This window comes from Klebsiella sp. 10 (assembly GCF_018223925.1).
Taxonomy (GTDB): domain Bacteria; phylum Pseudomonadota; class Gammaproteobacteria; order Enterobacterales; family Enterobacteriaceae; genus Klebsiella; species Klebsiella pneumoniae.
Genome location: NZ_JAGRRB010000018.1, coordinates 228,071 through 310,944 on the forward strand (window position 1 = coordinate 228,071; position 82,874 = coordinate 310,944).

An 82,874-nucleotide genomic window follows, 5' to 3' on the forward strand; every position below is an offset into this window, starting at 1 on the left:
CGCGTAGGCCGGCACCAGATAAGAGAGCGGGGAGAGGAACAGGATCAGCAGGAACAGGACACCGACCGTCACCGCGGTCAGACCGGTTTTACCACCGGCCGCGGTACCCGCCGCCGATTCGATATAAACCGCCGCCGGCGCCGCCCCGACTAAACCGGAGAAGACGCTGCTCAGGGAGTCGGTGGTCAGCGCTTTACCGCCGTTGATGATCTGTCCGTCCTTATCCAGCAGGTTCGCCTGGCCAGCCACTGCGCGGATGGTACCGGTGGCGTCAAAGACCGCCGTCATCACCAGCGCCAGCACGCTTGGCAGCACGACCGGGTTGAGCGCGCCGACGATATCCAGGCTGCCGATCAGGGAATTACCCTGGCCATCGCTCAGGGATGGCATAGCGAAAATGCCGGAGAAATGGACGTTGGGATCGAAAATCAGGCCGACAATCGACACGCCGATAATGGTCAGCAGAATGCCGCCCGGCACCTTCATTTTTTCCAGACCAATGATCACCGCGAGGCCAATCAGCGACATCACCACCGGGAAACTGTCAAAGTTGCCCAACGCCACCGGCAAACCGTCCAGCGGGTTTTTGATCACCAGACCAACGCCGTTGGCGGCGATCAGCAGCAGGAACAGGCCAATGCCGATCCCGGTACCGTGCGCCACGCCCTGCGGCAGGTTACGCAAGATCCAGCTGCGGATGCCGGTTGCCGAGATCACCGTAAACAGGACCCCCATCAGGAATACTGCGCCGAGGGCTACCGGAATACTGATCTGCTGCCCCAGCACCAGGCTGAAGGCGGTGAACGCGGTCAACGAGATAGCGCAACCGATCGCCATCGGCAGATTCGCCCATAATCCCATCGCCAGCGAGCCAACGCCCGCTACCAGACAGGTCGAGACAAACACCGCGGCCGGCGGGAAGCCCGCTTTACCGAGCATGCCCGGCACCACGATGACGGAGTACACCATCGCCAGAAAGGTAGTAAGACCTGCAACAATCTCCTGACGCACGGTGCTGCCGCGCGCCGAAATTTTAAACCAGGCGTCCAATGAACCGCCGGTACGCGCTGAAGGCGTAGACATAGAAAACTTCCCCTGAAAATTTTTATCGTTCGTTGATATGCGTGGTGGACCGTCCACTGCCAGTTAAACGCGATCTCCATGTACCGAATCGCAGCGCCAGGGGGGCCGCAAAAAAGCAAACGTTTAACTCCGCGCATACACTACGGTGGTCAACCTTATCGCCTCCCCCGGACAGCAGAAAAAAGGGGGAGCGAAACAGAAAGGCAAACGATTATCCGGCCTTTAGATAACCCTTTTCAACCGATGTTTATCATATTTCGCTAAATTTCGCTTATGACGAACAGAAAATGACCAGCCGATGCGCAAACGTTATCGTCCATGCGCAATCCGCTAACAATTTTTTAGTGAGTTGCTTTCATTTATCGACGTCATCGGATCCGCTGATATCTCAGGCGCCGGGTAAGGTGAAGGGGCCGCCGCGCTCGATGGCGCGTTGCCAGGCCGGTCGCTGTTCCACTCGCTGACGCCAGGCCTCGATATGGACGAGGTCATGCATGCCGCCGCGCGCCAACAATGCCATCACCGGGAAGCTCATCTGGATATCGGCCATGCTCAGCCGCTCGCCAGCGAACCATGGCCGTGCGGCAAGATGGTCGTCAATGAACCGCGCATGGGTGGCCAGCTGCGGATCGAGCCACGTTTTCTGTATCCCCTTGCCCAGCAGCGAACCCAGCGAGCGAACGCCAAAGGGCACAGGGGGTTTGCCAAGGCTGGCGAACACCAGCTTCATTAACAGCAGCGGCATCAGCGAGCCTTCGGCATAGTGCAGCCAGAAGCGGTACTGCAGTTTGTCGTCAATTCCCTGCGGCTTCAACAACCCGCCGCTGTCCCAGGTTTCCTGCAAATACTCGAGGATCGCCCCGGACTCCGCCAGCACATAGCCGTTGTCTTCCAGTACCGGTGATTTGCCCAACGGATGGATTTTTTTCAGCGCCGCCGGCGCCAGCATCGTTTTCTCCCGCTGATAGCGGACTATCTGATAAGGCAGCTGCAGCTCTTCCAGTGCCCACAGTACGCGTTGCGATCGTGATTGATTAAGATGATGTACCGTCAGCATGAGCCTCTCCCGTAGTTTGTTCAAATTAACTATAGGAACAGGCGCTCATTGCCGGGAAAATTTCAGCAAAATAGTGAGGAAAAAGCGACGGCAGATGCCATAGTTAAAGTGTCGACGCAAACCGGAACCTCCATCAACAGATTGCGCAATACTGAGGGACGTCGACGTCGGGGGAAACCCTCTCGCGAACCAGCGAGATAATGCGAAAGACCAAGACCGGAAAACAACTAAAGCGCCCAGTTGTGGCGCTTTAGTTTTATCACTCGTCTTCCAGCAGCCGGGCGCCGGTTCCCTCTTCCCCCAGTTTATCGCCAGGGTTGCGCAGCGGGCAGTCGCGTCGCGATAAACAGCCGCAGCCGATACAGCCGTCGAGCTGGTCGCGTAGCGCCGTCAGGGTATGAATGCGCCGATCCAGCTCCTCACGCCACTGCGATGACAGCATCTTCCACTCTTTTGCGCTGAGATTGTGCCCTTCCGGCAGCACGCCAAACGCGTCGCCGATAGTGGCCAGCGGGATGCCAATACGTTGCGCAATTTTGATAATCGCCACCGCGCGCAGAACGTCACGCCGGTAGCGCCGCTGATTGCCGGCATTCCGCTGACTGTGGATCAATCCTTTACTCTCATAAAAATGGAGGGCCGAGACCGCCACGCCGGTTCGTTTTGCCACTTCTCCAGGCGTCAACAGCATTTTGATGCGGGGTGATTTCTTTTCCATAAAGCGCTTTACCTCAAGTTAACTTGAGGAATTATACTCGCCTGCAGACAAAACGACGAATCGAGAATTGAGAGAGGCCGCTTTATGTCCCATCAGGATATTATTCAAACTTTGATTGAATGGATTGATGAACATATCGATCAACCACTTAACATTGATATAGTCGCCAGAAAGTCAGGATACTCGAAGTGGTACCTGCAGCGGATGTTCCGTACCGTGATGCATCAGACGCTGGGGGACTATATTCGCCAGCGCCGCCTGCTGCTGGCGGCGGAAGCGTTGCGAACCACCCAGCGGCCGATCTTTGATATCGCCATGGATCTGGGCTACGTCTCGCAGCAAACCTTCTCCCGGGTGTTCCGCCGCGAGTTTGACCGCACTCCCAGCGACTATCGCCATCAGATCTCCGCGTGACGCGGCGGCTGAGGCACGTTCGCGGGCGCGGGAGCATTGGCTAACCACTGCATAAACTCCCGCGCCGGCATCGCTTTCGCAAACAGCCAGCCCTGGCAATACTGTACGCCGCGCTTGTAGAGCCAGCTTACCTGCTCCGGCGTCTCCACGCCTTCTGCAATCGTCTTTAACCGCAACCCGCGCGCCATCTCGATGATATGCTCAGCAATCAGGTGGCTGGTGTTGTTGGTGGTGAGCGTATCGACGAAGGTTTTATCGATTTTGAGGATATCGACGTTCAGCGCGTGCAGATTATGCAGATTCGAGTAGCCGGTGCCGAAATCGTCGATGGCAATTTCATAGCCTGCTTCGCGGAACGCCTGGATCACCGGCGTGGTCTTCGGTACGTCGATAAACCCGCGCTCGGTCACTTCGATTTTGATTTGTCCGATACAGACCGCGTAGCTGTGCGCTTTCTCACTGATCTGTGAAATCAGCCGCGCCGAATGGAAATCCGACGCAGAGAGATTGATGGCTATATACAACTGTGGATGGCTGGCCAGAAACTCACCCATTTCATAAAACAGTTCATCCACCACGTAGTCCGTGACCTGGGCAATCATGCCTTCATTTTCCGCCAGCGGAATAAACTCCGCCGGGTTCATCACCGGACCGTCAAACCCAGGCCAGCGCAGCAGCGCTTCCGCCCCAACGCAGCGGTTATTTTTAATATCGATAATCGGCTGGTAGTGCAGGCGCAGCTGGCGGCAGCTCAGAGCCCGCTGCAGCATATTGCGCGGCGAGTGATACTGTCGGCGGGTGCGCGACCACACCAGCACCAGTAAAATACTGCAAATTATCCCCAGCGGCAGCGTCAGACTGGCCTGGTCACAAAAGTTGTGATAGTAGCTGGCCCGCGAGGTGGACATAATGACGGCGATGGGGCGAATAGCGGAGCGGGCGATCGTATACACCCGGCCATTCTGATTAAAAAAGGTATCGCCTTCGCGAATTAACGCATGGAGTTCCGCGGGCTCGACATTGTTACTTACCGAGAAAAAGAGGTTGGTTTTGGTATCGAAAACGCCATAGGCTAAATCGCGGTCGCTGGCGATCACCGAGCTGTACGAGAAGGGATTAACCACCACAACATAGGGCCCCTTCTGCATATAATTCATGGCAAAGCCCGGATAAAACGGCGTGTCCCGGTAATAGTAAATCGCGACATCCGGCTTTTTGGTGTAATTAGCCGCCTGCATCCGCCAGCCGGTTTGCTGATGAACGGACGTTGAACAGATAAAGCGCTGGCCGTTAGCGTAGATCAGATCTTCCACATACAGCAGGCCGCGCACAATATGCAGTAAATAACGCTGGTGCTCCGCTGAACACAACTCACCGCGATACTGGCTGGCTTTAGCCCGAGCCTGATCCGCTTCCCGGATGACCATTTCCGTTTTTTGCAGCGCCAACTGCGAAAATGAGTGTAATTGATCAATGGTTTCGGCTTTAGCCCGCAGCTGGGCAAACCACAATGCCAGCACCACTGGCAATAAAATAACCAAACCTGTTCCGATGAGTCTTAGCGCCTTATGCGGCGCACTGTCACCCATTTACGCTTACATCCATGCGATATGCCTTAATTAAGGTAGCCCGAACACGTTAGCAATCGCGATTGCGATAGACATCAGCTGACATCCGACAGCCCTCACGAGCGTCAGTTTTACCTCTGATGGTGATGAATAATACTTATTTATCAGGTATTCGGAAGATATTCCGGCAAGATTAAGAATAGACGCGCATCTGACTCGGTTTCTCCGTGTAATAAACAAGAACAGGTAATAAAACCCGCAGAATAATAATCATTAGGCAGTGAATGAAAATATGCTTCCCGGGGTTGCCCACCAATATCCACACAAACTTCATAGTTATTAAACGCAGCAAAAGCTCATTTTTTGACTGGTGAATAAAGCGCCAAGTGTGATATAGTTCACACAAGTTGATGAAACAGAAATGGCGTTTCATCACTCTCTAGTACGCCAGTTGAGACCAGAGCGCTATGCCATCGTCAGTCGCGCCAGGTCGTCCATGGCTCCCGACTTTCTTTGAGGATAGGTTAATGGCTTCCATTACTACCAGTGTCGTATTATTGCGCTGGCCCCTGGTGAGCGCGGTGCTGATGTTTCTCGCCAGCTCACTGAATATTCAGCTTCGCAAAAGCGATTACGCCGGTCTGGCGGTGATCTGCAGCTGCCTCGGCCTGGCCGCCGCCTGCTGGTTCGCCACCGGTTTGCTCGGTATCACCCTGCTCGATATTGCCAAAATCTGGGGCAATATCAAAGATGTGATGATTGAAGTCATGAGTCAGACACCGCCAGAATGGCCGATGATGATGACCTGAGGTTAAAAAGCTTCCCGACGGGAAGCTTTTTCGTTTTCTGCAGCCCTTATTTCCCTAATTTGGCCATCATCTCCGGACGCATAAATTTATGGATCACCACCATAAAGAGCAGCGATGGGGCCAGCAAAATCAGCGCGGTAATCGACGAGACCTGATAGTTACCCGACATGCTGGCGTTATAGAGCAGCAGCGGCAGCGTGGTGATATCCGGCGCCCCGACGAAGAAAGTGCCGGTAAACTCATCCAGCGACTCCAGAAAAACAAAGATGCTGGCGGCGACGATCCCCGGCGCCGCCTGCGGCAGCACAATGTGCCAGAAGGTATACACCGGCCCGGCGCCCAGGTTACGCGATGCCCGCGCCAGCAGCGGGTCGATGGCTGAAAACGCGGCTACACAGATCCACACCGAATACATCAGGCCGTGAACGCTATGCACCAGCACCACCCCTGCGATACTGCCGTTCAATCCCCACTGATAAAACAATCGGGCAACATTCATGTATACCGTCAGGTTAGGAAAGGCCTGCGGGATAAGAAATAGCAGCATGAACAGCATCCGTAATGGCATTTTCCGCCGGGAAAGCGCATAGCCGGCGGGTACGGAAATCAGCAAACAGACCCCCACCGATAACAGAGCGATCAGCACGCTGGTTAACAGCGAGCTGGAGACATCGCTGTATGGATTGAAAACCTGATACCAGTACTTCAGCCCCCACCGACTGGGCAGCGAATGGGGAAAATACCAGCTTTCCGCTACGGTCCAGATCAACAGGTTCAGCAGCGGACCAAACATCGCCAGCAGCATAAACAGCAGCAGCAGGGTCTGCAGCACCGGACTGGCGCGCACTTTACGGCGCCCTTTCACCCACCATGCCGGGGTTGATACGAGGGCCAGCGCTTTCATGATTCACCGCCTTTTTGCTGCAGGCTGTGGCGCAGGTAAAACCACGACAGCGCGCCGCAGATCGCCAGCGACACCACGCCAAGCGCATTCGCCACCGCGTAATCACCATAGGAATTGACGCGAAATGCCATATCCACGGTTAGCATCGTCGGGGTCCCCACGCCGATCATCAACGGTACCGACAGCACCGACATCATGGTCACCGTCGACAGCACCAGCGCCACGCCGATAGTCGGCAGGACCTGCGGCAGCATGATATCGAACAGGATCCGCGGCCGGGAGGCGCCAAGATTACGTGCAGCAAGGATCTGCGACGACTCCAGCGCCGCCATCGCCCCGCAGATCAGCAGCGTGGCAAAGGCCAGTTGCTTCCAGACAAAGGTGATCACTATCCCTTTCCATCCCAGCCAGGAGAGCGTCTCCAGCGGCGTGACCAGGTCGGCCGCCACCAGCGCATTGTTCATCAGGCCATTTTTGGCGAGAAAAGTGCGCATCATCTGGGCAACAACGATAAAAGGAATAAACAGCGGCAGGCGATACAAAAAACCCAGCAAACGCACAACGGGTCGGCAGGGTGACAGCGCAATCACTGCCGACAGGGTAATGGCGAGCAGCGCTAACAGCGCCACTGAGATCAGCACGATAAGCAGCGAAAAGAGCACATCGCTGGCGTAGAGCGCATAGACCTTGCGGAAGTGATCGAGGGTGAACGGCTGTCCCGGCGCGGTAAACGCCGAGACCAGCGAAAACCCCAGCGGATACAAAAACAGGATCGCGATCATCAGCGCCGCCGGGGCAACCAGCAGCAGATATTTTAATGAACTGGACATAATAAACCTGGCGTCAGCACAAGCAAGCGCCCGGGACGGCGGCCCGGGCTGGAAAAAGGTTTAATTAGCCACCTGGCTTTCGTAACCCTCTTTGATATCGTCAAAGTAGGGGGCGATCGGGAAGCTTTTGCCATACTTCGCCAGCGCTTCCGGCGAGATTTCGGCAAACAGCTTTTGCCAGGTCGCCGCATCCAGCTTCGGCTTCACCTGCCCGGCGTCGATGCCCGGATACCAGTTGAACTGCTTGACGATCCCCTGCGCCTGCACTTCCGGGCTGGTGGCCAGCGCGATAAAGTCGCGCGCCAGCTGCGGATTCGCCGCCTTCGCCGGGATGACGTAATACATCGGCTGGCCCGGCATGCCCGGCGCCAGTAAAGCAAGCTTGATCGACGGCGGCAGCTTGCCCTGATCTTTCCAGCTATAGAACATATCGACCCACACCGGGCCCATGGCGATTTCCCCCCGGCTCAGCATATCGAGCGTCCCGGCGTTGCCCGGGGTGAAAGTTACGTTTTTATTGAACGCCTTTAGCTTCTCATAGGCCTGCTGCCAGCCTTTTTCGACGCTTTTATCATAGGGCCCGGCGGAGAGACGCTGGGCGTCGGTCCCGTAGGCGTAGATCCAGCCCACCACAAAGCTGACGCCGGACATGCCATTCTTGATGCCGTTATAGCCAAAAGCCTGCGGGTGTTTCTGCGTCCAGGCCACCAGCTCGTCATACGACGCCGGCGGGGTAGTGACCAGATCGCTGTTCCAGGCGATAGCGGTCTGGCTTAAGAACATCGGCATCACGTATCCGTCAACGTTAACGCCCAGCGCCTGGGTGGCGCTCGGCGAACTCACCATGCCGCCGGTCTGAATATCCTGACGGTATTTTTGCAGCAATCCCTTTGCCACCTGCTCACCGCCCGCCTTCTGGTGCACTACCGCGACGTCGATATCCCACTGCTGCGCGCCGCTCTCCTGCTGGGCCGTTAGCTTCTCGCTAATTTTATTCGACCCGGCGTCGCCGGGGCCGGTACCGATCACCCGCACCTTGACGCCGGGATGAGCGGCTTCAAATTTTGGCCCCAGCCAGGTTTTTACATAATCCACCATATTCTGATCGCCCGCGGTGGCGACGTTGAGAATGGTGTCGGCCTGTGCGCCAAGGCTCAGGAAGAGGGTCGTTACGATCGCTGCTTTCGTCTTAGTCAACATGGATTGTCCCCAGAATGAACACGCTGATATCACTGTGATAGTGGTAAAGGAAAAATATGCAGGGCCGGCGTTGGCACATGGAGCCGAACGCGGCTTTTTGTCGGCCAGCACTGCGCGGCATCCGCCAGCAGCAGGCGGTCATGGCAGCGCACGCTGTGACGATACAGATTGCCCAGAAACGCGCTTTGCTCCACCACGCCTTCCAGAGCCAGCCCCTCCTGCGGCGCAGGCTGCGTTAATTCAGCGAGCGCGGCATCGGCGCTGCGAAAATAAATAACGTTGTCACCCTGCTGAGCGGCAGATAAACCGGATATTGCGGCAGCGGATAATTCACCGGAAATTATTTTATTATCGGCCCCCATAAAATCAGCGACGAAGGGCGTCGCGGGGCGTTGATATATTTCTTCCGGCGTGCCGGTTTGTTCAATACGCCCCTGATTTAATACCGCAATGCGGTCCGCCATCACTAAGGCTTCCTGCTGATCGTGGGTGACAATTAATGACGTGAACCCCAGTCTCTTTTGCAGAGATTTAATTTCATGGCGCACATTCAGGCGCACTTTGGCATCCAGATTAGATAACGGCTCATCCAACACCAGCACCTGGGGCTCTATGGCCAGGGCTCTCGCCAGCGCCACCCGCTGCCGCTGGCCGCCCGACAGTTCGGTCACTTTCACCTCGCCAAGCCCTTCGAGATTGACTATTCGCAGCAGCTCCGCCACCCGCCGCGCGATATCCGCCCCGCGCCATTTGCGCAGCTTCAGGCCATAGCCGATATTGCGCGCTACCGTCAGGTGCGGCCACAGGGCGTAGCTTTGAAATACCATGGTGATATTGCGCTGCTCCGGCGCAAGATGAGTGATCGTTCGGCTGGCAATAGCCACCTCGCCGCTTTGCACCGGAATAAAGCCGCAGAGGGCGTTCAGCAGCGTGGTTTTTCCGCATCCCGACGGGCCCAGTAGAGCAATCATCTCTCCCTGCTCTACCGCCAGATCGATATTATGTAAAACCACCTTATCGCCATAACTAATTTTAAGGCCGGAGATCTGTAAATAACTCATATTCGCTACCTGAAAGCGCTGCTGCGGCATTTTTTTTAGCAAGGTGAACACGTGTTCATTTGGCTGTAAAAAAAATGCAACGTTGACTCGACATGATATGAGCCTACTTTGTCGGGTATTTATGACAATTTAATTAAGCGGCAAAAAATTTTGGCGAGGGTAAATGAAAATAGATGTGCTTGGCTGCGGGAGCGCCTTTTCCTGCACGCAAAATACCTCCGCGCTGCGGGTGATCGATGCGGACAACAAACAGTGGTTAATCGACTGCGGCCCCACCGTTCCCCGCGCGCTCTGGCAGCGCGGCGGCGAGGTCAACGATATCGACGCGATCTACTTCACCCACGTTCACCCGGACCACTGCACCGGCCTGACGGCGCTACTGAACCACTGGAAAAGTTATTCCCGTCAGAAGCCAGTCATTATCTACTGCCAGCCGGCGCAGCAGCCGGTGCTCATGCAGCTGGCCGCGCTGGCGAACTGGCCGCAGGCGGACCTTGGTTTCACCATCGACTGGCAGGAATGCCGCGAAGCCTGGACGTGGCAGGACTGGCAGATCCGCACTGCCCCCACCCAGCATGAGCTGAGTAATCGCGCCATCCGCATCACCATTGCCGGGCAGACGCTGTTTTACAGCGGCGATGGCCGACCGACCGCCGACTCGATAGCCCTGATGGCCGGCGCCGGGCTGGCGTTTCAGGAGTGCGCCTCGGTAGCAGCCCTGGACGATGACGCCTCGCATGGCGATTTCCCCTCCTGCCTGATGCTGTTCAGAACGCTGCAGCTCCCGGCGATGGGGCTCTATCACTGCGAGGATGCTTCTCTGTCGGCGCTAAAGCAGGCCTGTCAGCCGTGGCCGGGCTTATTCGTTTCCCGGGATGGACTCACCTTAACGCTGCCGCGTCCCACGCCCACTGACGAGACGTACCTCCTATGAACCCACGCAAACCCAGCGTCACCGCCCAGGATGTTGCCCGGAGAGCGGGCGTCTCCCGGGCAGTGGTGTCCCGGGCGTTGAGCAACAACGGCAGCATCTCTCCCGACGCCCGGGCGCGGGTACTGCGCGCCGCCGAAGAGCTGGGGTATCAGGTTAACTTCCTCGCCCAGGGGCTGAACCGCCAGCGCAGCCACTTAATCGGCGTGATCGTCTCGCGCATCAGCGATCCTTTTCGCAGTACCCTGCTTGATGCGCTGCTTAACGAGATCCAGCGCCAAGGCTTTCAGGCGCTGGTGAGCGAGATCCACAGCGAGCAGGATCTGGCGCAGACCTTGCGCCGTTTCGCTCAGTTTCGCGTCTCCGGCGTTATCGTCACCTCCGGCCAGCCGCCGGAGGCGCTGGTGAACGAGTGCGTCCAGCAGCATATTCCGGTCGTGGGCATTAATCGCCAGCCGACAATCCCCGGCGTGGATTACGTTTGTTCTGACAACGCCGCCGGCGCCGAACTGGCCGCCGACCAGCTGCTGCGCAGCGGCTGTCAGCGCTTTGGCTGGCTCAACCACCATCCTTCCACCTGGGCCGGCCGCATGCGCGGGGAAGCGTTCGGCCGGGCGCTGCAAACGCGCGGAGTGGACGTCGAACGCCACCTGGCGATCCTCGCCTGTCAGCAAGAAGGTTACGCGGGCGGGTTACAGGCTGCAGCGCTCGCCGACGAGGCGCTGGAGGGGATCTTCTGCGCCAACGCCCAGCTTGCCTGTGGCTTTCTCGATGGAATGCGCCAGCGCGGCAGAGAGGCTCCGGCGGATTTTCAGCTGATTGGTTTTGATAACACGCCGACGACCGCGCAATATAGCTATCAGCTCACCACGCTACATCAGGATGTGGCGGCGATCGCCCGCCAGGCGCTCGCCCGGCTTCTGGAGCGCGCCGCCGACCCTTCGCAACCTTCACGCACCACCTGGGTGGAGGTAACCTTAATTCACCGGCGCACGTCGCCCTTTGTTATCTGAGAGCAGGACTATGACGGAAGCACAACGAGAGTCATTATGCGCCTTGATTCGCCAGGCAGGCGCCCACGCCCAGGCGCTGCGCGATGCGGGATTACAGGTCGATAAAAAAGCGCGCCAGGACTTTGTGTCGCAGGCGGATCTCGCGGTAGAACAAGAGATTAAAGGCTGGCTGCAGGCCCACTTTCCCGAGGAGGGTTTCCTCGGCGAGGAGAGCGGTTTTGAAGGCGACGACCAGACCGTCTGGGTGCTGGATCCTGTCGATGGCACCACCAACTTTATCCTCGGCATGGATTACTGGTGCATCTCACTGGCGCGAGTGTGCCAGGGCGAGCTGTCGCTCGGCATCATTTACGCCCCCGATCGCGATGAATTTTTCTTCGCCGCCCGCGGCGAAGGCGCGTATCTCAACGGTCGGCGCCTGACGCTACGCGAGCCGGAGCCCGATGCGGTGGTGATCGGCATGGGGCGCTCCAGCCGGGCCCCGGCCAGCGACTACGCCCGGGCCATCGACACGCTGCTCGACGCCGGTCTGGAGTATCGCCGTTTTGGCGCGGGCGCCCTGATGCTGGCGCATGTCGCCGCCGGTCAGCTCCACGCCTATTATGAAGTGCATATGAACAGCTGGGATGCGCTGGCAGGCATGCTATTGATTGAGGAGGCGGGCGGAACGTGCAATGCGTTTCTCGCCAATGCGGGCCTGCGGCGAGGCAACCTCGTGCTGGCCGGCTGCGCAAGCGTCCAGCCTCGACTGGCCGCCCTGCTGGCGAAATGACGCCACGCCGCCGGTGTCTGACCGGCGGCGTGGACTGGCTAACGCCAGGGTTCACTGCGGGGAATATTATTCGGGCAACGCTTAATCGTGCAAAAGGACTGGTAAAAACAGGAGTCAGACCGCTCGCCACCGGCATGGTAAGGGCACGATGGTCGCTCACGTAATTTTTCCCACTGCGCCTCGTCGTACACCGTAATATTATAGATTTTTAATGAATGATACTGGTCATTAATTAAAACTCTCGAGGAATAGAGTCTTATCGACTCACCGGGCAACAGGATTACATCAGCCTCGTACCACATGATAAATTTCAAGAAACGCAGACTGGATATAGCCGAGAAGGCGATACCAGATTGCGGGCAGATCAGGGTATTAAGAATAGTCCATTTCATATTCCTTCCTTATAAAGATGCTACAAATTATTACAATATATAGTGATAGCATTCATTGTTATAAATCGCAAGCGCCCCTGGCAATTATGTGATTTAAGACAATTCCTAACAACATACTCCATTATTAGTAACGTTTCATTTCCCTCTCTAAATTTATGGTTAGGCCTGATGAAAAACAGCCAAATTACCCTTAAAAAAGAAAATACAATAAAAAATAAGATAATATAAACTTAATTTACAATACGTCTTAGTCCCTCTGGATGAGGCCTCAGTCATTGGTATTAGATGATGCAGCACTGAGTATTACCCGCGGTTTGGCAAGAAGAGAGGATAGTAGCAGGCAGCTATTTATTGCGCGGTTACCTCGTCGTACGCCACCAGGTCCGCGAGGCCCTCAGACCGCGCTCGGGTAAATGTCGCGGGTGTCCCGCCAGATCGTATTCCTTAGCGATAATATCGACATAGCGGTTGAGTATATTCTGCTCAATCGCTATGTCGGAGGACAGTCCACAGAATATAGCCACGCCGGTCTATCAGGCCCCGTTGGAGCCCTACCAGGTTTTGCCGATATTAAACTGAAACTGTTCTGCTTTATCACCATCGTACTTTTTAAACGGCTCTGCCCAGGAGAAGACCAGTGGACCGAGGGGAGACATCCACTGCACGGCAATCCCCGCGGAGAGACGAATATGACTCGGATCGCCGTAGTCAGGGATCCCTGCCGCCAGCGTCTGCGCGGTGTTGTGCCAGGATGTACTCCAGACCGTCCCCGCGTCAACAAACAGCGAGGTTCGCAGACTATCGGCGTACTTATCATTCACAAAGGGGGTTGGAATGATAAATTCGCTGTTCAGCACCGCCATGGCATTCCCGCCGACCGCATCAGACGAGGCATCCAGCGGGCAGGCGCTATAGCTGCTTTCGCTACCGTTACAGCGGTAATAGGCCGCTTTAGGCCCAATGGTGTTAGAAGAAAATCCGCGCACTGACGACGAACCGCCAGCGTAAAAGTTATCGTAGAACGGCACACTTTTGCCGTCTAACCCGCCGGCATAGCCTGCGCGCAGGCGTTCCATCCAGACCCAGCGCTTGTTCTCGCTCAGCGGCAGATACTGGGCGGTGTCAAAAGAGAGTTTGTAGTAGCTATTATCCGAACCGGGGAGCGTCACTTTACCGCTCAGGCTGCTCTTGTTTCCCGCACGCGGGAAGAAGCCGCGATCGAGATCGTTGTAGCCCCATCCAAGACTCACAAAATAATCGTTGGCGCTATATTTTGCGCCGCTGTCGCCATCTTTCGTCACCACGCTGGGCTCGATTCCCCGAGAGCTGAGGTAGCGCCAGGTCGTCAGCTCCGGATCCATATTGGTCAGGCGATTATGGACATAATCCAGTCCCAGGTTCAGGGAGTTATTTTCGCTAATGGGAAACCCTAGCGTACTACCTAAACCATAGCTCTGCTGGTTATAGCTCCCGGCATCCGCATCAGAAGCATCATAGCTGTTATAAAAAATCTTTCCGCCCAGGCTGATGCCATCTACGGTAAACCACGGGTTCGTCGCCCCCAGTTCAAGATAAGACTGGTAGCTGTTGCGCGTCCCGTTGAAGCTAACGCTATTACCCGTTCCCAGCCAGTTATCCTGCGTCACGCCAAGCTGATAGCTCACGCCGCTGTCCGTACCAAATCCCAGGCCCACATTGAATGAGCCGGTGTTGCGCTCCTTCACCTTGTAGACCACATCGACCTGATCCGCCGTTCCATTGACCGGAACGATCTGCTGTTCAACGTTCTCAAAAAAACCCGTTCGATCAAGACGTACCTTCCCTTGATCGACTTTTTCGTTGTTGAGCCACGCCCCTTCCATTTGGCGCATTTCACGACGCAGCACCGCGTCCCGGGAGGTGTCGTTACCGGAAAAGCGGATCTGGCGTACCGAGTAGCGGCGGCCCGCGTTGACCTGAATATGCAGCACCACGCGGTGATGCGCATCATCGATTTCCGGCGTGGACGTCACCTGCGGCCAGGCATAACCATACTTACCAAAATGCTTTTTGATCTCATTTTCAACCGTGGTGACTTGCGCCCCGCTATACCATGCCCCCGCCAGCGGCTGGGCAAGCGCCTCGATCTCCGGCCCATGCTGAGCCAGATCGCCTGTCACCTGAGTTCGGTCGACCCGATAACGTTCGCCTTCATTGAGGGCGATAGTGATATACAGGGATTTTTTATCTGGGGTCATACTGACCTGCGTGGACTCGATAGCAAAGCGCGCATAGCCGCGATCGAGATAAAAACTGCGCAGCGTTTCCAGATCGGCTTCCAGCTTCTGCTTCTGGTATTTTTTATCGGCTACCACGTTCCACCACGGCACATTATCACGTAGCTGAAGCTGGTCCAGGAGCGTCTCTTCCCGAAACGCCTGATTACCGATAATGTTTATTTGTGCGATTTTCGCCGAGATGCCTTCCTGAAAGACGAACGTTAAGTCAACGCGATTACGCGGTAACGGGGTCACCACCGCGTGAACCTGCGCACTGTATTTTCCCGCGCTGTAATAGAAATCCTGCAACCCCTTTTCTATTTCGCTAAGCGAATTTCTGTCCAGTGCGCTACCTGCAGAAATACCGGATGCGGTGAGATTTTCCTTTAGCGCATCATCCTTCACTGCCTTATTCCCGGAAAAACTGACGCTGGCAATAGTGGGCCGTTCCTTAACCTGCACCACCAGCGTTTTCCCATCGCGCAGGATCTGCACATTTTCGAAATTGCCGCTCGCATACAGCGCGCGCACTGCCTCGCTGACATCTTCTGGCGTTACCGCATCTCCCGCGTGCAATGGCATACTTAATAGCGCCGCCCCGACGGTCACGCGCTGTAGCCCTTCAAAACGGATATCATCAACTTGATATGATGTTGCGGCATATAACGTTAAAGGGGTGATCAATAATCCGCTGATGATATGAGTCTTTTTTAACATGAATGTGTCGTCTACGAGATAATGAGCAATAGCAGTGTTCTGCTGGCGTTGAGCTTATTTGTTCAGGATGCATCTCTAAAATATGCGACAGAAAATAACCTGAGCGAGGCGCAGAATTACATGCAATTATGGCGACAAAATGGAGAAAAAATGGATATTAAAGCATCTTTAAAAATATATTTAATGATGGAACTTTTTCTCAGGCGCATGGTTCTAATGGCCAACACCAGTACTATATTTAGATTTACCTGAACGTTTTATTAATAAAAAGCCCCCTTTCTTATTAATGGAAAGGGGGAAGGATCTCGTTAGGAATGATGCTCTCTGGGATCACCAGGAACAGGGAGAAAAATAACCTGCAACCCAGCAGATTTAATGAAGAGAAATTGAATAAATTATGCAACTGATATCACAACATTCTACCCCGAATTCACCGCCAGACGCCGTTGGCAAACATCTCCATATTTTCCTCAAAATAGCAGAATACAGTAGGGTCGCCTTATCAAGGCATCAAGGAAAGTCTATCGTTATCTACAATAGCCAAGCAGTGGCGCCTCGCCAGGGAAGGTGAGGCATAGGTTTCGCCATCCTGCCGCCTCCCATCATCAGCCACAGGGAACTGCGTATGACACGCTTACTTAAGACAATCTTGCCCATCATCCTCTGCGCCCTCTTCGGGTTATCGTTCGCTTCACCCACGCAGGCTGTCGCCAGTCTGCCGATTGTTCTTCCCGCGCTGACATGCGATGCGCTAAGCACTACCGACTTCAGCGCAGCCGTTGGCGCAAAAGTCACTATCAATCACACTGAAATGCAGACCTCCGCGCAGGGAAGCTGGTGCAAGGTGAGCGCCACTATCGCCCCTGAGATTGGCGTGCAGATTGCCCTGCCGACTCAACGCTGGAGTCAACGTTTTTTGCAGGTCGGCTGTGGCGGACTGTGCGGGAGTATTAACCTGAGTCTGTCGAATGCCAGCGGCTGCCTGCCGGCAATGAACGGCGAGTTTGTGGTGGCAGCAACCGATATGGGGCACCATGGCAGTATGATGGATGCGTCATGGGCCGAAGATCCGCAAAAGCGCATCGATTTTGCCTGGCGCGCCAACCACCTGACCGCCGTGCTGGCCAAAGCGGTGATGCAGACGCTTTACCGCCAGCCGCCAAAGTATGCCTACTTTATGGGCTGCTCAGACGGCGGTCGCGAAGCATTGATGGAAGCGCAGCGCTTTCCGCAGGATTTTGACGGTATCAGCGCTGGCGCGCCAGCGGCCTTTTTCCAGTTTCAGAACTCCTTCTTCCACGGCTGGAATGTGGCCGCCAATCAGCGCCCGGACGGTACCGCTATCCTGCTGAAAAATCGCCTTCCTCTGATTCACCAGGCCGTGCTGGCTCACTGCCCGACGCTTTCCGGCGTGCAGGATGCTATCCTGCAAAATCCGTATGCCTGTCAGTTCTCTGAGTCATGGCTCCCCCGCTGTCCTGCCGATGCTCGGGATCGTTCTACCTGCCTGACGCAGGAAGAGATCGAGGTGGTGAAAAAGCTCTACCGCGGCGCTTACGACAGCCACGGCGCCCAGTTCGTCGCGGGCGGTCTGCCGCTGGGTTCCGAGCTACGCTGGCCGGTGCCCGAGACGCCGACCGGCCACTCAATGTCGGAAATGATGGTACTACCGGCTCTGCAATCCGTGCTCCTGCCAGGAGAAAAACAGAAGATCCAATCGATGCGGGATTTCCCGCTTAACCAGCAGAATTTTGACGCCGTCGCCCAACTGGCGCCGCTCTATAACGCGGCAAATACCAATCTTCATGCCTATCAACAGCGCGGCGGCAAGCTTATCCTCTGGCACGGTCTGGCCGATGACTCCGTCAGTCCGGCCTTTTCTATCGCCTATTATCGCGGCGTAGAAGCAGAGATGGGCCATGCCGCAACGGATACCTTCCTGCGGTTATTCCTGCTGCCTGGGGTAGCCCATTGCGGTAATGGCGAAGGTTACGATCAAATTGATCTCCTTACCCCGCTGATGCGCTGGACCGAGGAAGGCATAGCGCCGCAGGAGATCATGGCCGGCAAACGGGCAACAGCCGCTGCCGACCTGCCGCCGATGACAGAAAAACCAGATGCGCAAACGCAGTTTCACGGCGTGCAGAAAGTCAGTCAGCCTTACGCTGACGCTGCTCCAGCTGTTATCGCGACTCGTCCGGTGTATCCCTTCCCGGCTATTGCCCGTTATAACGGGCGCGGCGACGTGAATGACGGCGAAAATTATCATGCAGAGCAAACTACCGCCTTTGGTCATCTGCAGCTGGCAAAACCCGCCAGCGACTATATTGGCCCTGATAATCAAAAAAATTATCAGGTTCGCCACGGCACACTCACTGTTCAATAAACCCCAGGGCTCCTCACTGAGGAGCCCTGCGTTATGGGATTGGCCGCAATTATGCGTAGCAAAACGCTCCAGCAATCGGTCTTAAGCGACCTGCTCTTGTGGATCGATAATAATCTGGATAAGAAACTGACCGTCGACGATCTGAGCGATATCTCTGGTTATTCCCCCTGGCATTTGTTTCGGCTCTTTCGTCATTATTTTGATCGTTCGCCAATGGAATATATCCGCCAGCAGCGCATGTCGCTGTGTTGCCGTTTATTACTGACAACGCCTGGTTACCGAATCGTCGATATTTGTATGATGGTCGGTTATGACGATCTCAGTGCGTTTAATCGTACCTTCAAAAAATATCATGCGCTCACGCCCACTCAGTATCGCTATCAGATCACGCGGCAAAAATAAGGAGGTCCCCCTCCTCCGCATCGCTGCGGTTGGGAATGGAAGGGGGACAGGGGATATTACAGAAGGGAAATAGCAGGATGCTATTATCGAACCCGGTCGGGATCAACGACCTTGCGCGACGGAAATCAGTATAAAAGGATATGTTGAGCTAATAATGTAGAGGGCGTGAAGATTTTGTCACGATTTATAACCGCCTCCTCCGCTCTCATCTGAAATAAAAAAACCGGGTCGCGCTGCACCCGGTTTACTCCTCATCAGGATCATCAGAAATGAGTATTAACGCTCATAAAGAAGGTCCGCCCCGACTCGTTATAGGTCTCGGCACCCGCGCCATACAGATAAGCTCCCGTCGTCGCGTTGCCGGTCGTTTGCGCATTCCCTGCCCGGTAGTGGCGAATATCAAACAGGTTATCTATCCCGCTGGTGAAGCTCAGATTTTTGTTCACTTCCCAGGTCGCACTGAGGCCGACAATGCTGTATGGGCTGACTTCGTTTAGTTCGCTGCCGCTGACCGCCTCGCCCTTATAATTAAAGCGTTTTGGTTTCTGTCGACCATACCAGGTAAAGGTGCTCTGCAGGGAGAGATCTTCACGAACCTGCCAGCTCAAAGTCGAGTTCAGGGTAAACTGCGGGATCACTGACAGCCGGTCGCCGGTCGTCTTATTCTTGCTCTGCAGCATCCAGGTCAGGTTATTGCTCCAGTTAACCGCCTCCCCCACCGGCAGATTCAGCGTTCCTTCCAGGCCTTCCACTAACGCCTTTGGTACGTTTTCCCACTGATAGATATTGGTGGTGCCGTTGCTGGCGGTACCCACCGCCGCATACCCTGACTCAATCTTATTGTGATAGTCGTTACGGAACCAGGTGATCCCCGCCTGATAGCCATCATGCTTGTACTCAAGACCAATCTCTTTATTAACGCTGGTCTCCGCTTTCAGATCGCTATTCCCCATCAGATAGCAGGCGGAACTACTGGCGTAACAGCCTTGACCGTTGCTGTAGAGAATATAGTTCGGGTTCAACTGGTAGAGGTTAGGCGCCTTGTAAGCACGGGCAATGCCCAGCTTCAGCGTCCAGTCGTCCGTCAGCTCCTGAGACAGGTTCAGTGAGGGGCTCCAGTTATTGCCGACGATGCTGTGATGATCGAAGCGCAGAGCGGGTGTCAGCATGGTGCTGTCCGTTAGCGCCATATTATCTTCGGTAAACAGCGAGAAGATCTCGGCGCTGGAGTACGGGCTACGACCGGTAGCCGATACGCCATCGATAGTGCCGTAAGAGAGCGCCTGGGTTGTCGATACGCCATCTTTCATCCGCTGCTGATTCCATTCTGTCCCCAGCGTCAGATTCTGATCGACCCCCAGCGTAAACGGAATATTCACTTCACTATGTAGCAGGACATCGGCCAGATCGATATCTGAAAACTCGCTACTGGAGAAGATCCCTTCCGTACCGCCCGCCAGCCCTTCATCCATTCGCGAGTTACGGGTGTGTTCGTACTGGGCATAGCTGTTGCTGGTCACGCCATTATCCCAGCCGCCGGTCCATGTTACGCCGTAAGTTTGCCGGTAGAGACGGTTGGTCTCTTTCCCGTACATACTCTTCACCAGCGTACTGGTATTGGTGTTTTGTGTGTCGCCAGCATAGAGATTACCCTGGCGGCTGTAACCGGCCTCAAACTCCAGGGCCTGCATCGGGGCAAACTCCCAGCGCAGCTTACTGTGAATATCTTTGTTCACCACCCCTTCACGTCCGGCGGGATAAGAACCGGCGTAGGAACCGGTACGTTCCGCTTCATGCCCGGCGTTAATATCCTGTGCATCGGCCTGGGTTTTACTCAGATTACCCCAGAGATTGAAGCTGACACTGTCCGACAGCGGACCATTGAGGCTAAAGTTAGTACGTTTCGTCGCCCCTTCTTTACGGTGCTGCGGAGCATTCATATAGGTATTCCACGACCCGTGCCATTCTCGCGTGGTCGGTTTGGTCACGATGTTGACGACCCCGCCCATCGCGCCATTACCATAGCGCGCCGCCGCCGGGCCGCGGATCACATCGATATGATCGATCATCTCCGCTGGCACCCAACTGGTATCGCCGCGGGAGTCACGATCGCCGCGCCAGCCATACCGCACCGAGTTACGGCTGGTCACCGGTTTACCATCGACCAGCACCAGCGTATTCTCGGGCCCCATGCCACGGATATCAATTTGCCGGTTGTTGCCGCGCTGCCCGCTGGTGGAGTTGCCGGTCAGGTTTACCCCGGGCTGCGTACGAATTAACTCCGACACATCGCGGGCGGGGGGATGTTTGCGGATCTCTTCTGCGGTGATGGTCGACACGCCCGGCGCCTGCAGGTTCTGCCTGGCGGCGGTTATGACCATCGTCTCCTCGTGATTTTCGGCAGTGGCGGCGCTCTCGTCAGGCGTCGATTGTTCGGTCATGTTCTCTGCCGCCTGCAGCGGCACGCTACAGGCGAGCAGAGGAATGACGATCCCCAGCGGGAAGTGAGACGTGTATTTCATAGAATATGCCCTGTTTTCTGTTGCTGTCGGGCATAACGCCTTCCCCAATTGAAAAAACAATGGGATAAAATACTTGCCTCAGCGCGTCGCCAGATTTTGGCGCAGGTCAGCGCCTTCCCGGCATTAATGGGAATAAAAAAAGCATGAGGCATAATAAAATTAAGTGCCCTGTTTCATCATTAGAGAAAAAGCGCTGCGCGCTATTCTTTGATAGCGTAATCCAGACAGCGTGTCATTAGAGTAATGTGCCGTGTTACGGTAATAAAAATGAGATTCATTATCAAGATGATAATAATCAATATCGGAGAAAAATAAAATAAACACCAACAATCAAAAGGTTACAACAAAACAGATGGGGAGAAATAAAATAAAAACATCATCATTATTTTCTATTTATCATTAAAAACACACATTTTCGCCATATTATCTCCATAGTTAAATTAAAGATAAAAACACATTAATAGTAAGCGATAAAATGGGAGAAAACTATTTGTCGGCATTGTTATGTTTTTACGCCCTTGTCGTGCCCGGCTAACGGCGGCCGTTCTGCTAAAATAATCACATCCCCTGCGGAGTATTCCTCCATGAACGCCTACTCGCTATCACGTCTGTTTATCGCCTGGCTCACCTGCCTCGCGACACTGTTATTCGCTCCTCTGCTGCCGGCAGTAGAGGCGGAAAAAGCGCCGCCGGCAGCAGCCGAAGACAACACGCTATCGATTCATATCGACGATATGCTACGGCCATGGAGAGGCGATTTGCCTGGCATGATCGACCGTCGTACCATTCGGGTATTAACCACCTACAGCAAGACCTTCTTTTTTATTGATAAAGGCACCCAGCGCGGGGCGACGCACGACATTTTTATCGCGCTGGAAAACGAGCTGAATAAACAGCTAGCGAAGGATAAAAAGCTCAAACAGCGCCACCTGAAGCTGCATATCGTTTTTGTGCCGGTCAGTCGGGACAATCTCTTTATCGCGCTTAATGAAGGTAAAGGCGATATTGCGGCTGCCAATCTGACTATCACGCCCTCGCGGGAAGCACAGGTCGATTTCGCCCAGCCGCTCTACAGCAACGTGAAAGAATTACTGATCTCCGGCCCGGCTTCACCGAAGGTCGACAGCCTGGAGCAACTCTCTGGTCAAACCGTCTTTGTTCGCCGCTCCTCCAGCTATTACGACAGCCTGCAAGCGCTGAACGCCCGATTTGCCGGTGAGTCGCGCCCACCGGTGATACTGGAGGCGGCGCCGGAAGCGCTGGAGGATGAAGATCTGCTGGAAATGCTCAACGCCGGGCTGATTCCGCTGATCGTCGTCGATCAGCATAAAGCGTTGTTCTGGAAACAGGTGTTTCCAAAAATTCAGGTCCATGACAATGTGGTGCTGCGCGACGGCGGCGACATTGCCTGGGCGGTACGCAAAGACAGCCCGCAGCTGCTGACGGTACTGAACAACTTCGTCAAAAAGAATCGTCAGGGCACCACGCTGGGCAATACTCTCCTGCTGCGTTACCTGAAAAATGCTAAATATGTCAAAAATGCCGCGGCGAGTAAGGAACGACGCAAATTCCTCGCGATGGTAGATGTCTTCCGCAAGTACGGCGATCGTTACGACGTCGACTGGCTGCTGATGGCGGCCCAGGGATACCAGGAGTCGCGGCTGAATCAGTCGGTACGGAGCCACGTCGGCGCCATCGGCGTTATGCAGGTGATGCCCAGCACTGGAAAAGAGCTGAAGGTGGGCGATATTAAACAGCTGGATCCCAATATCCATGCCGGCGTGAAATACATGCGCTGGATGATGGATCGGTACTATGCCGATGAGCCCATGACCCGGCTCGATAAAGCGCTGTTTACCTTTGCCTCCTATAACGCGGGTCCGGCGCGTATCGCCCGCCTGCGCACCATGACTAAACAGCGAGGATTTGACCCGAACGTCTGGTTCGGTAACGTCGAAAATATGGCGGCAGAAAAAATTGGCGCCGAGACGGTAACCTACGTCAGCAATATCTATAAGTATTACATCGCCTATCGGCTGATCGTCGATGACATGGCCCGCAAACAGAAAGCGACGGCCGTACCGCGGCAGGAGCCGGTGGCGCAGCCAGCCAAACCGCAGCCCAGCGTGGCGACAGCCGCCACCGCTCAGGTGCCCGTCATCTGAATCGCTCGTTACCGTAGGTCAAATTCCATCCTGAAATGACGGTGCAGGAATAACAAAGAAAAAGCCCCGGCGAAACCGGGGCTTTCTGTTTTCGACTGCGCAGACAGTGCGCCTAAGGCAAGCCTTAGAACGGGATGTCGTCGTCGAAGTCCATCGGCGGTTCGTTGGAAGGCGCTGCCGGGGCCTGCTGCTGCGGACGGGACTGCGCGCCGCCGCTGAACTGGTTGCCGCCCTGCGGCTGCTGCGGCTGACCCCAACCGCCCTGCTGCTGGCCGCCGCCTGCCGGTGCGCCGCCGCCCTGACGGCCGCCCAGCATCTGCATGGTGCCGCCCACGTTCACCACCACTTCGGTGGTGTATTTGTCCTGACCGGATTGATCGGTCCACTTGCGGGTACGCAGCTGGCCTTCAATGTACACCTGAGAGCCTTTACGCAGATACTCACCAGCGACTTCCGCCAGTTTGCCGAACAGCACAACGCGGTGCCACTCGGTCTGCTCTTTCATTTCGCCGGTCTGCTTGTCACGCCAGGATTCGGAAGTTGCCAGCGTGAAGTTGGCGACAGCGCCGCCACTTGGCATGTAGCGTACTTCCGGGTCCTGCCCCAGATTACCGACGAGAATCACCTTGTTTACGCCTCTGCTGGCCATGTTCGTGTCTCCTGAATACGTTTCTTAATAGTGTAAACGCGCGAGTGTACCATTTCCACGTAGCATTTTAATAGCTGCGAGGCTGATTCCAGAGATAGTACCCGGCTACGGCATTGTTGCACACTCGACCCGAATTTGCATTCCGATACTGTATATTCATTCAGGTTAAATTGTGTCATAATTAGCCGTTTCTGCCGTTTGTCCTTCAAGCAAACCAGGCAATCCGTGTATCTACCTACCGGGAAAGGTGAATGGATAAGATCGAAGTTCGGGGCGCCCGCACCCATAATCTCAAAAACATCAACCTCGTTATCCCGCGCGACAAACTCATTGTCGTCACCGGGCTTTCCGGGTCTGGCAAATCTTCACTCGCTTTCGACACCCTGTATGCCGAAGGCCAGCGTCGCTACGTCGAATCGCTCTCCGCCTATGCGCGACAGTTCCTGTCGCTGATGGAGAAGCCGGACGTCGACCATATCGAAGGGCTGTCGCCGGCGATTTCCATCGAACAGAAATCAACCTCTCACAACCCCCGCTCGACGGTGGGTACTATTACCGAAATTCACGACTATCTGCGTCTGCTGTACGCCCGCGTCGGCGAACCGCGCTGTCCGGATCACGACGTGCCGCTGGCGGCGCAAACCGTCAGTCAGATGGTCGATAATGTCCTCGCCCAGCCGGAAGGCCTGCGCCTGATGCTGCTGGCGCCCATTATTAAAGAGCGCAAAGGCGAGCACACTAAAACCCTGGAAAACCTCGCCAGTCAGGGCTACATCCGCGCGCGGATCGACGGCGAGGTCTGCGATCTGTCGGATCCGCCGAAGCTGGAGCTGCAGAAGAAGCACACCATTGAGGTAGTCATCGACCGCTTCAAGGTGCGCGACGATCTGGCGCAGCGCCTGGCCGAGTCGTTCGAAACCGCGCTGGAGCTCTCCGGCGGGACCGCCATTGTGGCTAATATGGATGATGAGAAAGCGGAAGAACTGCTGTTTTCCGCCAACTTCGCCTGCCCGATCTGCGGCTACAGCATGCGCGAGCTGGAGCCGCGTCTGTTCTCCTTTAACAACCCGGCGGGCGCCTGCCCGACCTGCGACGGCCTCGGCGTGCAGCAATATTTCGATCCCGATCGCGTGGTGCAAAATCCCGAGCTGTCGCTGGCGGGCGGCGCCATCCGCGGCTGGGATCGGCGTAACTTCTACTACTTCCAGATGCTGAAGTCGCTGGCGGAGCACTATAAATTCGACGTCGAAGCGCCATGGGGCACCCTCAGCGCCAACGTGCAGAAAGTGGTGCTGTACGGTTCAGGTAAAGAAAGTATTGAATTCAAATACATGAATGACCGCGGGGATACCTCGGTGCGCCGCCATCCGTTCGAAGGCGTGCTGCATAACATGGAGCGCCGTTACAAAGAGACGGAATCCAGCGCGGTGCGCGAAGAGCTGGCGAAGTTCATCAGCAACCGTCCGTGCGCCAGCTGCGACGGCACGCGTCTGCGTCGCGAGGCGCGCCACGTGTTTGTGGAAAACACCCCGCTGCCGACCATCTCCGATATGAGCATCGGCCATGCGATGGATTTCTTCAACAATCTGAAGCTCTCCGGCCAGCGGGCGAAAATCGCCGAAAAAGTGCTGAAAGAGATTGGCGATCGTCTGAAATTCCTCGTCAACGTCGGCCTCAACTACCTGACGCTCTCCCGCTCGGCGGAAACGCTCTCCGGCGGCGAAGCCCAGCGTATCCGTCTGGCAAGCCAGATTGGCGCCGGGCTGGTTGGCGTGATGTACGTGCTGGATGAACCCTCTATCGGCCTGCACCAGCGCGATAACGAACGCCTGCTCGGCACCCTGATCCACCTGCGTAATTTAGGCAACACGGTGATCGTCGTTGAGCACGACGAAGACGCCATTCGCGCCGCCGACCATGTGATCGATATCGGTCCCGGCGCTGGCGTTCACGGCGGCCAGGTAGTAGCGGAAGGGCCGCTGGAGGCCATTATGGCGGTCCCGGAATCCCTGACCGGCCAGTTCATGAGCGGTAAACGCAAAATTGAAGTGCCGAAGCAGCGCGTGCCCGCCAACCCGGAGAAAGTCCTCAAACTGACCGGCGCGCGCGGCAACAACCTGAAGGATGTAACGCTCACCCTGCCAGTGGGCCTGTTTACCTGCATCACCGGCGTCTCCGGCTCGGGTAAATCCACGCTGATCAACGATACCCTGTTCCCGATTGCCCAGCGCCAGCTCAACGGCGCGACCATCGCTGAACCAGCGCCGTATCGCGATATCCAGGGGCTGGAACATTTCGATAAAGTGATCGATATCGACCAGAGCCCGATCGGCCGGACGCCGCGCTCCAACCCGGCAACCTATACCGGGGTGTTTACCCCGGTGCGCGAGCTGTTCGCCGGCGTACCGGAGTCTCGCTCACGCGGCTATACGCCGGGGCGCTTTAGCTTTAACGTTCGCGGTGGGCGCTGCGAAGCCTGCCAGGGTGACGGCGTCATTAAGGTTGAGATGCACTTCCTGCCGGATATCTACGTGCCGTGCGACCAGTGCAAAGGCAAACGCTATAACCGCGAAACGCTGGAGATTAAGTACAAGGGTAAGACCATCCACGAAGTGCTGGATATGACCATTGAAGAGGCGCGTGAATTCTTTGATGCCGTACCGGCGCTGGCGCGTAAGCTGCAAACCCTGATGGACGTCGGCCTGACCTATATCCGCCTTGGCCAGTCGGCGACGACCCTGTCCGGCGGCGAGGCGCAGCGCGTGAAGCTGGCGCGCGAGTTGTCCAAGCGCGGTACCGGCCAGACGCTGTATATCCTCGATGAGCCGACCACCGGTCTGCACTTCGCCGATATCCAGCAGTTGCTGGAAGTGCTGCACCAGCTGCGCGATCAGGGCAATACCATCGTGGTGATTGAGCACAACCTCGATGTGATTAAAACTGCCGACTGGATTGTCGATCTCGGCCCGGAAGGCGGCAGCGGCGGCGGCGAAATCCTGGTCTCCGGTACGCCGGAAACCGTCGCCGAGTGCGAAGCCTCGCACACCGCGCGCTTCCTCAAGCCCATGCTGAAATAATTAGCGGGTAAGCTGCTGCCGGACCGGCTCCGGCAGCATTTTCACCGCCTGCTGATAAGACGCATCGACCAGATAGTAGATTTGCGAATCCGGCAGCGAGCCATCCAGATAGACGGTGCTCCAGTGCGCTTTATTGAGATGCTGGCTGGGCCGGACATCGCGATGCTGCTGACGCAGCAGCTCAGCCAGCTCCGGACTCGCCTTCAGCGCGACCGCCGGCCGCTGGTCCTCAACCTCCTTCACCATGGCAAACAGCACGTCTGAGACCTTAATCTGCGTGGCTTTCCAGTCGCTGTGGACGCTCTGCTCTGCTCCCGGTTTCGCCATGCAGTACTGTAATAACTCCGAAATTGTCATCTTTTATTCCCCCATGAGCGTCGCAACGATGCGCCGCGAACCGCCGTGTATCCGATGCTCCCCCAGCCAGATGCCCTGCCAGGTTCCCAACCTGACGCGCCCGTCCTCGACCGGCAGCATTAGCGACACGCCAAGCATCGATGATTTGATGTGCGACGGCATATCGTCAGGGCCTTCATAGTCATGTTCATACGGCGCATTGTCCGGTACGGCGTTGAGAAAATACTGCTCCATGTCATAGCGGACGGTGGGATCGCAGTTTTCGTTGAGCGTCAGGGAAGCGGAAGTATGCTGGAGCAGGAGGTGCAGCAGGCCAACCTTCACCCCGGACAGCCCGCGGATCTGGCCAAGGATTTCGTCGGTGACCAGATGAAAACCGCGGGATTTTGGCCCAAGCGTCAGGGTTTGCTGATACCACATCATTGACTCCTTTTGCGAATGAATCCTTCTAAGTGTGCAGCAATACGTGAAAAGGTAAAACCTTCCACCCCTGATTTTGCATAAAAAAACGGCAGCGCCGTCGCTGCCGTTTATCGCGTTCAGGCGGTCATCAGTATTCGGAATTGACGATTACTTCCTCGCCCAGCGCGCCAGCCATCGGCAACGGCTTATAGGAGGAGTTGGCGGCCCGCAGCACGCGGATGCCACGGGCGCCCGCTTCGCGGGCGGCGGTGATATCATTATCCGAATCGCCGTAGAAAACCTTTATCTGCTTCGCCTGCAGCCACTGGGTCTTGGTGTTTTGGCCAGGCTTATCGCCAGCGAAAATCACCGGATTCATATTGGCGGCCGGGATGAGAAAATCATCCTGCAGGGTTTTAGAAACGGTTTCGGTTTTGGTCTGGCTGCGGCCGGTGACGAACCAGATGCTGTCCCCGCGCTTCACATGCATCGCAATCAGCTGGCGCGCCACCTCTTTCGGCATGCTGAATTCATCCCAGCCATTGTTCATTTTTTCCCAGAACTGTGGGTTTTTCAGGTAATCCTCGCTGCCGGGAGAGAAGGTTTTTTGCCCGCGCCAGAAACCCGGACTGGAGAAGAGGACGGTGTCATCGATATCAAAGCCGACGGCCATCGGCGGCCGCCCCAGCAGGCTGTTCTCAATTTGCGCCACCGAAACCCAGTGGATCGGCGCCTGCTCGGCCAGCTGGGCCACGTTGGTGCCGACCCACAGCGGCTGCGGCGTGGAGGCGCGCGCCACAACGGCGCTGTTCAGCGTGAACAGGAGAGAAGTCGCCGCAAGGGCGAGAGTAAGTTTGCGCATATTTATCCCTAAATCTATCAATCATTATTGTTTTCAATAATGTGCATGCTTATCAACGTCCCGACCTTACCCGCCGGCGGCATGGATGAAAAGCCTTTTTCGCGCAGATGTCATAGAAAAAGAGGATGATCACATCCGAGGGGGTTGCCCCTGCCCGTTGACCGGCAGAGACAACCTGCTGGAGAGCGGCTTACATTACCGCGGCAAAAGCTTTCGCTACCTGCTGAACATTACGTGAGTTTAACCCCGCCACGCACATGCGTCCGCTGGCAATCAGGTAGACGCCAAACTCATCGCGCAGACGATCCACCTGCGCCGCGCTGAATCCGGTATAGCTGAACATCCCGCGCTGCTTGAGCAGGTAATCCACTTTGCTGCCCGGGGCAACCTGCTGCAGCGCGTCGACCAGCGCCTGGCGCATGGTCAGGATGTGCGCGCGCATGGCGTCCACTTCCGCCTGCCAGGTGGCTTTCAGAGCTGCATCGTTCAGCACCGTCGCCACCACCTGCGCGCCAAAGCTCGGCGGGCTGGAGTAGTTGCGGCGCACGGTGGCCTTCAGCTGCCCCAGCACGCGGCCCGCGGTTTCGCTGTCTTCACAGACCACGGACAGACCGCCGACGCGCTCCCCGTACAGCGAGAAAATTTTGGAGAACGAGTTGCTGACCAGCATCGGCATCCCGGCGCTGGCGATGGCGCGAATAGCGTAGGCATCCTCTTCCAGCCCCCCGCCAAAGCCCTGGTAGGCGATGTCGAGGAAGGGGATCAGCTGACGCGCTTTTAATACCTCAACCACGCGGTCCCACTGGGCTGGCGTAAGGTCGGCGCCGGTCGGGTTGTGGCAGCAAGGGTGCAGCAGCACAATATCGCGCGCCGGCAGCGTTTGCAGCGTCGCCAGCAGGTCCTCAAAGCGCACGCCGTTGGTGGCTTTATCAAACCAGGTGTAAGTACTTACTTCGAAGCCAGCCCCTTCAAAAATGGCGATGTGGTTTTCCCAGGTCGGATCGCTGACCCAGACATGAGACTCAGGAAAGTAACGTTTGAGGAAGTCGGCCCCGACCTTCAGTGCGCCCGAACCGCCGACCGTCTGAATAGAGGCAATGCGATTTTGCTTAAGCGCGGTATGCTCTGCGCCAAACAGCAGCGGCGCAATCGCCTGACGGTAGCCGCTCAACCCTTCCATTGGCAGATACAGCGAGGCGCCATGTGGCTCGGCGTTCAGGCGTGCTTCCGCTTCCGCCACCGCCTGCAGCTGCGGGATAATGCCGTCATCGTTGTAGTACAGCCCGATACTCAGGTTGACTTTGTCGCTTCGCGGGTCTTCTTTGAAGCGTTCCATCAGAGAAAGAATAGGGTCGCCGGCGTAGGCGTCAACTTTTTGAAACACGCGATGTATCTCCAGGTTTACATGGGGCAGGTTCTTACACAATAAACCGGATATGACGGCAGGTCGAGAGGATGTTGAGGGGAAAGTGACCGCGCAGCGGTATAAACCGCTTTTTTGAGCGCCGCAGGCCTGGTGCGTACCGGATCAGCCTCTGTGCTATCCGGTACGCCAGAGGCTTAGTCGAGGTATTTCATGGCGACGCGGGAGGTCAGTCGCGTAATAAGTTCGTAAGCACTCACTTTCGTTATCTCGGCGATGCGCTCTACCGGGAGCCCCTCTCCCCACAGCACTACCGCGTCGCCGGCTTTATCCTGGGCCTGCGGTCCGAGGTCAACGCAGATCATATCCATCGCCACCCGGCCGACAATCGGCACTTCCCGGCCATTGACCAGCACCGGCGTGCCCGACGGTGCCGCGCGCGGATAACCGTCGCCATAGCCCATTGCCACCACGCCGAGACGGGTATCGCGTTCGCTGATCCAGGTGCCGCCGTAGCCGACGGGCTCCCCTGCTTTATGCTCGCGCACCGCAATCAGGCTGGACGTCAGGGTCATCACCGGCTGGCAGCCGAAATCTTTCCCGGTGGAGCGATCGTCCAGCGGCGACACGCCATACAGGATAATTCCGGGGCGCACCCAGTCGTAATGCGATTGCGGCCACAGCAGAATGCCGCCCGAGGCGGCGATAGAGCGCAAGCCCGGCTTGCCTTCGGTAAAGGTGGTGAAGATGTCCAGCTGGCGTTCGGTGGCGCCGCAGGTCGGCTCATCGGCGCGCGCGAAGTGGCTCACCACGTTCACCGGCTGGCGGACGTTTTTACACTGGCTCAGACGCTGATAAAACGCCTCGGCTTCCTCCGGGCGCACCCCTAAGCGATGCATGCCGGTATCCAGCTTCATCCACACGGTCACCGGCTCGGGGAGATCGGCTTGCTCCAGCGCCGCCAGCTGTTCGGGGCTATGCACCGCCGTATGCAGGCGCTGGGCGGCGATCACCGCCAGGTCTTCCGCAGCAAAAAAGCCTTCCAGCAGGAGGATCGGCTGGGCGATGCCCCCCGCTCGCAGGCGCAGCGCCTCTTCCAGGCGGGCGACGCCAAAGGCGTCGGCGTCGGTCAGCGTTCGCGCGGTCTCGAGAAGACCGTGTCCGTAGGCGTTCGCTTTCACTACCGCAACCAGTTTGCTGGCGGGCGCCAGTTCACGCAGACGTTGCAGGTTGTGTCGCAGAGCGCGGCGGTTGATAACTACAGTTGCCGCTTGCATTTGAATTCCTTAATAAAAGAAGGCGGAAGGATTACTCATCATCATACTGAGGACCGGCATAATTATCGAAACGCGACCACTGGCCGTTAAAGGTCAGTCGCACGGTGCCGATCGGGCCGTTACGTTGTTTACCAATGATAATTTCCGCGATGCCTTTAAGATCGCTGTTCTCGTGATAGACCTCATCACGGTAAATGAACATGATTAAGTCGGCATCCTGTTCGATAGAGCCGGACTCACGCAGGTCGGAGTTGACCGGACGCTTATCGGCGCGCTGCTCCAGCGAGCGGTTAAGCTGCGACAGCGCCACCACCGGCACCTGCAGCTCTTTCGCCAGCGCCTTCAGCGAGCGGGAGATTTCGGCAATCTCAAGGGTACGGTTGTCGGAGAGCGACGGCACGCGCATCAGCTGCAGGTAGTCGATCATAATCAGTCCGATGCCGCCGTGCTCGCGGGCGATACGCCGCGCGCGGGAGCGCACCTCCGTCGGCGTCAGGCCGGAGGAGTCATCGATATAGATATTGCGCTTTTCCAGCAGGATGCCCATGGTGCCGGAGATCCGCGCCCAGTCTTCGTCGTCCAGTTGACCGGTACGAATGCGGGTCTGATCGACGCGCGACAGCGAGGCCAGAGAACGCATCATGATCTGTTCCGAGGGCATCTCGAGACTGAAGATTAATACCGGTTTGTCCTGCAGCATCGCCGCGTTTTCCACGAGGTTCATCGCGAAGGTCGTTTTACCCATCGATGGACGGGCGGCGACGATAATCAGATCCGACGGCTGCAGGCCGGCGGTCTTTTTGTTGAGGTCGTCGTAGCCGGTATTGACCCCGGTGACGCCGTCATGGGGCTGCTGGAACAGCTGTTCGATACGGGCGACAGTGGCATCGAGGACATCGGCGATGTTCTTCGGCCCTTCGTCTTTGTTGGCCCGGCTTTCGGCGATTTTGAAAACCCGGGATTCGGCGAGGTCGAGCAGATCTTCGCTGGTTCGCCCCTGTGGGTCGAAGCCGGCTTCGGCGATCTCGTTGGCCACCGAAATCATTTCGCGCACCACCGCGCGTTCGCGCACGATGTCGGCATAGGCGCTGATGTTAGCCGCGCTGGGCGTGTTTTTGGACAGTTCGGCCAGATAGGCGAAGCCGCCCACGCTGTCCAGCTGCCCCTGACGCTCCAGCGACTCGGCGAGCGTAATCAGGTCAATCGGGCTGCCGGACTCCTGCAGGCGCGCCATCTCGGTAAAAATATGACGGTGCGGACGGGTATAAAAGTCGTCGGCAACGACGCGTTCGGCGACGTCGTCCCAGCGCTCGTTATCCAGCATTAAACCGCCCAACACCGACTGCTCCGCTTCAATCGAGTGCGGCGGGACTTTCAGCCCGGCGAGCTGCGGATCGCGTTCGCGGGTTTCTGTCTGTGGTTTGTTGAAGGGTTTATTTCCTGCCATAGCCTAACATTTCACCGATCCGGAAAAGAGCGTGACAGTATAGCGAGAAAGCCATTGCCGCTAAAGAACCCATTAAGCGTGGCAGGCCTGAGGCGGGTAAGAAAATCCGTCGCCGCCGGCGCAGGCTGTTAAGCTTACTGAATAATCTCGGAACAACACAGGAGCGAACATGGCAACACGCATCGAATTTTCGAAACACGGGGGACCGGAGGTGCTTCAGGCGGTTGAGTTCACGCCACGCGATCCCGCAGAACATGAGATTCAGGTCGAAAACAAAGCCATCGGCATCAACTATATCGACACCTATGTTCGCAGCGGCCTCTATCCGCCGCCGTCGCTGCCGAGCGGCCTGGGCACCGAGGCGGCCGGCATCGTCAGTAAAGTTGGCCATGGGGTCACGCATATTAAGGTAGGCGATCGGGTGGTGTACGCCCAGTCGGCGCTCGGCGCCTACAGCACGGTACACAATGTGCTGGCCGACAAAGCGGCGGTCCTGCCGGACGCTATCTCTTTCGAACAGGCCGCCGCGTCGTTCCTCAAAGGATTAACGGTCTGGTATCTACTGCGCAAAACCTATGAAATTAAGCCTGATGAGATGTTCCTGTTTCACGCGGCCGCTGGCGGCGTGGGGCTGATAGCCTGTCAGTGGGCGAAAGCGCTGGGGGCGAAACTTATCGGTACCGTCGGCAGCTCGCAGAAAGCGCAGCGCGCCAAAGAGGCGGGCGCCTGGCAGGTGATTAACTATCGCGAGGAGTCTATCGTGGAGCGGCTCAAGGCGCTCACCGACGGTAAGAAAGTGGCCGTCGTCTACGACTCGGTGGGGAAAGATACCTGGGAGGCCTCTCTGGACTGCCTGCAGCGCCGCGGCCTGATGGTCAGCTTTGGTAACTCCTCCGGTCCGGTGACCGGCGTTAATCTGGGGATCCTGAATCAAAAAGGCTCCCTGTACGTCACTCGCCCATCGCTGCAGGGCTATATCACCAACCGGGAAGAACTGGAGGAAGCCTGCAGTGAATTGTTTTCGCTGATCGCCAGCGGGGTGATTAAAGTGGACGTGGCTGAAAGTCAGATCTATCCGCTGAGCGAAGCGCGGCGGGCGCATGAAGTTCTGGAGAGCCGGGTGACGCAGGGTTCGAGTTTGCTGCTGCCATAAGTTGGCAGAAGGGGCAAAAGTTTAGGGCTTCCACCTGGGAAGCCCTTACTTTTTTTTAGTTCGGCTGTATGTAGGGTACAGCGCGATGAATTCGTTAACGCGCTAATAGTGACAGATTTGCGCAGCAATGCCTACGCGGTTGTCTGCAAAATTGTTCAGGTTGTGACGCACCCCTCAATACCTTAGTAACGCCAACGGTTATTGTCGCGAAAAGCATTTCCGTTCGGGGATTTCAGCGCCCGAATAACCCACACCACCGCCACCGCCAGCAGCAGCCACGGCAGTAATTTGATCATCAAGGCGAACAACCCGCCGACGAACATCAGCGCCGTCGCCACCACGATTGCCGCGATAATCCCCAGCAGCGATACGCCGGTGACCAGCAGCATGACAAAAAATCCAATGACAAATAGCAGTTCCAGCATGGTTCTCTCCCCAAAAAATGAATACTTCACTCTGCAGGTATTACAAAAAGCATGCCAAACATAAGCACTTGACTTTAAAACAAAACGCCCCGCGTCAGTGCGCGAGGCGTGGTCAATTTCACCAGGTTTTGGTCAGAAATTAACGTTTATCGGCCACCAGCTTCAGCGCATGCTCCAGCACCGCAATATCGGCGCCGGCTTTATGCGCATTTTCGCTCAGGTAGCGACGCCACTGGCGAGCGCCAGGGATCCCCTGAAACAGCCCCAGCATATGGCGGGTAATATGGCCCAGATAGGTGCCCTTGCTGAGCTCGCGCTCAATATAGGGGTACATGGCTCGCACCACCGCTACCGGATCGGCATCCGCGCCGGCGACGCCGAAAATTTCGCGGTCGACCGAGGCCAGAATGCCCGGGTTCTGATAGGCCTCACGCCCGACCATCACCCCATCCATATGCTCAAGCTGTACTCTGGCTTCGTCCAGCGATTTGATGCCGCCGTTGATCGCCATCGTAAGGTGGGGGAAATCGCGCTTCAGCTGCCAGACGCGGGGGTAATCCAGCGGCGGGATCTCGCGGTTCTCTTTCGGGCTCAGCCCGGAGAGCCAGGCTTTGCGGGCGTGAATAATAAACATCTCACACTCGCCCTTGCCGGAGACCGTCTCAATGAAATCGCACAGAAACTCATAGCTATCCTGGTCGTCGATACCGATACGGGTTTTTACCGTGACCGGAATCGACACCACATCGCGCATCGCCTTGATACAGTCGGCCACCAGCTGCGCATTGCCCATCAGGCAAGCGCCAAACATCCCGTTCTGCACGCGGTCGGAGGGGCAGCCGACGTTGAGGTTGATCTCATCATAGCCGCGCGCCTCGGCCAGCTTTGCGCACTGCGCCAGGGCCTGGGGATCGCTGCCGCCGAGCTGCAGAGCAACCGGGTGCTCTTCTTCGCTATAGGCCAGATAGTCCCCTTTGCCGTGAATAATCGCCCCGGTGGTCACCATTTCGGTATACAGCAGCGTATGCCGCGACAGCAGCCGCAGGAAGTAGCGGCAGTGTCGGTCGGTCCAGTCGAGCATCGGCGCGATGGAGAAGCGGTGAGCAGGGAAAACAGGTGACGTTGATTCAGGCATCATGGCGAATAAATAAGCATCCGGGTAAAAAGGGGCGCTACTATAGCATAAAGATACACCACAGGCGCATAGTGCGCCGCGCTTCGCCCCTCACCTGAAATGATTACTTTTTCCGCGGCTTGCCGTCGTGTGGACCGAAGAACTGCGGCGGATGGTCAACCCAACGATCCTGGCGCGTCGCGGCATAGCCGGGATTGAGCGGGTAATAAATGCGGTTGTACTTCTTGTTGGCCTCGCCCACCACCAGCAGACGAACTTCCTGCTCGGTGTTATTGAGAAAGGTGTGGCAGATGCCGGTACCAGCGGGAAAACCCACGCTGTCGCCGGGCTCCAGCTTCCAGAGATAGCCGTTTATCCACACTTCCGGATAGCCCTCCAGCACGTAGATGAACTCTTCCTCATCGCTCTCCGCGTGTGGATAAGAGGTGCGCCGCCCGGGCGGCAGCCGCTCGTGGTGGATCCCCAGCCGGTTGAGACGTAAACCTCGCCCCAGCGGCGCGCCGATTGAAAAACGCTCCGGGCTGTCGGGATAAGTAGCATCGTCGGGCCCTTCCAGTTCGCGCCAGTGGCGAATGCAATCAGGTCGTTTCATCGTTTTCTCCCGAAAATGAGACACTTCAGATATAGCATACCCAGGGTCGGGCGTGTTGTGATTAAATCGGACATGGTGGTTTTAGCGAGCGGCTAAGGCGTAGTCTGCTCGAGAATAAGCGGCCAGCGCTCGGGACGGGCGCCGGTGCCGACAACCTGAAGTATGACCCGTATCACCTGCCGGCTCTCGGTGTTTTCTGAGGAACGTGATAAAGTAACAGATTCAAATTCACGCAACCCGAGGATGCTCATGGATAAGACCCCTTCGCAAGAGATGTTAGCGCATGCTGAAAAGCTTTGCGCACAGCGCGGCGTACGCCTGACTCCACAGCGTCTGGAAGTGTTGCGCCTGATGAGCCTGCAGCAAGGGGCAATCAGCGCCTACGATCTGCTGGACTTGCTACGTGAGAAAGAGCCGCAGGCGAAGCCGCCGACGGTTTACCGTGCGCTGGAGTTTTTACTCGAGCAGGGTTTTGTCCATAAGGTAGAGTCAACCAATAGCTATGTGCTGTGCCATCTGTTCGACCAGCCGACCCATAGCTCGGCCATGTTTATCTGCGACCGCTGCGGCGTGGTAAAAGAAGAAGCGGCGGAAGGGGTCGAAGATATCATGCATACGCTGGCGGCCCGCATGGGGTTTGCCCTGCGCCACAATGTGATAGAAGCTCACGGGCTTTGCGCGGGCTGCGTGGAAGTCGAAGCCTGCAGCACCCCGGGACACTGCCAGCACGATCATACTATTCAGCTCAAAAAGAAAGCCCGCTGAGCGGCTGCCGCAGCGGGAAAAAGGGTTAACGGCGCGTCCGTGCGCCATTCAGACAGGCACTAACACAAATGCTTCATTCTTCGGATCAAGGAACGCTACCAGCGATAGTCGTTCTTATGCTCCCAGTCTGAGACTTCTTTCTCAGCCTGATCTTTCTCATAGCCGTAACGCTCCTGAATTTTGCCGACCAGCTGGTCGCGCTTCCCTTCGATTACGGTCATATCATCATCGGTAAGTTTGCCCCACTGTTCCTTGGCTTTACCTTTAAACTGTTTCCAGTTACCGCCGATTTCGTCTTTATTCATAATAACGTCCTCATCATTCGGTGGGTTTACAGCCCGTTTTGTGCCGGACATGGTATTAACTATAGATGAGAATGCTGGCGTCGATTCGTTATTCGGAATTTTTAACCATCGCACCGCGGGATAACGCGAAGAGGATGTTCCCGGCTTGCGCCACGCTGAGCCGGGCTATTGAATCGCCCTGTAAGCGTAGCGCGACCGGGGAAGGTCACGGCTAGCGGCAATGACGGGAGATGACTAACTAAACCATGTGCCGCGTCGCCAGTGACGACGCCAGATCAGCGCCAGCGACAGGCCGCGCAGGGCGAGGAACACCGCCAGCGCCAGCCACAGACCATGGTTGCCAAGCACCGGTAGCGTAAGCAGCGTCACGGCAAACCCCGCCGCGGCGACCGCCATACTGTTCCTCATCTCAGCGCCGCGCGTCGCGCCGATAAACATGCCGTCCAGCAGATAGCACCAGACGCCGACCACCGGCAGGATCGTCTGCCAGATCAGATAGCGATCGGCCAGCTGCTGCAGGGAAGGCAGTGAGGTTAACAACGCGATAATGTACTGCCCCGCCAGGCTGTAAATCAGGGCAAACGCCAGCGCCACCATGCCGGACTGCCGGCAGGCCGCCCGCCACACCTCCAGCAACTGGCTACCGTCGCGCGCGCCGTAAGCCTGGCCGGAGTGAGCCTCCACGGCATAGGCAAAGCCATCCAGCGCGTAGGCGGTAAAGGTCAGCATGGTCATCAGTACGGCGTTAACCGCCACGATGTCGCTGCCCAGACGGGCGCCGAATACGGTCAGCGCGCCAAAGCACAGCTGCAGCAGCAGAGAGCGCAGCATGATGTCCCGATTCAACGCCAATAAACGGCGCAGATCCCCGCGCCAGGCGTTTTTCAGCATCGCCAGCGACACGCCGCGCAGCGTCAGCACCCGCTTCGCCATCAGCAGGCCAATAATGAGGGTGGCGTACTCCGCGGTGACCGTGGCCAGCGCCGCTCCCTGGACGTTCATCCGCAGGCCCATCACCAGCCACAGATCGAGCACAATATTCAACAGATTACCCACCACCAGCAGAATAACCGGCGCCCGGGCGTACTGGACGCCCAGCAGCCAGCCGAGCAGCACCAGGTTGGCCAGCGAGGCGGGGGCGCTGAGCCAGCGAATTTCGAGAAACCGTCTCGCCTGCTCAAGCACCGCCTCGCTGCCGCCGACAATATGCAGAGCGAGGTCAATTAGCGGCAGGCGAAGCAGGATAATCAGCACCCCGGCGCCCAGCGCCAGGGCCAGCGGCTGCACCAGCGCCCGCGCCAGGCGCTGCGGATCTTTGGCGCCCCAGGCCTGAGCGGTGAGCCCGGTGGTGCTCATGCGCAGGAACAACAGCAGCATGAAGAGGAAACTGGTGGCCGTCGCCCCGACCGCTACGCCGCCGAGGTATACCGGGCTGTCCAGGTGGCCGATCACCGCCGTATCCACCAGCCCCAGCAGCGGGACGGTGATGTTGGAGAAAATCATAGGGAGGGCAAGACGCCACAGCGCTTTATCGGCAGCGTTGAGCAGCATGTTTGAGGACCTGATTGAGGAAAAACGTCGCAGCGTCACGCAACAGATGACGCTGCGCAGAGGCAGGCGCTACAGCCATTCTCCATTACGGATCACGCCAACGGCCAGACCCTCAATGGTAAAACTCTGCTGGCGCAGATCGACGACGATCGGGGAAAACTCGCTGTTTTCCGGCAACAGTTCAACGACATTGCCCTGCTTTTTCAGGCGCTTCACCGTCACTTCTTCATCGATACGCGCGACAACCACCTGGCCGTTACGCACATCCTGGGTTTTGTGGACCGCCAGCAAATCGCCATCCAGAATACCGATGTCTTTCATCGACATCCCACTGACGCGCAGCAGGAAATCGGCGTTGGGCTTAAACATCGACGGGTCGACCTGATAGTGGCCTTCAATATGCTGCTGCGCCAGCAGCGGCTCACCGGCGGCGACGCGGCCGATCAGCGGCAGGCCTTGCTCTTCTTCCGTCAGCAGGCGAATACCGCGAGAAGCGCCGGAGACGATCTCGATCGCGCCTTTACGCGCCAGCGCTTTCAGGTGTTCTTCCGCCGCGTTTGGGGAACGGAACCCCAAGCGCTGAGCAATTTCCGCACGCGTCGGCGGCATGCCCGTCTGGCTGATATGATCCCTAATGAGATCAAACACCTCTTGCTGCCTGGTCGTTAACGCTTTCATTCCGCCCCCTGGGTGTATATACAGTTATGCTGTGAGTATATACAGCTAACGGTGATTTTGGAACCACATGGCACACAAAAATCGGCGGATTGTTCATATTTTGCGAGGGTTAGCGAAGAACGTTAGTGATAATGGCTCCACAGCAGCGTTCCCCAGGTGATCAGCGCGATGATAATCGCCAGCAGAACCGCCGCCGACCCCATATCTTTGGCGCGCCCTGAAAGCTCGTGAAAATCCGAGCCGATACGGTCCACAACCGCTTCAATCGCGCTGTTGAGAATTTCGACTATCATCACTAGCAGGACCGAGCCAATCAGCAATACGCGGGTGATGGCGTCGACGTCCAGCCAGCAGGCTACCGCGACGGCCACGATAGCGGCGACGCCTTCCTGACGAAACGCAGCCTCGTTGATCCACGCCGCGCGAAATCCTTTCCAGGAGTAACCTGCCGCCTTAATGATCCGGGTTAACCCGGTGGTATTATTGGCCATCACAAAACCTTTTTACGTAAATGACGTCGATGAGTGTGCGCGTTTGCCGCGTGGTAACGGAAATTTTGCCCACTTTCTGTTATTCTTGCCGCGCATTTGCATGATTAACCAGAGGCTTCACATCGTTTATGTCCGGCTGGCAACGAATTTACTATAAATTACTGAATTTACCATTACAGGTGCTGGTAAAAAGCAAGTCTATTCCGGCAGAGCCTGCCCAGGAATTAGGACTCGATACCTCGCGTCCGGTCATGTACGTCCTGCCCTATAATTCGAAGGCAGACCTGCTGACGCTGCGCGCCCAATGCCTGGCGCATGATTTACCTGACCCGCTTGAACCGCTGGAAATCGACGGCGCCCTGCTGCCGCGTTACGTATTCATCCACGGTGGGCCGCGCGTATTTACTTATTACACGCCAAAAGAAGAGTCCATCAAGCTGTTCCACGATTACCTCGATCTGCACCGCAACCATCCGGACCTCGATGTGCAAATGGTGCCGGTTTCGGTCATGTTCGGCCGTTCGCCGGGTCGCGAGAAAGGAGAAGTCAATCCGCCGCTGCGGATGCTGAACGGCATTCAGAAATTTTTCGCCGTCTCCTGGCTCGGCCGCGACAGTTTCGTGCGCTTCTCGCCGTCCGTTTCGCTGCGCCGCATGGCGGATGAGCACGGTACCGATAAGATCATCGCCCAGAAGCTGGCTCGCGTCGCTCGCATGCATTTTGCCCGCCAGCGGCTGGCCGCCGTCGGCCCGCGTCTGCCGGCCCGCCAGGATCTGTTTAATAAACTGCTGGCCTCGAAAGCGATTGCCCGCGCGGTGGAAGACGAAGCGCGCAGCAAGAAAATTTCGCACGAGAAGGCACAGCAGAACGCTATCGCGCTGATGGAAGAGATTGCGGCGAACTTCTCATACGAGATGATCCGCCTGACCGACCGCATTCTCGGCTTCACCTGGAACCGCCTGTACCAGGGCATCAACGTGCATAACGCCGAGCGCGTACGCCAGTTGGCGCACGACGGCCATGAAATTGTCTATGTCCCCTGCCACCGCAGCCACATGGACTATCTGCTGCTCTCCTACGTCCTGTACCATCAGGGGCTGGTCCCTCCGCATATCGCGGCGGGCATCAACCTAAACTTCTGGCCGGCCGGGCCGATCTTCCGCCGCCTCGGCGCCTTCTTTATTCGCCGCACCTTTAAGGGCAACAAACTCTATTCCACCGTGTTCCGCGAATACCTTGGCGAACTGTTCAGCCGCGGCTATTCCGTGGAGTATTTCGTCGAAGGCGGCCGCTCCCGTACCGGCCGCCTGCTCGATCCGAAGACCGGTACGCTGTCGATGACCATCCAGGCGATGCTGCGCGGCGGAACCCGACCGATCACCCTGGTGCCGATTTACATCGGCTATGAGCACGTGATGGAGGTAGGAACCTACGCCAAAGAGCTGCGCGGCGCCACTAAAGAGAAAGAGAGTCTGCCGCAGATGGTGCGCGGTTTAAGCAAGCTGCGCAACCTGGGCCAGGGTTACGTTAACTTCGGCGAACCGCTGCCGCTGATGACCTATCTTAACCAGCATGTGCCGGATTGGCGGGAAGCGATCGACCCGATCGAAGCGGTTCGCCCCTCCTGGCTGACGCCGACGGTGAATAGCATCGCCGCTGACCTGATGGTGCGCATCAATAACGCCGGCGCGGCCAACGCCATGAACCTGTGCTGTACGGCGCTACTGGCCTCCCGCCAGCGTTCGCTGACCCGTGAGCAGCTCACCCAGCAGTTAGAGTGCTACCTCGCGCTGCTGCGCAATGTGCCCTATTCTCCGGATGCGACCGCCCCATCCGCTTCGGCCAACGAGCTCATCGATCATGCGCTGCAGATGAACAAGTTCGAAGTGGAGAAGGACACCATTGGCGACATCATCATCCTGCCGCGCGAGCAGGCGGTGCTGATGACCTACTATCGCAACAATATCGCCCATATGCTGGTGATGCCGTCGCTGTTAGCCGCTCTGGTGACTCAGCATCGTCATCTCAACCGCGCCGAAGTGCTGCGTCATGTGGAAACACTCTATCCGTTCCTCAAGGCCGAGCTGTTCCTGCGCTGGGAAAAAGCGGAGCTGGCCGGAGTGGTGGATGCGCTGATTGCCGAGATGCTGCGTCAGGAGCTGATCGTCGTCGATGGCGATGTCATGAGCCTCAACCCGTCGCACTCTCGCTCCCTGCAGCTGCTGGCCGCTGGCGCCCGCGAGACGCTGCAGCGCTATGCCATCACCTTCTGGCTGCTGAGCGCTAACCCGGCCATCAACCGCAGCTCGCTGGAAAAAGAGAGTCGCACCGTGGCCCAGCGTCTGTCGGTGCTACACGGCATCAATGCGCCGGAGTTCTTCGACAAAGCGGTGTTCAGCACCCTGGTGTTGACCCTGCGCGATGAAGGCTATATCAGCGACACCGGCGACGCCGAGCCGGAAGAGACCCTGAAGGTTTATCGGATGCTGGCGGATTTGATTACGTCGGATGTCCGACTGACCATTGAGAGCGTCACGCAGGACGACGCGTAACGCGGCGTTTGCTGCCCCCCGGAATGCCGGGGGGCAGCGGACAGGAGGTTACAGATAGCTCATCGCCAGGCCGAGGAACAGCACCAGCCCGACGTAGTTATTGTTCATAAACGCTTTGAAGCAGTTATCGCGGTCGCGATTGAAGATAAGCTTCTGCTGCCAGCCAAACAGACCCGCCGCCACGAACAGCGACCAGTAATATTCCCAGCCCAGCCCATTCAGCCAACCCACCGCGCCCATCAGCGCCAGTACGGCCACCTGCAGGATACCGATAATCAGACGATCGTTTTCGCCAAACAGGATCGCCGTCGACTTGATGCCGATCTTAACGTCGTCATCGCGATCCACCATCGCATACTGGGTATCGTAGGCCACCGCCCACAGAATATTGGCGAGGAACATCAGCCAGCAGCTCAGCGGCAGCGATTCGCTGACGGCCGAGAAGGCCATCGGGATCGACCAGCCAAAGGCCGCGCCCAGCACCACCTGCGGCAGATGAGTGTAGCGCTTCATAAACGGATAGACCCACGCCAGCGCCAGCGCCGCCACCGACAGCAGAATGGTCATGGTGTTAAGGGTGAGCACCAACAGGAAAGAGAGCAGCACCAGCACGATAAACAGCGTTCGCGCCTCTTTCTCGGTAACATCGCCGCTCGGCAGCGGACGGCGGGCGGTACGCTTTACGTGACCATCAAATTTTCGGTCGGCATAGTCATTCACCACGCAGCCGGCGGCGCGCATCAGCCAGACGCCGGCGACGAATACCGCCAGGATCCACAGCGGCGGGACGCCCGGCGAGGCCACCCATAGCGCCCACAGCGTCGGCCACAGCAGCAGCAAAGCGCCGATCGGTTTGTCAGTGCGCATCAGGCGATGAAACGCCAACAGCTTATTCTGCGACAGACTCCACTCCATTTTTTCTTCCTCTTAGTACAACGGCGACGCAGGCAAAAAAAGCTCGGTCAGCAGCAGGGGTTTGCCGCTCAGCCGCAGGCGGGAACGACGCCCCCACAGCGCTGCATCGCGACCAATTTCAATAAAATCGCGGGTTAATGTCGACGACGTAAACAGGTATCGGCCCAGCGGAGTTTGCCCGAGCTGCTGTAGCGCCAGCTCCGGACCACACAGCGTCGACTCCGGCGCCACCGTGCGCCCGGCCAGCCAGGGCTCGCCATCGGCATTGAGTATAATCTCCCGCAGCCAGTAGCGCGGCTCGTCGGGCAGCAGCGCCGCTTCGTCAGTCAGCGCGTCACGGCCGATATACCCTTCGTTAACCAGGGTCACGGTGACCTGCTTTCCTTGTTGTTCAAAGCGCTGGGTCATTGAGTCCTCCAGCAGCAGCCAGTCACTTAGCGGCGGCGGCAGGGATGGCATAACGGCAAAATAGCGCAGCGCACGCAGTCGCGTAAGCGCAGGATGGGACATGCCTGATTCTCCGGTACATAACGTGAAAGCATTGTATCGCAGAATAGGCGGTTGGTGGCGGGCAAACGTCAATATACGATCATTCACGCAACAGCCATGCAACAGGCTGCCGCGCGTGCAAAAAAAGGTGCATCCCGGAGGATGCACCTAAAGGCTGTGCCTAAACATCAGCATTGTGGGGAGACGATTACCCCTTGCCTTTTACACTGCTGATAAAGGTGGAACGAGCGGATTTCGAGCCGAGGCGCTCAGCTTCGTTCATCAATTTCAGGGCTTTGTCGATGTCACCTTGTTTCACCGCCTGCTTAATACCATTGTTGAAGTAGGTTTCGGTATCGCTGAGCATCGGTTCGCTTTTGGCGGCCGGCGCCGCGGCGGCGGCTGGCGCGGCTACCGGCGCCGCGGTGTTGCCGACGGTTACCGGACCCGGGCCGGAGGAGCCGAACAGCGGCCCCACCAGCACGCTGGAAGTGCTATTAGTTTTCACTTTCAGCTTCAGCACGCCATCGGTGGTATGTTTAGCGATCGGATCCGGGATATCCGGGGCCGCATTGCCGGCGCCTTTGGCATAGGCTTTCGCCGGATCCAGCAGGGTCGTGGTCTGCTGGAGATCTTTTTCAGTGGTAAACACCAGCACATAGAGCTTTTGCTGGCCCAGCGCCGGGGTCAGGCGCATCACGCCGCCCAGGCGGTCAGCGGTCATCACGCCCGGCTGCTGATAGGTAAAGTAATTGCTGGGGAAGAACGCCGCGGGCGTCATGTTCTGGTCGAGAATCAGCACGTTCGGCGCAAAAATCTGCTTATGTTTGTTCAGTTCGCTGTCGAGCGTCAGGGTCAGCTCACCGATATTGGCCGGCACGCTCCAGGCGGCGACCGGTCCGACGATCCCCGGGACATCCAGGCGTTGACCGCCGGTAGTTAAATCAACGCTCTGCGTCTTTGATTGATCGGCAGGCGTCCAGATCAGCTGCTGCAGCGCGCTGGCTGGAATAGCCGGCGCGGCGCTGGTGTTCTGCGGTACAAAGTTAACATCGGCAAGGCTCATCCCCGGCACGCATGCCAACATCCCTGCGGATAAACACAGAGCGACGAGAGTTTTCTTCATTTTCATTCTTCTCACCTTGGATAGCATCGGTTTAGCGGTAGCCAGGCAATAGCGCGCTAACCCTGAATAATCAGGAGGGGCTGACGCCCCTCCCAGGTTACACCCGTCCTGCGGACGGTATTACCACCACACTTCCATCTGGGCACCGAAGGTAACTTCGCTGTCGTCACCGCGGCTGGAGGTGAAAGCGCCGCTTCCGCTGCTGTCTTTCGTCTGCAGACCGGAGGTGTTGCTGTAGCCCCAGTTTTCATCCCACTTCGCGTAGGTTGCGAAGATACGGATAGCCGGACGAGACCAGACGCTGTTGCCTGCCTGCCACTGTTGAGCCAGAGTAATTTTGTACTGGTTGTTGTTTTCGCTGGTACGCTGGGATTTCACGTTGTCGTAACCGATTTCCAGCTGGGTGCTCATGATCGGCGTCCATTTGTACATCGGACGGACACCCACGGTGTACCAGGTAGAACCGTTCTTGCTGTCCAGATCCACGTCCTGGTACATTGCCACGTACATCAGGCCCCAGTCATCGTTGAAGTCCATCGCGCCGTGATCCAGAACGCGGATCATGCTGCCGTTGTTATCGATGCTGGTCCCCTGAGAGTGGCCGCTGTTCCAGGAGGTCATTGCGTCAGTGGCGTACTGAACCACAAACTTGTTGAAGCCGCCCCAGATAGACTGAGTATGTTCACCGGTCCACATCCAGCCGTCTTTCGACGCGCCGTCTTCCAGGCGATAGTCATCCTGCGGGTTAGCACGGCCGTAATCGACCCCTAACTCCAGCACGCCGCCCGGGTTGGTTTCCAGACCCGCCAGACGGATATCAAAGACGTCGTTGGCAGTTTTCGCAGCATATTTTTTGGTGTCATCGCTGGAGAAAGTATAAGAGCCGCCGCTTTCTGAGTTACGGGTAGCGGCCAGAGAGAGCTTACCGAAGCCAAGGTCAACGTTTTCCAGACCTGCACCCGGGCCGGAGATATCCCAGTAGTAGAAGTCGATCATGTGAACGTCATGACGCTGATAGAAGCGTTTACCCGCCCACAGCGTGGAGCCCGGCAGCCAGTCGATCAGGTTTTTACCCTGGATGTTGGCTTCACGGAACGCCGGAGAGGTGCTTTCCCAGTCATCTTCCTGATTCACGGAATAGGCAACGTTAGTATCGAAATAAAAACTCTTATCCCCTTCCTTCCACAGCTCCTGGCCCAGCTTCAGTTCCGCATAGGTTTCACATTCGTTACCAAGACGGTATTTACTTTGAGCGCCGGTCGCTTTGAAGCACTGTTGCTCGCCGCCGCTGCCGGTCCAGCCAATGCCGGAACGCGCGTAGCCATGGAAATCGACAGCCAGCGCCTGAGCAGACATCACGCCTGCTGCGACGGCGACCGCCAGAGGAAGTTTGCGCAGAGTAATCATCATTCTATCTCCTGAGATCATTGCTTTTCTTTGCACGCTTCGCCGGTATATCGCCAGCCGGGTTCGCGCTTTTTTAATGGGAAGCCTTACACGCCCGGCTCTTTATGCAGCCGACGACAAGCGGTGCCATCCTCACGGAATAAATGGCAACGTTCTGGCGGCAAACCGATAGCGAATGTGGCTCCCTCTTCTACCAACACCACGTCGTTCTGGCGGTAAACCAGGTTCTGACGGATGGCGGGGATCTGGATATGAATTTGCGTTTCGTGACCGAGCTGTTCGACGACCTGGACCTCGCCTTCAAGGGTTACATCGGCGATATCGCTGGGCAGTAAATGCTCCGGTCGAATACCTAAGGACATATTGGCGCCCGCCTGCACGTTGGCGCTGTCCACCGGTAGCCAGATTTGCTGACGGTTCGGCAGTTCAACCTGCACCTGATCGATAGCCGTCGCGGTGACTTTGACCGGCAGGAAGTTCATCTTCGGTGAACCAATGAAGCCGGCAACGAAGCGGTCAGCCGGATAGTGATAGAGCTCCAGCGGTTTCCCAACCTGCGCCACACGGCCGGCGTCGAGGACCACGATCTTGTCGGCGAGGGTCATCGCTTCCACCTGATCGTGGGTGACATAGATCATGGTGCGGCCCAGTCGCTTATGCAGACGGGAGATTTCGATACGCATCTGGACGCGCAGGGCGGCATCGAGGTTGGAAAGCGGCTCATCCAGCAGGAAAACGCTTGGCTCTGCCACCAGCGTACGACCAATCGCCACGCGCTGGCGCTGACCGCCGGAGAGGGCTTTCGGTTTACGCTCCAGCAGATGGGCCAGCTGCAGCACTTCCGCAACCTGAGTCACCCGCTGGTTAATCAGATCTTTTTTCGCGCCGGCCAGCTTCAGGCCAAACGACATATTTTCCGCAACGGAAAGGTGGGGATAGAGTGCATAAGACTGGAATACCATCCCAACGCCGCGTTCTGCCGGTGGGATCTCGTTCATGCGGGTGTCACCGATAAACAGGTCCCCGCTGGTAATAGTTTCTAACCCGGCAATCATACGCAGCAGGGTAGATTTGCCGCAGCCCGATGGCCCGACAAACACGACGAATTCCCCTTCGTGGATATCGAGATTGATATCTTTCGATACCACCACGTCACCCCAGGCTTTCGTTACATTTCGCAGCTGTACGCTCGCCATGCCCTTCTCCCTTCATTACAACCTGTCACTAACAGTCACATTCAAGATGGGTCGACTATGCGGCATTCATTACGCAGGCAAATCCTCCACCCCCCGGCTTTTTTATGGGGGAGGAGATGGGAGGATGAGAGATTGGCTCTCGCCGCGGGGGATGGCGGCCGGAGCGTGATTTCGTGATGGAGGCGACAAAATTGGGCGCTTTTTTCTGTGCTCCAGGACGCAATACGGCCGTTTTTGCAATGGAGATCACACAACCAGCGGGTGGGGCGTAGACCTGGGGAGGATGGAAAGGGGTTGTTAAAAAAGGAAACTCATCATCGTTAAGCCACCGAAGTGTATCCACGAGTACAACACCAAAAAGGACGGGTATATGAAAATCAAAACTGGCGCTCGCATCCTCGCGCTGTCGGCACTGACCACGATGATGTTTTCCGCCTCTGCCCTCGCAAAAATTGAAGAAGGTAAGCTGGTTATCTGGATTAACGGCGACAAAGGCTACAACGGCCTCGCTGAAGTGGGTAAAAAGTTTGAAAAAGACACCGGCATTAAAGTTTCCGTAGAACACCCGGACAAGCTGGAAGAGAAATTCCCGCAGGTTGCGGCGACCGGCGACGGCCCGGACATCATCTTCTGGGCGCATGACCGTTTCGGCGGCTACGCGCAGTCGGGCCTGCTGGCGGAAATCACCCCGGACAAAGCGTTCCAGGACAAACTCTATCCGTTCACCTGGGATGCGGTTCGCTATAACGGCAAACTGATCGCCTACCCGATCGCAGTCGAAGCCCTGTCCCTGATTTACAACAAAGACCTGGTGCCGAACCCGCCGAAGACCTGGGAAGAGATCCCGGCGCTGGATAAAGAACTGAAAGCGAAAGGTAAGAGCGCGCTGATGTTCAACCTGCAGGAACCGTACTTCACCTGGCCGCTGATCGCTGCCGACGGCGGATACGCGTTCAAGTTTGAAAACGGCAAGTACGATGTGAAAGACGTCGGCGTGGACAGCGCAGGCGCGAAAGCGGGCCTGACCTTCCTGGTTGACCTGATCAAGAACAAGCACATGAATGCCGACACCGACTACTCCATCGCGGAAGCGGCCTTCAACAAAGGCGAAACCGCGATGACCATCAACGGTCCGTGGGCGTGGTCTAACATCGATAAGAGCAAGGTTAACTACGGCGTGACCCTGCTGCCAACCTTTAAAGGCAAACCATCGAAACCGTTCGTTGGCGTGCTGAGCGCGGGGATCAACGCCGCCAGCCCGAACAAAGAGCTGGCCAAAGAGTTCCTCGAAAACTACCTGATGACCGATCAGGGTCTGGAAGCCGTTAACAACGACAAACCGCTGGGTGCCGTGGCGCTGAAATCCTTCCAGGAAAAACTGGAAAAAGATCCGCGCATCGCTGCCACCATGGCGAACGCCCAGAAAGGCGAAATCATGCCTAACATCCCGCAGATGTCTGCCTTCTGGTATGCCGTTCGTACCGCGGTTATCAACGCCGCCAGCGGTCGCCAGACTGTCGATGCTGCGCTGAAAGATGCACAGAGCCGTATCACTAAGTAAGAAAACGGCGGGTGGCGCGTGCGCCTACCCGCCCTACCACTACGGCTCGGACCGTAGGTCAGGTAAGCGAAGCGCCACCTGACAAATAAGTTTTCACCGCTGTAGAGGATGATCCCCATGGATGCCGTTAAAAAGAGACACTGGTGGCAAAGCCCGCAACTCACATGGTCTGTGATTGGCTTACTGTGCCTGCTGGTGGGTTACCTTGTTGTTTTGATGTACGCCCAGGGGGAGTACCTGTTCGCCATCATGACGCTAATTTTAAGCTCAGTTGGCCTGTATATTTTCGCTAATCGCAAGGCTTATGCCTGGCGCTATGTTTATCCCGGCCTCGCCGGCATGGGCCTGTTTGTCCTGTTTCCGCTGATCTGCACTATCGCTATCGCGTTTACCAACTACAGCAGCACCAACCAGCTGACCTTTGAGCGTGCGCAGCAGGTGCTGATGGATCGTTCCTTCCAGGCCGGCAAAGCCTATAATTTCACGCTGATCCCTGCGGGTGACGAGTGGAAGCTGGCGCTGACCGACGGCGAAAGCGGTAAAAACTACCTTTCTGACGCCTTTAAATTTGGCGGCGAGCAGAAGCTGGCGTTAAAAGAAACCGACGCCCTGCCGGAAGGCGAGCGCGCCAACCTGCGCGTGATTACCCAGAATCGCACCGCGCTGAACCAGCTGACCGCTGTGCTGCCGGATGACAGCAAAGTCATCATGAGCTCCCTGCGCCAGTTCTCCGGTACCCAGCCTCTGTATACCCTCGGCGAAGACGGGGTACTGACCAACAATCAGACCCACGTTAAATACCGCCCGAACAACGACGTCGGCTTCTACCAGTCAATTAACGCCGACGGCAGCTGGGGCAATGAGAAGCTGAGCCCGGGCTACACTGTGACTATCGGCTGGGACAACTTTACCCGCGTCTTCCACGATGAAGGCATTCAGAAACCGTTCTTTGCGATCTTCGTCTGGACGGTGGTGTTCTCGGTGCTGACCGTGGTGCTGACCGTCGCGGTGGGGATGATCCTCGCCTGCCTGGTGCAGTGGGAAGCGCTGAAAGGCAAAGCGATTTATCGCGTCCTGCTGATTCTGCCGTACGCCGTACCGTCGTTTATTTCGATTCTGATTTTCAAAGGGCTGTTCAACCAGAGCTTTGGTGAAATCAACATGATGCTCAGCACGCTGTTCGGCATTAAGCCGGCCTGGTTTAGCGACCCGACCACCGCGCGCACCATGATCATCATCGTCAACACCTGGCTGGGCTACCCGTACATGATGATCCTGTGCATGGGGCTGCTGAAGGCGATTCCGGACGATCTGTACGAAGCGTCGGCAATGGATGGCGCCGGCCCGTTCCAGAACTTCTTTAAAATTACCTTCCCGCTGCTGATTAAGCCGCTAACGCCGCTGATGATCGCCAGCTTCGCCTTTAACTTTAACAACTTCGTCCTGATTCAATTGTTGACCAACGGCGGTCCGGACCGTCTCGGCACCACCACCCCGGCCGGTTATACCGACCTGCTGGTGAGCTACACCTATCGCATCGCCTTTGAAGGCGGCGGCGGTCAGGACTTCGGCCTGGCGGCGGCTATCGCAACGCTAATCTTCCTGCTGGTTGGCGCGTTAGCGATTGTGAATCTGAAAGCCACGCGCATGAAGTTTGATTAAGGGAGATAACGATAATGGCTATGGTCCAACCCAAATCGCAGAAGCTACGTTTATTTACCACGCATCTCCTGCTACTGATTTTTATCGCCGCGATTATGTTTCCGCTGCTGATGGTTATCGCCATCTCGCTGCGCGAGGGTAACTTCGCCACCGGCAGCCTGATCCCGGATACCATCTCCTGGGAGCACTGGCGTCTGGCGTTAGGCTTCAGCGTCGAACACGCCGATGGCCGCGTCACGCCGCCGCCGTTCCCGGTCCTGCTGTGGCTGTGGAACTCGATTAAGGTCGCCGGGATCACCGCGATCGGTATCGTCGCTCTCTCCACCACCTGCGCCTACGCTTTCGCCCGTATGCGCTTCCCGGGGAAAGCGACCCTGCTGAAAGGGATGCTGATTTTCCAGATGTTCCCGGCGGTGCTGTCGCTGGTTGCCCTGTACGCGTTGTTTGACCGCCTGGGCCAGTACATCCCGTTCGTCGGCCTCAACACCCACGGCGGCGTCATCTTTGCCTACATGGGCGGTATCGCGCTGCACGTCTGGACGATTAAAGGCTACTTCGAAACCATCGATGGCTCGCTGGAAGAAGCGGCGGCGCTGGATGGCGCGACCCCATGGCAGGCTTTCCGTCTGGTGCTGCTGCCGCTGTCGGTGCCGATTCTGGCAGTCGTGTTTATTCTGTCGTTCATCGCGGCCATCACCGAAGTGCCGGTCGCCTCGCTGCTGCTGCGCGATGTGAACAGCTATACCCTGGCGGTAGGTATGCAACAGTATCTCAACCCGCAGAACTATCTGTGGGGCGACTTTGCCGCCGCGGCGGTGCTCTCCGCCATTCCGATCACGGTTGTCTTCCTGCTGGCGCAGCGCTGGCTGGTTAATGGCCTGACGGCGGGTGGAGTGAAAGGTTAATTTTTTTGTAACACCGGCCCCAAATTTCAGAGGAGGGCCGACGGTCTAGCCGCAATACACGACCCCAACCGGGTATTGTCGCCGTCGCCCTCAGCTGAAAAAGTAAGGTCAATGCCACTGCTATCCTCAACTGGACCCTACATAAATTCTATTTGTGACTGTTGGTCAGCGGCCCTGGAGGCCGCTTTTTTTTATTCGCGTTTCAGGCGATTGGAGTTACACAGCCAGAGCGTAATCACCAGGATCAGGATCGCCGCGGAGTAAATGAGAACCGCCAGCGGCGACTCATGATCGACGATAATAAGCCGCACAATTGCGGTAATACCGATATAGACGAAATAGCGCAGTGGAAAGTGAAAACCGGATTCAAAATATTTAACAATCAGCGCGATAAACTCAAAGTAGAGAAAATAGACCACCAGCCCTTCGACCAGCTTGTACTTACTCACCGGCTCCGGCGTAAACAGTACGTGCGCCAGATGCAGGGTCTCCTTTCCCAGGAACACCACCAGAATAATTCCCAGGCACAGCAGTGCCAGATTCAGCACGGCCTGCATGGCCTTCGCAACGAAATTAACCAGCGGACGATATACCGACGGCATAGTGACACCTCAAATGCATGAACGTTGTCGATCTGTATAGCGCAAAAGTGTGATCCAGATCTACCTATGATTCATTCGTCTTACGCTATCTCCGGGCTATTGATTCGAAAAGTACGAACAAGAGAAAATTGTCCTTCCAGCAACGCTGTGAGCAGATTAACAAAATCATCCATTACGCTTAGAACGAATCAGCCCAACTAACTGAAATATAAAAAGTTTACTTTTTGAAACAGGTATATCTTAAAACCTCCCGTAAGATAAAATTTTTCTCCAAACCACAGTCTTTTTATGGTTATTAGGGTAAGTTTTTTCTTATCTTTTGTCTTAGCATTATCGCAGCTGAATAAAATTTAATTTTGGACATTAAATCATTATGAACACCGATAACGCTTCCCTGTACGTAAAATGGCTCAAACAAGAGGTCGCCCCGGCTTTAGGTTGTACTGAACCCGTCGCTATTTCCTTCGCGGCCGCCTACGCCGCACAATATCTGGATCAGCCTTGCACTAAAATTAGCGGTTTTATTTCCGCCAATCTTTATAAAAACGCGATGGGCGTCACCATACCCGGCACCACCGTTTGCGGTGTACCGCTGGCAGCCGCAATTGGCGCATTTGGCGGCGACCCGCAAAAGGGATTAAAAACGCTGGAAGATATCACTCCGCGACACGTTGAAATGGCGCAGAAGCTGATCGCCAATAACGCCGTTGATATTGCCGTCGAAGAGACCCCGGATTTTATCCATCTCGATTTAACCCTCTCTGCTGGCGAGAATTGCTGTCGTGTCGTGGTCAAAGGAACCCACACCAACGTGGTCGAACTTTATATTAATGGCCAGCCGCAGCCATTAAGCGAAAAACAGAATACGCGCACCCAGCGCGAAACGCTGCCCACTTTCTCGCTACAACAGGCTTACGAATTTATTAATCGCGTCGACTTTAATGATATTCGCTTTATTCTCGACGCCGCGCGCTTAAACTCCGCGCTGGCGGCAGAAGGCAAAACAAAAAAATATGGCCTGAACATTAACGGTACCTTTTCTGACGCAGTGAAAAACGGCCTGATGAGCAACGATCTGTTAAGCAAGGTGATCATCAACACCGTCGCCGCTTCAGATGCCCGCATGGGCGGCGCGCCGGTGGTAGCGATGTCTAACTTCGGCTCAGGCAATCAGGGCATTACAGCAACCATGCCGGTAGTGGTGGTTGCAGAGCATCTCGGCGTCGATGAAGAGACCCTGGCTCGCGCTTTGTCTCTCTCTCATCTCACCGCCATCTCAATTCATTCTCGTTATACGCGCTTATCTGCGCTATGCGCAGCCTCAACCGCCGCTATGGGCGCCGCCGCCGGTATGGCCTGGCTGTTTACCCGCGACATCAATACCATTAATACCGCAATTATTAATATGGTCAGCGATATTACCGGCATGATTTGTGATGGCGCTTCCAACAGCTGCGCGATGAAAGTCTCGTCAGTGGTATCCAGCGCCTTTAAGGCGGTACTAATGGCAATGCAAAATAGCTGCGCTGGCGCCAATGACGGTATTGTCTGCGCCGATGTCGAGCAGACTATTAATAACCTGTGCCGTCTGGTGATTAAACCAATGACTCTCACCGATAAAGAAATTATCAGCATTATGGTCGCTAAATAATACCATTTCACGGGCCTGAAAGAGCAGGCCCCGATTAACGTACTCTACCCACACTATTATTTATAAATTAGCAGGTATAGCAGATGAATAAAAAAGTCATCTTCCGCGGCGCCAGCGCTATTATGCCCCTATGCATCGGCGACTTTCCATTTTCATTTATTGTCGGCGCATTAAGCGTTAGCGCGGGCATGAGCGTCTGGCAGAGTACGGCGTGGTCGGCGATCGTCATTGCCGGCTCGGCGCAAATGCTGGCACTGAATATGTTAAAAACCGGCGCCACGCTCGGCGTGATTATTTTCACCACATTAATTATCAATCTTCGCCACGTGCTGTATAGCGCCTCTATTTCCGGCACCGTGCGCGAAGCTTCATTCTTTAAAAAATGCTTTATGTCCTATGCGCTCACCGACGAGGTGTATGCCACCACCGTCAAAGAGATGGAAGGAAATAAAAAGGAAAAATATCTGTTTTATGGTTCGGCGATGATTACCTTCTGGGCGATTTGGGTGCTGGCTGATTTTCTTGGCGCGCTGGTCGGCGCCTCGTTTCCCCACATTGAGAAATACGGTCTTGATTTCGCCATGGTCGCCGCCTTTATCGCCATCGTGGTGCCGCAAATTAAAAGCCAGGCCTGCACCGTCGCCGCGGTTGTAGCCGCCGTTTCCGGCGTGCTGTTAGTGGTCCTACCCTATTCGCTGGGTATCGTCGTCGCCTCAGTGCTTGGCGTCCTCGCCGGCCTGTGCGTCGACCTGGCGGAAGAGCGCAAGCAGATGGCAAAAACCGAATCCGATATGCCGTTAGTGGAGGCGATGGAAAATGAGTAATAGCTATTTTATCGCCCTGACGCTGGGCATGGCCGCGGTGACTTTTCTCATCCGTTTCTCGTTTATCGGCCTGGCCGGCAAGATCCAGATGTCCGAGCGGGTGACCAAAACGCTACGCTTCGTGCCGGTCACCGTTCTGCCGGCCATCATCACCATTCAGATCCTGAGCGTGAATTCCAGCATGGAGTTCGACTTAAAAAATCCGAAGGTGATCGCCGCCATCATCTGCACGCTCGCCAGCTTCCGTTTAGGCCTGGTGTGGGTGGTAGTGAGCGGCGTCGGCTCGCTGGTGTTGTTAAATTATTTTATGTAACCGTTTGAAGGATAAACCGTATGATTATTACCACCGCTGACGCGCCTGCCGCTATCGGCCCGTACGTGCAGGGCGTCAATCTCGGCGCGATGACCATCACCTCCGGTCAGCTGCCGATTAATCCGCTGGACGGCACCATGCCCGAGGACATTGCCGAACAGGCGCGGCAATCACTGGAAAATGTGAAAGCCATCGTTGAAGCTGCCGGACTCACGGTCGGGCAGATCGTTAAAACTACGGTGTTTGTCAAAGACCTGGCGGATTTTGCCGCCATCAATGCCGCCTACGAGGCCTTCTTTATCGAACACCAGGCGGCCTTTCCGGCGCGCTCCTGTGTGGAGGTAGCAAGGTTACCGAAAGATGCCGGCGTCGAAATCGAAGCGATCGCTTTCGCCCGCTAACCCCCAAGCTGGAGGGAGCGCCTCCAGCCTTCTCCCACCGATTTTTGTCGTTCCACATTGTTCACTTTACAGGCAATATAGCCGCAGAACGACGCGAGGAACGCAGCATGTTAACTATTCGACAGGCATGTCCCGAGGACGCGCCCCAGCTTAGCGCGATGGGCTATGCCAGCTATCATCACCACTTTGCTCATCTCTGGCGCGATGCCGATGAACTGGCGTTATTTCTTAAGCAAGAATATGCCGAAGATGCGCTACGTCGGAGTCTTGCGGATGCGACCCAACACTGGCTCATCGCCGAAGCCCCCTCTCCTGTTGGTTTCGCTAAATATAGCTATCAGCAGCGAATGGCTGACGACGGCAAGATTGGTACGCTGCTGCATAAGCTCTACCTGATGCCGGGGAAGACTGGCCACCGCTACGGCGAGCATATTTTTCACGCCGTCGAGACGCGAGCAAAAACGGCCGGTGAAAGTTGGCTGTGGCTGGAAGTACTCGCCGCGAATCCCGCCGCGCGCCGTTTTTACGAACGCCAGGGGATGAAGCACATCAGAGACACGATTTTCCACTCCGCCAGCCAGCAAAGCACCTTACATATTCTGGCCAAACCGATTTGAGAGGAACTATGCCTGAGCTTCGTGATACCGGCGTACGTAACGTCGTTTGTGGGGAAAATGTCGTTATTTACCAGCCCGCCAACCTCTATGATTGCCAGCTCGGCGATAACGTCTTCGTCGGGCCGTTCGTTGAGATCCAGGGGAATACCCGCATCGGCGCGAACAGTAAAATTCAGTCCCATACCTTTATCTGCGAGTACGTCACCATCGGCCAGCGCTGCTTTATCGGTCACGGCGTGATGTTTGCCAACGACCTGTTTCGCGAGGGTAAACCAAACGCCGACCGCGCCAGCTGGGGGCGGATCGAGATTGGCGATGACGTGTCGATCGGCAGCGGCGCCACGATTCTGGCCGTCAGCATCTGCGATGGGGTGGTGATAGGCGCGGGCAGCGTGGTAACGAAGTCCATTACCGAGAAAGGCGTGTGGGCGGGGAATCCGGCGAGGCTGCTGCGGCGGCTATAAATAAAAATGCCGACCAAAGGGTCGGCATTCCGTCTTAGCTGCGCAAGCGTTATGCGCGCCAGGCTTTATAACGGTTAATCAGGCCGTTAGTAGAGCTGTCGTGGCTGCTAACTTCGCTGCCGTCTTTCAGCTCCGGCAGGATGCGGTTAGCCAGCTGTTTGCCCAGCTCAACGCCCCACTGGTCAAAGGTGAAGATGTTGAGGATCGCGCCCTGGGTGAAGATTTTGTGCTCGTACAGGGCAATCAGCGCCCCGAGGCTGAACGGGGTGATCTCACGCAGCAGGATGGAGTTAGTCGGGCGGTTACCTTCGAACACTTTGAACGGCACCACGTGCTCCAGGGTCGCCGGGTCTTTACCCTGATCGCGATATTCCTGCTCAACCACTTCGCGGGATTTACCAAAGGCCAGGGCCTCGGTCTGGGCGAAGAAGTTAGACAGCAGTTTCTGATGGTGGTCAGACAGCGGGTTGTGGGTGATAGCCGGAGCGATGAAATCGCACGGTACCATTTTGGTGCCCTGGTGGATCAGCTGGTAGAACGCGTGCTGACCGTTGGTGCCCGGCTCACCCCAGATGATTGGGCCAGTCTGGTAGTCTACCGCGTGGCCGTTACGGTCAACATACTTACCGTTGGACTCCATGTTGCCCTGCTGGAAGTAAGCGGCAAAGCGGTGCATGTACTGGTCGTACGGCAGAATCGCTTCGGTTTCCGCACCGAAGAAGTTGTTGTACCAGATGCCGATCAGCGCCAGCAGCACCGGCAGGTTTTTCTCCGCCGGAGTGGTGGAGAAGTGCTTATCCATCGCATGCGCGCCGGACAGCAGCTCAACGAAGTTGTCGAAGCCCACGGAGAGAATGATGGACAGACCAATCGCCGACCACAGGGAGTAACGGCCGCCAACCCAGTCCCAGAATTCGAACATGTTGGCGGTGTCGATGCCGAACTCGCCAACCGCTTTCGCGTTGGTGGAAAGCGCGGCGAAGTGTTTCGCCACGTGCTTGTCGTCGCCCGCGGTTGCCAGGAACCAGTCGCGCGCGCTGTGGGCGTTGGTCATGGTTTCCTGGGTAGTGAAAGTCTTGGACGCCACCAGGAACAGAGTCGTTTCCGGATTCACGTTCTTCAGCACTTCGGCGATATGGGTGCCATCGACGTTAGAGACAAAGTGCATGTTGAGGTGGTTTTTATACGGACGCAGCGCCTCGGTCACCATGAAAGGACCGAGGTCGGAGCCGCCGATGCCGATGTTAACCACGTCGGTGATCGGTTTGCCGGTGTAGCCTTTCCAGCTACCGGAGATAATCGCTTCGGAGAAGGTTTTCATCTTCTCCAGCACAGCGTTCACTTCCGGCATCACATCTTTGCCATCAACCACAATCGGCGTATTGCTGCGGTTACGCAGCGCGACGTGCAGTACCGCGCGGTCTTCGGTGCGGTTGATCTTCTCACCTGAGAACATCGACTTGATAGCGCCCGCCAGGTCAGTCTCTTTCGCCAGATCCTGCAGTTTAGCCAGCGTCTCTTCAGTGATGCGGTTTTTGGAGAAGTCCACCAGCATCAGATCGTCGAACGTCGCGGAAAATTTAGAAAAACGGTCGCTATCTTTGGCGAAAAGCTCGCTGATAGTGACATCTTTCATTTCGTCGAAGTGTTTCTGTAATGCCTGCCAGGCAGAGGTCTGCGTTGGGTTGATGTTTTTCATTAGCAATACTCTTCTGATTTGAGATTGTGACTTCGGTCGATTGTAGCGCCGGTGACGGAAAATTGTGATGATTTTTGTGACTTGACCCTGACGCCGGTCAGGAATCGGGTCAAAACGGAGTAAAAAGCCCCATTAGTATAGCTATCATAAGGCTTTTTTCTGTTAGCCGCAGAGGCATGAAAAATCCGCATAACCGCAGCGTTGACATAGCTGGCGTTAAGCCTTTATATATCCGCAGTGCTTACGTATTGGTAGGTATCTATTGCTCGCGCATTTCACGCTACAGCGAAAGGGTATTCGCGGGGGATATAATGTCCCTGTTCCCCCGGCCAGGTGAAAGACGTCAGTAATTGCCAGAAGAGGTGCGTTGCCCAGGTAACCGTATTGGAGGAACCAGTCCGGGGAAGATACGTGAGGGGGAGCAACGCCGAGGTGAAAGAGCGTCTGGTCACGCTCCTCGCCGGCCACAGGGGCTGAATCCCCTGGGTTGTCACCAGAAACGTTCGCAGTCGGGCGTTTCATACCCGAACACCTCAGCGCCCAAAGCGGTGAGTCGGGTCTACAAGGTGGAGCACTTCTGGGTGACATCGTAGTTGTTTATCACTCTGCGCCACCCTGTTTATCGCTCTTCCCTTGTGCCATGGCTGAATAATTTGGCCTGGCTTATTAAGACATTTTGTTGCGATCCGGCGGCGTCCAGCCCCTGCCAGGATCGGTGCTCAGGAATCGTTTTAATAAGTCAGGCCCCCTGACACGAGGTTGTTATGACAGATCTAGTCGTCGCCAAATTTGGCGGCACCAGCGTTGCTGATTTTGACGCAATGAACCGCAGCATCGATGTGGCGCTGCTCGATGCCAATACCCGTATTGTTGTGCTCTCCGCCTCTGCCGGCGTGACCAACATTCTGGTGGCCTTAGCGGGAGGGCTGGAACCCACCGAACGTTTTTCCCAGCTGGACGCTCTGCGTCAGATCCAGTTCAATATTCTGGAGCGTTTGCGTTATCCCAACGTGATCCGCGAAGAGATTGAGCGCTTGCTGGAAAATATCACGACGCTGGCGGAAGCCGCCGCGCTCGCCTCCTCAACCGCCCTGACTGACGAACTGGTCAGCCATGGCGAACTGATGTCCACCCTGCTGTTTGTGGAAATTCTGCGTGAACGCGGTATTCAGGCGCAGTGGTTTGACGCCCGTAAAGTGCTGCGCACTAACGATCGCTTTGGCCGCGCCGAACCGGACATCGCCGCCGTCGCCGAACTGACCCAGCAGCAGCTGGCGCCGCGCCTGGCGGAAGGCCTGGTGGTGACCCAGGGCTTTATCGGCAGCGAAGCGAAAGGCCGCACCACCACCCTCGGCCGCGGCGGCAGCGATTATACCGCCGCTCTGCTCGGCGAAGCGCTGAATGCCACCCGCGTCGATATCTGGACCGATGTCCCGGGGATCTATACTACCGACCCGCGCGTCGCGCCGGCGGCGAAACGCATCGACGTCATCGCCTTTGAAGAGGCAGCGGAAATGGCCACCTTTGGCGCCAAAGTGCTGCATCCGGCGACCCTGCTGCCTGCCGTGCGCAGCGATATCCCGGTGTTTGTCGGCTCCAGTAAAGAGCCTAAAGCGGGCGGTACGCTGGTGTGTAAAACCACCGAGAACCCGCCGCTGTTCCGCGCGCTGGCGCTGCGTCGCCGGCAAACGCTGCTGACGCTGCACAGCCTGAATATGCTGCACTCCCGCGGCTTCCTCGCCGAAGTGTTCGGTATTCTGGCGCGCCATAACATCTCAGTTGATTTGATCACCACCTCCGAAGTGAGCGTGGCCCTGACCATGGACACCACCGGCTCGACCTCTGCGGGCGATACCCTGCTGACCCAGGCGCTGCTGACCGAGCTCTCTTCGCTGTGCCGCGTGGAAGTGGAAGAAAATCTGGCGCTGGTCGCCCTGATTGGCAATGAGCTGTCGAAAGCCTGCGGCGTCGGCAAAGAGGTCTTTGGCGTCCTCGAGCCGTTTAACATCCGCATGATCTGCTATGGCGCCTCCAGCCACAACCTGTGCTTCCTGGTGCCGGGCGACGATGCGGAGAAGGTTGTGCAGAAGCTGCATCATAATTTGTTTGAATAAAATTCCTTAGCACGATAAACAATACCTATAGCCGGGCTCGAACCCGGCTTTTTTATAACAATATCAACACAACCAGCTGACCTGCTCGCCGCCCATCGGGATGGCGCGGCCCGGTTCGCGTATCGCAAGGAACACAACATGCTCGCAACTCTGACGCGGCTGTTCCCGTTATGGGCACTGCTGCTCTCCGTTCTGGCCTATTACACTCCCACCACCTTCACCCCAATTGGCCCATGGGTCACCACCCTGCTGATGCTGATCATGTTCGGTATGGGCGTGCATCTGAAGCTGGAGGATTTCAAACGCGTCCTGTCGCGCCCGGCGCCGGTCGCTGCGGGGATCTTTCTCCATTATCTGGTGATGCCGCTCGCCGCCTGGCTGCTGGCGCTGCTGTTTCATATGCCGCCGGAGCTTTCCGCCGGAATGGTGCTGGTCGGCAGCGTCGCCAGCGGGACCGCCTCCAACGTGATGATCTTTCTTGCCAAAGGGGATGTGGCGCTGTCGGTGACCATCTCCTCGGTCTCCACCCTCGTCGGCGTCGTGGCGACACCGCTGCTCACCCGTCTGTACGTCGACGCGCATATTCAGGTCGACGTCATGGGCATGTTGCTCAGCATTCTGCAGATTGTGGTCATTCCCATCGCGCTGGGACTGATTGTCCATCATCTGCTGCCGAAGGTGGTGAAAGCGGTAGAGCCGTTCCTGCCTGCCTTCTCGATGGTGTGCATTCTGGCGATCATCAGCGCGGTGGTGGCGGGTTCCGCCGCCCATATCGCCTCCGTCGGCCTGGTGGTGATTATCGCGGTGATCCTGCATAACACTATTGGTCTGCTTGGCGGGTACTGGGGCGGACGTCTGTTTGGTTTTGATGAATCCACCTGCCGTACGCTGGCGATCGAGGTGGGGATGCAGAACTCCGGCCTGGCGGCCGCGCTGGGTAAAATTTACTTTGGCCCGCTGGCGGCGCTGCCAGGCGCGCTGTTCTCCGTCTGGCATAACCTGTCCGGTTCGCTGCTGGCCGGGTACTGGTCAGGAAAGCCCATCGCCAAAAAAGCCGACAAGCGCTGAGCGTGATACGTCCGGACGCAGGCCCGGGCGTGTGCCTGCTTTAGTTGCCATACAGGCTATCAGTAAAATATTCATTGCCGTACACTGGGTGCTCTGGTCTGACTGAGGGCACCACCATGGCACTCCCCCGTATTACACAAAAAGAGATGACCGAGCGCGAACAGCGCGAATTGAAAACGCTGCTTGACCGCGCGCGTATTGCGCATGGCCGCCCGCTGAGCAATGCGGAAACGAACAGCGTGAAAAAGGAATATATCGATAAGCTGATGGCGCAGCGTGAAGCGGAAGCGAAGAAAGCCCGCCAGGTGAGAAAACAGCAGGCTTATAAAACGGATAAGGAAGCGACCTTTTCCTGGTCGGCGAATACGCCGACCCGCGGCAGGCGTTAACGCCCTTTCTTTTTACGTCCCGGCTGGGTGAAACGTTTCCCGTTACCAGCCGGGCGGCCCTTATCGTTGCTATTTTCCATCTTCACCACCGGGCGCTTGATGCCGGGAGTCGCCGCTTTGGCCTTCGGCCTGGCTTTCGGCTTCGCTTCGGAAGAGGAGTTTTCAATCAGCTTGAACAGGTCGATCAGCTCGTCATCGGTTAGATCACGCCATTCACCCAAGGGGATCCCCGTCAGGCTCACGTTCATGATCCGCGTACGCTCAAGCTTCGTCACTTCATAGCCAAAGTGCTCGCACATACGACGGATCTGGCGATTCAGCCCCTGCACCAGAGTGATGCGGAAAACGAACGGCGCTTCTTTCTTTACCTTACATTTTTTGGTCACGGTCCCGAGAATCGGTACCCCCGCGCCCATGCCGCGAATGAACTCATCGGTCACCGGCTTATCGACCGTCACCAGATACTCTTTTTCATGGTCGTTGCCGGCGCGCAGGATCTTGTTCACCAGATCGCCGTGGTTGGTGAGGAAGATCAGCCCCTGAGAATCTTTATCCAGACGGCCAATAGGGAAGATACGCTTGCTGTGGTTGACGAAATCGACAATGTTGTCGCGCTCGCCGTCTTCGGTGGTGCTCACAATGCCGACCGGCTTATTCAGCGCAATCAGTACCAGATCATCCGCTTCGCGCGGCTCAATCAACCGTCCGTTCACTTTGACTAAATCGCCAGGCTTCACCTGATCGCCAATGGTGGCGCGCTTGCCATTGATAAAGACGTTGCCTTGTTCAATAAAGCGGTCCGCTTCGCGACGCGAGCAGATGCCGCTTTCGCTGATGTATTTATTTAATCGGGTTGATGAGTCGGGCAGCATAGATTCTCCTGTAAAAGCGAAATATACCCTACCTTGTGGGCGAGAAAAAAGATGTGCCTTTGCGCCCTCCGGCGCAAGGTGTGATCGACTACGCCTTTTTTCACAAAAGTGTCCCGCTCAACGCCTGGCAACTTTGCATGATGAAATATCACAGAATCAGCGATTTAGCGTGCAATGCACAAAGGTGCCAACAACCCGCTATTGATAACGCAAATGTGCAAGATTATTCGCCAGATTAGGGTGATGAAATAAAAGAAAATCGCTTTAAACGGTGGCTCTAATAGGGTTATATCAGATCAACAGCACAAACCCGCGATTTGCACAAATGTGCAGGAGCCTGCAGATGACCATGGAAAACAGTGACGATATCCGGCTGATTGTCAAAATCGCCCAGCTCTATTACGAGCAGGATATGACTCAGGCGCAAATTGCTCGCGAGCTGGGGATCTATCGCACCACCATCAGTCGCCTGCTGAAGCGCGGCCGCGAGCAGGGCATTGTTACCATCGCCATCAACTATGACTACAATGAAAACCTGTGGCTCGAGCAACAGCTCAAGCAAAAATTTGGCCTGAAAGAGGCGGTGGTTGCCAGCAGCGATGGGCTGCTGGAAGAAGAACAGCTGAGTGCGATGGGCCAGCATGGCGCCCTGCTTGTCGATCGGTTGCTGGAGCCAGGCGATATCATCGGTTTTTCATGGGGCCGCGCCGTGCGTTCGCTGGTGGAGAACCTGCCGCAGGCCAGCCAGTCACGCCAGGTGATCTGCGTCCCCATCATCGGTGGACCTTCCGGTAAACTGGAGAGCCGCTACCATGTGAACACCTTAACCTACGGCGCGGCAGCCAGACTGAAAGCGGAATCCCACCTTGCCGATTTTCCAGCCCTGCTGGATAACCCGCTGATCCGCAACGGCATCATGCAGTCCCAGCACTTTAAAACCATCTCATCCTACTGGGACAGCCTGGATGTGGCGCTGGTGGGTATTGGTTCACCGGCCATTCGCGACGGCGCAAACTGGCACGCCTTCTACGGCAGCGAAGAGAGCGACGATCTCAACGCCCGCCACGTCGCCGGGGATATCTGTTCGCGTTTCTACGATATTAACGGCGGGTTAGTCGATACCAATATGAGCGAAAAAACCCTGTCGATCGAAATGGCGAAGCTGCGCCAGGCTCGCTATTCCATCGGCATCGCCATGGGGGAAGAGAAATACTCTGGCATTCTTGGCGCATTGCACGGACGCTATATTAATTGTCTGGTGACAAACAGAGAAACGGCTGAGTTATTACTGAAATAACACACAGGATATGATTTCACGCAGCACCCGCTGCGGGGGATCCCTTTATCTAAAGAAATGGGAGTGAATAATGAATACCTGGTTAAATTTAAAAGATAACGTCATTATCGTGACCGGCGGCGCCTCGGGAATTGGGCTGGCCATTGTCGATGAATTATTATCACAAGGTGCTCATGTCCAGATGATTGATATTCATGGCGGCGATCGTCATCACAATGGCGATAATTATCACTTCTGGCCGACGGATATTTCCAGCGCGACAGAGGTGCAACAGACTATCGATGCCATTATTCAGCGCTGGTCGCGTATTGATGGTTTGGTCAATAACGCTGGCGTGAATTTCCCGCGTTTATTAGTCGACGAAAAAGCACCGGCCGGCCGCTATGAATTAAACGAAGCCGCTTTTGAAAAAATGGTCAATATCAACCAGAAAGGGGTGTTTTTCATGTCGCAGGCGGTGGCGCGTCAAATGGTCAAACAGCGCGCCGGTGTGATTGTCAATGTCTCTTCGGAGAGCGGCCTGGAAGGCTCTGAAGGTCAAAGCTGCTACGCCGCGACCAAGGCCGCGCTCAACAGCTTTACCCGCTCCTGGTCCAAAGAATTGGGTAAATATGGGATCCGCGTGGTCGGCGTTGCGCCGGGGATCCTCGAAAAAACCGGTCTGCGGACACCGGAATATGAAGAGGCGCTGGCCTGGACGCGCAATATCACCGTCGAGCAACTTCGCGAGGGATATACCAAAAACGCCATTCCCATCGGGCGGGCAGGAAAACTCTCAGAAGTCGCTGATTTTGTTTGCTATCTCTTGTCAGCGCGCGCCAGCTACATCACCGGAGTCACCACTAACATTGCCGGCGGAAAAACGCGCGGTTAAGGAGGCAGTATGGTTCACGCTATCTTCTGCGCCCACGGCCAGCTGGCCGGGGCCATGCTTGATTCGGTATGCATGGTCTACGGCGAGGTTAACGTCAGCGCCGTCGCGTTTGTCCCCGGCGAAAACGCGGCGGATATCGCCATTAACCTGGAAAAGTTAGTAAGCGCCCACACCGATGAGGAGTGGGTAATCGCGGTAGATTTGCAGTGCGGAAGCCCATGGAATGCCGCAGCCGGGCTGGCAATGCGTCACCCGCAGATCCGGGTGATTAGCGGCCTGTCGCTGCCGCTGGCGCTCGAGCTGGTGGATAACCAGTATACCCTGAGCGCCGATGACTTATGCCAGCATCTGCAGGCCATCGCCAGTCAGTGCTGTGTGGTCTGGCAGCAGCCAGAAACCGTTGAGGAGGAGTTCTGATGCAAATTACCCTCGCCCGTATTGATGACCGACTGATTCATGGCCAGGTCACCACCGTGTGGTCAAAAGTCGCCAACGCCCAGCGGATAATTATCTGCAATGACGATGTATTTAACGATGAGGTTCGCCGGACCCTGTTGCGCCAGGCGGCTCCGCCAGGCATGAAGGTAAACGTTGTCAGTCTGGAAAAAGCGGTTGCGGTCTATCATAACCCGCAATATCAGGACGAGACCGTCTTTTATTTATTTACCAATCCACACGATGTTTTAACGATGGTGCGCCAGGGCGTGCAGATCGCCACGTTAAATATTGGTGGCATGGCCTGGCGACCCGGTAAAAAACAGCTAACCAAAGCCGTTTCTTTGGATCCGCAGGATATTCAGGCATTCCGTGAACTCGATAAACTGGGCGTAAAACTCGATTTACGCGTGGTCGCATCAGATCCGTCAGTCAATATTCTCGACAAAATTAACGAAACAGCTTTCTGCGAATAAAAAATAGCGCCTGTTGTGATATGCCGTAGCAGGCAGGATGACTCACACCTTAAAGGTCATAAATTATGGAAATTAGTACCCTACAGATAATAGCCATATTTATTTTTTCCTGTATTGCCGGAATGGGCAGCGTGCTGGATGAATTTCAGACCCATCGGCCCCTTATCGCCTGTACCGTGATTGGCCTCATCCTGGGCGATTTAAAAACCGGGGTTATGCTCGGCGGTACGCTGGAGCTGATCGCCCTCGGCTGGATGAACGTGGGGGCAGCGCAGTCGCCAGATTCGGCGCTGGCCAGCATTATCTCCGCCATTCTGGTGATTGTGGGCCACCAGAGCATTGCCACCGGTATCGCCATTGCTCTGCCGGTGGCCGCCGCCGGGCAGGTGCTGACCGTTTTCGCCCGTACCATTACCGTGGTGTTCCAGCACGCCGCGGACAAAGCGGCCGAGGAGGCGCGCTTTCGCACCATCGACCTGCTGCATGTCTCCGCGCTGGGGGTGCAGGCGCTGCGCGTGGCAATCCCGGCGCTGGTGGTCTCGCTGTTCGTTAGCGCGGATATGGTCAGCAGTATGCTCAGCGCGATCCCGGAATTCGTCACCCGCGGCCTGCAGATTGCCGGTGGTTTCATTGTCGTCGTGGGCTACGCGATGGTGCTGCGAATGATGGGCGTGAAATACCTGATGCCCTTCTTTTTCCTCGGTTTTCTCGCCGGGGGTTATCTCGACTTCAGCCTGCTGGCCTTCGGCGGCGTGGGCGTCATCATCGCGCTGATCTACATCCAGCTCAATCCACAGTGGCGTAAGGCTGAACCCGCCGCCTCCACTGCCCCCTCTGCCCCCGCCCTTGACCAGCTTGACGACTAATGGAGCCGAAAATGGAACAGAAAAAAATCACGCAAGGCGACCTGGTGAGCATGTTTCTCCGCTCCAACCTCCAGCAGGCCTCCTTTAACTTCGAACGTATTCATGGCCTGGGGTTTTGCTACGACATGATCCCGGCGATCAAACGCCTGTATCCGCTCAAAGCCGATCAGGTCGCGGCGCTGAAGCGTCATCTGGTGTTCTTTAATACCACGCCGGCGGTGTGTGGCCCGGTGATCGGCGTCACCGCCGCCATGGAGGAGGCCCGGGCTAACGGCGCGGCCATTGACGATGGCGCTATCAACGGCATCAAAGTGGGTCTGATGGGCCCGCTGGCCGGCGTCGGCGACCCGCTGGTCTGGGGCACGCTGCGGCCGATTACTGCGGCCCTTGGCGCCTCGCTGGCCCTCTCCGGCAACATTCTGGGACCTTTGTTATTTTTCTTTATTTTCAATGCAGTGCGGCTGGCAATGAAGTGGTACGGCCTGCAACTGGGCTTCCGTAAAGGGGTCAATATCGTCAGCGATATGGGCGGTAACCTGCTGCAGAAGCTGACTGAAGGCGCCTCCATTCTCGGCCTGTTTGTCATGGGGGTGCTGGTGACCAAATGGACCACCATCAATGTGCCGCTGGTGGTTTCCCAAACGCCCGGTGCAGACGGCGCCACCGTCACGATGACCGTCCAGAACATCCTCGATCAGCTCTGCCCCGGCCTGCTGGCGCTGGGCCTGACGCTACTGATGGTGCGTCTGCTGAACAAGAAAGTGAATCCGGTCTGGCTGATTTTCGCCCTTTTCGGCTTAGGCATTATCGGCAACGCCCTCGGCTTTATGTCCTGATTATTCCGCCCCGGCGATGCCGGGGTGACGTCAACAACATAGCCCCGAAAGATGAAGGGGATGAGGTGGTTTATGCAAACAACAACGGCCCTGCGCCTGTATGGCAAACGAGACCTGCGCCTGGAAACCTTTACCCTCCCGGCGATGCAGGACGATGAGATCCTCGCCCGGGTGGTCACGGACAGCCTGTGTCTTTCCTCATGGAAAGAGGCCAATCAGGGTGCCGATCATAAAAAGGTGCCAGATGATGTGGCCACCAGGCCCATTATTATCGGTCATGAATTCTGCGGCGAAATCCTTGCCGTCGGTAAAAAGTGGCAGCATAAGTTTCAGCCAGGGCAGCGCTACGTGATCCAGGCCAACCTGCAGTTGCCCGACCGACCCGACTGCCCCGGCTACTCATTCCCATGGATCGGTGGCGAAGCCACCCATGTGGTGATCCCCAATGAGGTGATGGCGCAGGATTGCCTGCTCACCTGGGAGGGGGATACCTGGTTTGAAGGATCGCTGGTGGAGCCGCTCTCCTGCGTCATTGGCGCTTTCAACGCCAATTATCATCTGCAGGAGGGGAGTTACAACCACGTGATGGGGATCCGTCCTCAGGGACACACTCTGATCCTGGGCGGGACGGGGCCGATGGGGCTGCTGGCTATCGACTATGCGCTGCACGGCCCCATCAATCCTTCACTACTGGTAGTGACCGATACCAATAAGCCGAAGCTCAGCTACGCCCGCCGTCATTACCCCTCTGAGCCGCAGACGCTGATCCACTACCTCGACGGCCATGAGGCCAGTCGCGATACGCTGCTGGCGCTCAGCGGCGGCCATGGCTTCGACGATATCTTCGTGTTTGTGCCAAACGAACAGCTGATCACCCTGGCCTCCTCGTTGCTGGCTCCGGACGGCTGCCTGAACTTCTTTGCTGGCCCCCAGGATAAGCAATTCAGCGCCCCGATCAACTTCTACGACGTGCACTACGCCTTCACCCACTACGTCGGCACCTCCGGCGGTAATACTGACGATATGCGCGCCGCGGTGGCGCTGATGCAGGCGAAAAAGGTCCAGACGGCGAAAGTGGTCACCCATATTCTCGGCCTGAACGCCGCGGGCGAAACCACCCTCGATCTGCCTGCCGTCGGCGGGGGAAAAAAGCTGGTGTATACCGGAAAAGCCTTCCCGCTCACGCCGCTGGGCGAGATCGCCGATCCCGAACTGGCAGCGATTGTGGCGCGTCACCATGGGATCTGGTCCCAGGAGGCTGAAGCGTATCTGCTGGCCCACGCGGAGGATATTACGCATGATTAACCGCGATACGCTGCTGTGCATCTCCCTGGCGGGTCGCCCCGGCAACTTCGGCACCCGCTTTCATAACTATCTGTATGACAAGCTGGGATTGAACTACCTCTACAAAGCCTTTACGACTAAGGATATTGAGGCGGCGGTAAAAGGGGTTCGCGCATTGGGTATCCGCGGCTGTGCGGTCTCCATGCCGTTTAAAGAGAGCTGCATACCGTTTCTTGACGCGATCGATCCGTCAGCAAAAGTCATCGACTCCGTCAACACCATCGTCAACGACGACGGGAAGTTAACCGGGCTAAACACCGATTACATCGCGGTCAAAAGCCTGATCGCCAGCCATCGGCTCGATACCAACGCCAGAGTGATGATTCAGGGTAGCGGCGGCATGGGGAAAGCCGTCATTGCCGCCTTCCGTGATGCCGGTTTCCGCGACGTGATCATTGCGGCCCGCAATCGCCAGCGCGGCCTGGCGCTGGCAAAACAGTATGGCTTTCAGTGGCAGCCCCTGCCCGAAGGGATCGCAGCCGAGATTCTGGTCAATGTCACACCGCTGGGCATGGCGGGGGGAGCGGAAAGCAACACGCTGGCGTTCAGCGAGGCCATGGTGGCCCAGGCCAGCGTCGTGTTTGACGTGGTCGCGTTGCCGGCGGAAACTCCGCTGATCCGCCTGGCGCAACAACGGGGTAAGCAAACCATCAGCGGTGCGGAAGTTATTGCCCTGCAAGCCGTCGAGCAGTTCGCCCTTTATACCGGCGTACGGCCGGATAATGCGCTGGTGGCAGAAGCCTCGGCGTTTGCCAGAAGCTAGTGTCTCCCTCCCGGGAAAGGCGTCAGCCACCTCCCGGGAGGGCTATCGCGCCACAAAAGAAGCGACATAAACGGGGAAAATAACCCGTCTTAGTAGTCATCCCGTTCGTCGTCTTCATCCGGCTGCTCCATCACGCTGTAGGCCACCGAGCAGAACAGGCTGTTCAGACGCTTCATATCCCCCAGCAGCGCCAGGTGCAACGTACTGGTTTCGATGCTCTGCACGTTCTGCTGATGCAGACGGTCAACGTGCGCATGCGAGTAGCGGCGGTTAAGAATGCGGAACCGGTGTTTGCTGCGCCGCAGGCGGCGGGCGCTGGGCACATCGCTGGAGAAGAAGACCGACATCGCCAGCTGCAGGTTGCTGAGCAGCAGATCGTACAGGGCGTCCAGCTCCTTTAACCCTTCTACCGAGAAGGCGCGCCGCGCCGCCAGCGATTTATCGGCGATCTCGCTGCCCATTCGCTCGACGATATCGGACGCCTGTTCGAGGTTTAACGACATCTCAATAATTTCCGCCCAGCGCCGGGATTCCTCTTCCGCCAGCTCATCCTTTGGCATTCGCGCCAGATAGAGCTTAATAGCGGTGTAAAGTACGTTGATATCATCCGCCATACGGCGCAGCTCTTTCTCCTGACGCGGTTCGCCATGCATCACCTTGTGCAGGCTCTCCAGCATCTGCTCCATCGCGTCACCAATGCGCAGCGTCTCGCGCGCGGCATTGGCCAGCGCCAGCGCCGGGGTGTCCAGCGCCGACGGGTCGAGATGCTTGGGTTTGAGATGGTTATCCAGCTCGGGCTCATCGCGGATCAGACGCTGGCACAGCTTCGCCATCGGTCCGGCAAAGGGCACCATCGCGATGCAGCGCAGCAGGTTGTAAAAGACGTGGAAGTAGATAACCAGCTCGGACTCGGCCAACGGCAGCTTGTGCATCGCCGCGGCCAGCGGATGGACGAACGGCAGAATAATCAGGCTCCCCACCAGCTTAAACAGCAGGCTGCCCAGCGCCACCCGGCGCGCCGCCGCGTTCGCCGCGCTGTTGTTAAGCATCGCCAGCAGCCCCGATCCCAGGTTGGCGCCAATCACCAGACACAGCGCCACCGGGAAAGAGATCGCTCCCGCCGCGGTCAGCGTCGCCGTTAACAGCACCGCCGCCAGGCTGGAGTAGCTAATGATTGCAAATACGGCGCCAATCAAGGCATCCAGCATGATATCGCCGGTCAGCGAGGCGAAAATCACCTGCACACCGTTCGCCTGGGTTATGGGGTGTACGGCCTGGACAATCAGCTCGAGGGCCAACAGGATCAGCCCCAGACCAATCCCCACCCGTCCAAGCTGCCCGGCGCGGGTCTGCTTGCGGCCGAGGAAGAAAATCACCCCGATAAATATCAACAACGGCGACAGCCACGACAGGTCGAAGGTCAACACCCTCGCCATCAGCGCCGTCCCGACGTCGGCCCCCAGCACCATCACCAGCGCTGGCATCAGACCCACTAAATCCTGGGCGACAAATGAGGTCACCAGCATGGTGGTGGCGTTACTGCTTTGCACCAGCGCAGTCACGCCAAGACCCGCGCAGAAGGCGAGCGGCTTTTTCTCTACGCTGCTACTGAGAACGGTACGCAGGCGAGCGCCATAGACGCGCATCACCCCGGTACGCACGATATGCGTGCCCCACACCAGCAGAGCAACCGCGGACAACAGGTGTAGCAGAGTTAACACGGAATCAGCTTCTCCTTATCGTTATAGGTTTTCCGAAGTTCAGGAACCTATCTCAGTATAAGGGGTTAACCTCAATAAAGAGACAAGGCGCTCACAGAGCGCCTTGTTTGTTGTAAGGAAAGATGACGACTAGTCCGCATCATAGCCCAGATTAGGCGCTAACCAGCGCTCAACCTCCGCCGGCGTCATTCCTTTACGCAGCGCGTAATCTTCGACCTGATCGCGCTGGATCTGCGCCACGGCGAAGTACTTGCTATCCGGATGGCTGAAGTACCAGCCGGAAACCGATGCGCCCGGCCACATGGCGAACGATTCGGTGAGCTTCATGCCGGTATGGGCTTCGACGTCCAGTAGCTGCCAGATGGTCCCCTTTTCGGTGTGCTCCGGACAGGCCGGATATCCCGGCGCCGGTCGGATCCCCTGGTAGTTCTCGCGAATAAGCTCCTCATTGCTGAGGTTCTCATTGGCCGCATATCCCCAGTAAACCTTGCGCACTTTCTCATGCAGATACTCGGCAAAGGCCTCCGCCAGGCGATCGGCGATGGCCTTGATCATGATCTTGTTATAGTCATCATGCTGCGCTTCATAGGCATCCGCCAGCGCGTCCTCTTCCAGGCCGCCGGTCACGGCGAAGGCGCCGATGTAGTCCGCCTTGCCGCTCAGCTTCGGCGCGACAAAATCGGCGAGGCAGTAGTTGGCGAAGCCAACCTTCTCCGTCTGCTGGCGCAGATGATGGCTCACCGTCAGCACGTGGGTGCGGGTTTCATCGCGATAGATTTCAATATCGTCGCCCACGCGGTTGGCCGGGAACAGACCCACCACGCCGCGCGGGTTCAGGGTTTTCTCTGCGCTCAGCTTATCCAGCAGCTCGTTAGCATCTTTGAACAGGCGCTGCGCCTCTTCCCCTACCACTTCATCTTCCAGAATGCGCGGATATTTACCCGCCAGCGACCAGGTCATGAAGAACGGCGTCCAGTCGATGTAGTTGCGCAGAGTCTCGATACTGGCTTCCACCGTCTGTACTCCCAGACGATGAGCCACCGGCGGCGTGTAGCTCTCCCAGTCAAAGGCCAGATCGTTTTCCCGCGCGGCGGCAAGGGTCACCGGCGGCGTACGCGGTTTTTTACGCCCATGCTGGATACGCACCGTTTCATACTCTTTGCGCGTGCGGGCGACAAACTCGTCGCGCTGCGTGTCCGAGAGCAGCGCAGACACCACGCCGACGGTGCGCGAGGCGTTCTGTACGTAAACGGTCGGGCCGCTGTAGTTCTGCTCGATTTTCACCGCCGTATGCGCTTTCGAGGTGGTCGCGCCGCCTATCAGCAGCGGGATGGTAAAGCCCTGGCGCTCCATCTCTTTCGCCACATTAACCATCTCGTCCAGCGATGGGGTAATCAGCCCGGAAAGGCCAATTAGATCCGCGTTTACCTCTTTGGCCGTTTTGAGAATTTTATCCGCCGGGACCATCACGCCAAGATCGATGATTTCGTAGTTATTGCACTGCAGCACCACGCCGACGATGTTTTTGCCAATGTCATGAACGTCGCCTTTTACCGTGGCAATCACCATTTTGCCGTTACTGGAGCCCTGCTCTTTACTGGCTTCAATAAACGGCTCAAGGTAGGCCACCGCCTGTTTCATTACACGGGCGGATTTCACCACCTGCGGCAGGAACATTTTGCCTTCGCCGAACAGATCGCCGACCACGTTCATGCCGTCCATCAGCGGCCCTTCAATGACCTCAATCGGGCGGGCGGCCTGCTGACGCGCTTCTTCGGTGTCCTGTTCGATAAATTCGGTAATGCCCTTCACCAGCGAATATTCGAGGCGTTTTTTCACTTCCCAGGTGCGCCACTCCGCCTGCTGGGCATTCGCGCCGTCGTCCGCTTTGCTGCCGCGATATTTTTCCGCCAGCTCAAGTAACCGTTCGGTACTGTCATCGCGGCGGTTGAGGATCACGTCTTCGACCGCGTCGCGCAGCTCGCCCGGGAGGTCATCATAGATGGCCAGCTGACCGGCGTTGACGATCCCCATGTCCATGCCGTTGCGGATCGCGTAGTAGAGGAATACGGAGTGGATCGCCTCACGTACCGGGTCATTACCGCGGAAGGAGAAGGAGACGTTGGAGACCCCGCCGGAGATTAGCGCATGCGGCAGCTCGCGTTTGATGTCTTCGCAGGCGCCGATAAAGTCCTGTGCGTAGTTGTTATGCTCTTCGATACCGGTGGCGACGGCAAAGATATTGGGGTCGAAGATAATATCTTCCGGCGGGAAGCCGACCTCTTCGGTGAGGATTTTGTAGGCGCGACGGCAAATCTCAATTTTACGTTCGCGGGTGTCGGCCTGACCAACCTCGTCGAAAGCCATCACCACCACCGCGGCGCCGTAGCGGCGAACCAGTTTCGCATGGTGGATAAAGGATTCGACGCCCTCTTTCATCGAAATCGAGTTAACGATGCCTTTGCCCTGAATACATTTCAGGCCCTTTTCAATGACTTCCCACTTGGAGGAGTCAATCATGATCGGCACGCGGGCAATGTCCGGCTCGCCGGCAATCAGGTTAAGGAAACGCACCATCGCCGCTTCCGCGTCGAGCATCCCCTCGTCCATGTTGATATCGATAATCTGCGCGCCGCTTTCCACCTGCTGACGCGCAACGTCCAGCGCTTCGCTGTACTTCTCTTCTTTAATCAGCCGCTTAAATTTCGCCGAGCCGGTGACGTTAGTTCGTTCACCGACGTTAACGAACAGGCTATCGTCGCCGATATTCAACGGCTCCAGGCCGGCGAGGCGGCAGGCCACCGCAATTTCCGGCAACTGACGCGGCGGCAGGCCCGCTACCGCCCGGCTCATGGCGGCGATATGCTCCGGGGTGGTACCGCAGCAGCCGCCAACGATATTGAGGAAACCGGCTTCCGCCCATTCGCGAATTTGCGTCGCCATGGTGTCGGCGTCCAGATCGTATTCGCCGAAGGCGTTGGGCAGGCCGGCGTTCGGGTGCGCGGTGACGTAGCATTCGGCAATGCGCGACAGCTCCTGGACGTACTGCCGCAGCTCGTCCGGCCCGAGGGCGCAGTTCAGACCAAACGATAAGGCTTCGGCGTGACGCAGCGAGTTATAAAAGGCTTCGGTGGTCTGTCCGGAAAGCGTGCGGCCAGAGGCATCGGTAATGGTCCCGGAGATCATCAGCGGCAGGTCAACGCCTAACGCCTCCAGCTCCTCTTTCACCGCATAGATAGCCGCTTTAGCGTTCAGGGTGTCAAATACCGTTTCAATCAGGATCAGATCCACGCCACCTTCCACCAGCGCCCGGGTGGATTCGCGATAGGCGGCCACCAGCTGGTCAAAGGTAATATTACGGAACGCCGGATCGTTCACATCAGGCGAAATAGAAGCGGTGCGGTTGGTCGGGCCAAGCACGCCCGCGACATAGCGCGGCTTTTCCGGCGTGCGGGCCGTCCAGGCGTCGGCGCTGGCGCGGGCCAGCTTCGCCGCGGCAAAGTTGATCTCGGCCGACAGGGATTCCATCTGGTAATCCGCCATCGCGATGGTCGTCGAGTTAAAGGTGTTGGTCTCAATGATATCCGCGCCGGCCTCGAAATAGGCGTCGTGGATCTCGCGGATCACTTCGGGTTTGCTGAGCACCAGCAGGTCGTTGTTGCCTTTCAGGTCGCACGGCCAGTCAGCAAAGCGCTCACCGCGAAAGTCCTGCTCACTCAGACGATAGCCCTGGATCATGGTGCCCATGCCCCCATCCAGAACCAGAATACGTTCTTTTAACTGCTGATGCAGTTGCTCAACTTTGCTGCTCACACTTGCTCCCGACAACGCTCGACTCAGGCCAAATAGCCAACAAACCATACTGGCATAAACCACCGGAGCGGAAAAGACAACAACGGGCAATATGAGACATGTTCAGCTTCACTCCTCCGATGAGTCCGGTTGTGATTGCATTATTGCCAAATAAAACGAAAATTATTTCCACGATACAGAAAAAGGAGTTCGCGATGGCCACAACCCCCATTCCCGCGAAACGCGGCAGAAAACCCGCGGCTGCCACTGCCCAGCAGGCTGGCGGTCAGGTTCAGTCGCTGACCCGCGGCCTGAAATTACTCGAATGGATTGCCGAGTCCCACAGCAGCGTCGCGCTGACCGAACTGGCGCAGCAGGCGGGTCTGCCCAACTCCACGACTCACCGTCTGCTGACCACCATGCAACAGCTGGGCTTCGTCCGCCAGGTTGGCGAGCTGGGTCACTGGGCCGTCGGGGCGCATGCTTTCGTGGTCGGCAGCAGCTTTCTACAAAGCCGCAATCTGCTGGCCATTGTCCACCCGATCCTGCGCCAGCTAATGGAAGATTCCGGTGAAACGGTGAATCTGGCGGTGCTCGACCAGAGCGACCACCAGGCGATCATTATCGATCAGGTGCAGTGCACCCAGCTGATGCGGATGTCGGCGCCAATCGGCGGTAAACTGCCGATGCACGCTTCCGGCGCCGGGAAGGCGTTTCTCTCGCAATTGAGCGAAGAGCAGGTCACCAGTCTGCTGCACCGTAAAGGGCTGCATGCCTATACGCATGCCACGCTGGTCTCCCCGCTGCATCTGAAGGAAGATTTAGCCCAGACCCGCAAGCGGGGCTACTCTTTCGATGATGAGGAGCACGCGCTCGGCCTGCGCTGCGTCGCCGCCTGCATTTACGATGAACATCGCGAACCGTTCGCGGCAATCTCCATCTCAGGCCCCATCTCGCGTATGACCGATGATCGGGTGACTGAGCTGGGCGCGCTGGTGATCAAGGCGGCGAAGGAAGTGACGCTGGCGTATGGCGGGGTTAAATAAAAAAATGCCCCAGAAGGGCATTTTAAGTAGGCCTGATAAGCGTAGCGCCATCAGGCAGATCGGCGCACCTTGCCGGATGGCGGCGTAAACGCCTTATCCGGTCTACTGTCGGCGCCATAGCGCACGCTAAAACGCTGCTTGCGCCGGTAGGCGTAGACATCTTCCACATGGCCGTTTTTAATCCGCATCTGCAGTGCGCGCCAGTAGTCGGCGCGCAGCAGGTCGGCATGCATCTCTTCAAACAGTGGCCCAATGCGCGGGTCGGCGCACAGCCAGTGGCGGAACTCCTCCGGAAACACATCGCCAGGCGAAACGCTGTACCACGGCTCGCTGGCCAGCTCATCCTCCGGATAGCGCGGCGGCGGGATCTCGCGAAAATTCACTTCCGTCATATAGCAGATTTCATCATAGTCGTAGAACACCACCCGGCCATGGCGGGTGACGCCGAAGTTTTTAAATAACATATCGCCGGGAAAGATGTTGGCGGCGGCCAGCTGGCGGATAGCATTGCCATACTCTTCTACCGCATCACGCAATGCCTGGCCGTTAACCTGCTCCAGCCACAGGTTGAGCGGCACCATTCGCCGTTCAATATAGAGATGGCTGATGACTATGCGGTCGCCGAGATCGGTGAGTTTGTTCCCCGCTTCCGCCTGCAGCAGCGCCAGCAGCGCCGGCGCGATTTGCCGTTTATCCAGCACGAAATTTTCAAACTCCTGGGTGTCCGCCATCCGCCCGACGCGGTCATGCTCCTTTACCAGCTGATAGCAAGCCCGCACATGGGCGGCGGTCATCTCTTTCTGCGGCGCGAAGCGGTCCTTGATCACCTTAAACACCCGGTCAAAGCCCGGCAGGGTAAACACCAGCATCACCATCCCGCGAATACCCGGCGCTTCAATAAACTGCTCATCGCAGCGAGTAATGTAGTGTAGATATTCGCGATAGCTTTCGGTTTTGGCATGCTTCTGACAGCCAATCGCCATGTACAGCTCGGCCGTCGTTTTACCCGGCAAGATCTCGCGCAGCCATTCCACCAGGGCGCCGGGCAACGGCGCATAAACCATAAAATAGGAACGCGCGAAGCCAAAAACGATACTCGCTTCGGCATGGGTTGTGAGGCAGGTGTCAACAAACAGCTCACCCTCTTCGCTGCGGTGGATCGGCAGCAAAAAAGGCAGCGTCGCCATCGGCATGACCAGTTTGCCCACCAGCCAGGCGGCTTTATTGCGGTAGAACAGCTCATTGGCGACCTGCAGATGACAGGTGGCGAGCAGTTCCTCCCCCAGCGCCTCCTGCAGACTGGCAATGATATAGCCGATATCCCGCGCTTTGTTTTGCCACGGTAGCCGCAGCGGCAGATCGGACAGTACTTTACCCAGCAGGTGCGACCAACCGCGTTCCGGAAAGAAATCTTTCGCCAGCGGTCGCGGGAGGGTACGAAAGGGTCGCTCGGGCTGCGAGCTGAAAATAAAGAGCCGCTCGGGGGTCAGCGAGCGGTGGTCAAACAGGCGGCAATAGACCGAATTGAAAAAGCTCTCAGCAATTTCAAAGCGAGGGTAATCCGGTAAAAGTTGGGTGTACTGCTGTTTCACCCGCAGAAGAAAATCGACGTCGGTGCTTTTCCCTTCGGTGATGCAGCGCAGCTGCTCTACTACCAGGCCCACGTGGTGATCGTAGAGATGGATCCGCTGCTTCATCGCCTGCTGCACGGCGTGCCAGTCAGCCTGTTCAAAGCGCTGCTGCGCGCCGGAAGTGACTTCAAGAAAACGCCCATACTGCGCGTCAAATCCCTGCAATATCGTTTGGGCAATCAGTAATTCCAGACCACGCGTCATCGCTTTCCCCCATCCGGCGCCACGTCATGCCGGATGGCGCGCTCGCTTATCCGGCCTGCGTCCTCTTGCAGGCCCGGTCAGCGTCGCGCCACCGGGCATGGCTTAAAACTGCTCTTCTTCGGTCGAGCCGGTCAGCGCCGTTACCGACGAGGTACCGCCCTGGATAATGGTGGTGACCTTGTCGAAGTAGCCGGTGCCCACCTCCTGCTGATGCGAGACGAAGGTGTAGCCTTCCGGCCCGGCGGCGAATTCCGGCTGCTGCACTTTCTCAACATAGTGGCGCATCCCCTCACCCTGAGCGTAGGCATGGGCGAGGTCGAACATGTTGAACCACATGCTGTGGATCCCCGCGAGGGTAATAAACTGGTATTTGTATCCCATGTCCGACAGCTGCTGCTGGAAGCTGGCGATGGTTTTATCATCAAGATTTTTCTTCCAGTTAAACGACGGCGAGCAGTTATAGGCCAGCAGTTTGCCCGGGAAACGCGCATGGATAGCCTCGGCAAAGCGGCGCGCCTGCTCGAGATCCGGTTTCGACGTTTCACACCACACCAGATCCGCATACGGCGCGTAGGCCAGCCCGCGGCTGATCGCCTGCTCGATCCCGGCGTGGGTGCGGAAGAACCCTTCGCTGGTGCGATCCCCGGTAATAAACTCACGATCGTACGGATCGCAGTCTGAGGTAATTAAATCCGCGGCGTCGGCATCGGTACGGGCGATGACCAGCGTCGGGACCCCCATCACGTCGGCCGCCAGACGCGCCGCCACCAGCTTCTGAATCGCCTCCTGAGTCGGAACCAGCACTTTACCGCCCATATGGCCGCACTTCTTCACCGATGCCAGCTGATCTTCGAAGTGAACAGCCGCTGCACCGGCTTCAATCATCGATTTCATCAGCTCAAAGGCGTTCAGGACGCCGCCAAAACCGGCCTCCGCATCCGCCACGATCGGCAGGAAGTAGTCGATAAAGCGCGGATCGTTCGGTTCAATTCCCGCTGACCACTGGATCTGATCGGCGCGGCGGAAGGTGTTGTTGATCCGATCCACCACCGCCGGTACCGAGTTGGCCGGATACAGCGATTGATCCGGATACATGCTGGACGCCAGGTTAGCATCCGCCGCCACCTGCCAGCCGGAGAGATAAATGGCTTCGATACCGGCCTTCGCCTGCTGCAAGGCCTGGCCGCCGGTCAGCGCGCCGAGACTGTTGACGTACCCTTTTTTCGCCTCCCCGTGCAGCAGACGCCACAGTTTCGCCGCGCCAAGCTGCGCCAGCGTGCATTCCGGATTCACCGAGCCGCGTAACTTCACCACCTCTTCCGCGCTGTAGGGACGGGTAATGCCTTCCCAGCGCGGGTTCGTCCATTCTTTGTTTAATTCTTCGATTTGTTGGGTACGGGTTTTCATGTGCAGATGCTCCATATAATTTCCTGGCTCCCCAGGCTCATAGGTGAAGGACTAAATGGCGAACCACACCATCTGGCGATTAGGCCAGCAGGCGGTAGCCCGGCAATGTCAGAAAATCAATTAGCTCGTCGGAGGTGGTGATCTGCTCCATCAGTCGCGCCGCATCGTCAAAGCGGCCGTGGCTGAAGCGGTGCTCTCCCAGCTCCTCCTGAATCACCATCAGCTCTTCCGCCAGCCACTGGCGGAACAGCGCCTTAGTGACTGGGGTACCGTCGTTCAGGGTTTTCTGATGATGGATCCACTGCCAGATAGAGGTGCGCGAGATCTCGGCCGTTGCGGCGTCTTCCATCAGGCCATAAATCGGTACGCAGCCGTTGCCGGAGATCCACGCTTCGATGTACTGCACCGCCACGCGAATGTTGGCGCGCATTCCGGCTTCCGTGCGTTCGCCCTCGCAGGGAGCCAGCAGTTGTTCAGCGGTAATTGGCGCATCCTCGCTCCGGGTGACCGAGAGCTGATTCGGCTTATCGCCCAGCACGCGGTCAAACACCGCCATGGCGGTATCCGCCAGGCCCGGGTGGGCGATCCAGGTCCCATCGTGACCGTTGTTGGCCTCCAGCTCTTTATCGGCGGTGACTTTACTCAGCACCTGGCGGTTACGTTCGGTATCTTTGCTCGGGATAAACGCCGCCATACCACCCATCGCAAACGCGCCGCGTTTGTGGCAGGTCTTAATCAACAAGCGTGAGTAGGCGCTGAGGAAGGGTTTATCCATCGTCACCACCTGCCGGTCCGGCAGTACGCGATCCGGATGGTTTTTCAGCGTCTTGATATAGCTGAAGATGTAATCCCAGCGGCCGCAGTTCAGGCCAACAATATGGTCGCGCAGCGCATGCAGGATCTCATCCATCTGGAACACCGCTGGCAGCGTCTCAATCAGCAGCGTGGCCTTGATGGTGCCGCGCGGCAGGTCAAAGCGATCTTCCGTAAAACTGAAGACATCGTTCCACCATGCCGCCTCCTGCCAGGCCTGTGTTTTTGGCAGATAGAAGTAGGGACCACTTCCTTTCGCCAGCAGCGCCTGGTAGTTATGAAAGAAATAGAGCGCAAAATCGAACAGGCTCCCGGGGATGGCCTCATTACGCCAGGTCACATGCTTTTCCGGCAGATGCAGGCCGCGCACACGGCATACCAGCACAGCGGGATTGGGCTGCAACTGATAGATTTTGCCGGCCTCGTTGGTGTAGCTGATGGTTCCGTTCACGGCATCGCGCAGGTTGATTTGACCATCAATGACTTTGCGCCAGTCAGGCGCCAGCGAATCCTCAAAGTCCGCCATAAAGACTTTGACGTTGGCATTCAGCGCGTTAATGACCATCTTGCGCTCGACGGGGCCGGTGATTTCCACGCGGCGATCCTGCAAATCAGCCGGGATACCGCGAATAGTCCAGTCGCCATTTCTAATGGAAGCAGTTTCCGAAATAAAATCCGGAAGCTGCCCGTCGTCAATAGCCTGCTGTTGCTGCAAACGCGCGGCCAGCAGCTTATTGCGCGCCGGCGTAAAGCGGCTCACCAGTTCCGTCAGAAATTCTACCGCCTCAGGCGTTAAGATCTGCTTCTCCTGCTCGCCATAGGGCTGACTAAAGGCCAGTTCATCGGTGATTGTCGCCTGCTGCGTCATTGTGCTGCTCCTCTTGGTTGATCCGCTGGAAGCGAGCGAAAGATCGTTGTGCAGTTTTCGCTCAGCACAATTAAGACTACTCAATTAATTTCCAAAATCAAAAACAATTTCCATTTTAATTTTAAATTATCATTAACACATTGATAACAATGAAATTAAAGTTATCATCGTGTATGAAGTGAATTTCGGAAATAAAAAAGGCACCCGAAGGTGCCAGAGGCAAAATGCTGAAACGCTTTAGGATCGTCTCACATAGAGTATTATTCCAGCGTCGGATTCATATGACGCAGATCGTATGGCGTAATCTGGTAGACGTAATAGTTAAGCCAGTTAGCGAACAGCAGATTGCCGTGGCTGCGCCAGGTGGCGCGCGGTTTGTTCTGCGGGTCGTTTTGTGGGAAATAGTTATGAGGTATCTCAGGGTTCAAACCGGCTTCCACATCGCGGAAATATTCACTTGCCAGGGTATTGGCATCGTACTCCGGGTGGCCGGTGACAAAGGCGATGCGCTTATCTTTACTGGCGAACAAATACGCATCGCCCTCTTCCGTCTCCGCGAGGATCTCAAGATCGGTATAGTCGCGAATAAGTCCGGCCGGAAAATCAGCATAGCGTGAGTGCGGGGCCAGGAAAGAGTCGTCGAAACCGCGGGTCAGTAAGGCGTGCGGATGAAGAATATGGTGTTCATAGACGCCGGAAATCTTTTCGGCGCGGGTCTGCTTGGGAATGCCGTACAGAATGTTCAGCGCGGCCTGAACCGCCCAACAGACGAACAGCGTCGAAGTGACGTGATCCTTGGCCCACTCCAGTACCTGTTTGATCTGCGGCCAGTAAGCAACATCGTTAAACTCAACCAGGCCTAAAGGAGCCCCGGTAACAATCAGGCCGTCAAAGTTCTGATCGCAGATCTCATCGAAATTACAGTAAAAGTTATTCAGATGCTCCGCAGGGGTATTACGCGACTCGCGCGCATCGATACGCAATAACTGGATATCCACCTGCAGCGGAGAGTTTGATAGCAGACGCAGGAACTGATTTTCCGTCTCGATTTTCTTCGGCATCAGGTTGAGGATTAACACCTTCAGGGGGCGGATTTCCTGAGTCGTTGCACGTGTTGTCGTCATTACGAAGACGTTTTCATTGCGCAAGAAATTGACGGCTGGCAGCTCGTCCTGCACCCGAATTGGCATAACTGTATTACCTCATAGCATACGTATAAACGTTTAGACATCCAGATAGCTGAAGATAACCAGGAATCGGGTGAATGTCGAGTCTGCATGTTCACGGTGAGAAAATTTCACGGCGCTTGTTGAGTTAGAATATAAGAATGTAGAAAAGGAGAAAGTATGGTTATTAACATCCGCCGTTCCCGGCCTGATGAAGGGGATAAACTGACTGCGATCTGGTGTCGGTCGGTCGACGCCACGCATGATTTTCTGACAAAAGCGTATCGAAAGGAGCTGGAGGAGATGGTACGCGCATTTTTACCGGAGGCTCCGCTGTGGGTGGCGGTTAATACGGAAGACCAGCCGATCGCCTTTATGCTGCTGACCGGAGATCATATGGATGCGCTGTTCGTCGATCCGGATGTCCGCGGCTGTGGCGTGGGGAAGTTGCTGATTGAGCATGCGCTGTCGTTAACGCCGAAGCTGACGACCAATGTAAATGAGCAGAATGAACAAGCGGTCGGGTTTTATCAGAAGATGGGTTTTAGGGTGACAGGGCGCTCTGAAACGGACGATCTGGGGCAACCGTATCCGTTATTGAATTTGATGTATGAGCAGCAGGCTGAAGCAGACTACGATTGACGTCGGTAACTTTGCGGCATTGATGTCCCCTCGGCCAGCAGGTGGCCGAGGATCTGTAGCCCCGGTAAGCGCAGCGCCACCGGGGGAGATATACCCCACACAGCAAAAAAACCCGCACCTTTCGGGACGGGGTTC

75 protein-coding genes and 1 riboswitch (1 of these 76 cut by a window edge) are annotated in these 82,874 nt (G+C 56.7%); of the genes, 36 read left to right on the top strand and 39 right to left on the bottom strand.

Features of this window, described 5'->3' with window-relative positions; translation table 11 throughout:
* The 3 genes from KHQ26_RS21110 to soxR all read right to left on the bottom strand — a co-directional run.
* On the bottom strand, positions 1–1,083 hold the 5' portion of the coding sequence (locus KHQ26_RS21110) for an NCS2 family permease (protein ID WP_002885079.1). 267 nt of this gene lie to the left of the window's left edge; only the first 1,083 of its 1,350 coding nucleotides appear in the window; the start codon lies at positions 1,081–1,083; the stop codon falls past the left edge of the window.
* A 388-nt stretch (positions 1,084–1,471) separates the two neighbouring features.
* The gene (locus KHQ26_RS21115; RefSeq protein WP_002885078.1) at positions 1,472–2,140 is read right to left on the bottom strand and encodes a glutathione S-transferase family protein; all 669 of its coding nucleotides are present in this window, start codon (positions 2,138–2,140) and stop codon (positions 1,472–1,474) included.
* Positions 2,141–2,399: 259 nt separating this feature from the next.
* The gene (soxR, locus tag KHQ26_RS21120) at positions 2,400–2,858 is read right to left on the bottom strand and encodes a redox-sensitive transcriptional activator SoxR (protein WP_002885077.1); all 459 of its coding nucleotides are present in this window, start codon (positions 2,856–2,858) and stop codon (positions 2,400–2,402) included.
* A gap of 84 nt (positions 2,859–2,942) precedes the next feature.
* Between soxR and soxS the strand changes: the two genes are divergently transcribed.
* A complete protein-coding gene (gene soxS / locus KHQ26_RS21125) occupies positions 2,943–3,272 on the top strand; it encodes a superoxide response transcriptional regulator SoxS (RefSeq protein ID WP_004151738.1) in 330 nt (109 codons plus the stop codon).
* Here soxS and KHQ26_RS21130 read toward each other — a convergent pair.
* Positions 3,257–4,861, bottom strand: a complete 1,605-nt coding sequence (locus tag KHQ26_RS21130; protein ID WP_020803550.1) for an EAL domain-containing protein — start codon at positions 4,859–4,861, stop codon at positions 3,257–3,259. The genes soxS and KHQ26_RS21130 overlap by 16 nt on opposite strands.
* Positions 4,862–5,367: 506 nt before the next feature.
* Here KHQ26_RS21130 and KHQ26_RS21135 point away from each other — a divergent pair.
* The gene (locus KHQ26_RS21135; protein ID WP_002885064.1) at positions 5,368–5,649 is read left to right on the top strand and encodes a YjcB family protein; all 282 of its coding nucleotides are present in this window, start codon (positions 5,368–5,370) and stop codon (positions 5,647–5,649) included.
* 46 nt (positions 5,650–5,695) lie between these two features.
* Here KHQ26_RS21135 and KHQ26_RS21140 read toward each other — a convergent pair whose 3' ends face one another.
* From KHQ26_RS21140 to KHQ26_RS21155, 4 genes are read right to left on the bottom strand one after another with little or no spacing between them, the layout of a single operon-like run.
* A complete protein-coding gene (locus tag KHQ26_RS21140) occupies positions 5,696–6,553 on the bottom strand; it encodes an ABC transporter permease (RefSeq protein WP_004186517.1) in 858 nt (285 codons plus the stop codon).
* Positions 6,550–7,383: an ABC transporter permease gene (locus KHQ26_RS21145; protein WP_004177833.1), complete on the bottom strand. Its 834-nt coding sequence runs from the start codon at positions 7,381–7,383 to the stop codon at positions 6,550–6,552. The genes KHQ26_RS21140 and KHQ26_RS21145 overlap by 4 nt, the downstream gene beginning before the upstream one ends.
* A gap of 60 nt (positions 7,384–7,443) precedes the next feature.
* Positions 7,444–8,583, bottom strand: a complete 1,140-nt coding sequence (locus KHQ26_RS21150) for an extracellular solute-binding protein (protein WP_004177835.1) — start codon at positions 8,581–8,583, stop codon at positions 7,444–7,446.
* Between the two features lie 29 nt (positions 8,584–8,612).
* Positions 8,613–9,644, bottom strand: a complete 1,032-nt coding sequence (locus KHQ26_RS21155; RefSeq protein ID WP_004177837.1) for an ABC transporter ATP-binding protein — start codon at positions 9,642–9,644, stop codon at positions 8,613–8,615.
* A gap of 163 nt (positions 9,645–9,807) precedes the next feature.
* On the opposite strand from KHQ26_RS21155, the gene KHQ26_RS21160 reads away from it, so the two are divergent.
* From KHQ26_RS21160 to KHQ26_RS21170, 3 genes are read left to right on the top strand one after another with little or no spacing between them, the layout of a single operon-like run.
* On the top strand, positions 9,808–10,578 hold the full coding sequence (locus KHQ26_RS21160; RefSeq protein WP_002885048.1) for an MBL fold metallo-hydrolase: 771 nt from the start codon (positions 9,808–9,810) through the stop codon (positions 10,576–10,578).
* Entirely contained in the window at positions 10,575–11,588 is a 1,014-nt protein-coding gene (locus tag KHQ26_RS21165) for a LacI family DNA-binding transcriptional regulator (RefSeq protein ID WP_002885046.1), read from the top strand. The genes KHQ26_RS21160 and KHQ26_RS21165 overlap by 4 nt, the downstream gene beginning before the upstream one ends.
* Positions 11,589–11,598: 10 nt before the next feature.
* Entirely contained in the window at positions 11,599–12,360 is a 762-nt protein-coding gene (locus KHQ26_RS21170; RefSeq protein WP_029496971.1) for an inositol monophosphatase family protein, read from the top strand.
* A gap of 38 nt (positions 12,361–12,398) precedes the next feature.
* Here KHQ26_RS21170 and iraM read toward each other — a convergent pair whose 3' ends face one another.
* Together iraM and bamA are read right to left on the bottom strand one after the other, a co-directional pair.
* On the bottom strand, positions 12,399–12,752 hold the full coding sequence (gene iraM / locus KHQ26_RS21175) for an anti-adapter protein IraM (RefSeq protein ID WP_002885039.1): 354 nt from the start codon (positions 12,750–12,752) through the stop codon (positions 12,399–12,401).
* A 551-nt stretch (positions 12,753–13,303) separates the two neighbouring features.
* Positions 13,304–15,727 (bottom strand): outer membrane protein assembly factor BamA, encoded by a 2,424-nt coding sequence (bamA, locus tag KHQ26_RS21180; protein WP_004186501.1) that lies wholly within the window; start codon positions 15,725–15,727, stop codon positions 13,304–13,306.
* Between the two features lie 21 nt (positions 15,728–15,748).
* Here bamA and KHQ26_RS21185 point away from each other — a divergent pair, with 21 nt between their 5' ends.
* From KHQ26_RS21185 to KHQ26_RS21195, 3 genes are all read left to right on the top strand, one after another.
* On the top strand, positions 15,749–15,979 hold the full coding sequence (locus tag KHQ26_RS21185; RefSeq protein ID WP_004872949.1) for a potassium:proton antiporter: 231 nt from the start codon (positions 15,749–15,751) through the stop codon (positions 15,977–15,979).
* A 373-nt stretch (positions 15,980–16,352) separates the two neighbouring features.
* Positions 16,353–18,113 carry a tannase/feruloyl esterase family alpha/beta hydrolase gene (locus KHQ26_RS21190; protein WP_029496972.1) on the top strand — a complete coding sequence of 587 codons (1,761 nt, stop codon included), beginning with the start codon at positions 16,353–16,355 and terminating at the stop codon, positions 18,111–18,113.
* 33 nt (positions 18,114–18,146) lie between these two features.
* On the top strand, positions 18,147–18,515 hold the full coding sequence (locus KHQ26_RS21195) for a helix-turn-helix transcriptional regulator (RefSeq protein WP_002885023.1): 369 nt from the start codon (positions 18,147–18,149) through the stop codon (positions 18,513–18,515).
* A 263-nt stretch (positions 18,516–18,778) separates the two neighbouring features.
* Here the strand turns inward: KHQ26_RS21195 and KHQ26_RS21200 are convergent, their stop codons facing one another.
* Positions 18,779–21,037, bottom strand: a complete 2,259-nt coding sequence (locus KHQ26_RS21200; protein ID WP_004186492.1) for a TonB-dependent siderophore receptor — start codon at positions 21,035–21,037, stop codon at positions 18,779–18,781.
* A 584-nt stretch (positions 21,038–21,621) separates the two neighbouring features.
* Here KHQ26_RS21200 and KHQ26_RS21205 point away from each other — a divergent pair.
* Positions 21,622–23,202 (top strand): lytic transglycosylase F, encoded by a 1,581-nt coding sequence (locus KHQ26_RS21205; RefSeq protein WP_002885017.1) that lies wholly within the window; start codon positions 21,622–21,624, stop codon positions 23,200–23,202.
* Between the two features lie 124 nt (positions 23,203–23,326).
* Here the strand turns inward: KHQ26_RS21205 and ssb1 are convergent, their stop codons facing one another.
* Positions 23,327–23,851 carry a single-stranded DNA-binding protein SSB1 gene (ssb1, locus tag KHQ26_RS21210; protein ID WP_004151744.1) on the bottom strand — a complete coding sequence of 175 codons (525 nt, stop codon included), beginning with the start codon at positions 23,849–23,851 and terminating at the stop codon, positions 23,327–23,329.
* A 251-nt stretch (positions 23,852–24,102) separates the two neighbouring features.
* On the opposite strand from ssb1, the gene uvrA reads away from it, so the two are divergent.
* Complete coding sequence (gene uvrA, locus KHQ26_RS21215; RefSeq protein WP_004146620.1) at positions 24,103–26,928, top strand: excinuclease ABC subunit UvrA; 2,826 nt, start codon at positions 24,103–24,105, stop codon at positions 26,926–26,928.
* Here uvrA and KHQ26_RS21220 read toward each other — a convergent pair whose 3' ends face one another.
* From KHQ26_RS21220 to dnaB, 6 genes are all read right to left on the bottom strand, one after another.
* Complete coding sequence (locus KHQ26_RS21220) at positions 26,929–27,285, bottom strand: MmcQ/YjbR family DNA-binding protein (protein WP_002884953.1); 357 nt, start codon at positions 27,283–27,285, stop codon at positions 26,929–26,931. It lies immediately after the preceding gene.
* A gap of 3 nt (positions 27,286–27,288) precedes the next feature.
* Entirely contained in the window at positions 27,289–27,705 is a 417-nt protein-coding gene (locus KHQ26_RS21225) for a secondary thiamine-phosphate synthase enzyme YjbQ (RefSeq protein ID WP_002884951.1), read from the bottom strand.
* 130 nt (positions 27,706–27,835) lie between these two features.
* Positions 27,836–28,549, bottom strand: a complete 714-nt coding sequence (gene aphA / locus KHQ26_RS21230) for an acid phosphatase AphA (protein ID WP_020804806.1) — start codon at positions 28,547–28,549, stop codon at positions 27,836–27,838.
* A 190-nt stretch (positions 28,550–28,739) separates the two neighbouring features.
* On the bottom strand, positions 28,740–29,933 hold the full coding sequence (gene tyrB / locus KHQ26_RS21235; RefSeq protein WP_032436576.1) for an aromatic amino acid transaminase: 1,194 nt from the start codon (positions 29,931–29,933) through the stop codon (positions 28,740–28,742).
* Between the two features lie 176 nt (positions 29,934–30,109).
* Positions 30,110–31,189 carry an alanine racemase gene (gene alr / locus KHQ26_RS21240; protein ID WP_002884943.1) on the bottom strand — a complete coding sequence of 360 codons (1,080 nt, stop codon included), beginning with the start codon at positions 31,187–31,189 and terminating at the stop codon, positions 30,110–30,112.
* A 31-nt stretch (positions 31,190–31,220) separates the two neighbouring features.
* A complete protein-coding gene (dnaB, locus tag KHQ26_RS21245; RefSeq protein ID WP_002884942.1) occupies positions 31,221–32,636 on the bottom strand; it encodes a replicative DNA helicase in 1,416 nt (471 codons plus the stop codon).
* Between the two features lie 169 nt (positions 32,637–32,805).
* Between dnaB and KHQ26_RS21250 the strand changes: the two genes are divergently transcribed.
* Complete coding sequence (locus tag KHQ26_RS21250) at positions 32,806–33,789, top strand: quinone oxidoreductase (protein WP_004186480.1); 984 nt, start codon at positions 32,806–32,808, stop codon at positions 33,787–33,789.
* Between the two features lie 182 nt (positions 33,790–33,971).
* Here the strand turns inward: KHQ26_RS21250 and pspG are convergent, their stop codons facing one another.
* From pspG to KHQ26_RS21265, 3 genes are all read right to left on the bottom strand, one after another.
* Positions 33,972–34,214, bottom strand: coding sequence for an envelope stress response protein PspG (gene pspG / locus KHQ26_RS21255; RefSeq protein ID WP_002884940.1), 243 nt, complete (start codon positions 34,212–34,214; stop codon positions 33,972–33,974).
* Between the two features lie 139 nt (positions 34,215–34,353).
* Positions 34,354–35,352 (bottom strand): tRNA dihydrouridine(20/20a) synthase DusA, encoded by a 999-nt coding sequence (gene dusA, locus KHQ26_RS21260; RefSeq protein WP_004214118.1) that lies wholly within the window; start codon positions 35,350–35,352, stop codon positions 34,354–34,356.
* Positions 35,353–35,452: 100 nt separating this feature from the next.
* The gene (locus KHQ26_RS21265) at positions 35,453–35,941 is read right to left on the bottom strand and encodes a cupin domain-containing protein (protein ID WP_002884935.1); all 489 of its coding nucleotides are present in this window, start codon (positions 35,939–35,941) and stop codon (positions 35,453–35,455) included.
* A 249-nt stretch (positions 35,942–36,190) separates the two neighbouring features.
* Here KHQ26_RS21265 and zur point away from each other — a divergent pair, with 249 nt between their 5' ends.
* The gene (gene zur / locus KHQ26_RS21270; protein WP_002884931.1) at positions 36,191–36,706 is read left to right on the top strand and encodes a zinc uptake transcriptional repressor Zur; all 516 of its coding nucleotides are present in this window, start codon (positions 36,191–36,193) and stop codon (positions 36,704–36,706) included.
* 95 nt (positions 36,707–36,801) lie between these two features.
* On the opposite strand, the gene KHQ26_RS21275 is transcribed toward zur, so the two are convergent.
* The gene (locus KHQ26_RS21275) at positions 36,802–37,011 is read right to left on the bottom strand and encodes a CsbD family protein (RefSeq protein WP_004151747.1); all 210 of its coding nucleotides are present in this window, start codon (positions 37,009–37,011) and stop codon (positions 36,802–36,804) included.
* A gap of 65 nt (positions 37,012–37,076) precedes the next feature.
* On the opposite strand from KHQ26_RS21275, the gene KHQ26_RS21280 reads away from it, so the two are divergent.
* Positions 37,077–37,226 (top strand): hypothetical protein, encoded by a 150-nt coding sequence (locus tag KHQ26_RS21280; protein WP_004219133.1) that lies wholly within the window; start codon positions 37,077–37,079, stop codon positions 37,224–37,226.
* A 19-nt stretch (positions 37,227–37,245) separates the two neighbouring features.
* On the opposite strand, the gene dinF is transcribed toward KHQ26_RS21280, so the two are convergent.
* From dinF to KHQ26_RS21295, 3 genes are all read right to left on the bottom strand, one after another.
* Positions 37,246–38,562, bottom strand: a complete 1,317-nt coding sequence (gene dinF, locus KHQ26_RS21285; RefSeq protein ID WP_004151748.1) for an MATE family efflux transporter DinF — start codon at positions 38,560–38,562, stop codon at positions 37,246–37,248.
* A gap of 69 nt (positions 38,563–38,631) precedes the next feature.
* Positions 38,632–39,240, bottom strand: a complete 609-nt coding sequence (lexA, locus tag KHQ26_RS21290; protein WP_002884822.1) for a transcriptional repressor LexA — start codon at positions 39,238–39,240, stop codon at positions 38,632–38,634.
* A gap of 122 nt (positions 39,241–39,362) precedes the next feature.
* On the bottom strand, positions 39,363–39,731 hold the full coding sequence (locus KHQ26_RS21295; RefSeq protein WP_002884819.1) for a diacylglycerol kinase: 369 nt from the start codon (positions 39,729–39,731) through the stop codon (positions 39,363–39,365).
* A gap of 128 nt (positions 39,732–39,859) precedes the next feature.
* Between KHQ26_RS21295 and plsB the strand changes: the two genes are divergently transcribed.
* Positions 39,860–42,283 (top strand): glycerol-3-phosphate 1-O-acyltransferase PlsB, encoded by a 2,424-nt coding sequence (gene plsB / locus KHQ26_RS21300; protein WP_211777941.1) that lies wholly within the window; start codon positions 39,860–39,862, stop codon positions 42,281–42,283.
* A gap of 48 nt (positions 42,284–42,331) precedes the next feature.
* On the opposite strand, the gene ubiA is transcribed toward plsB, so the two are convergent.
* From ubiA to malK, 5 genes are all read right to left on the bottom strand, one after another.
* Entirely contained in the window at positions 42,332–43,198 is an 867-nt protein-coding gene (gene ubiA, locus KHQ26_RS21305) for a 4-hydroxybenzoate octaprenyltransferase (RefSeq protein ID WP_002884808.1), read from the bottom strand.
* Between the two features lie 12 nt (positions 43,199–43,210).
* Positions 43,211–43,708, bottom strand: coding sequence for a chorismate lyase (ubiC, locus tag KHQ26_RS21310; protein ID WP_002884807.1), 498 nt, complete (start codon positions 43,706–43,708; stop codon positions 43,211–43,213).
* A 187-nt stretch (positions 43,709–43,895) separates the two neighbouring features.
* Positions 43,896–44,819, bottom strand: a complete 924-nt coding sequence (gene malM, locus KHQ26_RS21315) for a maltose operon protein MalM (protein WP_004151749.1) — start codon at positions 44,817–44,819, stop codon at positions 43,896–43,898.
* A 114-nt stretch (positions 44,820–44,933) separates the two neighbouring features.
* On the bottom strand, positions 44,934–46,223 hold the full coding sequence (locus KHQ26_RS21320; RefSeq protein WP_002884747.1) for a maltoporin: 1,290 nt from the start codon (positions 46,221–46,223) through the stop codon (positions 44,934–44,936).
* Between the two features lie 83 nt (positions 46,224–46,306).
* Positions 46,307–47,416 (bottom strand): maltose/maltodextrin ABC transporter ATP-binding protein MalK, encoded by a 1,110-nt coding sequence (gene malK, locus KHQ26_RS21325; protein ID WP_002884743.1) that lies wholly within the window; start codon positions 47,414–47,416, stop codon positions 46,307–46,309.
* A gap of 370 nt (positions 47,417–47,786) precedes the next feature.
* Here malK and malE point away from each other — a divergent pair, with 370 nt between their 5' ends.
* From malE to malG, 3 genes are all read left to right on the top strand, one after another.
* On the top strand, positions 47,787–48,977 hold the full coding sequence (gene malE / locus KHQ26_RS21330; RefSeq protein ID WP_002884740.1) for a maltose/maltodextrin ABC transporter substrate-binding protein MalE: 1,191 nt from the start codon (positions 47,787–47,789) through the stop codon (positions 48,975–48,977).
* A 117-nt stretch (positions 48,978–49,094) separates the two neighbouring features.
* Positions 49,095–50,639 (top strand): maltose ABC transporter permease MalF, encoded by a 1,545-nt coding sequence (gene malF / locus KHQ26_RS21335; RefSeq protein ID WP_002884726.1) that lies wholly within the window; start codon positions 49,095–49,097, stop codon positions 50,637–50,639.
* Between the two features lie 14 nt (positions 50,640–50,653).
* A complete protein-coding gene (gene malG, locus KHQ26_RS21340; protein WP_002884725.1) occupies positions 50,654–51,544 on the top strand; it encodes a maltose ABC transporter permease MalG in 891 nt (296 codons plus the stop codon).
* A gap of 191 nt (positions 51,545–51,735) precedes the next feature.
* Here the strand turns inward: malG and psiE are convergent, their stop codons facing one another.
* Positions 51,736–52,146 (bottom strand): phosphate-starvation-inducible protein PsiE, encoded by a 411-nt coding sequence (gene psiE, locus KHQ26_RS21345; protein WP_002884721.1) that lies wholly within the window; start codon positions 52,144–52,146, stop codon positions 51,736–51,738.
* A gap of 373 nt (positions 52,147–52,519) precedes the next feature.
* On the opposite strand from psiE, the gene KHQ26_RS21350 reads away from it, so the two are divergent.
* The 6 genes from KHQ26_RS21350 to KHQ26_RS21375 all read left to right on the top strand — a co-directional run bounded on the left by KHQ26_RS21350 (position 52,520) and on the right by KHQ26_RS21375 (position 56,416).
* Positions 52,520–53,797, top strand: a complete 1,278-nt coding sequence (locus KHQ26_RS21350) for a serine dehydratase subunit alpha family protein (protein ID WP_004178268.1) — start codon at positions 52,520–52,522, stop codon at positions 53,795–53,797.
* Between the two features lie 83 nt (positions 53,798–53,880).
* A complete protein-coding gene (locus tag KHQ26_RS21355; protein ID WP_004177854.1) occupies positions 53,881–54,621 on the top strand; it encodes an AzlC family ABC transporter permease in 741 nt (246 codons plus the stop codon).
* Positions 54,614–54,934 carry an AzlD domain-containing protein gene (locus tag KHQ26_RS21360; protein ID WP_004177855.1) on the top strand — a complete coding sequence of 107 codons (321 nt, stop codon included), beginning with the start codon at positions 54,614–54,616 and terminating at the stop codon, positions 54,932–54,934. The genes KHQ26_RS21355 and KHQ26_RS21360 overlap by 8 nt, the downstream gene beginning before the upstream one ends.
* A 20-nt stretch (positions 54,935–54,954) precedes the next feature.
* Positions 54,955–55,335: a Rid family detoxifying hydrolase gene (locus KHQ26_RS21365; protein WP_004178266.1), complete on the top strand. Its 381-nt coding sequence runs from the start codon at positions 54,955–54,957 to the stop codon at positions 55,333–55,335.
* A gap of 107 nt (positions 55,336–55,442) precedes the next feature.
* Positions 55,443–55,952, top strand: a complete 510-nt coding sequence (locus KHQ26_RS21370) for a GNAT family N-acetyltransferase (RefSeq protein WP_020803741.1) — start codon at positions 55,443–55,445, stop codon at positions 55,950–55,952.
* Between the two features lie 8 nt (positions 55,953–55,960).
* Complete coding sequence (locus KHQ26_RS21375) at positions 55,961–56,416, top strand: acyltransferase (RefSeq protein ID WP_004177857.1); 456 nt, start codon at positions 55,961–55,963, stop codon at positions 56,414–56,416.
* 49 nt (positions 56,417–56,465) lie between these two features.
* Here the strand turns inward: KHQ26_RS21375 and pgi are convergent, their stop codons facing one another.
* Positions 56,466–58,115, bottom strand: coding sequence for a glucose-6-phosphate isomerase (gene pgi, locus KHQ26_RS21380; RefSeq protein WP_002884631.1), 1,650 nt, complete (start codon positions 58,113–58,115; stop codon positions 56,466–56,468).
* 349 nt (positions 58,116–58,464) lie between these two features.
* A riboswitch (Lysine riboswitch) is annotated at positions 58,465–58,700 on the top strand.
* Between the two features lie 179 nt (positions 58,701–58,879).
* Between pgi and lysC the strand changes: the two genes are divergently transcribed.
* The 3 genes from lysC to KHQ26_RS21395 all read left to right on the top strand — a co-directional run bounded on the left by lysC (position 58,880) and on the right by KHQ26_RS21395 (position 61,686).
* A complete protein-coding gene (gene lysC / locus KHQ26_RS21385; RefSeq protein WP_004146591.1) occupies positions 58,880–60,229 on the top strand; it encodes a lysine-sensitive aspartokinase 3 in 1,350 nt (449 codons plus the stop codon).
* 138 nt (positions 60,230–60,367) lie between these two features.
* Positions 60,368–61,297: a ketopantoate/pantoate/pantothenate transporter PanS gene (gene panS, locus KHQ26_RS21390; RefSeq protein ID WP_002884627.1), complete on the top strand. Its 930-nt coding sequence runs from the start codon at positions 60,368–60,370 to the stop codon at positions 61,295–61,297.
* Between the two features lie 116 nt (positions 61,298–61,413).
* Complete coding sequence (locus tag KHQ26_RS21395) at positions 61,414–61,686, top strand: DUF3811 domain-containing protein (RefSeq protein ID WP_002884625.1); 273 nt, start codon at positions 61,414–61,416, stop codon at positions 61,684–61,686.
* Here KHQ26_RS21395 and rluF read toward each other — a convergent pair.
* Positions 61,683–62,558 (bottom strand): 23S rRNA pseudouridine(2604) synthase RluF, encoded by an 876-nt coding sequence (rluF, locus tag KHQ26_RS21400; RefSeq protein ID WP_002884619.1) that lies wholly within the window; start codon positions 62,556–62,558, stop codon positions 61,683–61,685. The genes KHQ26_RS21395 and rluF overlap by 4 nt on opposite strands.
* A 349-nt stretch (positions 62,559–62,907) precedes the next feature.
* Here rluF and KHQ26_RS21405 point away from each other — a divergent pair, with 349 nt between their 5' ends.
* The 8 genes from KHQ26_RS21405 to KHQ26_RS21440 all read left to right on the top strand — a co-directional run bounded on the left by KHQ26_RS21405 (position 62,908) and on the right by KHQ26_RS21440 (position 69,449).
* The gene (locus KHQ26_RS21405) at positions 62,908–63,855 is read left to right on the top strand and encodes a sugar-binding transcriptional regulator (protein ID WP_002884616.1); all 948 of its coding nucleotides are present in this window, start codon (positions 62,908–62,910) and stop codon (positions 63,853–63,855) included.
* 70 nt (positions 63,856–63,925) lie between these two features.
* Complete coding sequence (locus KHQ26_RS21410; RefSeq protein WP_002884614.1) at positions 63,926–64,729, top strand: SDR family oxidoreductase; 804 nt, start codon at positions 63,926–63,928, stop codon at positions 64,727–64,729.
* Positions 64,730–64,738: 9 nt separating this feature from the next.
* Positions 64,739–65,146: a mannose/fructose/sorbose PTS transporter subunit IIA gene (locus tag KHQ26_RS21415; protein WP_009309461.1), complete on the top strand. Its 408-nt coding sequence runs from the start codon at positions 64,739–64,741 to the stop codon at positions 65,144–65,146.
* Entirely contained in the window at positions 65,146–65,640 is a 495-nt protein-coding gene (locus KHQ26_RS21420; protein ID WP_004151751.1) for a mannose/fructose/sorbose PTS transporter subunit IIB, read from the top strand. Before KHQ26_RS21415 ends, KHQ26_RS21420 begins: the two co-directional genes overlap by 1 nt.
* A 65-nt stretch (positions 65,641–65,705) precedes the next feature.
* Entirely contained in the window at positions 65,706–66,506 is an 801-nt protein-coding gene (locus tag KHQ26_RS21425) for a PTS mannose/fructose/sorbose transporter subunit IIC (RefSeq protein WP_002884608.1), read from the top strand.
* A gap of 11 nt (positions 66,507–66,517) precedes the next feature.
* A complete protein-coding gene (locus tag KHQ26_RS21430; protein ID WP_020803743.1) occupies positions 66,518–67,342 on the top strand; it encodes a PTS system mannose/fructose/sorbose family transporter subunit IID in 825 nt (274 codons plus the stop codon).
* Between the two features lie 72 nt (positions 67,343–67,414).
* Positions 67,415–68,647 carry an L-sorbose 1-phosphate reductase gene (gene sorE, locus KHQ26_RS21435; RefSeq protein ID WP_002884587.1) on the top strand — a complete coding sequence of 411 codons (1,233 nt, stop codon included), beginning with the start codon at positions 67,415–67,417 and terminating at the stop codon, positions 68,645–68,647.
* The gene (locus KHQ26_RS21440) at positions 68,640–69,449 is read left to right on the top strand and encodes a shikimate 5-dehydrogenase (protein WP_020803742.1); all 810 of its coding nucleotides are present in this window, start codon (positions 68,640–68,642) and stop codon (positions 69,447–69,449) included. Before sorE ends, KHQ26_RS21440 begins: the two co-directional genes overlap by 8 nt.
* An 89-nt stretch (positions 69,450–69,538) precedes the next feature.
* On the opposite strand, the gene KHQ26_RS21445 is transcribed toward KHQ26_RS21440, so the two are convergent.
* Both KHQ26_RS21445 and metH read right to left on the bottom strand, forming a co-directional pair.
* Positions 69,539–71,170, bottom strand: a complete 1,632-nt coding sequence (locus tag KHQ26_RS21445; RefSeq protein ID WP_004177864.1) for a Na/Pi cotransporter family protein — start codon at positions 71,168–71,170, stop codon at positions 69,539–69,541.
* A 129-nt stretch (positions 71,171–71,299) separates the two neighbouring features.
* Positions 71,300–74,983 carry a methionine synthase gene (metH, locus tag KHQ26_RS21450; protein ID WP_049123474.1) on the bottom strand — a complete coding sequence of 1,228 codons (3,684 nt, stop codon included), beginning with the start codon at positions 74,981–74,983 and terminating at the stop codon, positions 71,300–71,302.
* Positions 74,984–75,177: 194 nt separating this feature from the next.
* Here metH and iclR point away from each other — a divergent pair, with 194 nt between their 5' ends.
* Complete coding sequence (gene iclR, locus KHQ26_RS21455; RefSeq protein WP_016946580.1) at positions 75,178–76,008, top strand: glyoxylate bypass operon transcriptional repressor IclR; 831 nt, start codon at positions 75,178–75,180, stop codon at positions 76,006–76,008.
* Between the two features lie 50 nt (positions 76,009–76,058).
* On the opposite strand, the gene aceK is transcribed toward iclR, so the two are convergent.
* The 4 genes from aceK to metA form a co-directional block, all read right to left on the bottom strand.
* A complete protein-coding gene (aceK, locus tag KHQ26_RS21460) occupies positions 76,059–77,843 on the bottom strand; it encodes a bifunctional isocitrate dehydrogenase kinase/phosphatase (RefSeq protein WP_002884575.1) in 1,785 nt (594 codons plus the stop codon).
* Positions 77,844–77,945: 102 nt separating this feature from the next.
* Positions 77,946–79,250: an isocitrate lyase gene (aceA, locus tag KHQ26_RS21465; protein WP_002884570.1), complete on the bottom strand. Its 1,305-nt coding sequence runs from the start codon at positions 79,248–79,250 to the stop codon at positions 77,946–77,948.
* Positions 79,251–79,329: 79 nt separating this feature from the next.
* Positions 79,330–80,931 (bottom strand): malate synthase A, encoded by a 1,602-nt coding sequence (gene aceB, locus KHQ26_RS21470; RefSeq protein WP_002884559.1) that lies wholly within the window; start codon positions 80,929–80,931, stop codon positions 79,330–79,332.
* 260 nt (positions 80,932–81,191) lie between these two features.
* A complete protein-coding gene (metA, locus tag KHQ26_RS21475; RefSeq protein ID WP_004146576.1) occupies positions 81,192–82,121 on the bottom strand; it encodes a homoserine O-acetyltransferase MetA in 930 nt (309 codons plus the stop codon).
* A gap of 156 nt (positions 82,122–82,277) precedes the next feature.
* Between metA and KHQ26_RS21480 the strand changes: the two genes are divergently transcribed.
* Positions 82,278–82,739 (top strand): acetyltransferase, encoded by a 462-nt coding sequence (locus KHQ26_RS21480; RefSeq protein ID WP_004178258.1) that lies wholly within the window; start codon positions 82,278–82,280, stop codon positions 82,737–82,739.
* Positions 82,740–82,874 lie beyond the last annotated feature (135 nt).

What these genes read in the sequence shown, in the direction of transcription:
- KHQ26_RS21115 (WP_002885078.1), bottom strand. Translation starts at nt 2,140, where the DNA reads ATGCTGACGGTACATCATCTTAATCAATCACGATCGCAACGCGTACTG.
- soxR (WP_002885077.1), bottom strand. Translation starts at nt 2,858, where the DNA reads ATGGAAAAGAAATCACCCCGCATCAAAATGCTGTTGACGCCTGGAGAA.
- soxS (WP_004151738.1), top strand. Translation starts at nt 2,943, where the DNA reads ATGTCCCATCAGGATATTATTCAAACTTTGATTGAATGGATTGATGAA.
- KHQ26_RS21130 (WP_020803550.1), bottom strand. Translation starts at nt 4,861, where the DNA reads ATGGGTGACAGTGCGCCGCATAAGGCGCTAAGACTCATCGGAACAGGT.
- KHQ26_RS21135 (WP_002885064.1), top strand. Translation starts at nt 5,368, where the DNA reads ATGGCTTCCATTACTACCAGTGTCGTATTATTGCGCTGGCCCCTGGTG.
- KHQ26_RS21140 (WP_004186517.1), bottom strand. Translation starts at nt 6,553, where the DNA reads ATGAAAGCGCTGGCCCTCGTATCAACCCCGGCATGGTGGGTGAAAGGG.
- KHQ26_RS21145 (WP_004177833.1), bottom strand. Translation starts at nt 7,383, where the DNA reads ATGTCCAGTTCATTAAAATATCTGCTGCTGGTTGCCCCGGCGGCGCTG.
- KHQ26_RS21150 (WP_004177835.1), bottom strand. Translation starts at nt 8,583, where the DNA reads ATGTTGACTAAGACGAAAGCAGCGATCGTAACGACCCTCTTCCTGAGC.
- KHQ26_RS21155 (WP_004177837.1), bottom strand. Translation starts at nt 9,644, where the DNA reads ATGAGTTATTTACAGATCTCCGGCCTTAAAATTAGTTATGGCGATAAG.
- KHQ26_RS21160 (WP_002885048.1), top strand. Translation starts at nt 9,808, where the DNA reads ATGAAAATAGATGTGCTTGGCTGCGGGAGCGCCTTTTCCTGCACGCAA.
- KHQ26_RS21165 (WP_002885046.1), top strand. Translation starts at nt 10,575, where the DNA reads ATGAACCCACGCAAACCCAGCGTCACCGCCCAGGATGTTGCCCGGAGA.
- KHQ26_RS21170 (WP_029496971.1), top strand. Translation starts at nt 11,599, where the DNA reads ATGACGGAAGCACAACGAGAGTCATTATGCGCCTTGATTCGCCAGGCA.
- iraM (WP_002885039.1), bottom strand. Translation starts at nt 12,752, where the DNA reads ATGAAATGGACTATTCTTAATACCCTGATCTGCCCGCAATCTGGTATC.
- bamA (WP_004186501.1), bottom strand. Translation starts at nt 15,727, where the DNA reads ATGTTAAAAAAGACTCATATCATCAGCGGATTATTGATCACCCCTTTA.
- KHQ26_RS21185 (WP_004872949.1), top strand. Translation starts at nt 15,749, where the DNA reads ATGAGCAATAGCAGTGTTCTGCTGGCGTTGAGCTTATTTGTTCAGGAT.
- KHQ26_RS21190 (WP_029496972.1), top strand. Translation starts at nt 16,353, where the DNA reads ATGACACGCTTACTTAAGACAATCTTGCCCATCATCCTCTGCGCCCTC.
- KHQ26_RS21195 (WP_002885023.1), top strand. Translation starts at nt 18,147, where the DNA reads ATGGGATTGGCCGCAATTATGCGTAGCAAAACGCTCCAGCAATCGGTC.
- KHQ26_RS21200 (WP_004186492.1), bottom strand. Translation starts at nt 21,037, where the DNA reads ATGAAATACACGTCTCACTTCCCGCTGGGGATCGTCATTCCTCTGCTC.
- KHQ26_RS21205 (WP_002885017.1), top strand. Translation starts at nt 21,622, where the DNA reads ATGAACGCCTACTCGCTATCACGTCTGTTTATCGCCTGGCTCACCTGC.
- ssb1 (WP_004151744.1), bottom strand. Translation starts at nt 23,851, where the DNA reads ATGGCCAGCAGAGGCGTAAACAAGGTGATTCTCGTCGGTAATCTGGGG.
- uvrA (WP_004146620.1), top strand. Translation starts at nt 24,103, where the DNA reads ATGGATAAGATCGAAGTTCGGGGCGCCCGCACCCATAATCTCAAAAAC.
- KHQ26_RS21220 (WP_002884953.1), bottom strand. Translation starts at nt 27,285, where the DNA reads ATGACAATTTCGGAGTTATTACAGTACTGCATGGCGAAACCGGGAGCA.
- KHQ26_RS21225 (WP_002884951.1), bottom strand. Translation starts at nt 27,705, where the DNA reads ATGTGGTATCAGCAAACCCTGACGCTTGGGCCAAAATCCCGCGGTTTT.
- aphA (WP_020804806.1), bottom strand. Translation starts at nt 28,549, where the DNA reads ATGCGCAAACTTACTCTCGCCCTTGCGGCGACTTCTCTCCTGTTCACG.
- alr (WP_002884943.1), bottom strand. Translation starts at nt 31,189, where the DNA reads ATGCAAGCGGCAACTGTAGTTATCAACCGCCGCGCTCTGCGACACAAC.
- dnaB (WP_002884942.1), bottom strand. Translation starts at nt 32,636, where the DNA reads ATGGCAGGAAATAAACCCTTCAACAAACCACAGACAGAAACCCGCGAA.
- KHQ26_RS21250 (WP_004186480.1), top strand. Translation starts at nt 32,806, where the DNA reads ATGGCAACACGCATCGAATTTTCGAAACACGGGGGACCGGAGGTGCTT.
- pspG (WP_002884940.1), bottom strand. Translation starts at nt 34,214, where the DNA reads ATGCTGGAACTGCTATTTGTCATTGGATTTTTTGTCATGCTGCTGGTC.
- dusA (WP_004214118.1), bottom strand. Translation starts at nt 35,352, where the DNA reads ATGATGCCTGAATCAACGTCACCTGTTTTCCCTGCTCACCGCTTCTCC.
- KHQ26_RS21265 (WP_002884935.1), bottom strand. Translation starts at nt 35,941, where the DNA reads ATGAAACGACCTGATTGCATTCGCCACTGGCGCGAACTGGAAGGGCCC.
- zur (WP_002884931.1), top strand. Translation starts at nt 36,191, where the DNA reads ATGGATAAGACCCCTTCGCAAGAGATGTTAGCGCATGCTGAAAAGCTT.
- KHQ26_RS21275 (WP_004151747.1), bottom strand. Translation starts at nt 37,011, where the DNA reads ATGAATAAAGACGAAATCGGCGGTAACTGGAAACAGTTTAAAGGTAAA.
- KHQ26_RS21280 (WP_004219133.1), top strand. Translation starts at nt 37,077, where the DNA reads ATGAGAATGCTGGCGTCGATTCGTTATTCGGAATTTTTAACCATCGCA.
- dinF (WP_004151748.1), bottom strand. Translation starts at nt 38,562, where the DNA reads ATGCTGCTCAACGCTGCCGATAAAGCGCTGTGGCGTCTTGCCCTCCCT.
- lexA (WP_002884822.1), bottom strand. Translation starts at nt 39,240, where the DNA reads ATGAAAGCGTTAACGACCAGGCAGCAAGAGGTGTTTGATCTCATTAGG.
- KHQ26_RS21295 (WP_002884819.1), bottom strand. Translation starts at nt 39,731, where the DNA reads ATGGCCAATAATACCACCGGGTTAACCCGGATCATTAAGGCGGCAGGT.
- plsB (WP_211777941.1), top strand. Translation starts at nt 39,860, where the DNA reads ATGTCCGGCTGGCAACGAATTTACTATAAATTACTGAATTTACCATTA.
- ubiA (WP_002884808.1), bottom strand. Translation starts at nt 43,198, where the DNA reads ATGGAGTGGAGTCTGTCGCAGAATAAGCTGTTGGCGTTTCATCGCCTG.
- ubiC (WP_002884807.1), bottom strand. Translation starts at nt 43,708, where the DNA reads ATGTCCCATCCTGCGCTTACGCGACTGCGTGCGCTGCGCTATTTTGCC.
- malM (WP_004151749.1), bottom strand. Translation starts at nt 44,819, where the DNA reads ATGAAAATGAAGAAAACTCTCGTCGCTCTGTGTTTATCCGCAGGGATG.
- KHQ26_RS21320 (WP_002884747.1), bottom strand. Translation starts at nt 46,223, where the DNA reads ATGATGATTACTCTGCGCAAACTTCCTCTGGCGGTCGCCGTCGCAGCA.
- malK (WP_002884743.1), bottom strand. Translation starts at nt 47,416, where the DNA reads ATGGCGAGCGTACAGCTGCGAAATGTAACGAAAGCCTGGGGTGACGTG.
- malE (WP_002884740.1), top strand. Translation starts at nt 47,787, where the DNA reads ATGAAAATCAAAACTGGCGCTCGCATCCTCGCGCTGTCGGCACTGACC.
- malF (WP_002884726.1), top strand. Translation starts at nt 49,095, where the DNA reads ATGGATGCCGTTAAAAAGAGACACTGGTGGCAAAGCCCGCAACTCACA.
- malG (WP_002884725.1), top strand. Translation starts at nt 50,654, where the DNA reads ATGGCTATGGTCCAACCCAAATCGCAGAAGCTACGTTTATTTACCACG.
- psiE (WP_002884721.1), bottom strand. Translation starts at nt 52,146, where the DNA reads ATGCCGTCGGTATATCGTCCGCTGGTTAATTTCGTTGCGAAGGCCATG.
- KHQ26_RS21350 (WP_004178268.1), top strand. Translation starts at nt 52,520, where the DNA reads ATGAACACCGATAACGCTTCCCTGTACGTAAAATGGCTCAAACAAGAG.
- KHQ26_RS21355 (WP_004177854.1), top strand. Translation starts at nt 53,881, where the DNA reads ATGAATAAAAAAGTCATCTTCCGCGGCGCCAGCGCTATTATGCCCCTA.
- KHQ26_RS21360 (WP_004177855.1), top strand. Translation starts at nt 54,614, where the DNA reads ATGAGTAATAGCTATTTTATCGCCCTGACGCTGGGCATGGCCGCGGTG.
- KHQ26_RS21365 (WP_004178266.1), top strand. Translation starts at nt 54,955, where the DNA reads ATGATTATTACCACCGCTGACGCGCCTGCCGCTATCGGCCCGTACGTG.
- KHQ26_RS21370 (WP_020803741.1), top strand. Translation starts at nt 55,443, where the DNA reads ATGTTAACTATTCGACAGGCATGTCCCGAGGACGCGCCCCAGCTTAGC.
- KHQ26_RS21375 (WP_004177857.1), top strand. Translation starts at nt 55,961, where the DNA reads ATGCCTGAGCTTCGTGATACCGGCGTACGTAACGTCGTTTGTGGGGAA.
- pgi (WP_002884631.1), bottom strand. Translation starts at nt 58,115, where the DNA reads ATGAAAAACATCAACCCAACGCAGACCTCTGCCTGGCAGGCATTACAG.
- lysC (WP_004146591.1), top strand. Translation starts at nt 58,880, where the DNA reads ATGACAGATCTAGTCGTCGCCAAATTTGGCGGCACCAGCGTTGCTGAT.
- panS (WP_002884627.1), top strand. Translation starts at nt 60,368, where the DNA reads ATGCTCGCAACTCTGACGCGGCTGTTCCCGTTATGGGCACTGCTGCTC.
- KHQ26_RS21395 (WP_002884625.1), top strand. Translation starts at nt 61,414, where the DNA reads ATGGCACTCCCCCGTATTACACAAAAAGAGATGACCGAGCGCGAACAG.
- rluF (WP_002884619.1), bottom strand. Translation starts at nt 62,558, where the DNA reads ATGCTGCCCGACTCATCAACCCGATTAAATAAATACATCAGCGAAAGC.
- KHQ26_RS21405 (WP_002884616.1), top strand. Translation starts at nt 62,908, where the DNA reads ATGGAAAACAGTGACGATATCCGGCTGATTGTCAAAATCGCCCAGCTC.
- KHQ26_RS21410 (WP_002884614.1), top strand. Translation starts at nt 63,926, where the DNA reads ATGAATACCTGGTTAAATTTAAAAGATAACGTCATTATCGTGACCGGC.
- KHQ26_RS21415 (WP_009309461.1), top strand. Translation starts at nt 64,739, where the DNA reads ATGGTTCACGCTATCTTCTGCGCCCACGGCCAGCTGGCCGGGGCCATG.
- KHQ26_RS21420 (WP_004151751.1), top strand. Translation starts at nt 65,146, where the DNA reads ATGCAAATTACCCTCGCCCGTATTGATGACCGACTGATTCATGGCCAG.
- KHQ26_RS21425 (WP_002884608.1), top strand. Translation starts at nt 65,706, where the DNA reads ATGGAAATTAGTACCCTACAGATAATAGCCATATTTATTTTTTCCTGT.
- KHQ26_RS21430 (WP_020803743.1), top strand. Translation starts at nt 66,518, where the DNA reads ATGGAACAGAAAAAAATCACGCAAGGCGACCTGGTGAGCATGTTTCTC.
- sorE (WP_002884587.1), top strand. Translation starts at nt 67,415, where the DNA reads ATGCAAACAACAACGGCCCTGCGCCTGTATGGCAAACGAGACCTGCGC.
- KHQ26_RS21440 (WP_020803742.1), top strand. Translation starts at nt 68,640, where the DNA reads ATGATTAACCGCGATACGCTGCTGTGCATCTCCCTGGCGGGTCGCCCC.
- iclR (WP_016946580.1), top strand. Translation starts at nt 75,178, where the DNA reads ATGGCCACAACCCCCATTCCCGCGAAACGCGGCAGAAAACCCGCGGCT.
- aceK (WP_002884575.1), bottom strand. Translation starts at nt 77,843, where the DNA reads ATGACGCGTGGTCTGGAATTACTGATTGCCCAAACGATATTGCAGGGA.
- aceA (WP_002884570.1), bottom strand. Translation starts at nt 79,250, where the DNA reads ATGAAAACCCGTACCCAACAAATCGAAGAATTAAACAAAGAATGGACG.
- aceB (WP_002884559.1), bottom strand. Translation starts at nt 80,931, where the DNA reads ATGACGCAGCAGGCGACAATCACCGATGAACTGGCCTTTAGTCAGCCC.
- metA (WP_004146576.1), bottom strand. Translation starts at nt 82,121, where the DNA reads ATGCCAATTCGGGTGCAGGACGAGCTGCCAGCCGTCAATTTCTTGCGC.
- KHQ26_RS21480 (WP_004178258.1), top strand. Translation starts at nt 82,278, where the DNA reads ATGGTTATTAACATCCGCCGTTCCCGGCCTGATGAAGGGGATAAACTG.